This window comes from Micromonospora sp. CPCC 205739 (assembly GCF_036906795.1).
In the GTDB taxonomy this organism is placed as follows: Bacteria; Actinomycetota; Actinomycetes; order Mycobacteriales; family Micromonosporaceae; genus Micromonospora.
Genome location: NZ_JBAKHS010000015.1, coordinates 1 through 113806, shown reverse-complemented (window position 1 = coordinate 113806; position 113806 = coordinate 1). Strand labels below are relative to the sequence as shown.

At 74.2% G+C, this 113806-nt stretch carries 105 protein-coding genes, 1 pseudogene and 1 riboswitch (1 of these 107 cut by a window edge); of the genes and pseudogenes, 17 read left to right on the top strand and 89 right to left on the bottom strand.

Going from position 1 to position 113806, the window contains the following annotated elements:
- Both V6U88_RS21335 and V6U88_RS21330 read right to left on the bottom strand, forming a co-directional pair.
- Positions 1–371, bottom strand: the beginning of a protein-coding gene (locus V6U88_RS21335; protein WP_334455534.1) for a glycosyltransferase family 2 protein. Its footprint begins 418 nt before the window's first position; only the first 371 of its 789 coding nucleotides appear in the window; it begins with the start codon at positions 369–371; the stop codon falls past the left edge of the window.
- Positions 368–1579, bottom strand: a complete 1212-nt coding sequence (locus V6U88_RS21330) for a nucleotide sugar dehydrogenase (protein ID WP_334455533.1) — start codon at positions 1577–1579, stop codon at positions 368–370. The genes V6U88_RS21335 and V6U88_RS21330 overlap by 4 nt, the downstream gene beginning before the upstream one ends.
- Positions 1580–1817: 238 nt before the next feature.
- Here V6U88_RS21330 and V6U88_RS21325 point away from each other — a divergent pair, with 238 nt between their 5' ends.
- Positions 1818–3656 (top strand): AfsR/SARP family transcriptional regulator, encoded by a 1839-nt coding sequence (locus tag V6U88_RS21325; protein ID WP_334455532.1) that lies wholly within the window; start codon positions 1818–1820, stop codon positions 3654–3656.
- Between the two features lie 19 nt (positions 3657–3675).
- On the opposite strand, the gene V6U88_RS21320 is transcribed toward V6U88_RS21325, so the two are convergent.
- Genes V6U88_RS21320 through V6U88_RS21310 form a run of 3 tightly spaced genes read right to left on the bottom strand, consistent with a single transcriptional unit; the run spans position 3676 to position 6632 of the window.
- Positions 3676–5520, bottom strand: a complete 1845-nt coding sequence (locus V6U88_RS21320; RefSeq protein ID WP_334455531.1) for an ABC transporter ATP-binding protein — start codon at positions 5518–5520, stop codon at positions 3676–3678.
- Positions 5517–6056, bottom strand: coding sequence for a TlpA family protein disulfide reductase (locus tag V6U88_RS21315; RefSeq protein ID WP_334455530.1), 540 nt, complete (start codon positions 6054–6056; stop codon positions 5517–5519). The genes V6U88_RS21320 and V6U88_RS21315 overlap by 4 nt, the downstream gene beginning before the upstream one ends.
- Positions 6057–6086: 30 nt before the next feature.
- Positions 6087–6632 carry a MauE/DoxX family redox-associated membrane protein gene (locus V6U88_RS21310; protein ID WP_334455529.1) on the bottom strand — a complete coding sequence of 182 codons (546 nt, stop codon included), beginning with the start codon at positions 6630–6632 and terminating at the stop codon, positions 6087–6089.
- Between the two features lie 160 nt (positions 6633–6792).
- Here V6U88_RS21310 and V6U88_RS21305 point away from each other — a divergent pair, with 160 nt between their 5' ends.
- The gene (locus tag V6U88_RS21305) at positions 6793–7008 is read left to right on the top strand and encodes a hypothetical protein (RefSeq protein ID WP_334455526.1); all 216 of its coding nucleotides are present in this window, start codon (positions 6793–6795) and stop codon (positions 7006–7008) included.
- Between the two features lie 60 nt (positions 7009–7068).
- On the opposite strand, the gene V6U88_RS21300 is transcribed toward V6U88_RS21305, so the two are convergent.
- The 18 genes from V6U88_RS21300 to rpe all read right to left on the bottom strand — a co-directional run bounded on the left by V6U88_RS21300 (position 7069) and on the right by rpe (position 22987).
- Entirely contained in the window at positions 7069–7536 is a 468-nt protein-coding gene (locus tag V6U88_RS21300) for a S26 family signal peptidase (RefSeq protein WP_334455524.1), read from the bottom strand.
- 3 nt (positions 7537–7539) lie between these two features.
- Positions 7540–10086 carry a phenylalanine--tRNA ligase subunit beta gene (gene pheT / locus V6U88_RS21295; protein WP_334455522.1) on the bottom strand — a complete coding sequence of 849 codons (2547 nt, stop codon included), beginning with the start codon at positions 10084–10086 and terminating at the stop codon, positions 7540–7542.
- Between the two features lie 40 nt (positions 10087–10126).
- Positions 10127–11233, bottom strand: a complete 1107-nt coding sequence (gene pheS, locus V6U88_RS21290; RefSeq protein WP_334455520.1) for a phenylalanine--tRNA ligase subunit alpha — start codon at positions 11231–11233, stop codon at positions 10127–10129.
- Between the two features lie 215 nt (positions 11234–11448).
- Positions 11449–12288 carry a TrmH family RNA methyltransferase gene (locus V6U88_RS21285; RefSeq protein WP_334455519.1) on the bottom strand — a complete coding sequence of 280 codons (840 nt, stop codon included), beginning with the start codon at positions 12286–12288 and terminating at the stop codon, positions 11449–11451.
- A 29-nt stretch (positions 12289–12317) separates the two neighbouring features.
- Entirely contained in the window at positions 12318–12710 is a 393-nt protein-coding gene (gene rplT, locus V6U88_RS21280) for a 50S ribosomal protein L20 (RefSeq protein ID WP_030335718.1), read from the bottom strand.
- A 32-nt stretch (positions 12711–12742) separates the two neighbouring features.
- Positions 12743–12937 carry a 50S ribosomal protein L35 gene (gene rpmI, locus V6U88_RS21275; protein ID WP_334455516.1) on the bottom strand — a complete coding sequence of 65 codons (195 nt, stop codon included), beginning with the start codon at positions 12935–12937 and terminating at the stop codon, positions 12743–12745.
- An 18-nt stretch (positions 12938–12955) separates the two neighbouring features.
- Entirely contained in the window at positions 12956–13606 is a 651-nt protein-coding gene (gene infC / locus V6U88_RS21270) for a translation initiation factor IF-3 (protein ID WP_334455514.1), read from the bottom strand.
- 337 nt (positions 13607–13943) lie between these two features.
- Positions 13944–14417, bottom strand: a complete 474-nt coding sequence (locus V6U88_RS21265) for a PH domain-containing protein (protein ID WP_334455512.1) — start codon at positions 14415–14417, stop codon at positions 13944–13946.
- Positions 14418–14489: 72 nt separating this feature from the next.
- Entirely contained in the window at positions 14490–15521 is a 1032-nt protein-coding gene (locus V6U88_RS21260) for a DMT family transporter (RefSeq protein WP_334455510.1), read from the bottom strand.
- Complete coding sequence (gene hisG, locus V6U88_RS21255) at positions 15518–16363, bottom strand: ATP phosphoribosyltransferase (RefSeq protein WP_334455509.1); 846 nt, start codon at positions 16361–16363, stop codon at positions 15518–15520. Before hisG ends, V6U88_RS21260 begins: the two co-directional genes overlap by 4 nt.
- Positions 16364–16408: 45 nt before the next feature.
- Entirely contained in the window at positions 16409–16672 is a 264-nt protein-coding gene (locus V6U88_RS21250; RefSeq protein ID WP_030335709.1) for a phosphoribosyl-ATP diphosphatase, read from the bottom strand.
- A gap of 160 nt (positions 16673–16832) precedes the next feature.
- A complete protein-coding gene (gene ribH / locus V6U88_RS21245; protein WP_334455498.1) occupies positions 16833–17333 on the bottom strand; it encodes a 6,7-dimethyl-8-ribityllumazine synthase in 501 nt (166 codons plus the stop codon).
- 2 nt (positions 17334–17335) lie between these two features.
- On the bottom strand, positions 17336–18601 hold the full coding sequence (locus V6U88_RS21240) for a bifunctional 3,4-dihydroxy-2-butanone-4-phosphate synthase/GTP cyclohydrolase II (RefSeq protein WP_334455496.1): 1266 nt from the start codon (positions 18599–18601) through the stop codon (positions 17336–17338).
- Positions 18598–19290, bottom strand: a complete 693-nt coding sequence (gene pnuC, locus V6U88_RS21235; RefSeq protein ID WP_334455494.1) for a nicotinamide riboside transporter PnuC — start codon at positions 19288–19290, stop codon at positions 18598–18600. Before pnuC ends, V6U88_RS21240 begins: the two co-directional genes overlap by 4 nt.
- Positions 19290–19901: a riboflavin synthase gene (locus tag V6U88_RS21230; protein WP_334455493.1), complete on the bottom strand. Its 612-nt coding sequence runs from the start codon at positions 19899–19901 to the stop codon at positions 19290–19292. The genes pnuC and V6U88_RS21230 overlap by 1 nt, the downstream gene beginning before the upstream one ends.
- A 1-nt stretch (position 19902) precedes the next feature.
- Entirely contained in the window at positions 19903–20964 is a 1062-nt protein-coding gene (gene ribD, locus V6U88_RS21225; RefSeq protein ID WP_334455491.1) for a bifunctional diaminohydroxyphosphoribosylaminopyrimidine deaminase/5-amino-6-(5-phosphoribosylamino)uracil reductase RibD, read from the bottom strand.
- Between the two features lie 146 nt (positions 20965–21110).
- A riboswitch (FMN riboswitch) is annotated at positions 21111–21283 on the bottom strand.
- 62 nt (positions 21284–21345) lie between these two features.
- Positions 21346–22305, bottom strand: a complete 960-nt coding sequence (locus V6U88_RS21220) for a response regulator (protein WP_334455490.1) — start codon at positions 22303–22305, stop codon at positions 21346–21348.
- A gap of 1 nt (position 22306) precedes the next feature.
- Positions 22307–22987: a ribulose-phosphate 3-epimerase gene (gene rpe / locus V6U88_RS21215; protein ID WP_334455488.1), complete on the bottom strand. Its 681-nt coding sequence runs from the start codon at positions 22985–22987 to the stop codon at positions 22307–22309.
- A gap of 259 nt (positions 22988–23246) precedes the next feature.
- Between rpe and V6U88_RS21210 the strand changes: the two genes are divergently transcribed.
- Together V6U88_RS21210 and V6U88_RS21205 are read left to right on the top strand one after the other, a co-directional pair.
- Complete coding sequence (locus V6U88_RS21210) at positions 23247–24134, top strand: septum formation family protein (RefSeq protein ID WP_334455486.1); 888 nt, start codon at positions 23247–23249, stop codon at positions 24132–24134.
- An 80-nt stretch (positions 24135–24214) separates the two neighbouring features.
- A complete protein-coding gene (locus V6U88_RS21205; protein WP_334455485.1) occupies positions 24215–25105 on the top strand; it encodes a septum formation family protein in 891 nt (296 codons plus the stop codon).
- A gap of 79 nt (positions 25106–25184) precedes the next feature.
- On the opposite strand, the gene V6U88_RS21200 is transcribed toward V6U88_RS21205, so the two are convergent.
- The 19 genes from V6U88_RS21200 to pyrR all read right to left on the bottom strand — a co-directional run bounded on the left by V6U88_RS21200 (position 25185) and on the right by pyrR (position 47582).
- Positions 25185–26771: an RsmB/NOP family class I SAM-dependent RNA methyltransferase gene (locus V6U88_RS21200; RefSeq protein ID WP_334455484.1), complete on the bottom strand. Its 1587-nt coding sequence runs from the start codon at positions 26769–26771 to the stop codon at positions 25185–25187.
- Positions 26768–27694, bottom strand: a complete 927-nt coding sequence (fmt, locus tag V6U88_RS21195) for a methionyl-tRNA formyltransferase (protein ID WP_334455482.1) — start codon at positions 27692–27694, stop codon at positions 26768–26770. The genes V6U88_RS21200 and fmt overlap by 4 nt, the downstream gene beginning before the upstream one ends.
- 4 nt (positions 27695–27698) lie before the next feature.
- Positions 27699–28259, bottom strand: a complete 561-nt coding sequence (gene def, locus V6U88_RS21190; protein WP_334455480.1) for a peptide deformylase — start codon at positions 28257–28259, stop codon at positions 27699–27701.
- A 43-nt stretch (positions 28260–28302) separates the two neighbouring features.
- Complete coding sequence (locus tag V6U88_RS21185; RefSeq protein ID WP_334455478.1) at positions 28303–29574, bottom strand: cytochrome P450; 1272 nt, start codon at positions 29572–29574, stop codon at positions 28303–28305.
- 150 nt (positions 29575–29724) lie between these two features.
- A complete protein-coding gene (locus V6U88_RS21180) occupies positions 29725–30708 on the bottom strand; it encodes an AAA family ATPase (protein ID WP_334455477.1) in 984 nt (327 codons plus the stop codon).
- Positions 30709–30914: 206 nt separating this feature from the next.
- Entirely contained in the window at positions 30915–32966 is a 2052-nt protein-coding gene (locus tag V6U88_RS21175; protein ID WP_334455476.1) for a primosomal protein N', read from the bottom strand.
- Positions 32967–33031: 65 nt separating this feature from the next.
- On the bottom strand, positions 33032–34222 hold the full coding sequence (metK, locus tag V6U88_RS21170; protein WP_334455474.1) for a methionine adenosyltransferase: 1191 nt from the start codon (positions 34220–34222) through the stop codon (positions 33032–33034).
- A gap of 99 nt (positions 34223–34321) precedes the next feature.
- On the bottom strand, positions 34322–35530 hold the full coding sequence (gene coaBC / locus V6U88_RS21165; RefSeq protein ID WP_334455472.1) for a bifunctional phosphopantothenoylcysteine decarboxylase/phosphopantothenate--cysteine ligase CoaBC: 1209 nt from the start codon (positions 35528–35530) through the stop codon (positions 34322–34324).
- Between the two features lie 14 nt (positions 35531–35544).
- Positions 35545–35808, bottom strand: coding sequence for a DNA-directed RNA polymerase subunit omega (gene rpoZ / locus V6U88_RS21160; protein ID WP_007075826.1), 264 nt, complete (start codon positions 35806–35808; stop codon positions 35545–35547).
- A gap of 47 nt (positions 35809–35855) precedes the next feature.
- On the bottom strand, positions 35856–36389 hold the full coding sequence (locus V6U88_RS21155; RefSeq protein ID WP_334455470.1) for a guanylate kinase: 534 nt from the start codon (positions 36387–36389) through the stop codon (positions 35856–35858).
- Between the two features lie 25 nt (positions 36390–36414).
- On the bottom strand, positions 36415–36732 hold the full coding sequence (mihF, locus tag V6U88_RS21150) for an integration host factor, actinobacterial type (RefSeq protein WP_088970961.1): 318 nt from the start codon (positions 36730–36732) through the stop codon (positions 36415–36417).
- A gap of 170 nt (positions 36733–36902) precedes the next feature.
- Entirely contained in the window at positions 36903–37736 is an 834-nt protein-coding gene (gene pyrF / locus V6U88_RS21145; RefSeq protein WP_334455465.1) for an orotidine-5'-phosphate decarboxylase, read from the bottom strand.
- Between the two features lie 66 nt (positions 37737–37802).
- On the bottom strand, positions 37803–39077 hold the full coding sequence (locus V6U88_RS21140) for an adenosylmethionine--8-amino-7-oxononanoate transaminase (protein ID WP_334455463.1): 1275 nt from the start codon (positions 39075–39077) through the stop codon (positions 37803–37805).
- Positions 39078–39120: 43 nt separating this feature from the next.
- Positions 39121–40158 carry a quinone-dependent dihydroorotate dehydrogenase gene (locus tag V6U88_RS21135; RefSeq protein WP_334455461.1) on the bottom strand — a complete coding sequence of 346 codons (1038 nt, stop codon included), beginning with the start codon at positions 40156–40158 and terminating at the stop codon, positions 39121–39123.
- Positions 40159–40255: 97 nt separating this feature from the next.
- Positions 40256–43648: a carbamoyl-phosphate synthase large subunit gene (gene carB, locus V6U88_RS21130; RefSeq protein WP_334455459.1), complete on the bottom strand. Its 3393-nt coding sequence runs from the start codon at positions 43646–43648 to the stop codon at positions 40256–40258.
- Positions 43641–44804 (bottom strand): glutamine-hydrolyzing carbamoyl-phosphate synthase small subunit, encoded by a 1164-nt coding sequence (gene carA, locus V6U88_RS21125; RefSeq protein WP_334455456.1) that lies wholly within the window; start codon positions 44802–44804, stop codon positions 43641–43643. Before carA ends, carB begins: the two co-directional genes overlap by 8 nt.
- On the bottom strand, positions 44801–46078 hold the full coding sequence (locus V6U88_RS21120) for a dihydroorotase (protein ID WP_334455454.1): 1278 nt from the start codon (positions 46076–46078) through the stop codon (positions 44801–44803). The genes carA and V6U88_RS21120 overlap by 4 nt, the downstream gene beginning before the upstream one ends.
- Positions 46075–47001 (bottom strand): aspartate carbamoyltransferase catalytic subunit, encoded by a 927-nt coding sequence (locus V6U88_RS21115; RefSeq protein ID WP_334455451.1) that lies wholly within the window; start codon positions 46999–47001, stop codon positions 46075–46077. The genes V6U88_RS21120 and V6U88_RS21115 overlap by 4 nt, the downstream gene beginning before the upstream one ends.
- Positions 46998–47582, bottom strand: coding sequence for a bifunctional pyr operon transcriptional regulator/uracil phosphoribosyltransferase PyrR (gene pyrR / locus V6U88_RS21110; protein WP_334455449.1), 585 nt, complete (start codon positions 47580–47582; stop codon positions 46998–47000). The genes V6U88_RS21115 and pyrR overlap by 4 nt, the downstream gene beginning before the upstream one ends.
- A gap of 287 nt (positions 47583–47869) precedes the next feature.
- Between pyrR and bldD the strand changes: the two genes are divergently transcribed.
- Positions 47870–48358, top strand: coding sequence for a transcriptional regulator BldD (bldD, locus tag V6U88_RS21105; protein ID WP_013285505.1), 489 nt, complete (start codon positions 47870–47872; stop codon positions 48356–48358).
- A gap of 96 nt (positions 48359–48454) precedes the next feature.
- Here the strand turns inward: bldD and nusB are convergent, their stop codons facing one another.
- The 4 genes from nusB to aroB all read right to left on the bottom strand — a co-directional run bounded on the left by nusB (position 48455) and on the right by aroB (position 51413).
- Positions 48455–48865 carry a transcription antitermination factor NusB gene (gene nusB, locus V6U88_RS21100; protein WP_334455584.1) on the bottom strand — a complete coding sequence of 137 codons (411 nt, stop codon included), beginning with the start codon at positions 48863–48865 and terminating at the stop codon, positions 48455–48457.
- 23 nt (positions 48866–48888) lie between these two features.
- Entirely contained in the window at positions 48889–49446 is a 558-nt protein-coding gene (efp, locus tag V6U88_RS21095; RefSeq protein WP_018785069.1) for an elongation factor P, read from the bottom strand.
- A 403-nt stretch (positions 49447–49849) separates the two neighbouring features.
- Complete coding sequence (gene aroQ, locus V6U88_RS21090) at positions 49850–50290, bottom strand: type II 3-dehydroquinate dehydratase (RefSeq protein WP_334455432.1); 441 nt, start codon at positions 50288–50290, stop codon at positions 49850–49852.
- Between the two features lie 46 nt (positions 50291–50336).
- The gene (gene aroB, locus V6U88_RS21085; protein WP_334455430.1) at positions 50337–51413 is read right to left on the bottom strand and encodes a 3-dehydroquinate synthase; all 1077 of its coding nucleotides are present in this window, start codon (positions 51411–51413) and stop codon (positions 50337–50339) included.
- Between the two features lie 148 nt (positions 51414–51561).
- Here aroB and V6U88_RS21080 point away from each other — a divergent pair, with 148 nt between their 5' ends.
- Both V6U88_RS21080 and V6U88_RS21075 read left to right on the top strand, forming a co-directional pair.
- On the top strand, positions 51562–52083 hold the full coding sequence (locus V6U88_RS21080) for a DUF2243 domain-containing protein (RefSeq protein WP_334455429.1): 522 nt from the start codon (positions 51562–51564) through the stop codon (positions 52081–52083).
- On the top strand, positions 52080–52841 hold the full coding sequence (locus V6U88_RS21075; RefSeq protein WP_334455427.1) for a cytochrome c oxidase assembly protein: 762 nt from the start codon (positions 52080–52082) through the stop codon (positions 52839–52841). Before V6U88_RS21080 ends, V6U88_RS21075 begins: the two co-directional genes overlap by 4 nt.
- Positions 52842–52912: 71 nt before the next feature.
- Here V6U88_RS21075 and V6U88_RS21070 read toward each other — a convergent pair whose 3' ends face one another.
- Positions 52913–53893, bottom strand: a complete 981-nt coding sequence (locus tag V6U88_RS21070) for a helix-turn-helix transcriptional regulator (protein ID WP_334455426.1) — start codon at positions 53891–53893, stop codon at positions 52913–52915.
- An 82-nt stretch (positions 53894–53975) separates the two neighbouring features.
- Between V6U88_RS21070 and V6U88_RS21065 the strand changes: the two genes are divergently transcribed.
- Positions 53976–54704 (top strand): alpha/beta fold hydrolase, encoded by a 729-nt coding sequence (locus tag V6U88_RS21065; protein WP_334455425.1) that lies wholly within the window; start codon positions 53976–53978, stop codon positions 54702–54704.
- Positions 54705–54716: 12 nt separating this feature from the next.
- Here the strand turns inward: V6U88_RS21065 and V6U88_RS21060 are convergent, their stop codons facing one another.
- The 22 genes from V6U88_RS21060 to V6U88_RS20955 all read right to left on the bottom strand — a co-directional run bounded on the left by V6U88_RS21060 (position 54717) and on the right by V6U88_RS20955 (position 82503).
- Positions 54717–55223, bottom strand: coding sequence for a shikimate kinase (locus V6U88_RS21060; RefSeq protein WP_334455424.1), 507 nt, complete (start codon positions 55221–55223; stop codon positions 54717–54719).
- A 55-nt stretch (positions 55224–55278) separates the two neighbouring features.
- Positions 55279–56457, bottom strand: coding sequence for a chorismate synthase (gene aroC, locus V6U88_RS21055; protein WP_334455422.1), 1179 nt, complete (start codon positions 56455–56457; stop codon positions 55279–55281).
- Positions 56458–56557: 100 nt separating this feature from the next.
- Positions 56558–57208, bottom strand: coding sequence for a class I SAM-dependent methyltransferase (locus V6U88_RS21050; RefSeq protein WP_334455582.1), 651 nt, complete (start codon positions 57206–57208; stop codon positions 56558–56560).
- 59 nt (positions 57209–57267) lie between these two features.
- Positions 57268–58152: a sulfotransferase domain-containing protein gene (locus tag V6U88_RS21045; protein WP_334455581.1), complete on the bottom strand. Its 885-nt coding sequence runs from the start codon at positions 58150–58152 to the stop codon at positions 57268–57270.
- 19 nt (positions 58153–58171) lie between these two features.
- Positions 58172–59737, bottom strand: a complete 1566-nt coding sequence (locus tag V6U88_RS21040) for a lipopolysaccharide biosynthesis protein (RefSeq protein ID WP_334455420.1) — start codon at positions 59735–59737, stop codon at positions 58172–58174.
- Entirely contained in the window at positions 59734–61251 is a 1518-nt protein-coding gene (locus tag V6U88_RS21035; RefSeq protein ID WP_334455418.1) for an O-antigen ligase family protein, read from the bottom strand. Before V6U88_RS21035 ends, V6U88_RS21040 begins: the two co-directional genes overlap by 4 nt.
- A complete protein-coding gene (locus V6U88_RS21030; protein ID WP_334455416.1) occupies positions 61244–62191 on the bottom strand; it encodes a glycosyltransferase family 2 protein in 948 nt (315 codons plus the stop codon). The genes V6U88_RS21035 and V6U88_RS21030 overlap by 8 nt, the downstream gene beginning before the upstream one ends.
- Entirely contained in the window at positions 62184–63824 is a 1641-nt protein-coding gene (locus tag V6U88_RS21025) for a Wzz/FepE/Etk N-terminal domain-containing protein (protein WP_334455414.1), read from the bottom strand. The genes V6U88_RS21030 and V6U88_RS21025 overlap by 8 nt, the downstream gene beginning before the upstream one ends.
- Before the next feature lie 185 nt (positions 63825–64009).
- On the bottom strand, positions 64010–65941 hold the full coding sequence (locus tag V6U88_RS21020) for a delta-60 repeat domain-containing protein (RefSeq protein ID WP_442934669.1): 1932 nt from the start codon (positions 65939–65941) through the stop codon (positions 64010–64012).
- A 218-nt stretch (positions 65942–66159) separates the two neighbouring features.
- On the bottom strand, positions 66160–67101 hold the full coding sequence (locus tag V6U88_RS21015; protein WP_334455412.1) for a glycosyltransferase: 942 nt from the start codon (positions 67099–67101) through the stop codon (positions 66160–66162).
- Positions 67102–67181: 80 nt separating this feature from the next.
- Positions 67182–68012 carry a phosphatase PAP2 family protein gene (locus V6U88_RS21010; RefSeq protein ID WP_334455410.1) on the bottom strand — a complete coding sequence of 277 codons (831 nt, stop codon included), beginning with the start codon at positions 68010–68012 and terminating at the stop codon, positions 67182–67184.
- Between the two features lie 288 nt (positions 68013–68300).
- A complete protein-coding gene (locus tag V6U88_RS21005; protein ID WP_334455408.1) occupies positions 68301–69545 on the bottom strand; it encodes a hypothetical protein in 1245 nt (414 codons plus the stop codon).
- 123 nt (positions 69546–69668) lie between these two features.
- Positions 69669–71180 carry a family 16 glycosylhydrolase gene (locus tag V6U88_RS21000; protein ID WP_334455407.1) on the bottom strand — a complete coding sequence of 504 codons (1512 nt, stop codon included), beginning with the start codon at positions 71178–71180 and terminating at the stop codon, positions 69669–69671.
- Positions 71181–71283: 103 nt separating this feature from the next.
- Complete coding sequence (locus tag V6U88_RS20995; RefSeq protein WP_334455405.1) at positions 71284–72111, bottom strand: shikimate dehydrogenase; 828 nt, start codon at positions 72109–72111, stop codon at positions 71284–71286.
- Between the two features lie 49 nt (positions 72112–72160).
- Positions 72161–73363 (bottom strand): endolytic transglycosylase MltG, encoded by a 1203-nt coding sequence (gene mltG / locus V6U88_RS20990; protein ID WP_334455403.1) that lies wholly within the window; start codon positions 73361–73363, stop codon positions 72161–72163.
- The gene (gene ruvX, locus V6U88_RS20985) at positions 73360–73821 is read right to left on the bottom strand and encodes a Holliday junction resolvase RuvX (RefSeq protein ID WP_334455401.1); all 462 of its coding nucleotides are present in this window, start codon (positions 73819–73821) and stop codon (positions 73360–73362) included. Before ruvX ends, mltG begins: the two co-directional genes overlap by 4 nt.
- 102 nt (positions 73822–73923) lie before the next feature.
- On the bottom strand, positions 73924–76602 hold the full coding sequence (gene alaS, locus V6U88_RS20980) for an alanine--tRNA ligase (protein ID WP_334455399.1): 2679 nt from the start codon (positions 76600–76602) through the stop codon (positions 73924–73926).
- Positions 76599–76904: a hypothetical protein gene (locus tag V6U88_RS20975; RefSeq protein ID WP_154938113.1), complete on the bottom strand. Its 306-nt coding sequence runs from the start codon at positions 76902–76904 to the stop codon at positions 76599–76601. The genes alaS and V6U88_RS20975 overlap by 4 nt, the downstream gene beginning before the upstream one ends.
- 32 nt (positions 76905–76936) lie before the next feature.
- Complete coding sequence (locus V6U88_RS20970; RefSeq protein WP_280837126.1) at positions 76937–77398, bottom strand: DUF948 domain-containing protein; 462 nt, start codon at positions 77396–77398, stop codon at positions 76937–76939.
- Between the two features lie 147 nt (positions 77399–77545).
- Positions 77546–78169, bottom strand: coding sequence for a hypothetical protein (locus V6U88_RS20965; RefSeq protein WP_334455578.1), 624 nt, complete (start codon positions 78167–78169; stop codon positions 77546–77548).
- A 2543-nt stretch (positions 78170–80712) separates the two neighbouring features.
- Entirely contained in the window at positions 80713–82215 is a 1503-nt protein-coding gene (locus V6U88_RS20960) for a replication-associated recombination protein A (protein WP_334455397.1), read from the bottom strand.
- A 75-nt stretch (positions 82216–82290) separates the two neighbouring features.
- On the bottom strand, positions 82291–82503 hold the full coding sequence (locus V6U88_RS20955) for a hypothetical protein (protein WP_132269886.1): 213 nt from the start codon (positions 82501–82503) through the stop codon (positions 82291–82293).
- Between the two features lie 121 nt (positions 82504–82624).
- Between V6U88_RS20955 and V6U88_RS20950 the strand changes: the two genes are divergently transcribed.
- Positions 82625–83359: a GNAT family N-acetyltransferase gene (locus V6U88_RS20950; protein ID WP_334455577.1), complete on the top strand. Its 735-nt coding sequence runs from the start codon at positions 82625–82627 to the stop codon at positions 83357–83359.
- A gap of 250 nt (positions 83360–83609) precedes the next feature.
- Here the strand turns inward: V6U88_RS20950 and V6U88_RS20945 are convergent, their stop codons facing one another.
- The 4 genes from V6U88_RS20945 to aspS all read right to left on the bottom strand — a co-directional run bounded on the left by V6U88_RS20945 (position 83610) and on the right by aspS (position 88372).
- The gene (locus V6U88_RS20945) at positions 83610–84974 is read right to left on the bottom strand and encodes an MFS transporter (RefSeq protein WP_334455394.1); all 1365 of its coding nucleotides are present in this window, start codon (positions 84972–84974) and stop codon (positions 83610–83612) included.
- Entirely contained in the window at positions 84971–85561 is a 591-nt protein-coding gene (locus tag V6U88_RS20940) for an ArsR/SmtB family transcription factor (RefSeq protein WP_334455392.1), read from the bottom strand. Before V6U88_RS20940 ends, V6U88_RS20945 begins: the two co-directional genes overlap by 4 nt.
- An 85-nt stretch (positions 85562–85646) precedes the next feature.
- Complete coding sequence (locus tag V6U88_RS20935; protein WP_334455391.1) at positions 85647–86459, bottom strand: sugar nucleotide-binding protein; 813 nt, start codon at positions 86457–86459, stop codon at positions 85647–85649.
- A 107-nt stretch (positions 86460–86566) separates the two neighbouring features.
- Positions 86567–88372, bottom strand: coding sequence for an aspartate--tRNA ligase (gene aspS, locus V6U88_RS20930; RefSeq protein WP_334455390.1), 1806 nt, complete (start codon positions 88370–88372; stop codon positions 86567–86569).
- 181 nt (positions 88373–88553) lie between these two features.
- On the opposite strand from aspS, the gene V6U88_RS20925 reads away from it, so the two are divergent.
- Complete coding sequence (locus tag V6U88_RS20925; protein WP_334455388.1) at positions 88554–89156, top strand: DUF998 domain-containing protein; 603 nt, start codon at positions 88554–88556, stop codon at positions 89154–89156.
- Between the two features lie 79 nt (positions 89157–89235).
- Here the strand turns inward: V6U88_RS20925 and V6U88_RS20920 are convergent, their stop codons facing one another.
- The gene (locus tag V6U88_RS20920) at positions 89236–90291 is read right to left on the bottom strand and encodes a S1 family peptidase (RefSeq protein ID WP_334455386.1); all 1056 of its coding nucleotides are present in this window, start codon (positions 90289–90291) and stop codon (positions 89236–89238) included.
- Between the two features lie 248 nt (positions 90292–90539).
- Here V6U88_RS20920 and V6U88_RS20915 point away from each other — a divergent pair, with 248 nt between their 5' ends.
- Complete coding sequence (locus V6U88_RS20915) at positions 90540–91370, top strand: GDSL-type esterase/lipase family protein (protein WP_334455384.1); 831 nt, start codon at positions 90540–90542, stop codon at positions 91368–91370.
- A 111-nt stretch (positions 91371–91481) separates the two neighbouring features.
- Here V6U88_RS20915 and V6U88_RS20910 read toward each other — a convergent pair whose 3' ends face one another.
- Positions 91482–91958, bottom strand: a complete 477-nt coding sequence (locus V6U88_RS20910) for a winged helix-turn-helix transcriptional regulator (RefSeq protein ID WP_334455382.1) — start codon at positions 91956–91958, stop codon at positions 91482–91484.
- Between the two features lie 55 nt (positions 91959–92013).
- Between V6U88_RS20910 and V6U88_RS20905 the strand changes: the two genes are divergently transcribed.
- Positions 92014–92529 (top strand): PaaI family thioesterase, encoded by a 516-nt coding sequence (locus tag V6U88_RS20905; protein ID WP_334455381.1) that lies wholly within the window; start codon positions 92014–92016, stop codon positions 92527–92529.
- Between the two features lie 96 nt (positions 92530–92625).
- On the opposite strand, the gene V6U88_RS20900 is transcribed toward V6U88_RS20905, so the two are convergent.
- From V6U88_RS20900 to V6U88_RS20890, 3 genes are all read right to left on the bottom strand, one after another.
- Complete coding sequence (locus V6U88_RS20900; RefSeq protein ID WP_334455380.1) at positions 92626–93570, bottom strand: acyl-ACP desaturase; 945 nt, start codon at positions 93568–93570, stop codon at positions 92626–92628.
- A 69-nt stretch (positions 93571–93639) separates the two neighbouring features.
- A complete protein-coding gene (gene hisS, locus V6U88_RS20895) occupies positions 93640–94968 on the bottom strand; it encodes a histidine--tRNA ligase (RefSeq protein WP_334455378.1) in 1329 nt (442 codons plus the stop codon).
- A gap of 51 nt (positions 94969–95019) precedes the next feature.
- Positions 95020–95739 carry an MBL fold metallo-hydrolase gene (locus V6U88_RS20890; protein ID WP_280837137.1) on the bottom strand — a complete coding sequence of 240 codons (720 nt, stop codon included), beginning with the start codon at positions 95737–95739 and terminating at the stop codon, positions 95020–95022.
- A 259-nt stretch (positions 95740–95998) separates the two neighbouring features.
- Between V6U88_RS20890 and V6U88_RS20885 the strand changes: the two genes are divergently transcribed.
- Both V6U88_RS20885 and V6U88_RS20880 read left to right on the top strand, forming a co-directional pair.
- Positions 95999–96883 carry a peptidylprolyl isomerase gene (locus V6U88_RS20885; RefSeq protein WP_334455376.1) on the top strand — a complete coding sequence of 295 codons (885 nt, stop codon included), beginning with the start codon at positions 95999–96001 and terminating at the stop codon, positions 96881–96883.
- A 59-nt stretch (positions 96884–96942) separates the two neighbouring features.
- Positions 96943–97785, top strand: a complete 843-nt coding sequence (locus V6U88_RS20880) for a peptidylprolyl isomerase (protein ID WP_334455375.1) — start codon at positions 96943–96945, stop codon at positions 97783–97785.
- 61 nt (positions 97786–97846) lie between these two features.
- Here the strand turns inward: V6U88_RS20880 and V6U88_RS20875 are convergent, their stop codons facing one another.
- From V6U88_RS20875 to V6U88_RS20835, 9 genes are all read right to left on the bottom strand, one after another.
- On the bottom strand, positions 97847–100312 hold the full coding sequence (locus V6U88_RS20875; RefSeq protein WP_442934668.1) for a RelA/SpoT family protein: 2466 nt from the start codon (positions 100310–100312) through the stop codon (positions 97847–97849).
- Between the two features lie 169 nt (positions 100313–100481).
- The gene (locus V6U88_RS20870; protein WP_334455374.1) at positions 100482–101048 is read right to left on the bottom strand and encodes an adenine phosphoribosyltransferase; all 567 of its coding nucleotides are present in this window, start codon (positions 101046–101048) and stop codon (positions 100482–100484) included.
- Between the two features lie 94 nt (positions 101049–101142).
- A complete protein-coding gene (gene secF, locus V6U88_RS20865; protein WP_334455373.1) occupies positions 101143–102336 on the bottom strand; it encodes a protein translocase subunit SecF in 1194 nt (397 codons plus the stop codon).
- Position 102337: 1 nt separating this feature from the next.
- Positions 102338–104272: a protein translocase subunit SecD gene (gene secD, locus V6U88_RS20860; protein ID WP_334455372.1), complete on the bottom strand. Its 1935-nt coding sequence runs from the start codon at positions 104270–104272 to the stop codon at positions 102338–102340.
- Positions 104273–104499: 227 nt separating this feature from the next.
- Positions 104500–104868 (bottom strand): preprotein translocase subunit YajC, encoded by a 369-nt coding sequence (gene yajC, locus V6U88_RS20855; RefSeq protein ID WP_442934667.1) that lies wholly within the window; start codon positions 104866–104868, stop codon positions 104500–104502.
- Between the two features lie 121 nt (positions 104869–104989).
- Entirely contained in the window at positions 104990–106054 is a 1065-nt protein-coding gene (ruvB, locus tag V6U88_RS20850; protein WP_334455369.1) for a Holliday junction branch migration DNA helicase RuvB, read from the bottom strand.
- Positions 106055–106094: 40 nt separating this feature from the next.
- On the bottom strand, positions 106095–106697 hold the full coding sequence (gene ruvA / locus V6U88_RS20845) for a Holliday junction branch migration protein RuvA (protein WP_334455367.1): 603 nt from the start codon (positions 106695–106697) through the stop codon (positions 106095–106097).
- Positions 106694–107221 (bottom strand): crossover junction endodeoxyribonuclease RuvC, encoded by a 528-nt coding sequence (ruvC, locus tag V6U88_RS20840; RefSeq protein ID WP_334455366.1) that lies wholly within the window; start codon positions 107219–107221, stop codon positions 106694–106696. The genes ruvA and ruvC overlap by 4 nt, the downstream gene beginning before the upstream one ends.
- 122 nt (positions 107222–107343) lie before the next feature.
- Positions 107344–107661 (bottom strand): DUF1905 domain-containing protein, encoded by a 318-nt coding sequence (locus tag V6U88_RS20835; protein WP_334455365.1) that lies wholly within the window; start codon positions 107659–107661, stop codon positions 107344–107346.
- Between the two features lie 191 nt (positions 107662–107852).
- Between V6U88_RS20835 and V6U88_RS20830 the strand changes: the two genes are divergently transcribed.
- On the top strand, positions 107853–108635 hold the full coding sequence (locus V6U88_RS20830; protein WP_334455364.1) for a 3-hydroxybutyrate dehydrogenase: 783 nt from the start codon (positions 107853–107855) through the stop codon (positions 108633–108635).
- Positions 108636–108649: 14 nt separating this feature from the next.
- Positions 108650–110569: a helix-turn-helix domain-containing protein gene (locus V6U88_RS20825; protein WP_334455362.1), complete on the top strand. Its 1920-nt coding sequence runs from the start codon at positions 108650–108652 to the stop codon at positions 110567–110569.
- Between the two features lie 22 nt (positions 110570–110591).
- On the opposite strand, the gene V6U88_RS20820 is transcribed toward V6U88_RS20825, so the two are convergent.
- Together V6U88_RS20820 and V6U88_RS20815 are read right to left on the bottom strand one after the other, a co-directional pair.
- A complete protein-coding gene (locus tag V6U88_RS20820) occupies positions 110592–111200 on the bottom strand; it encodes a TetR/AcrR family transcriptional regulator (RefSeq protein WP_334455361.1) in 609 nt (202 codons plus the stop codon).
- Positions 111201–111211: 11 nt separating this feature from the next.
- On the bottom strand, positions 111212–112780 hold the full coding sequence (locus V6U88_RS20815) for an MFS transporter (protein ID WP_334455360.1): 1569 nt from the start codon (positions 112778–112780) through the stop codon (positions 111212–111214).
- Between the two features lie 738 nt (positions 112781–113518).
- Here V6U88_RS20815 and V6U88_RS20810 point away from each other — a divergent pair.
- Positions 113519–113806 (top strand): annotated as a pseudogene (locus tag V6U88_RS20810) (hypothetical protein); the annotation flags it as partial.

Here is a 113806-nt window from a genome sequence, read left to right as displayed (position 1 = left end):
CCGCCCGGCATGTAGCGGGAGGCGGCGGCGACCACCACGCCCCGGTCCACCAGCCGGGCCAGCTCGTCGATCTGGCGGGGGTCGTCGCAGCCGTCGGCCATGGTGACCACCACCACCGGGGCGAGCGCGGCGTCGATGCCGAACCGGATGGCGTTGGCCGGCCCGCGCCCGTACGTGTTGAGCACCGCGCGCACCCGCGGGTCGGTGCGGGCGATCTGCTCCACGTACGGGACGGTGGTGTCCTCCGGCATGTCGTGCACGATCAGCACCTCGGCCGGGAGCAGCATCTCGCGCAGCATCCGTTCGAGGCAGCGCAGGATCGCCTCGCCCTCGTTGTAGACCGGCACGATGACCGACACCCGTGGCCTCACACCCGCACCCCCGTCCCGGTCAGCCCCCACATGTCGATCACCGGCTTGTCGGTGTCCAGCCGGGCGTACTGCTCGTGGGGCGCGGCGATGACCAGCAGGTCCGCCCGGCGCAGCACCTCGTCCAGGTCGACCAGGCGCTCGTCGGCCACGTACGGGTCGGTGCAGATGGTCTCCCGGGTCTTCAACGCCAGGATCTTGCGCAGCTTGTACGCCAGGCTCTCCCGGGGGTCGTCCGAGCCGCCCTTGAAGGCCATCCCGAGGATGCCCACGGTCAGCTCGGACAGGTCGAACCGGTCCTCCAGCCGGGACACCAGGTAGAGCGGCAGCCCCTCGTTGATCAGCATCGCGGAGTGGCCGAGCACGAAGTTGTTCCGGTTGAACGCGGCCAGCTGCATGGTGTCCTTGAACAGGCACGGCCCGGCGGCGAAGCCCGGCATCGGCAGGTCGGCCGCGCGCGGGTAGTCGTGGGCGACCGCGTGCCGGATCCGGGCGAAGTCCAGCCCGAAGTCGTTGGCCATCATCCAGAACTGGTTGGCGGTGGCGAACTTGATGTACCGCCAGGTGTTGGTGAACAGCTTCGCCAGCTCCGCCTCCTCCGGCTCGAGCGGGACGATCTGCTCGGTGAGGTGCCGGAACAGCTTCTCCGCCCGGGCCAGGGCGGCGGGCGTACGGGCGGCGACGATCTGCGGCAGCGTGAACAGCTCGGTCATCGCCCGGCCCTCGGCGATGCGCTCCGGGCAGAACGCCACGTCGGCCTTGACGCCCTTGCCGGCGAGCAGCTTCTCCGTGAGCGCGGTCACGCCCGGGTAGACGGTGCTGCGCAGCACCACCAGCTGCCCGTCGCGCAGGTGCTCGGCGCAGCGCTCCAGCGCGCGGGGCACCGCGCCCAGGTCCGGGTTGAGGTGCTCGTCGACCGGGGTGCCGACGACCACCACCAGGTGCTCGGAGGCGCCCACGGCGACCGGGTCGGTGGTGGCCCGCAGCCGGCCGGCGGCGACCGCCTCGGCGAGCGCCTCGGCCGCGCCCGGCTCGGCGAAGGGCAGGGTGCCCGCGTTCACCGTGGCGACGGCGTCGGCGTTGATGTCGTACAGCACGACGGAGAGGCCGCGGGAGGCGAACGCGATGCCCAGCGGCAGACCGACCCGGCCGCAGCCTCCGACGATGCAGACGTCGACGGAGAGGGGCGCGGGGCCCGGATCCTCGGACATCAGGTCAGCTCCCGGTGGGGGTGGTGGGGGTGTGATCGAGGTGGTGAGTTGGAATCCAAGCAGGTTAACCGCTTCCATGTGACCGGTGGGTAGCCGAACATGCCGTCGGCGGTGGCCTTTCGGCCGATGAGCCACGCTCCGAACAATTCCCATGACAGTCCGCATACATCGACTAGGATGATTGGCTGGCGGAAGTGCGGGCCGAGCGGTCGGCCACGGGGGCACACGCGGAGGGCACATGGGCCTGGCCTTTCAGATCCTCGGTCCGGCGCGGGCACAGCGGGACGGCCGGACCCTGCAACTGCCGGCCGGTCGGCCCACCGCGCTGCTGGTCACCCTCCTGCTGCACGCCGGGACGGCGGTGCCGGTCGAGCGGCTGTGCCAGGAGCTGTGGGGCTCGCAGGCGCCCGCCTCGGCGGTGGCGAACCTGCGCAGCCACGCCAGCCAGCTGCGGCACCTGCTCACCGGGCCGGGCGAGCCGGTGCGGCTGCGCGCGGAGAGCGGCGGATACCTGCTCCGGGTCGAACCGGGCGAGCTGGACGCCACCGAGTTCGAGCGGCTGGCCGACGAGGCACGGGCGGCCCGCGACCGCGGCGCGGCGGAACTCGCCGCCGCCCGCTGCGAGCAGGCCCTGGCGCTGTGGTCGGCCACCGAGCCACCGCCCGCGTACGGCCCGCTGACCGCCGCCGCCTTCGACCGGCTGCGCGAGCGCCGGGCCGAGGTCCGCGAGACGTACGCCCGGGCCCGGCTGGACCTCGGCGATCCGGGTTCCCCCGCGCTGGTCGCCCTGCTGCGCGAGCACATCGCGGAGCACCCGTTGCGGGAGTCCGGGTGGGGCCTGCTGATGCGCGCGCAGCACCGCGCCGGCGACGGGGCGGCCGCCGTGCGGACCTACCGGGCGGCCTGCCGGGCGCTCGCCGGTGAACTCGGCGTACCGCCCGGGCCCGAGCTGACCGCGCTGTACCGCACCGTCCGCCGGGGCGAAAGCCCCCCGGCCCGCACGGCGGTGCGCACCCCCGGCGGGTCGCACCCGGCCCGGGCCGCGCCGGTGCCCCACGAGCTGCCCTGCGCCGCCGCGCCCTTCGTGGGGCGGCACGCGGAGCTGGCCCGGCTCGCCGCCGGGCTGGCGGGGACCGGAACCCGCCCGGTGACCCTGTCGGTGTACGGCATGGCCGGCACCGGCAAGTCCGCCCTCGTCCTGCGGGCCGCGGCGGAGGCCCTCGACGCCTTCCCCGACGGTCAGCTCCACCTGGACCTCGGCGGCTCCGTCGCCGGTGCCCGGCTGCCGCCGCTAGAGGTGGCCAACCGGGTGCTCCGGTCGCTGTCCCCGTCGCCCGGCCCGGCCGCCAGCGTGGCAGAGGCCCGCGCCCGGATCCGGTCCCTGCTCTTCGACCGCCGGGTGCTCCTGGTGCTCGACAACGCCGCCGACCCGGCCCAGGTGGAGGACCTGCTGCCGGTGCGCGGCGGGTGCGCGCTGGTGGTGACCAGCCGGACGCCGGTGCTCGACGCCGCCGGCCGCACCCTGCGGCTCGACCCGCTGCCGCCGGCGGACGGGCTGGCCCTGCTGCGCGCCACCGCCGGGGACCGCCCGGTGGACGACGAGCCGGAGGCGGCGGTCGCGGTGGTCACGCTCTGCGAGGGGCTGCCGCTGGCCCTGCGGACCGCCGCCCGCCGGCTCACCGAGGGCCCGCACTGGTCGCTGGCCCGGCTGGCCCGGCTGCTGCGCGACGAGCGGTTCCGCCTCGCCGAGACCGGGCTGCGGCCCCGGCTGACGGCCAGCTACCGCCGCCTCGGTCCGGCCGCGCCCGTGTTCCGCCGGCTCGGCCGGGCCCGGCCGGGTCCGGTCACCGCCGAGTCGACCGCCGCGCTGACCGGCGCCCCGCCGGAGGAGGCGGCGCGGGCGCTGGACCGGCTGGTCGCGGCGCAGCTCGCCGAGCCCGCCGGGCCGGGCCGGTTCCGCCTCGGCGAGCTGGTCCGCCTCTACGCCGCCGAACTGGCCGCCGGCGAGCCGCCCGGCACCGGAGCCGCCGGGGCCGGGTCACCCGAGCCGGGGCCGGCCGGAGGCGAGCAGGCGTGACACCGACCAGCGCGGGCGGTCACACCGGCGACGGGGTGTCCTCCCGGTAGCCGCGCGCCTGCAGGGCGAAGAGCCGTGCGTACCCGCCGCCGGCGGCGAGCAGCTCGTGGTGGTCGCCGTGCTCGGCCACCCGGCCGTCGGCGAGCACCACGATGGCGTCGGCGTCGCGCACCGCGTTGAGCCGGTGCGAGATGAGCAGGCTGGTGCGACCCCGGCGCAGCTCCCGCAGCCGGGTGTGCAGGTCGTGTTCGGCCGCGGCGTCCAGACCCGAACTCGGCTCGTCGAGCACGAGCAGGTCCCGGTCGGCGCGCAGGAAGCCCCGGGCCAGCGCGACCCGCTGCCACTGGCCGCCGGAGAGGACCACCCCGGCCTGCGGATCGTCGCGGTCCGGGCCGTCGAAGAAGACCCGGGTCAGCAGGGTGTCGTAGCCGCGCGGCAGCGCGGTGAGGGCGTCGTCGATGCCGGCGTGCCGGGCGGCGCGGCGCAGCCGCTCCGACTCACCGAGCGCCGACAGGTCGCCGACCGCGATGTTCTCGCCGGCGGTCAGGTCGTAGGGCATGAAGTCCTGGAACACCGCGCCGAGACGCTCGCGCAGCGCCGCCGGGTCGAACTCGCGCAGGTCCACGCCGTCCCAGAGGATCGCGCCGCGCTCCGGGTCGTAGAAGCGGCACAGCAGCTTCACCAGGGTGCTCTTGCCGGCGCCGTTGAGCCCCACCAGCGCGGTGGTCGACCCGTACGGCAGGTGCAGGTCCACCCCGCGCAGCACCCAGGGATGCTCGGGCGAGTAGCGGAACCACACGTCGCGCAGCTCGATCCCCCGGCGCAGCGGCGGCACCGGCCGGGCGGCGGCCGGCACCGGCAGGTCCGGCTCGGCGCGGACCACCTCGTCGTAGTGGTCGAAGAGCAGCAGCGCCTGGTGGATCGCGCCGACCTGGCCGACCAGGGCGCCCAGCGCGCCCTGCACCCCCGGTACGGCGGCCAGGTAGATCGCGACGTCGCCCAGGCTGAGCCGCCCGGCGGCGGCCCCGGTGACGATCCAGACCACGCCGACCCCGGCCACTGCGGCCCCGAGCAGGCCGAGCAGCGCCTGCGCCCGCATCTCCCGGCGGTCCAGCCGCCGCTCCACCCCGTGCATGCCGTGCAGCTCGTCGAGCATCCGGTCGCCGAAGAACCGGCCGAGGCCGAACAGGCGCACCTCCTTGGCGGCCGGCACCCCGGTCAGCAGCTGGGCGAAGAACAGGTCGCGGCGCTGGAAGTGCTCCAGCCGCAGCACCATCGCCATCCGGGAGCGGTTGAGGCGCAGCTGCATCCAGAGCGTCGGCAGCGCCGCCAGCAGCACCAGCAGTCCGACCAGCGGGCTCAGCGCCAGCAGCACGCCGAGGAAACCGCCGATCGCGATGACGCTCTGCACCGCACCCAGCGTGTTCCCGGTGAGCTGGGTCGGGCCGAGGTGCCCGGTCTGCTGGGCGGCCTGCAACCGGTCCTGGAAGACCGGGTCCTCCAGCCGGACCAGGCCCACCAGGCGCAGCACCGCGTCGTGCAGGCGGCGGCGCACCAGCCGGGAGACCGCGCGGGAGCGCTCGGCCTCGACGTACTTGCGGACGTGCGGCAGGACCGCGCCGGTCGCGGCGGCGACCGCCAGGCCGACGCCGAGCAGCACCAGCGGCACCGCCGGCCCGCCCGCGCCGGTGAGGCGGTCCAGGACGAGCTTGGTCAACCCGGCGACGGCCACCGGGGTCGCGCCGGCGAGCACCGCCAGCAGCAGGTCGGTCAGGGTGCCGGCGGGAGCCGCCCGCCAGGTGAGCCCGAGGGCCGCCCGGGCGTGCCGGGCGGCCCGCCGGGGAGCCAGCCGGGGCCCGGTCACCGGGCCACCGGGAGGTCCAACCGGGCGATGCCGAACGCGGTCGAGGCGACGATGCCGCGCTGGTCGAGCAGGCCGAACGCCGGGAAGCCCTTCACCCCGAAGGCCAGCGGCAGCGCGCCGGTGCCCGGCTCGACGAAGACCGTGGCCACGGCGGCGAAGCGGTCGGCGTACGGCTGGGTCTCGTCGCCCTTGCCGACCACGACCACCCAGACGTGCTCGGCCCCGCCGGGCATGTCGGCGGCCCGGTCGAGCAGCGCGGGGATCTGCTCCTCGCAGTGGTCGCAGCTCGGCGAGAGGAACGCCACCAGCGTCATCGGCGGGATGTCGGCACGGGTGAGCACCCGGCCGTCCACCGTGGTCGAGACGAAGTCGCCGGGGATCGAGCCGACCTCCAGCATCACCTCCGGCGGTGCGGACTGCCGGTCGTTGAGCAGGTCGGTGTGTTCGCGCAGCCGGCGGACCACGCCGAGCAGCAGCACCAGGTTGAGCAGGCCGAGTGCGGCGACGAGGACGACGGCGACGGTCAACAGCGCCATGGGGGGCTCCTTGGAGTTCGCAGGGACGGGTCAGTGCCGGCGGGCGGGGCCGGGGGCCCGGGCCGGGGCGAAGAGGGCGACCAGGTCGTCGAGGCGGACCACCACGGCGGCCAGCGGAACGGCCAGGCCGACCGCGAGCAGGGTGTCCACCGCGCCCGGTGGCGCGCCGCCGGCGGCCCGGCCGAGCAGGCCGAGCAGCGCCACCAGGAGCAGCGCGAGGTTGCGGACCACGTGCCGCGCCCCGATCGGCCCGTCGCCGGACCCGAAGCAGCGGCAGGCGGGCCGCTCGCCGCGACGCAGCGCGCCGACCAGGGCCAGGGTGAGCACACCGAGCAGGCCCGCGGCGAGCAGCAGCCCGGCCGGCGCGGTGGCGGGCACGGCGAGCAGCACGACCACGGCAGCCTCGGCGGTGACCGCGACGCGGGCGACCGGCCGCGTCCACCGGGCCGGTACGCCGAATCGGCCAACCGAGCCGACGAAGGAGCCGAAACCCTCGCGGGTACGCAGCTTGCCGACGACGGCGGCGAGGAACACCAGCGCCAGCAGCAGCCGGGCGGTCAGCTCCAGGGGTCGCATCCGGTACGCCTCCTCGCGGGTACGGGGAGGCCCACGCTAGGGGCGGCGGATACATCCTCGGTACAGCGGCGAGCGGCATCGACGGTGGCCGCTGTACCGGTCGGTGTATCCGCTCGTCGTAGCGTCCCGGCAACGATCGGACCCGGGAGGAGGTGAACGAATGTTCCGTCGACTGGAGAGCCTGGGCGAGCGGATGCTGGGCGTGTTCGTGCCGAAGGTGACCGCGGCGGCCGGTTGTCCGCCGGACCCGTACTGCGCGCTCTGCGGCATGTGCTACTTCAAGCGGTGCAGCACCAACCTGGCGTGCAAGACGTACTGCGGGACGTGCGGCTACTACTGCAGCGCGGGAGCGACCACGATGACCAGCCTCTGCTGAGGCCGGCTCCGGCGTGCCGCCCGGCCCGGGCCGGGCGGCACGCCTACTCGGGTGCCCCGGTCACTCCGCGCGCAGCCGCGGCCGGACCACCACGCCGAGCACGTCCGCGGCGGCGATGTAACCGCACTCCCGGGAGTCGTAGCTGAACGGCGGGTTGTCGCCGAGCACGACCAGCCGGTCGGCCGGCACCACCCGCTCGTCATGCCGGCGCAGCAGCGGCACCCGCTGGACCGGCACCGGATCGCCCGGCACCGCGTGCGCCCGCTTGATCAGCAGCCCGGGTTCCTCGCCGGGGCGGCCTGGACGGCCCGCCGTCATCGCCGCCGGCGCGGCCACCACCACCACGTCGCCGGCCCGGATCCGCTGCAGCGGCACCCGCCGGGCCAGCACCCGGTCACCGGCGCGCAGCGTCGGCTCCATGCTGCGACCGACCACGGAGACCAGCAGCAGGTGCCGGCGCGCCCACCACAGCCCGGCGGTGACCGACGCGAGTACGCCGGCCACCACCAGCCATCCGAGGAGCGGCACCGGTCAGGCGCCGCGCAGCGTGGCGCCGAACCGCTGCGCCGCGAGGGCGACGGCCGCGTCGCGGGCGGCCACCGCCTCCTCCACAGTCAGCGTCCGGTCCGGGGCCCGGAAGGTGAGCTTGTACGCCAGCGAGCGGCGACCCGCGCCGAGCTGCTCCGAGGCGTACACGTCGAAGAGCCGGACGTTCTCCAGCAGCTCGCCGGCGCCCTCGACCAGGGCCTGCTCCACCTCGGCCGCGGGCACCGACTCGTCCAGCACCAGCGCCACGTCGATCAGCGCCGGCGGGAAGCCGGAGACGGTCGGCGCGGGCGCGACCGGCGGGGCCGGCAACGCGTCCAGGTCCAGCTCCATGGCGCTGGTCCGCCGGGGCAGCTCCAGCGCCGCCACGACGGCCGGGTGCAGCTCGCCGGCGTGACCGACGACCGCGCCGTCGACCAGCAGCGCGGCGCAGCGCCCGGGGTGCCAGGGCGCGTACTCGACGGCCCGGACCTCGATCCGGTCCGCCGGGATGTCGGCGGCGGCGAGCACCACCCGGCCGGCCTCGACCGCGTCCGCCCAGCCGGCCGCCCGGCCCGGGCCCCACCAGCCGGCGGGGTCCACGTCGCCGGCGAGCACGACCGCGACGTGGCGCGGCTGGTGCGGCACCACCGCGTCGGCGGCGGCGAACTCGGCCTCGGTGGGACGCCGGTCCACGCCCATCGCCGGCGGGGTGCCGGCGCCGGGACGCGGGTGGAAGACCGTCCCGATCTCGTAGAGCGAGAGGTCGCGCTGGCCCCGGCCCAGGTTGCGCTTGAGGATGCCGAGCAGCGGGCCGAGCAGCGTGGTCCGCAGCACCGGCTCCTCCTCGGACAACGGGTTGGCCAGCCGGACCGCCGCCCGGCGCGGGTCGTCGGCGGGCAGGCCGAGATGGTCGGCCAGCTCCGGCGCGGTGAACGGGTGGGCCAGCACCTCGACGTGGCCGCGCTCGGCCAGCGAGCGGGCCACCGCCCGGCGGCGGCGCTGCTGCCAGGTGAGGCCCCGCCCGGCGGGTGCGGTGGGCAGCACCGACGGCACGCGGTCGTACCCGTCGAGGCGGACCACCTCCTCGACCAGGTCGGCCGGGTCGGTGAGGTCGGGTCGCCAGGTCGGCGGGGTCACGGTGAGCACGTCGCCGGCGCCGGCGGCCACGCCGACCTCGCCCGGGTCCTCGGTCAGCCGGTCGGCGCCCCGGACGACGGTGCAGCCGACCTGCTCCAGCAGGGCGACCACCCGCTCCGGGGAGTACGCCACCCCGACCCGCCGCGACGGCAGGTCCACCGGCAGGACCACCGACCGCATCGGCCGGACGTGGTCGAGGTCCAGGATCTGCTCGCCGACGGTGCCACCGGCGTGCGCGGTGAGCAGCCGGACCGCCCGCTCCAGGGCGACCAGCGGCAGGGCCGGGTCGACGCCCCGCTCCCAGCGCTTCGCCGCCTCGCTGAACAGCTTGTGCCGGCGCGCGGTGCGCCCCACCATCACCGGGTCCCAGTGGGCGGCCTCGAAGAGCACGTCGGTGGTGCCGTCGACGACCTCGCTGGTCTCGCCGCCCATCACCGCGGCGAGCGAGATCGGCCCGGTGTCGTCGCAGATGACCATGTCCTCGACGGTGAGGGTGCGGGCCACCCCGTCCAGGGTGGTCAGCTTCTCCCCCGCCTCGGCGCGGCGGACCACCAGCGGGCCGCTGATCCGGTCGGCGTCGAAGGCGTGCATCGGCTGGCCGAGTTCGAGCATCACGTAGTTGGTGATGTCGACCGGCAGCGAGATGCTGCGGACGCCGGCCACGGTGAGCCGCCGCGACATCCAGCCGGGCGTCGCGGCCGTCGGGTCGATGCCGCGCACCATCCGCGCCGCGAACCGGTCGCAACCGACGGTGTCCCGCACCTCGACCGGGTACGCGGGCTCGGGCGTGCCGCCGGGCGCGGGCGCCAGGCCCGGGTCGCGGAACGGCACGCCGAGCGCGTGCGCCAGCTCGCGGGCGAGGCCGCGCACGCTCAGCGCGTACCCCCGGTCCGGGGTGATCTCCAGCTCGACCACGACGTCGTCGAGCCCCACCACGGGGCGCGCGTCGTCGCCCGGCTTGGCCGGGGTGTCGGAGGGCAGCACGATGATGCCGGAGTGGTCGTCGCCGAGGCCCAGCTCCTTCGCGGAGCAGATCATGCCGGCGGAGTTGCGCCCGTAGGTCTTGCGCGCGCCGATGACGAAGTTCCCGGGCAGCACGCCGCCGGGGAGGATCACCACGACCCGGTCGCCCTCGGCGAAGTTGCGCGCCCCGCAGACGATCTCCTGCGGCTCGCCGGTGCCGTTGGCGGCGCCGACGTCGACCCGGCAGAACCGGATCGGCTTCTTGAAGCCGGTCAGCTCGTCGATCTCCAGGACCTCGCCGACCACCAGCTGACCGGCGACGGTCTCCCGCAGGTCCACCACGGAGTCGACCTCGATGCCGAGGTCGACCAGGGCCTGCTCCAGGTCGCCGGTGGGCAGGTCGGCCGGGAGGTCGACGTACTCCCGCAGCCAACTGACAGAAACTCGCATGACTTCAGACCACCGTTCCCGTGACTCGTACCCGCATCGCCTACGCCCCGACCCCGAACGCGCGGGTGAACCGCACGTCGCCCTCGGCCATGTCCCGCATGTCGCTGACCCCGTGCCGGAACATCACGGTCCGGTCGATGCCCATGCCGAACGCGAATCCGGAGTAGACCTCCGGGTCGATGCCGCAGGCGCGCAGCACCCGCGGGTTGACCATGCCGCAGCCGCCCCACTCCACCCAGCGCGGCCCGTCCCGGTGCTCCGGGAACCAGACGTCGAACTCGGCCGACGGCTCGGTGAACGGGAAGTAGTGCGGACGGAAGCGGGTCTTCGCGCCCTCGCCGAACATCGCCCGGGCGAAGTGGTCCAGCGTGCCGCGCAGGTGCGCCATGGTGATGCCCTTGTCCACCACCAGGCCCTCGACCTGGTGGAAGACCGGCGCGTGGGTGGCGTCCAGCTCGTCGGTGCGGTAGACCCGGCCGGGCACGATCACGTAGATCGGCGGCTTGCGGGTCAGCATGGTGCGCGCCTGCACCGGCGAGGTGTGGGTCCGGAGAACAAGGCCCGAGCTCGCTGAGCCGCCGGCCGCCGCGCCTGCGGCGGAGCCCGCCGACGGTGCGATGTGGAAGGTGTCCATCAGCCCGCGGGCCGGGTGGTCGGCGGGGATGTTCAGCGCGTCGAAGTTGGTCCACTCCAGCTCGACCTCGGGGCCCTCGGCCACCTCGTAGCCCATCCCGACGAACAGGTCGCTGATCTGCTCCATCAGGGTGCTCAGCGGGTGGCGGGCGCCCCGGGGACGCCGGTCGTACGGCAGGGTCACGTCGACCCGCTCCTCGACCAGCACCCGGGCGGCCTGCTCGCGCTCCAGCACCTCCTGGCGGGCGGCGTAGGCGGCCTCGATCGCCCGGCGGGCCTCGTTGACCCGCTTGCCCGCGTCGGACTTCGCGGCCGGCGGCAGCGCGCCGATTTCCCGGCGGGCGAGGGACACCGGGGAGCGGTCACCGAGGTGCGCGGGGCGCAGCGCGGTCAGCGCGTCCGGGTCTGCGGCGGAGGCGAACGCCTGCTCGGCGTCGGCGACGGCCTCGGCCAGGGCGGCCGGGTCCAGCAGGGCGACCTGCTTCGGGTCGTACGGATCGTTGCGGTAGCTCATGGCGTACGGGCACTCCCTCACGGCGGCGCCGGCCCTCACGGGCGGCTAGGCGAGTCTACGGACGCGCGGCTGTGCCGCAGCCCGCCGGTGGGAGTTACGCGGGAGGAAGGGTCGCAGCCCGCCGCCCGCCGACACCGGCGGGCTGGCTAAACGAACGCCGTGACGCGTTCACCATGCGGACGACTCCCCTGTGCTCCGTAGCGCGCGTGACGAGGTCAGCGCAGTGCTCTGGCTGAAGCGTACAGGCAGACGGCGGCGGCCGCAGCCAGGTTCAGGCTCTCGGCGCGGCCGTGCAGCGGCACCCGCACCCGGGCGTCGGCGGCGGCGGTGAGCTCCTCCGGCAGGCCGTGCGCCTCCGAGCCGAACAGCCAGGCGGTGGGGGCGGCGAGCCGCCCGTAGTCGATGAGATCGTCGAGGTCGCTGTCGCCGTACCCGGTCGTGGCGAGCACGGTGAGCCCGGCGGCGCGCAGCGCGCCGACCGCCGCGAGCGGGTCGGTGGCGCGGACCACGTCGACGTGGAAGAGGCTGCCGGCGGAGGCGCGCACGCACTTGCCGTTGTACGGGTCGACGGCGTCGCCGGCGAAGATGACCGCGCCCGCCCCGGCCGCGTCGGCGGTGCGCAGCACGGTGCCGGCGTTGCCCGGGTCGCGGATCTCGGCCAGCACCGCGACCAGCCGCGGGGCCCGGTCGAGGGCGGTCTCCAGCGGCACGTCGAGGTGCCGGCAGACGGCGACCAGCCCCTGCGGGGCGACGGTCTCGGCGAGCGCCGCCAGGGCCTCGTCGGTCACCTCGGAGACGGGCACGTCGGCCCGGGCGGCGGTCGCCGCCAGGTCGGCGTGCCGGTCGAGGGCGGCCGGCGTACCGAAGAGTTCGGTGACCGTGCCGGCGCGGGCGAGGGCCTCACGGACCGCCTGCGGGCCCTCGGCCAGGAACCGGCCGGTGGCCTCGCGGTCCCGGCGGCGCTGGAGCCGGCGGGCGGCGACGACCCTGGGGGTACGCGGGGTGAACGGGCCGGAGACAGCGTCGAGGCGCCTCCCGCGCGATGGTGACTGCATGGGAGACGCCTCGATCTGCTGCTGGTGGATCAGGCGGCCTGGGCCGCGGCGCCACCGGTGCCCTCGGCCGCCACGGCGGCGCGGGCCAGCTCGACGATCGCGGCGAACGCCGCGGCGTCGTTGACGGCCAGGTCGGCCAGGATCTTGCGGTCGACCTCGATGCCGGCCAGGCGCAGGCCCTGGATCAGCCGGTTGTAGGTCATGCCGTTGGCCCGGGCGCCAGCGTTGATGCGCTGGATCCAGAGCTGCCGGAAGTCGCCCTTGCGGTCACGACGGTCCCGGTAGGCGTACTGCATCGAGTGCAGCACCTGCTCCTTGGCCTTGCGGTACAGCCGGGAGCGCTGACCGCGGTAACCACTCGCGGTCTCCAGCAGGGTACGACGCTTCTTCTGGGCGTTCACAGCCCGCTTGACGCGTGCCATCTCAACTCCTTCTTCGGTTCAGGTGGCGCGCGTCAGCGGCCGAGCAGCTTCTTGATGCGCTTGACTTCGGCCTTGGCCAGCACGACCGTGCCGGTCAGCCGCCGGGTCTGGCGCGAGGGCTTCTTCTCCAGGTTGTGGCGAAGGCCGGCCTGCTGGGCAACGATCTTGCCCTTGCCGGTCACCTTGACCCGCTTGCCCATACCCGTGTGGCTCTTCATCTTCGGCATGTGGAACGTCTCTCCCTGTTACTCGCCGGTGTTGTCGGCGACTGCGCCGGTCTCGCCGGCTGCTGCGGTCTCGCCGGTCGCCGCGGTCTCACCGGCTGCCGGAGCGGCGGACTCCTCCGCAGCCCGGTCCCGGGGCCCGCCGCGGGACGCCGTGGCGGCGACCGCGGAGGCCTTGACGGCCCGGTGCGGAGCGAGAACCATGATCATGTTTCGACCGTCCTGCTTCGGAGCGGCCTCCACGTATCCCAGGTCCGTGATCTCGGACTCGAGCCGGCGCAGGAGCCGGTAACCCAGCTCCGGGCGGCTCTGCTCGCGACCGCGGAACATGATCGTCACCTTGACCTTGTCGCCCGCCTTGAGGAACCGCACCACGTGACCCTTCTTGGTCTCGTAGTCGTGCGGGTCGATCTTCGGCCGGAGCTTCATCTCCTTGATGACGGTCTGCTGCTGGTTACGCCGCGCTTCGCGCGCCTTGAGTGCGCTCTCGTACTTGAACTTGCCGAAGTCCATGAGCTTGCACACCGGCGGGCGCGCCATCGGCGCAACCTCGACCAGGTCCAGGTCGACGTCCGCGGCCAGCTGCAGGGCGCGCTCCAGCGGGACGATGCCCACCTGCTCACCCTCAGGGCCGACCAGTCGGACCTCACGTGCCCGGATCTGCTCGTTCACGCGTGGTTCGACGCTGATGGGGCCTCCTCGAGTCGGTTCTCCTGCGTGTGGCGACCCCGCGGGCCCCCGGATGGGGGCCGCCCGGAAAGCAGAAGGCCCCGGCGCATGCCAGGGCCCGCTCGACCGGTCGGCACGATCACATGATCGCGCATCCGGAACCGGAACGTGCCCGGAACCGGTGACCGGACCCGGCCACCATCAGGGGCGACTCGGGTGGGAGCAGGCGCTCCGCTTCAGGACTGCCCGCACGTGGCAACGGGGGCAGTCTGGTCGACTCGGCAACACTACACCCTCGGTGCAGGCATCCCCAAACCGGGCTCGCAGGTCAGCGAGGGACTCAGCGGGCGCCCGGCCCGGCGGCGAGCGCGGCCAGGTGGGCCTGGTGCAGCCGGCGCAGCGCCCGGACACCCTCGACCGCAATCTCCTTGTCGGCGGCCTGGAGGGCGACCATCGGCAGCAGGTCGTCGTCGTGCAGCTCCAGGCTGGCCCAGGGGGCGCCCCGGTCGAAGCGCACCCCGCGCACGACTTCCCAGGGCAGCTCGTACGAGCCGATCACGTTTCGCACCCTTACGCCCCGGGCGTCCGCCTCGACCCGGGGACGGGTGAAGAGCAGGATGGCCAGCGCGCCGAGGACACCCAGGCCGACCATGGCGAGCTGGTCGCCGCGCTGGAAGGTGCCGTAGCCGTCGCCGGTCCGGCCGGTGAGGGAGGTCGCCACCAGGCTGAAGACCACCAGGAGGGCGGCGGCCGAGGCCCAGCAGACCACCCGGATGCGACGGGGCTTGAGACGGATCAACTCGGGCTCGCTCACCCCACCAGTCTGCCACCCGCCCCCGGCCCACGTTCCGCCGCCACACGCGACCCGCTCGACGGCGGGGCGGGGTCAGCCGACCGGCGGACCGGGCCGGTCGGCGTACGCCGAGCCCCGCCGCTGCCGTCCGGCCGGGTTCTCCTCGGCCGACCGGGCCCTCGGCACCGACCGGGCGACGACGGACGTCCCGGCGGTCCGGCGCCCCGGCCGGCCAGCGACCACCGAGGCGACCAGGGTGAGCACCGCGCCGGCCAGGACCGGCCAGCGCAGCCCCGGCCCGCCGGGCAGCAGCAGGTCCAGCAGCAGTCCCCCACCGAGCTGGCCGGCGACCAGTGCCAGACCGGTCCGCAGCACGCCCAGCGCCCGCACGCCGACCAGCAGGCTGGCCACGATGCCGACCCCGAGCAGTCCGCCGGTGTACAGGTACCAGGCGGGTGGCCAGTCGGGCCGGGCCACGGTGAACGCGCCGGCGAGCGCCGCGACGGCCAGCACGGCCGGCGTGCTGACGGCGAAGTTGACCGCGGTGCTGGCCGCGGCCGTGCTCGCCGCCGCCACCCGGCCGTTCAGCGCGGACTGCACGGCGACCGCCAGCCCGCCCACCACGGCGAGCAGGACCAGGCCGACGGCCAGCTCGCCGAGGGGCTGCCCCAGCTGGGCGAGCCCCACCGCCGCCGTGCCGAGCAGGGCGCCGGCCACCCGGGGTGGGGTGAGCGCGAGCCGGCCCACCGGGGCCAGCCCGGCCCGGTCCACCGCCAGGCCGCCGAGACTGCCCCCGGCGACCTGGGCGATGGTGAAGACGGCCACCCCGAGCACCGGCACGACGTACGTGCCGACCACGATGATCGCCGCCCCGCCGAGCCCGCCCAGGTAGCACCACCAGGGCAGCCGGGACCGGCGCAGCGCGGCGAGCCCGGTCCGCATCGACGGCAGGACCAGCAACCCGGCCAGGATCAGCAGCGTGCCGCCGGCGTTGTTGACCACCGCCCCGAGCACCGGGCTGCCCACCCGCTCGCCCAGCTCGGCGTTCGCCGCCCCCTGGGCCGCGGACGCCACCCCGCCGAGCACCACCAGGGCCAGCGCGGCGGTCGGCGGCAGCGGCCTCACAGCCGGCAGGCGTGGATGTTGGTGACCAGGATGGCGCGGGCGCCCAGCTCGTACAGCTCGTCCATGATCCGGTGCACGTCGTCGCGGAGCACCATCGCCTGCACCGCGACCCAGCCCTCCCGGTGCAGCGGGGACACCGTCGGCGACTCGATGCCCGGGGTCAGTGAGCTGGCCCGGTCGAGCAGCCCGGCCGGCACGTCGTAGGCGAGCATGACGTAGCGGCGGGCCACCAGCACCCCGTGCAGGCGGCGCAGCAGCTGCTCGGCCTGCGGGGGCGTCGGGGCACCGGCGCGGCGGACCAGCACCGCCGACGAGCGCAGCAACGGGTCGCCGAAGACGACCAGGCCGGCCTGGCGCAGGGTGGCGCCGGTCTCCACCACGTCGGCGACCACGTCGGCCACGCCGAGGCGGATGGCGTTCTCCACCGCCCCGTCGAGCCGGATCACGTCGGCCTTGACACCCAGGTCGGCGAGGTACCGCTCGACCAGGCCGGGGTAGGCGGTGGCGATCCGGTGCCCGCCCAGCTCCCGTACGTCGTCGACGTCCTCCGGGCGGGCCGCGAAGCGGAAGGTGGCCCGGCCGAAGGCCAGGTCCATCACCTCCTCGGCCGGCGCGCCGGAGTCGATCAGCAGGTCCCGGCCGGTGATCCCGATGTCGAGGTCACCGGAGCCGACGTAGGTGGCGATGTCCTTCGGACGCAGGTAGAAGAACTCGATGTCGTTGGACTCGTCGGGGCAGACGAGGTCCTTGGGGTCGGTGCGCTGGCGGTAGCCCGCCTCGCGCAGCATCTGGGCGGCCTTCTCGGCCAGGGCGCCCTTGTTGGGTACGGCGACACGCAGCATGACGGAGTGCTCCTTCGATCGAATGTGATCAACGACGGGGCGCACTCACAGATGTCGGTAGACGTCCTTGAGCTCGAGACCGCTGGCGAGCATCAGCACCTGGACCTGGTAGAGCAGCTGGGAGATCTCCTCGGCGGTCCGCTCCGGCCCCTCGTGCTCGGCGGCCATCCACGACTCGGCCGCCTCCTCGACGACCTTCTTGCCGATGAAGTGCACGCCCTTGTCGAGGGCGGCGACCGTGCCCGAGCCCGGGGTGCCGGCGGCGGCCTTGGCCTGCAGCTCGGCGAACAACTCCTCGAACGTCTTCACAGGAGGCGATTCTTCCAGTCACCGTCCGGCGACGCGCGCTCCGGGTCCGGCCGCGTCGTCTTTTCCCACCGTCCACCTTTTTCACGGCGGGTGGCCGCGTCCCCGATGAGGGACACCGCCACCCGCCGCACGACGGAGCCGATCGACACCCTCGCCAGGTTCAGCGGCCGAAGCCGACCCGGTGGCCGTTCGCCGCGGCCACGTCCCGGATGGCCAGCGCCGCGTCGAGGGCGGCGACGGTGGCCGCCCAGCCCTTGTCCTCGGCCGAGCCGGGCAGCCCGGCCCGGTCCCGGGCCTGCTCGATGTTCTCCACGGTGAGCACCCCGTGCGCCACCGGCTTCCCCTCGTCCAGTGCGACCCGGGTGAGGCCGTCGGTCACCGAGCGGCAGACGTAGTCGAAGTGCGCGGTGGCGCCCCGCACCACCACGCCGAGCGCGACCACCACGTCGCAGCGGCGGGCCAGGGCCTGGGCCACCACCGGCAGCTCCACCGAGCCGGCCACCCGGGCCACCACCGCGCGGGCGCCGCACGCCTCGGCCGCCGCCACCGCCCGGTCCAGCATGTGGTCGGTGAGGTCGCCGTGCCAGCGGGCCGCGACCACGCCGACGGTCAGCCCCGCCGCGTCCACCGTGGTCACCCCGGGCTCGCCGAATCCCGCCATGTCTACGCTCCGATCTCGTCGCCGGCGACCGAGCGCCCCATCGGAGCCTCGGTCACCTCGTCCAGTTCATCCAACAGGTGCCCCATCCGGTCCCGCTTGGTCCGCAGGTACCGCACGTTCTCCGGGTGCGGCCGGATCGGCAGCCCCTCGCGGCCGGTGATGGTCAGGCCGTACCCCTCCAGCCCGGCCCGCTTGGCCGGGTTGTTGGTCAGCAGCCGCATGGAGCGCACGCCCAGGTCGTAGAGGATCTGCGCGCCGGTGCCGTAGTCCCGGGCGTCGGCGGGCAGCCCCAGGTCGAGGTTCGCGTCCACGGTGTCCCGGCCCAGGTCCTGCAGCTGGTACGCCTGCAGCTTGTGCAGCAGCCCGATGCCGCGCCCCTCGTGCCCGCGCACGTAGAGCACCACGCCCCGCCCCTCCCGGGCGACCCGGGCCAGGGACGCCTGCAACTGCGGGCCGCAGTCGCAGCGCAGCGAGCCGAAGACGTCCCCGGTCAGGCACTCCGAGTGCACCCGCACCAGCACGTCCTGCCCGTCGCCGATCTCCCCGTACACCAGGGCGACGTGCTCGGCCGGGTCGTGCTCGGCGCGGTAGCCCAGCGCCCGGAACACCCCGTACGGGGTGGGCATCCGGGCGTCGGCGACCTGCTCGACCTGCTTCTCGTGCCGCCGCCGGTGCGCCACCAGATCGGCGATGGTGATCAGGGTGAGCCCGTGCTCGGCGCAGAACTTCTCCAGGTCCGGCACCCGCATCATGGTGCCGTCCTCGTTGACCAGCTCGCAGAGCACGCCGGCGGGACGCAACCCGGCCAGCCGGGTCAGGTCGACGGCGGCCTCGGTGTGCCCGGGGCGGCGCAGCACCCCGCCCTCGCGGGCGCGCAGCGGCACCACGTGCCCGGGACGGGACAGGTCGGTCGGGTCGGTGGCCGGGTCGGCCAGCAGCCGGATGGTGTGCGACCGGTCGGCGGCCGAGATGCCGGTGCTGATGCCCTCCCGGGCGTCGACCGTCACCGTGTACGCGGTGCCGCGCCGGTCCTGGTTGGTGTGGTGCATCGGCGGCAGGTCCAGCCGGTCGCACTCCGACTCGGTCAGCGCCACGCAGATGTAGCCGGACGTCCAGCGGACCATGAACGCCACCAGCTCCGGCGTGGCCAGCTCGGCGGCGAAGATCAGGTCGCCCTCGTTCTCCCGGTTCTCGTCGTCGACCACGACGACGGGCCGGCCGGCGGCGATGTCCGCCACCGCCTGCTCGATACTGGCAAAACTGGTCATGCCGCGACCTCCGAGTAGGTGGACGGGATCGGCCGGGCCGCCGACCGGGTGGCCTGCGAGGTCCGCCACCAGGCGGCGAGACCCCAGACGCAGAAGGCGCCGTAGACCAGGTACATGGCCGCCGACGGATAGAAGCCGCCGCGCAGCAGCAGCGGCACACCGACCGCGTCGACGGCGATCCAGATCAGCCAGAACTCGACCCAGCCGCGGGCCATGCCATACGTGGCGAGCAGGCTGCCGGTCAGGATCCAGGCGTCCGGCAGCGGGCCCCACGAGCCGAGCGCGGCGAGCACCGGGTACGCGACGGCGGTGCCGACGGCGGCGGCCAGCAGCAGCCCGAGCCGCTCCCGGCCGGTGGCCCAGCGCGGGCGGACGGCCGGCTGGTCGTCGCCCTGGCGGCGGTTGCGCGACCAGCGCCACCAGCCGTAGACGCTCACCGTGAAGAAGAAGACCTGCCGGCCGGCCTGGCCGTAGAGGTCGTGCGCCTGCGGGGTGGCGAAGACGCCGCCGAGGAAGATGGTGAAGAGCAGCGCGTTGCCGATCATGCCGACCGGCCAGGCCCAGACCACCCGGCGCAGCCCGAGCAGCGCGGAGGCCAGCCCGAAGACGTTGCCGACGATCTCCCGGACCAGCACCGGCGAGCCGGCGATCTCCAGCTGCGCGTGGAGCAGCCAGCCGAGCGGGCCCATCAGCGCCCACCCCCGCCGGCGCGGTCGCCGAGCAGCCGCTCGACGTACTTGGCCAGCACGTCGACCTCCAGGTTGACCGGGGCGCCGACGCCCTTGGCGCCGAGCGTGGTCAGCTTGAGGGTGGTAGGGATCAGCCCGACGGTGAACCAGTCGTCGCCGACCGCGGCGACGGTCAGCGAGACGCCGTCGATGGTGATCGAGCCCTTCTCCACCACGTACCGGGCCAGCTCGGCCGGGAGCCGGAAGCGGACCGTCTCCCACTGCTCGGCGGGTTCCCGGGCGACGATCTCGCCCACCCCGTCGACGTGGCCCTGCACGATGTGCCCGCCGAGCCGGCTGTTCAGGGCGGCGGCCCGCTCCAGGTTGACCGGGTCGCCCACCCGCAGCGCGCCGAGCGCGGAGCGGCGCAGCGTCTCCCCCATCACGTCGGCGGTGAAGACGCCGTCGGCGGCGTCCACCACGGTGAGGCAGACGCCGTTGACCGCGATGGAGTCGCCGTGCCGGGCGTCGGAGGTGACCAGCGGGCCGCGGACGGCGACCAGCGCGGAGTCACCCCCGGTGTCCGTGACGCGGACGACCTCGCCCAACTCCTCGACGATGCCGGTGAACATGTCAGGCCTCCCTCTTCCGGGGCAGCGCGGTGATCCGCAGGTCGGGACCGACCTGCGTAACGTCGGTGATCTTCAGTTCGATGGCGTCGGCGATGGTGGTCACGCCGGCGTCGCGCAGCGCGGTCGTACCGGCGCCCAGCAGCTTCGGCGCGACGTACCCGACGACCTTGTCGACCAGCCCGGCGGCCAGGAACGCGCCGGCCAGCTGAGGGCCGCCCTCCAGCAGCGCGGCCCGCACGCCGCGGTGGTGCAGCTCGGCCAGGAGCGCCGGCAGGTCGACCCGGCCGTCCGGGCCGGCCCCGACCTCCGCCGCGGTGGCGATCCACGTCCGGGCGGCGCCGTCGCGGACCTGGGCTGACGCGGGGGTACGCCCGGAGCTGTCCACCACCACCCGCAGCGGCTGCCGGATGGCCAGGGTGCCGTCGCGCAGGTTCCGGGCGGTCAGCCGGGGATCGTCGGCGAGCACGGTGCCCACCCCGGCGATCACCGCGTCGACCGTGCCGCGCAGCGCGTGCACGTCCATCCGGGCCGCCTCGGAGGTGATCCACATGCTGGTGCCGTCGGCCGCCGCGGACCGGCCGTCGAGCGTCGCGGCGTACTTCCAGATCAGGTACGGCCAGCCGCGGCGCATCGAGGTGAGCCAGGCGACGTTGCCGGCCTCGGCCTCCTCGGCGCGTACCCCGAACTCGACCTGGATCCCGGCGGCCCGCAGGGTGGCCGCGCCGCCGGAGGCGACCGGGTTGGGGTCGGGCACGGCGATGACCACCTGGGCCACGCCGGCGTGGATGAGCGCGAGGCTGCAGGGGCCGGTGCGGCCGGTGTGGTCGCAGGGTTCGAGGGTGACCACGGCGGTGCCGCCCCGGGCCCGCTCACCGGCCTGGGCGAGCGCGACGATCTCGGCGTGCGGTCCGCCCGCGTACGCGTGGAATCCCTCTCCGACGACCGCGCCGTCCGGATCGAGCAGCACGCAGCCGACGACCGGGTTGGGGCTGGTGGTGCCGAGGCCGCGGGCCGCGAGCGTGACGGCGCGACGCATCGCCTCGTCTACGGAGACGCCGGCCATGGCTCTGCCCTCTCACTCGCCGGGCCGCGCGCGGGCGGTACGGGAGGAGCCGCGGGCAGGCGGCGGCGGAGCCGGGAACGGCACGGCCGCCCCCGGGGAGCCCACGCGGAGGTTGGAATGCAGCCCACGCAGGCCCGCCCCGTCCCGCGCGCTGTCTCCCATCCGGACTTTCTGGGGGCGGACCTTCCCGCTCCCAACCGTCGGCCCCGGATTCTCACCAGGTCCACCGGGCGGCCTGAGCCGTCCGGGTCGCGGGCTTACCACGGTCGGACCGTGGATCACCGCCGGTTCGGAATTTCACCGAGCCCCGCCAGCGCGTGGTGGGTACATGGGAAGTCTTACACGTTCCCCCGGCCGGTACGCCACTGCACGCGGGCTACCTCACACCCCGTCGGCCCGCCGCCGGTCCACCGCCACGTACGAACCGGGCTGGCTCTTGGCGACGGTTTTCATCTCCGAGGCGACCGCGATCGCGGCGAGCGGGTCGGTGAAGCGCTTCCGGGCGTCGGAGAGGGAGACCCCGATGGAGAGGGTGACCAGGTGGGCCTTGCGGACGTTGCCCCGGCGGTCCTTCAGCTCGACGTAGCCGCGTTCGGCGTCGGCCGGGTCGTAGAGCTTGTCGGCGGCCCGCTCGAAGTCCTCGACCGCGCGGAAGGTCAGCGGCCGGACCTGCTCCGGGGTGCAGACGACGACGAAGTCGTCCCCGCCGACGTGGCCGAGGAAGGCCGGTGGCAGGCCGATCGAGACCACCGCCCGGTGCAGGCTGCGGGCCAGCGCGGAGATGAACTCGTCGCCCCGGACGAAGCCGTACCGGTCGTTGACGCTCTTGAACCGGTCGATGTCGATGTAGCCGACCGCGTAGTCGACGCCGCTGCGTACCCGGTCGCTGATCTCGCGGCGGATCCGGCTGTTGCCCGGCAGCCCGGTCAGCGGGGAAACCTCCCGGAACTCCTTGTTGCGGCGCAGCGTGGAGCTGACCCGAGCCACCAGTTCGGCGGTGTCGAAGGGCTTGACCAGGTAGTCGTCGGCGCCGGCGCTGAGGCCGTGCACCTTGTCCACGGTCATGCCCTTGGCGGTCAGCATGATCACCGGCAGGGCGGAGGTCATCGGGTCGGCGCGCAGCCGCCGGGTCAGCTCCAGGCCGTCGATCCGGGGCATCATCAGGTCCACCACGGCCAGGTCGGGCCGGTGCCGCTCGATCATCTCGAGCGCCTCCTGGCCGTCGCCGGCGTGGAGCACCTCGAAGCCGTGCAGCCGCAGGTTGAACTCGACGAAGCGGGCGATGTCCTCGTCGTCGTCGACGACCAGGATGACGTCGGGTCGGTCGTCGGCCGGGTCCACGTCAGGCTCCGGGGACCGCGCGCTCCGCGAGCCCCCGCAGGCGGCGGACCGCCTCGGCCGGATCGGCCGCCCCGTAAACCGCGGTGCCGGCGACGAAGGCGTCCGCACCGGCCGCCGCGGCCTGCTCGATGGTGTCGGCGGCGATCCCGCCGTCGACCTCGATGCGCAGCTCCAGGTGGCCGGTGTCGACGTGCCGGCGGGCGGCGCGGACCTTCTCCAGCAGCTGCGGGATGAACCGCTGCCCGCCGAAGCCGGCCTTGATCGTCATGATCAGCAGGGTGTCGAAGCTGGGCAGCAGCTCCAGGTACGGCTCGATCGGGGTGTCCCGGTCGATGGCCAGCCCGGCCTTCGCGCCGGCCGAGCGGAGGTCCTTGGCCAGTGCCACCGGGTCGTCGCACGCCTCGGCGTGAAAGGTGACGTTGTAGGCGCCGGCGTCGGCGTAGCCCGGGGCCCAGCGCCGCGGATCCTCGATCATGAGGTGCACGTCGAACGGGATCTGGGTCACCGCCCGCAGGCTCTGCACCACGGGCAGCCCGATGGTCAGGTTGGGCACGAAGTGGTTGTCCATCACGTCGACGTGCAGCCAGTCCGCGGCGTTCTCCACGGCACGGACCTCGTCGGCGAGGCGGGCGAAATCGGCGGCGAGGATGCTGGGCGCGACGATCGGCGGCGGTACGGTCACCGGGTCAGTGTACGAATGCGGCCACCCGCCGCCGGCATCGCGGCCCCACCGGGAACGCCCTGTGACCCAGGAGTGACCGCTGGTGCAAGATTGGGCCAGACGCAACGCGAAACCGGACGGCCGGCCATCCGCGACTGGCCGACCGACCGAATCGCGGCAACACTCCATCAGAGACGGTCACACGGGCCGCAGGCCCCGCGGAAGCGCGACTGCACGCGGGGCGCGGCGACCGGCCGTCATCTCCCGGAAAGGGCGGACGATGCGACGGTGGCTCGTGGCGCTGGCGCTGGCCGGCGCGGCGACGATGGTGATGAGCGGCTGTGTCCCGCAGCACCGGCCCGACGGCGACCTCGCCGACGACTGGCCGGACCTGCCCGCGCCGCGGACGTTCGTGCCCGCCACGGACGCCTGCCTGCCCCGGATCACGGCGGTGGTGCAGGCCAGCACGTACGACACGGTGGACTGCACACGCAGCCACCTGGCCGAGGCGATCCACGTGGGGACGTTCACCGGCGCCGCGGCGGCCGGGCCCCGCCCCGAGCCGGGCTCCCCGATGCTGCGCCCCGCCCGGGCGGAGTGCGACCAGCGGGCACGGGAGGTGCTCGGAGGCGACTGGCACTCCGCCCGGCTCACCATGAACATCGCGCTGCCGTCGGTGCCGGCCTGGAACGGCGGTGCCCGCTGGTTCCGCTGCGACCTGAGCGAGACCGACAGCATCGACAACACCCGCCCGGTCAACCGGACCGGCAGCCTGCGCGGCGCGATGATCGGCGACAACCCGCTGACCCACCGCTGCTTCGACCCCAAGCTGATCGGCGACAACCTCAACTACATGGCGCCCGTGCTCTGCTCCGAGCCGCACCGGGCCGAGTTCGTCGGGGTCTACGTCGAACGCGACATGACCTGGGCGGAGTTCGGCCGCGCCAACCAGGAGGTGCACCGGCGCTGCATGGCCCTGATCGCCGCCTTCGCCGCCGTGCCGAACAACGCCGACCTGCCGTACCGGGCCGGGTCGATCTTCTACCCGCCGTCGCAGCGGGAGTGGGAGGAGGGCGATCGCGGCGTGCGCTGTTTCCTGTGGAGCGACGACCGGAAGCTGACCCGGTCCATGCGCGGCGCGGGCCCGAAGGGACTCCCCGCCATCTGACCCGGGTGCCGTATGCTGCCGCACCGTGACACCCGCTCGGCGCGGGCGCCACGGTCACGGTCGGCGGAAGGTCTGATGCGATGCGGCGGTGGTGGACGGCGGTCGCCGTGGGCGGCCTGGCGCTCCTGGCGCTGACCGGGTGCGGCGCGCCCGCCGGGCTGGACGTCGACCTCACCGACGACTGGCCGGCCCTCGCCGCGCCGCAGGGCTTCGTCCCCGCCGCCGGGGTCTGCCACGCCGACGTGCAGGACGTCGGCTACCTCAGCGGGTACCGCCCGGTCGACTGCGCGCAGTCGCACCGCGCCGAGACGATGCACGTGGGCACCTTCGCCGGTGCCGAGGCCCGGCGTTCCACTCCCCCGGCCGGCGGCACCCCGGCGATGCTCGCCGCCCGCGCCGAGTGCGACCGGGCGGTCCGGCGGGCGGTGGGCGCCGACTGGCGCTCCGGGCGGCTCGGGCTCGCCGTCGTCTTCCCCTCAGCGGCGGCCTGGACGGGCGGGGCGCGCTGGTTCCGCTGCGACCTGACCGAGGTCGCGAGCATCGACGAGTCCCGGGCCGTGCCCCGGACCGGCAGCCTGAAGGGCGCGCTGACCCGCGACACCGATCTGCGGCTGCGCTGCTTCGAGCCGAAGGTGAAGGGCGACGAGGTCGAGGCGATGGCCCCGGTCTCCTGCACCGCCCGGCACCACGCCGAGTTCGTCGGCGTCTGGGCGGCCACCGACCTCAGCTACGCGCAGCTCAACCGGGGCGACGACCGGGTCCACAAGGGATGCATGGGCGTGCTGGCCAAATACACCGGGGTGCCGAACGACGGCAACCTGCGGTTCCGCGCCGGCTCGATCTTCTACCACCCGCTGGAACGGGAGTGGCGCGACGGCAACCGCGGGGTGCAGTGCTTCCTGTGGGTCGGCGACCGCAACCTGACCCGCTCGCTCAAGGGCGTCGGCACCCGGGGCCTGCCGGTCCGCTGAGCCGGCGCGGGGCGGCTCTGCGCCGCCCCGCCCCGGTTCCACTTCGCTCCGACCCCGCCGGGGCCGACAACGCTACCGGTCAGCCGCGGCGCAGCACCGCGAGGAACATCGCGTCCGTGCCGTGCCGGTGCGGCCAGAGCTGCACCGTCGGGCCGTCGCCCAGCCCGGGCATGCCGGCGGGCAGCAGCGTCCGGGCGTCGACGAAGTCCGCCGGCACCTCGGCACGCCGGGCCGCCTCGGTCACCGTCACGTGCGTCTCCACCACGTGCGGGGAGCAGGTCACGTAGGCGACCAGGCCGCCGGGACGGGCCGCGCGCAGGGCCGCGGTGAGCAGTTCCCGTTGCAGCCGGGTCAGCGGCGGCAGGTCCGACGGCTGGCGCCGCCACCGGGACTCGGGCCGGCGACGCAGCGAGCCCAGGCCGGTGCAGGGCGCGTCCACCAGCACCCGGTCGAAGTGCCCCTCGGGCAGCTTCGGGTCCGCGCCGACCGTGCGGCCGTCGGTGTGCAGCACGTTCACCGGCAGGCCCCGGGTGGCCTGCTCGACCAGCCGGGCCCGGTGCTCGGACACCTCCACGGCGGTCAGCCGGGCACCACGCTGCGCGGCGAGCGCGCCGAGCAGGCCGGACTTGCCGCCGGGCCCGGCGCACAGGTCCAGCCAGCGCCCGTCCGGGCCGTCCAGCGGCGCGACGGCCAGCGCGTTCGCCACCAGCTGCGAGCCCTCGTCCTGCACGTGCGCCCGCCCCTGCGCCAGCGCGGGCAGCTCACCCGGCGCGCCGCCGGAGAGGTAGACCGCGTACGGGGAGAAGGCGCCGGGGGCGCCGCCCACCTCGTCGGCCAGCTCCGCCGGGTCGGCCAGTCCGGGCCGGGCGCACAGGTGCACCGGGGGCCGCTCGTTGTCCTCGATCAGCAGCCGCGTGGTCTCCCCCAGGTCGCCGCCGAGCGCCTCGCTGAAGGCCCGCACGATCCACTGGGGATGGCTGTACGCCAGCGCCAGGTGACCGATCGGGTCGGACTCGAACGGCGGGGCGAGCCGCGCCACCCAGGCGTCGGCGTCCCGGCCGGCGATCTCCCGCAGCACCGCGTTGGCGAAGCCGGTGGCCCCCGGCGCGACCGAGCGGACCAGGTCGACGGTCGAGGAGACCGCCGCGTGCGCCGGCACCCGGGTGTGCAGCAGCTGGTACGCCCCGAGCCGCAGGGCGTCGCGGGCCGGCGGGTCGATCCGCTCGACCTCGCGGCCGGCGGCGTCGGTGATGATCGCGTCCAGGGTGCCGGTGTGCCGCAGCGTGCCGTACGTCAGCTCTGTGGCGAAGGCGGCGTCCCGGCCGACCAGCCCCTCCTCGCGCAGGATCGACGGCAGCACCAGGTTGGCGTACGCGTCGTCCCGGTGCACCGCCGCGACGGCCTGGTAGGCGGCGTACCGGGGCAGGTCGACGGCCGGGCGGGCGGGCCGACCGCCGCGCCGGTCGAAGCCGGGGCGGCCGCCGGACGGGCGGTCGCCACGGTAACCACCACCGGACGGGCGGTCGCCGCGCGGCGCGTCGGAGCGCCGGGGCGTGGACCGGTCGAACCGGTCACCGCGGGAGCCGGCGGACCGGTCGTCGCGGGGGCGGTCGTCGCGAGGGCGGTCGGAACGGGAACTGTCGGGACGGTCCGAGGGGGCGCTCACGCGAGCACCTCGCCGGCGCCGACCCGGACGCCGCGCGCCCAGTCGCTCGCCGACATGGCCTTCTTGCCCGCCGCGCGCACCTCACCGAGCTGCACCGGCACGGTCGCGGTGCCGGCCAGCACCCGGGACTTCTCCACCAGCAGCTCTCCCGGCTTCAACTCGGGGCCGTTGCCGACCGGGGTCACCGGGCCGAGCTTGACCCGGTCGCCGCGGAAGGTCGTCCACGGCCCGGGGGCCGGCGTGCAGGCCCGGATCCGCCGGTCCACGGCGAAGGCGGGATCGGTCCAGCGCACGCGGGCGTCCTCCACGGTCAGCTTCGGGGCCAGGGAGACCCCGTCGGTGGGCTGCGGCTCGGCCCGGGCCGAGCCGGCCTCGATCGCGTCGAGAACGGCCACCAGCAGGCCCGCGCCGGAGTGCGCGAGCCGCTCCAGCAGGTCGCCGGAGGTGTCGGTCGGCCGGATCTCGTCGGTGAGCGTGCCGTACACCGGGCCGGTGTCCAGCCCCTGCTCCAGCTGGAAGACGCTGGCGCCGGTCAGCTCGTCGCCGTGCAGCACGGCGTGCTGCACGGGGGCCGCGCCGCGCCAGGCGGGCAGCAGCGAGAAGTGCAGGTTGATCCAGCCGTGCCGGGGGATCTCCAGGGCCACCGGCGGCACCAGCGCGCCGTACGCGACCACGGGCACGCAGTCCGGCGCCAGCTCGCGCAGCCGGTCGAGGAACTCCGGCTCGCGGGGCTTGGCCGGGGTCAGCACCTCGATCCCGTGCTCGTCGGCCCAGGCGCCGACCGGCGATCGGACCAGGCCGCGACCGCGACCGGCCGGGGCGTCGGGGCGGGTGACCACGGCCAGCAGCTCGTGGCCGGAGGCGGCGACGGCGGCGAGGGCGGGGACGGCGACGGCCGGCGTGCCGGCGAAGATCAGACGCACCCGGTCACCGCCCCAGACCGAAGGGGCTGCCGGAGGCGTGCGGGTTGAGCTTGACCGTGGGCGGGGCGGCCGGGTCGTACCACTCGGCCTGGCGGATGGCCTTCATGGCCTCCTTGCGCCCGGCCGGGTCGAGCCGGTCGACGAAGAGCACCCCGTCGAGGTGGTCGGTCTCGTGCTGCACGCAGCGCGCCATCAGCCCGGTGCCGACGATCTGCATCGGGTCGCCGTACCCGTTGAAGCCCTTGGCGATGACGTTCTGCCGGCGCTTCGTGTCGAAGTAGAGCCCGGGGATGGACAGGCAGCCCTCCGGGCCGTCCTGCTCCTCGGAGTCGGGGAACTCCAGCACCGGGTTGACCAGGTGCCCGAGCACGTCGTCCACGTCGAAGGTGAACACCCGCAGGCCCACGCCGAGCTGGGGCGCGGCCAGGCCGGCGCCGCTCTGCTCCAGCATCGTGTCGGTGAGGTCGGCGATGAGCCTACGCAGCTCGGCGTCGAAGTCGACGACCGGATCGGCCGGCGTGCGCAGCACCGGGTCCCCGAACAGACGGATGGGCTGGACGGTCACGCGGTGTGGCTCCTTCGGCTGTACGGACGGGTGCCGTACCAGTCTACGGAGTGCCGGGGGCCGCCCCGGCCGGCGTACCGCGATGCGGGGCCGCCGCCTCCGTGTCGATGATCACCGGCAGGGTCTCGTAGCCGCGCAGGGTGAGCCGGGTCCGGTGCCGAGGGCGGCCGGCCAGGGCCAGGCCGGGCAGCCGGCGCAGCAGCAGCGGGAAGGCGACCTGCGCCTCCAGCCGGGCCAGCCCGGCGCCCAGGCAGTAGTGCGGGCCGGCCCCGAACGACAGCGGGTGGACCTGCGGGCGCCACGGGTCGAACCGCTGCGGCTCGGGGTAGCGCCGGGGGTCCCGGTTGGCCGCGCCGAGCAGCAGCAGCGCCCAGCTGCCCGCCGGCAGCTCGACGCCGCCGCAGGTCACCGCCGCGCCGCTGACCCGGGTGGTGAGCTGCACCGGCGAGTCGTAGCGCAGCAGCTCCTCGACGTACCCGGGGGCGAAGTCGGGACGCTCGCGCAGCGCGCCGGCGGCCCGGGGATGGTCCAGCAGCACCACGAGGCCGTTGCCGAGCAGGTTGGTGGTGGTCTCGAACCCGGCGACCAGCAGCACCACCAGGTTGGCCAGCAGCTCCTCGCCGGAGAGCCGGTCGCCGTCGGCGTCGTGCACCTGGACCAGGGCGGTGGTCAGGTCGTCGGCGGGCGCGGCGCGGCGGGCCCGGACCAGCGCGGCGAAGTAGTCGCGCAGCTCGGTGGCGCCCCGGTCGGCGACGGCGAGCTCCTGGGTGGTGATCTCCGGCTCCAGCACCCCGGTCAGGTCGGCGGCCCAGCGCCGGAACAGCGGCCGGTCGGCCGCCGGCACGCCGAGCAGCGCGCAGATCACCCCCACCGGCAGCGGGTACGCGAACTCGGCCATGAAGTCGACGGGCTCGCCGTCGAGGGCGCGCTCCAGCATCGCGTCGACCAGCTCGTCGGCCTGCGCCACGACCACGTCGCGCATGGCGGCGATCCGGCGCGGGGTGAACGCGCCGGCCGCGAGCCGCCGCATGCGGCTGTGGTCGGGCGGGTTGGTGCGCAGCATCGACCGGGAGATCGAGGCGACGGCCGGGCTGTCCCGCCAGCCGGGCAGGAACTGGTCGCGCAGCACGTCGTCCATCACCCCGAAGCGGGCGTCGCGCAGGATCTCGTCGGCCTCGGCGTAGCCGGTGACCACGTAGAACACCGGCCCGGCCTGGACCACCGGCCCGTGCCGGCGCAGCCGCTCGTAGGTCGGGTACGGGTCGATCCGCCCCGGTGGCGACATGAGCAGGGCGAGCGCCTCGGCTGCGTCCATGACCGGCCTCCCGCGTCGGTGCGTCGGAGGCTCCATCATGCGCGTCCGGGCGTCGCCCGGCGACCCCGTGCGGCCCGTGGCCGGGGCGGGCCCGGGTCGACCGTGGCCGGGGCGGGCCCGGGTCGACCGGGCCGGCCCCGCAGCCGGGGCTCAGGCGCCGGTGCCGGGCTCCCCCGCCAGCACCGCGGCGCCGCCGAGCAGGGCGTGCTCGGGCAGCGGCAGCTGGATGCCGTGAGCGGCCTCCCAGTCGTAGACGATGCTGGGCCGGACCTGGGCGGCGAAGAAGTCCACCGCACTCATCCCGCCGACCACCGGCTCGTCGACCTCGGCGACCAGCTGGGCCGGGACCAGGTTGAAGCCGTTCTGCAGGGCGGCGCTGAGCCGGCGGTGCCCGTCGACCACGAAGAAGTACTCGCCGGTGTAGCCGATCCGCAGCGGCTCCAGGGCCTCGTCGCCGGAGGCGGCCACCTCCCCGACGAACTCCGAGTCCCAGAGCCCGCGCAGGGTGCTGATGTCCTCGGTCGGGTAGACCCGGGCCGGGTCGAGCAGCAGCAGCGGCGGGGCCTCGCGCAGCACGTCCGCGCCGAGCCGACCCTCGTACGCGTCGACGATGTGCTCGATCACCTCGGACGCGGAGGCCCGGGTGGTGTCGCAGACCAGGTCGTAGTTGCGCAGCCGGGCCTTGTCGACGCCGTAGCGGAGGATGAACCGGTTCCGCTCGCTCTCGCTGCGCTCGCGCAGCTTGGCCTTGGCCTCGTCGAGCGAGGTGTAGCTCTCGGCCGGGCCGGAGGGGCGCAGCAGCACCCGGCGGGCCGCCTCGCCCGGCTCGGTGATCATGTGCACCTTGAGCGCGTCGGTGAAGAAGTGCCAGGCCAGCCGGGAGTCCATCACCAGCGACTCGCCGGAGGCGGCGATGTCGCGCTGGAGCTGGTCGACGTAGCCGTCGACGGCCTGGTCCAGCTCGGCGTGCAGGTTGAGCTGGAGGGCGGTCATCTGCCGCTCCTGCGCCATCTGGCGGTAGAGGTCGCCGACGCTGACCCGGCGCAGCCCCAACCGCTTGGCGATCTCGACGGAGACGGTGCTCTTGCCGCTGCCGAGGTCCCCGTTGAAGACGATCGATTGACGAACGGTCACGACTGGTCCACCCCTGATCACCGGCTGATTGACATCATCGATATGGCGTCGGTACGACGCGTTCCGCCATCGTCGCGCCACCCGAGCGCCCGGGCATGACGGGCGATGCTACCACCTCCCCGCCACGGGATTACCGGACGCGCTGTGCGACCGTACCCGCTCCGGACCGGGTGCCGACCCGCGCCGGTGTCGCGGATCACGGCAGGTCAGAAGAGGCTGAGCGGGTCGACCTGCAGGCGTACCGGGTCGGCGGCCTTGCGGGCGCTGCGCACCCCGGCGGCGGTGTGCAGCGCCTCGGCGAGGGCGGCGGCCCGGGCCCGTGGCACCCGCACCAGCATCCGCTCCCGGTCCTCGTCGGCCGGGACCGGGCCGAGCACCTCCGCGCCGTCGGGCAGCCGGGCCTCGGCGAGCAGGTCGGCCACCGCCGCCGCCGGGCCGGTGACGCTGGCCATCTTCGTCGCCGGGGGAAAGCCCAGCTCCCGCCGCTCGGCCAGCTCCCGGGCGGCGAACCAGGCCGGGTCCCAGCGCAGCAGCGCCTGCACCGGCGCCAGCGCGCCGTCGGCGACCACCACCACCCGCCCGCCCGCCGAGGCCGGCCGGGCCAGCGCGGCGGCGCTCAGCCACCGGCGCAGCGTCTCCTCGCCGGCGCGCAGGTCGGCCCGGGTGAGCAGGGCCCAGGAGTCGAGCAGCAGCACCGCGCCGTAGCCCCCCTCGGCCGGCGGCTCCGCGCCCGGGGTGGCGATCACCAGGCCGGCCCCGCCGGGCACGCTGGTCAGCACCTCCTCCCGGCCCGAGGTGCGGACCGGCACGCCGGGGAAGGCGCGGCCCAGCTCCTCGGCGGTGCGCCGGGCGCCGGTGACCGCGGCCCGCAGCCGCCGCCCGCCGCACTCCGGGCAGGCGTACGCGGCGGCGACCCGGCCGCACCAGCGGCAGGCGGGGGCACCCTCGGCGGAGGGCAGCGCCAGCGGGCCGGCGCAGTGCGGGCAGCGGGCCGGGGTGCGGCAGTCCGCGCAGGAGATCGAGGGCAGGTAGCCCCGGCGGGGCACCTGCACCAGCACCGGGGCGTCCGCGCGCAGGGTGTCCCGGGCGGTGGTCCAGGCCAGGCTGGGCAGCCGGGCGGTGGCCGCGCCGGGGTCGCGGGCCAGCTGCGGGTCGTCGCCGGTCGGTGCGATGGCCGGGGTACGCGCCCGCAGGGTCGCCCGGTCGGCGACCACCTCGCGGGCCCAGCCGGTCTCCACCAGCAGTTGCGCCTCGGCGGTCCGGGTGTACCCGCCGACCAGCGCGGCGGCCCCGGCGAGGTGGGCCCGGGTGAGCAGCACGTCCCGGGCGTGCGGGTACGGGGAGCGGGGCTCGGCGTGCAGGTCGTCGCCGTCGTCCCAGATGGCGACCAGGCCCAGCCGGTCGACCGGGGCGAACATCGCGGCCCGGGTGCCGATCACGACGGGCGCCACGCCGCGCCGGGCGGTGAGGAAGGCCCGGTAGCGGCGGGCCGGCCCGAGCGCGGCGGAGAGGCAGACGTGCCGGTCCGGGCCCAGGACGGCGGTCAGCGCGGCGTCGAGCCGGTCCAGGTCCCGGGCGTCGGCGACCACGACGACCGCCCCCCGGCCGCCGGCGACGGTGGCGGCGACGGCGTCGGCGTACCGGGCGGCCCAGTCCTCCCCGGCCAGCGCCGACCAGACGGCGCGGGGGGCCCGGCCGTCGGCGAGCGCACCCAGGAAGGCGGGGCCGGCCGGGTAGTCGCGCCAACCGCGCGGATCGACGGTGGGCCGGGCGGGGGTGCCGGGCGGCTCGGCTGCGTCCGGTGGGGCGGCGGGCGACGGCGGGGCGACGGCGACCACGTGCGCCGCCGGGGCGACGGTGGGCGCGGCGGCGCCGGCCTCGTCGGGCGTCGTGGCGGCACCGTCGGCGGGGGCGTCGGAGTCGCGGGTCGCCGCCTGCGCGCGGAGGTCCTTCTCGACCCGGGCGTGGCGGGGCGGGACGGCGAGCCGGAGCACGTCGGCGAGGCTGCCGGCGTACCGGTCGGCGACGGCCCGGGCCAGCCGGGCGATCTCCGGCGCCAGCACCGGTTCCGGGGAGACCACCTTCTCCACGTACGCCAGCCGGCCGGTGTGCCCGGAGTCGTCGGCGCGCTCCAGCAGCCAGCCGTCGACCAGCTGACCGGCGAACCGCACCTTCACCCGCACCCCCGGCACGGCGTCGCCGTCCAGCTCGGCCGGGACCAGGTAGTCGAAGGGGCGGTCGAGGTGCGGCAGCGGCACGTCGACGCAGACACGAGCGACCGGCGACCCCTCAGCGGGTCGCCGGTCGCTGCGCCTGGTGCCGGTCAGGCTCCCGCTACCGACTTGAGGTCGGCGGCCCGGTCGGTGCTCTCCCAGGTCAGGTCCGGCAGCTCGCGGCCGAAGTGGCCGTACGCGGCGGTCTGCCGGTAGATCGGGCGGAGCAGGTTGAGGTCCCGGATGATGGCGGCCGGGCGGAGGTCGAAGACCTCGGTGACCGCCTTCTCGATCGAGGCGACCGGCACGGTCTCGGTGCCGAAGGTCTCGATGAACAGGCTCACCGGGTGGGCCTTGCCGATCGCGTAGGCGACCTGCGCCTCGCAGCGCTCGGCCAGGCCGGCGGCCACCACGTTCTTGGCCACCCAGCGCATCGCGTACGCGGCCGAACGGTCCACCTTCGACGGGTCCTTGCCGGAGAACGCGCCGCCGCCGTGGCGGGCGTAGCCGCCGTAGGTGTCGACGATGATCTTGCGGCCGGTGAGGCCGGCATCGCCCATCGGGCCACCGATCTCGAACCGGCCCGTCGGGTTGACCAGCAGCCGGTAGCCCTCGGTGTCCAGGCCGAGGCTCTCCAGCTCCGGGGCGATGACGTGCTCGCGCACGTCCGGGGTGAGCAGCGAGTCCAGCGAGATGTCGGCGGCGTGCTGGCTGGACACGACCACGGTGTTGAGCCGGACCGGGCGCAGACCGTCGTACTCGATGGTGACCTGGGTCTTGCCGTCCGGCCGCAGGTAGGGAACGGTGCCGTCCTTGCGCACGGCGGCCAGACGGCGGGCCAGCCGGTGCGCCAGGGCGATCGGCAGCGGCATCAGCTCGGGGGTCTCCGAGCAGGCGAAGCCGAACATCATGCCCTGGTCGCCGGCGCCCTGCGCGTCCAGCGCGCTCTCCGACGCACCCGTACGCAGCTCGAAGGCGTTGTCCACACCCTGGGCGATGTCGGCGGACTGCCCGCCGATCGAGACGCTGACCCCGCAGGACGCGCCGTCGAAGCCCTTCTTCGACGAGTCGTACCCGATCCCGAGGATGGTCTCCCGGACGATGGTCGGGATGTCGGCGTACGCCTTGGTCGTCACCTCACCCGCGACGTGCACCTGCCCGGTGGTGATCAGCGTCTCCACCGCAACACGGCTGTGCGGGTCCTTGGCCAGCAGGGCGTCCAGGATGCCGTCGCTGATCTGGTCGGCGATCTTGTCCGGGTGGCCCTCCGTGACCGATTCGGACGTGAAAAGACGTGTCACGGCACTCCTAAGCACTTGAGTCTCTCTGGAAAGGTCGCTCCGCGGCAGTTTAGTCACCTGGTACCAGAGTGACGCAGCCAACGGTGAAGTGACCAGGGTTCAGGACAGGGCGGCCAGCCGGTTCACCACGAGGTCCCAGACCCGGTCCGCCAGGTCCTCCTTGGACTGCTCGGGAAGGGTGACCACACTGCCGTCCGCGCCGACCACGGTCGCCGCGTTGGTCTCGGCCCCGAAGACCTTGTCCACGCCCACCTCGTTGATCACGATGAGGTCGGCCCGCTTGCGGGCGAGCTTCGCCCGGCCGTTGGCCTCCGCGTCGCCGGTCTCGGCGGCGAAGACCACCAGCACCTGCTCCGGGCGGCGCCGCCGGCCCAGCTCGGCCGCGATGTCGGGGTTGGTGACCAGCGCGATGGTCGGCGCGCTGCCGTCCTCCGACTTCTTGATCTTGCCGGGCGCGTAGGTCGCCGGCCGGAAGTCGGCCGGCGCGGCGGCCATCACCACCGCGTCGGCGTCGGTGGCGGCGTCCAGGGTGGCCGTGCGCAGCTCCTCGGTGGTGCCCACCCGGACCAGGTCCACCCCGGCCGGGTCGGGCAGGGCGACGTTCGCCGCGATCAGCGTGACCCGGGCGCCCCGGGCGACGGCCGCGCGGGCGAAGGCGTACCCCTGCTTGCCGGACGAGCGGTTGCCGAGGAAACGGACCGGGTCCAGCGGCTCCCGGGTGCCGCCGGCGGTCACCACGACGTGCCGGCCGGCCAGGTCGGCGGGGGCGTCGACGCCCCTGGCCAGCGCCCGCCGGGCGACGGCGAAGATCGCCGCCGGATCGGGCAGCCGGCCCTTGCCGGTGTCCGCGCCGGTGAGCCGGCCGACCGCCGGTTCGATCACCCGCACGCCGCGCGAGCGCAGCGTGGCGACGTTGGCGACGGTGGCCGGGTGCTCCCACATCTCGGTGTGCATGGCCGGGGCGAGCACCACCGGGCAGCGTGCGGTGAGCAGGGTGTTGGTGAGCAGGTCGTCGGCGAGGCCGTGGGCCGCCTTGGCCAGCAGGTCGGCCGTGGCCGGCGCGACGACCACCAGGTCGGCCCGCTGGCCGAGCCGGACGTGCGGGACCTCGTGCACGTCGGACCAGACGTCGTCGGCGATCGGCTGGCCGGAGAGCGCCGCCCAGGTCGGCGCCCCGACGAAGCGGAGCGCCGACGCGGTCGGCACGACCCGGACCCGGTGGCCCGACTCGGTGAAGAGCCGCAGCAGCTCACACGCCTTGTAGGCGGCGATGCCGCCGCCGACCCCGAGGATGATCTCGGCGGGCATCGGCGGAGCGGGGGTTACGGCTGGTCGGTCGGCTCGGCGGTGAGCAGGCCCGCGTTGATCTCGCGCATCGCGATCGAGAGCGGCTTCTCCTGCGGGGTGGTCTCCACGAGCGGGCCGACGTACTCCAGCAGGCCCTCACCGAGCTGGCTGTAGTAGGCGTTGACCTGGCGGGCACGCTTGGCGGCGAAGATCACCAGCGCGTACTTCGAGGTGGTCTTCTCGAGGAGCTCGTCGATCGGCGGGTTGGTGATGCCCTCGGGGTTGGCGATGGATCCCACGAAATACCCTCTGCGTCTGAAGTGTCCGCGCGAGCGCGGCTGGTCGCTCAACCGCGCAGTCGCGGCTGGGCGGGAGCCAGATAGGAAGAACCGAGCAAGCCTACCAGTTCGGCCACGACCCGCTCGGTGAGGTCGTGGACCACGGTGTGTCCGACGGCCGCGACGACCGTCGGGTCCGGACGGTAGCCCGGCGGGGCCAGCAGGACCAGCCGGACGTCCGGCAGGGCCTCCCGGACGGCGAGCGCGCCGGGCAGGTCCAGCGGGAGCAGCACCGGCCGACGGTCGGCCAGCCGGGACCGCAGCGGCTCCCGGGGCGTGCCGCGCCGGTGCCCACCCATCCGGGACCACTCCAGCAGCTCGCCGGCGGCGATCATCCGGTCGAAGCCGACCGGGTCCACGAAGCGCCGGTCGACGCCGTCGACCTCGTCGGGGCGCCGGGGCCGGGTGGTCACCGGCACCGGCATCCACACGGACGGAGAACGCGCCCGGACCAGCTCGACGACACTCTCCCGCGCGGCGCCCGAGGGCCCCGTCAGGACAGTGAGCCGAGCCGCCGGGCGCGCCTCGTCATCCGTGCTCACCGCTTGTTTCTACACGTTGCGGTGTTCAGTTTGCGGCGAACTCTCCAAGCAGAGCCTTGCGCTGCTGCTCGCCCAGCCCGCGCAGACGACGGCTGTCGGCGATCTTGAGCTTCTCCATGATCTGGGTGGCCCGGATCTTGCCGATGCCCGGCATCGCCTGCAGGACGGCCGAAACCTTCAGCTTGCCGACGACATCGTCGGACTCGGCCCTGTCGAGGACGGCGGCGAGGGTGGTCTTGCCCTGCTTGAGCTGCTCCTTCAGCTCAGCACGGGCCTTGCGGATCTCCGCGGCCTTCTCCAGCGCGGCAGCGCGCTGCTCGGGGGTCAGTGACGGGAGCGGCACCAGTTCTCCTCAGGTCCCTATCGCGACGGGCGGGGCGCACCGCCGCTGTCGTGAAACGTGGTGTCGCTGGCAACCAAAGGGGTCCGTGGTTCCCAGCGCGGGGAAAACTAGCGGTCGCGGGCGGTTTCGGCAACGTGGGCGCGCGAAGATCAGCGAAAGTGACGGAGCCGTCAGTCAGCCAGAACGCCCCGGCAGTCGGCCAGCACGCGGTCCACGGCGGCCGCCAGGGCGGCCTCGTCCGGGCCGGCGCCCAGCACCTCGCGCGAGTACGACGGCAGCACCGACGACAGGCTGGAGCCGAAGACCGTCCGCAGGTCGGCGGCCGTCGCGCCCTGGGCGCCGAGCCCCGGTGCGAGCAGCGGCCCGTTGACCTTCGACAGGTCGTGACCGGTGTCGCCGATCGTCGCGCCGACCACCAGCCCGAAGCTGCCCAGCGGCTCGGCACCCTCGTTGAGCTGGGAAATCTCGTCGATGACGGTCTGCGCGACGGTGCGTCCGTCCGCCGTGCGGGCCCGCTGCACGGCGGCGCCCTCGGGGTTGGACGTGAGCGCCAGCACGAAGACCCCGCCGCCGTGCGTGGCCGCCAGTTCGAACATCGGGGCGAGCGAGCCGACCCCCAGGTACGGGCTCGCGGTCACCGCGTCGACATGCAGCGGGCTGGATGGGTCGAGGTAGGCCGAGGCGTACGCGGCGACCGTCGAGCCGATGTCGCCGCGCTTGACGTCCAGGAGAACGAGCGCGCCACATTCTCGTAACTGTCGGATAGTTGACTCAAGAATTCCGACACCTCGGGCACCGAACCGCTCGAAAAAGGCCGACTGGGGCTTGACCACCGCGACCCGGTCACCGATGGCTGCCACGACGGTCCGGGCGAACCGGTCCAACCCGTCGACGTCGTCCGGCAGCCCCCAGCGGGCCAGCAGCCCGGGATGCGGGTCGATGCCCACGCAGAGCGGCCCCCGCTCGGCGACGGCGCGGTGCAGCCGGGTCCCGAAACTCTCCATCGGCGTTCCTCTCCTCACGCTCGCGCTCGGTGACCGGCCGGTGCCGGCCCCGTTCTGCCCGCCGGCTCAGCCGGCCTTCACCGCCGCCGCGACGCCGGCCGCGATCCGAGCCAGGTCCGCGTCGTCGGTCACGTACGGCGGCATGGTGTAGACCAGGTCGCGGAACGGACGCAGCCAGACGCCCTGGGCCACGGCGGCGGCGGTCGCCGCCGCGATGTCCACCTCGTGGTCCAGCTGCACCACGCCGATCGCGCCCAGCACCCGCACGTCGGCCACCCCCGGCGCGCCGCGCAGCGGCTCCAGGCCGGCCCGCAGCCCCGCGCCGACCCGGGCGACCTCGGCGGCCCAGTCGCCGGCCTGCAGCAGCTGCAGGGAGGCGTTGGCGACCGCGCAGGCCAGCGGGTTGCCCATGAAGGTGGGGCCGTGCGCCAGCACCCCGTCGGCGGAGATGCCCCGGGCGACCTGCGGGGTGCAGAGCGCGGCGGCCAGGGTGAGGTACCCGCCGGTGAGCGCCTTGCCGACGCAGAGCACGTCCGGGCTCACCCCGGCGTGCTCGGCGGCGAACATCGTCCCGGTCCGGCCGAAGCCGGTGGCGATCTCGTCGAAGATCAGCAGCACCCCGTGCGCCCGGGTCACCTCGCGCAGCACCCGCAGGTACTCCGGGTGGTGGAAGCGCATCCCGCCCGCGCCCTGCACCACCGGCTCCACGATGACGGCGGCCAGCTCGTCGGCGTGCCGCTGCACCGCGTCGGTCAACGCCGCCACGTACGCCGGGTGGGGCGGGTCGTCGAAGCCGCCGGGCGGCACCGGGGCGAAGACCTGCCGGGGCAGCACGTCGCCCCAGAGGTGGTGCATGCCGCCCTCGGGGTCGCAGACGCTCATCGGGTGGAACGTGTCGCCGTGGTAGCCGCCCCGCCAGGTGCCCAGCCGACGGCGTTCCGGGCGGCCGACGGCCCGCTGGTACTGCAGGCACATCTTGATCGCCACCTCGACGCTGACCGAGCCGGAGTCGGCCAGGAACACGTGCTCCAGCCCCTCCGGGGCCAGCTCGACCAGCGTCCGCGCCAGCCGCACGGCGGGCTCGTGGGTGAGCCCGCCGAACATCACGTGGCTCATCCGGCCGAGCTGGTCGGTGACCGCCGCGTCGAGCACCGGGTGCCGGTAGCCGTGGATCGCCGCCCACCAGGACGACATCCCGTCGACCAGTTCCCGGCCGTCGGCCAGCCGCAGCCGGACGCCCTCGGCGCCGGCCACCACGTACGGCGGGTGGGCCGGGGGCAGCGCCGCGTACGGGTGCCAGACATGGGCCCGGTCAACGGCCAGGATCTCCTCGGGCGTCACGTGCTCTCCTTCGTACCCTCGGGGGTTGCCCGGCCGGGACGGCTCACCCGGCCGGCACCGGCGCGGTGGCGCCCGCCGACGCGCGGGCCGCGGCCCGGACCAGGGCGGGGCCCCGGTAGATGAAACCGGTGTAGAGCTGGATCAGGCTGGCCCCGGCGTCGAACATCCGGGCGGCGTCGTCCGGGTCGAGGATGCCGCCCACGCCGATGACCGGCAGCCGGCCCCCGGTCTCCCGGTGCACGAAGGCGACCACCTCGCGGGCCCGGGCGGCCAGCGGGCGGCCGGAGAGCCCGCCGGTCTCCGCGCCACGCTCCTCATCGGCCGGGGCGAGCCCGTCACGGGCCAGCGTGGTGTTGGTGGCGATCACGCCGGCCGCGCCGCGGGCCAGGCAGACCTCCAGCAGCTCGGCGATCGCCGGCTCGGTCAGGTCCGGGGCGATCTTCACCAGCACCGGCTTCTCCCTTACCAGCGCCGCCAGCAGCGCGTCCAGGTGGGACTTGTCCTGCAGGGAGCGCAGGCCCGGGGTGTTCGGCGAGGAGACGTTGACCGCGAAGTAGTCGCCGTGCTCCCGCAGCGCCCGGTACGAGGCGAGGTAGTCCTCGACCGCGTCGTCCAGCGGGGTCACCTTCGACTTGCCGAGCGAGATGCCCAGCGGCGCCCCGATCGGGCGGGGCAGCGCGGCCAGCCGGGCCGCCAGGGCCTCGGCGCCGGCGTTGTTGAAGCCCATCCGGTTGACCACGGCCTCGCTGTCGCGCAGCCGGAACAGCCGGGGCCGGGGGTTGCCCGGCTGGGCGTGCGCGGTGACCGTGCCGACCTCGACGAAGCCGAAGCCCAGCGCCGGCCAGGCCGGCAGCGCCACGCCGTTCTTGTCCATGCCGGCCGCCAGGCCGACCGGGTTCGGGAACTCCACCCCGAACACCGTGCGCGGTGCCCGCACCAGGTACCGCGTCCGCAACGCCGCGAGCGCCGCCGGCCGCCGCGACAGCGCCGCCAACCGCCGCAACGTCCACTCGTGCGCCGCCTCGGCGTCCCCGCCCCCCACCCGGAACAGCTGGGGCCGCACCACCTTCTCGAAGATCACGCCCCGTCTCCCCCCGGCTCGGTGATCATGAAGTTGTCGCCACCTACCGCGGCGGGTCGGGGCGACAACTTCATGATCGACGCGGGAACCGAGGGGGTCACTCGCCCGCCCGCAGGGCGGCGTGGAGCTCCTGCAGGGGGCGGACCTGCATGTCGCCGCGGATGCGGGCCTCGATGCCCATCACCGCCGCGGCCGCGCCGGGGACGGTGGTGATGCAGGGGATGTCGGCGGTCACCGCCGCGCTGCGGATCTCGTAGCCGTCCGAGCGGGCGCTCGCGCCGGAGCCCTGCGGGGTGTTGACCACCAGCGCCACGTCGCCGCCGAGGATCATCGAGACCGCGTCCTCGCCCTCGCCGGACTCGTAGTGCTTGCGGATCTGCTCGCAGGCGATGCCGTGCCGGCGCAGCACCTCGGCGGTGCCGGTGGTGGCGACGATCTCGAAGCCCAGGTCGGCCAGGCGCTTGATCGGGAAGATCATGCCGCGCTTGTCCCGGTTGGCGACCGAGACGAAGATCCGGCCACCGGTCGGCAGCGACCCGTACGCGGCCGACTGACTCTTGGCGAAGGCGTGACCGAAGTTGGTGTCGATGCCCATCACCTCGCCGGTGGACTTCATCTCCGGGCCGAGCAGCGAGTCGATGCCCTTGCCGGACGGGGTGCGGAACCGCTTGAACGGCAGCACCGCCTCCTTGACCGCGATCGGGGCGTCCGCCGGCATCTCGCCGCCGTCCCCGGTCGGCGGGAGCAGCCCCTCGGCGCGCAGCTCGGCGATGGTGGCGCCGAGCGCGATCCGGGCCGCCGCCTTGGCCAGCGGCACCGCCGTGGCCTTGGAGACGAACGGCACCGTCCGCGACGCCCGGGGGTTGGCCTCCAGCACGTAAAGCATGTCGTCCTTGAGGGCGTACTGGACGTTGAGCAGACCCTTGACGCCCACCCCCCGCGCGATCGCCTCGGTGTAGCGGCGCACCTGGGCCAGGTGCGAGCTGGCCAGCGTGATCGGCGGCAGCGCGCAGGACGAGTCGCCGGAGTGGATGCCGGCCTCCTCGATGTGCTCCATCACCCCGCCGAGGTAGACCTCGCCGTCGGCGTCGCAGAGGGCGTCCACGTCGATCTCGATGGCGTCGTCGAGGAAGCGGTCCACCAGCACCGGGTGGTCCGGGGAGATGTCGGTGGCCCGGCCGATGTAGTCGCGCAGGGTGGCGTCGTCGTAGACGATCTCCATGCCCCGCCCGCCGAGCACGTACGAGGGCCGGACCAGCACCGGGTACCCGATCTCGTCGGCGATCGCCTTCGCCTCGTCGTAAGAGGTGGCCATGCCGTGCGCCGGGGCGCGCAGCCCCGCCCGGGCCAGCACCGCGCCGAACGCGCCGCGCTCCTCGGCCAGGTGGATCGACTCCGGCGAGGTGCCGACCACCGGTACGCCGGCGTTCTTGAGCCGCTGCGCCAGCCCCAGCGGGGTCTGCCCGCCGAGCTGCACGATCACCCCGACCACGCCCGGCCCGCCGGCCGCCTTGCCCGACGAGTCCTCGGCGTGCCAGACCTCCAGCACGTCCTCGAAGGTCAGCGGCTCGAAGTAGAGCCGGTCGGCGGTGTCGTAGTCGGTGGAGACCGTCTCCGGGTTGCAGTTGACCATGACGGTCTCGTAGCCGGCGCCTGCGGCGCCGGAACCGGTCGCAGCGGCTCCGCCGATCGGCGCGCTTCGCAGCGCCTGGACCGCGTGCACGCAGGAGTAGTCGAACTCGATGCCCTGACCGATCCGGTTCGGCCCGGAGCCCAGGATGAGCACCTTGGGCCGGTCGGAGGGCGCGACCTCGGTCTCCGAGTCGTACGTGGAGTAGTGGTACGGGGTGGTCGCCTCGAACTCGGCGGCGCAGGTGTCCACCGTCTTGTAGACCGGCCGCACGTCGAGCCGGTGCCGCAGGGTGCGCACGCCGTCCTCGGCGGCCAGCTCCGGGCGCAGCGCGGCGAGCTGCCGGTCGGACAGGCCGGCCCGCTTCGCCCGGCGCAGCAGCTCGGCGTCGAGCACCGGGGCGTCCACGATCTCCGCGCGCAGCTCGACCAGGCCGGCGATCTGGTCCAGGAACCAGGGGTCGATCCCGCCGGAGGCCGCGGCGACCTCGGCGATGGAGGCGCCCAGCCGCAGCGCCCGCTCCACCGTGTAGAGCCGGCCGTCGTGCGGCATCCGCAGCGCGGCGAGGGTGTTCTCCTTCGTCGCCCCCGCCGGGTCGGGCTGGGTCCAGAACCCGGCGCCCTTGGTTTCCATGGAGCGCATCGCCTTGTTGAGCGCCTCGGTGAAGTTGCGCCCGAGGCTCATCGCCTCGCCGACCGACTTCATGGTGGTGGTCAGCTCCGGGTCGGCGCCGGGGAACTTCTCGAACGCGAACCGGGGGATCTTCACGACCACGTAGTCCAGCGTCGGCTCGAACGCCGCCGGGGTCTTCAGGGTGATGTCGTTGGGGATCTCGTCCAGGGTGTAGCCGATGGCCAGCTTCGCGGCGATCTTCGCGATCGGGAAGCCGGTCGCCTTGGAGGCCAGCGCCGAGGAGCGCGACACCCGGGGGTTCATCTCGATCACGACGATCCGGCCGTCGGCCGGGTTGACCGCGAACTGGATGTTGCAGCCGCCGGTGTCCACCCCGACCTCGCGCAGCACCGCGATGCCCAGGTCGCGCAGGCGCTGGTACTCCCGGTCGGTCAGCGTCATGGCCGGGGCGACGGTGACGCTGTCGCCGGTGTGCACGCCCATCGGGTCGAGGTTCTCGATCGAGCAGACCACCACCACGTTGTCGTGCCGGTCGCGCATCAGTTCGAGCTCGTACTCCTTCCAGCCGAGCACGCTCTCCTCGATGAGCACCTCGTGCACCGGGCTGGCGGCCAGGCCGGCACCGGCGATGCGGTGCAGGTCCTCGTCGTTGTGCGCCATGCCGGAGCCCAGGCCGCCCATGGTGAACGAGGGCCGGATCACCACCGGCAGGCCCAGCTCGGCGACGGTCGCCTCGACCTCGGCCATCGAGTGGCAGACCCGGGAGCGCGGCACCAGGCCGGCCGGGTCCTCGACGCCGATCCGGGCGCCGGCCTTGGCGACGATGTCCTTGAACAGCTGCCGGTCCTCGCCGCGGTTGATCGCGTCGATGTTGGCGCCGATCAGCTCCACGCCGTACTTGTCCAGCACCCCGGCCTCGTGCAGGGCGACCGCGGTGTTCAGCGCGGTCTGCCCGCCCAGGGTGGGCAGCAGGGCGTCCGGGCGCTCCTTGGCGATCACCAGTTCGACGAACTCCGGGGTGATCGGCTCGACGTACGTGGCGTCGGCGAACTCCGGGTCGGTCATGATGGTCGCCGGGTTGGAGTTGACCAGGCTGACCCGGATCCCCTCGCTGCGCAGCACCCGGCACGCCTGGGTGCCGGAGTAGTCGAACTCGCAGGCCTGCCCGATGACGATCGGCCCGGAGCCGATCACGAGGATGTGCTTGAGATCGGTCCGCTTAGGCATTCGCGCGCCCCTTGCTCTGAGTCCGGCCCTCGATCAGCTCGGCGAAGCGGTCGAAGAGGTAGTCCGCGTCGTGCGGGCCGGCCGCCGCCTCCGGGTGGTACTGGACGGTGAAGGCGGGCACGTCCGTGGCCCGCAGCCCCTCGACCACGTTGTCATTGAGGCAGACGTGCGACACCTGGACGCCCCCGAACTCGGTGTCGATCACCTGGTCGGGGACCACCGCGCCCTGCCCGGCGCCCGGCACCTGCACGGCGAAGCCGTGGTTGTGGCTGGTCACCTCGACCTTGCCGGTGGCCCGGTCGAGCACCGGCTGGTTGATGCCGCGGTGGCCGTAGCCGAGCTTGTAGGTGCCGAAGCCGAGCGCCCGGCCGAGGATCTGGCTGCCGAAGCAGATGCCGAACAGCGGCACCTCGCGGCGCAGCACCTCCCGGGCCAGCGCGACCGGCCCGTCGGCGGTCGCCGGGTCGCCCGGGCCGGGCGAGAGGAAGACCGCGTCCGCGCCGGTGGCCAGCAGGTCGTCGATGGTCGAGCCGGCCGGCAGCACGTGGGTGGTGACGCCGCGCGCGGCGAGCCGGCGCGGCACGTTGCGCTTGATGCCCAGGTCGAGCGCGGCCACGGTGAACCGGTGCGGGCCGACGGCCTCGACCACGTACGGCTTGTCGGTGGTCACCTCGGCGGAGAGGTCCGCGCCGACCATCTGCGGCGACTGGCGGACCCGGGCCAGCAGGGCGCGCGGGTCGTCGTCGACGCTGGAGATGCCGACCCGCATCGCGCCGCGCTCGCGCAGGTGCCGGGTCAGCGCCCGGGTGTCCACGCCGGCGATGCCGACCACGCCCTCGGCGGCGAGCCGGTCCTCCAGCCCGCCGGTGGCCCGCCAGTTGGAGCCGATCCGGGCCGGGTCGCGCACCACGTACCCGGCGACCCAGATCCGGCCGGACTCGTCGTCCTCGCCGTTGACGCCGGTGTTGCCGATGTGCGGGGCGGTCTGCACCACCACCTGGCGGTGGTACGAGGGGTCGGTCAGGGTCTCCTGGTAGCCGGTCATGCCGGTGTTGAAGACCGCCTCGCCGAAGGTCTCCCCGACGCTGCCGTACGCCTCGCCGTGGAACGTGCGCCCGTCCTCGAGTACGAGGATCGCGGGTCGTCTACGGGTCACTTGACTGCCTTTCCGTCCAGGACCGTCGGCTCGCCGCGCAGGAAGGTCGCCACGATGCGACCCGGCAGCGTCATGCGGGCGTACGGGGTGTTACGACTGCGGCTGGCCAGCTCCGCGGGCTCGATCACCCGGCGGGCGGCCGGGTCGACCAGGGTGAGGTTGGCCGGCACGCCGGGCGCCGGGTCGAGGCCGTGCCCGTCGAGCCCGGCGATCCGGGCCGGGGTGCGCGACATCCGCTCGGCGATCAGGTCCCACTGTGGCCCGAACACGTCCAGGGCGATGGAGAGCGCGGTCTCCAGGCCGAGCATCCCCGGCCGGGCGTACGCCCACTCGCACTCCTTGTCCTCCACCGCGTGCGGCGCGTGGTCGGTGGCGACGATGTCGATGACGCCCTCGGCCAGCGCGGCGCGCAGCGCGGCGACGTCGCTCTCGGTACGCAGCGGCGGGTTGACCTTGTAGACCGGGTCGTACGTCTCGGCCTTGGCGTCGGTGAGCAGCAGGTGGTGCGGGGTCACCTCGGCGGTCACCTTGACCCCGCGCGCCTTGGCCTGCCGCAGCACCTCGACGCTGCCGGCGGTGGAGACGTGGCAGACGTGCAGCCGGCTGCCGACGTGCTCGGCCAGCAGCACGTCCCGGGCGATGATCGCCTCCTCGGCGACCGCCGGCCAGCCGGTCAGCCCGAGCCGGGTGGAGACCTCGCCCTCGTGCATCTGCGCGCCCTCGGTGAGCCGGGGCTCCTCGGCGTGCTGGGCGATGATCCCGTCGAACGCCTTGACGTACTCCAGGGCGCGGCGCATCAGCTTCGGGTCGGCCACGCAGTGGCCGTCGTCGGAGAAGATCCGCACCTGGGCGGCGGAGTCGGCCATCGCGCCCAGCTCGGCCAGGCGCTCGCCGGCCAGCCCGACGGTGACCGCGCCGATCGGCTGCACGTCGACCAGCCCGGCCTCGCGGCCCAGCCGCCAGACCTGCTCGACCACGCCGGCGGTGTCGGCGACCGGCGAGGTGTTGGCCATCGCGCAGACCGCGGTGTAGCCGCCGAGCGCCGCGGCGCGGGAGCCGGACTCGACGGTCTCGGCGTCCTCCCGGCCGGGCTCGCGCAGGTGGGTGTGCAGGTCGACCAGGCCGGGCAGGGCGACCAGCCCGGTGCCGTCGACGACGGTGGCCTCCGGCGCGGTCAGCCCGGCGCCGGTCTGCGCGACGACGCCGTCGCGGATCAGCAGGTCGGTCGGCGCGGCGCCGACGACGCTCACGTTGCGGATCAGGTACGAGGTCACAGGTTGTTTCCTCCGAGCAGCAGGTAGAGGACGGCCATCCGCACGGAGACCCCGTTGGCGACCTGTTCGACGATGGTGGAGCGGGGCGAGTCGGCGACCTCGGGCGTGATCTCCATGCCCCGGTTCATCGGGCCGGGGTGCATGACGATCGCGTGCTCGGGCAGCCGGCGCATGCGCGGGCCGTCCAGGCCGTAGCGGCGGGCGTACTCGCGGGCGGAGGGGAAGTAGGAGTCGCTCATCCGCTCCCGCTGCACCCGCAGCATCATCACCACGTCCGACTGCGGCAGCACCGCGTCGAGGTCGTAGGAGACGTCGGTGCCGGGCGCGAGCGCCTGGCCGATGTGCACCGGGATCAGCGTCGGCGGGCCGACCAGGGTGACCTTGGCGCCGAGGGTGGAGAGCAGCAGCACGTTGGACCGGGCCACCCGGGAGTGCAGCACGTCCCCGACCACCGCGACGTGCAGGCCGGCGAGCCGGCCCAGCCGGGAGCGCATCGTGTACGCGTCGAGCAGCGCCTGGGTGGGGTGCTCGTGGGTGCCGTCGCCGGCGTTGACCACCGAGCCCTCCACCCAGTTCGCCAGCCGGTGCGGCGCGCCCGAGGCGGGGTGCCGGACGACCACCGCGTCGGCCCCCATCGCCTGGAGGGTGAGCGCGGTGTCCTTCAGGCTCTCCCCCTTGGTGACGCTGGAGCCCTTGGCCGAGAAGTTGATCACGTCGGCGCTGAGCCGCTTGGCGGCCGCCTCGAAGGAGATCCGGGTCCGGGTGGAGTCCTCGTAGAAGAGGTTCACCACGGTCCGGCCGCGCAGCGCGGGGAGCTTCTTGACCTCCCGGCCGGCGACGGTGGCCATCTCGGCGGCGGTGTCGAGGATCTGGGTGGCGGTGGCGGCGTCCAGGTCGGCGCCGGAGAGCAGGTGCCGGATCATGAAGGGGTACCCCCGAAGAGCTTGACCTCGTCGGCGCCGTCGGTCTCGGCGAGGGTGACCTTGACGCTCTCGGCGAGCGAGGTCGGGATGTTCTTGCCGACGTAGTCGGCGCGGATCGGCAGCTCGCGGTGGCCGCGGTCGACCAGGACGGCGAGCTGCACGCTGGCCGGCCGGCCCACGTCGTTGAGCGCGTCGAGCGCGGCCCGGACGGTACGGCCGGAGAAGAGCACGTCGTCGACGAGGATGACCCGCTTGCCGTCGATGCCGCCCGGCGGGAGCTGGGTCGGGCCGACCGCGCGGGTGGCGTGCCGGCGCAGGTCGTCGCGGTAGAGAGTGATGTCGAGCACACCGACCGGGACGTCGACGTCCTCGAAGGTGCTGATCCGGGCGGCGAGGCGCCTTGCGAGCGGGGCGCCCCGGGTGGGGATACCGAGTAGAACGGTGTCGGCGGCGCCCTGGGTCTTCTCGAGGATCTGGTGGGCGATCCGGTCGACGACGCGCTGGACGTCGGCGCTGGCGAGGATCACCTTCACCGAGGGTTGTCGCTCCTGCGACGATCGGGCAGCCGGTGGGCAGGCCACGGCGGACCTCCTTCCCCGCCTCACGGGACGGGTCGTTAAAGGACGTCTGGATCTCCGGTCGGGTCGCGAACGGCCCGGACCGGGGCTTCACGCCACGTTACCAGCGGTCACCGGGCCGGCCGTCGGCACCCACTGATCCCCGGATCAGGGCGGCGAAATGGGGATAAGTCCCCCCGCGCTCCCCAACGGTGGGGTCGCGACCACTTGACCACGTGTCGCAATCCCCGTACCGTCACGCTCCGTAGCGATCGCTGGGAGAACCCCACAGCAGCACTGGGAGTGTCCGAATGCCCTCTGAATACGCCAAGTCGCTGGGCGCCCGCCTGCGCTCCATCCGCCAGCAGCAGGGCCTGTCCCTGCAGGGGGTGGAGGAGAAGTCGAACGGGCGGTGGAAGGCCGTGGTGGTCGGCTCGTACGAGCGCGGCGACCGGGCCGTCACCGTGTCCCGCCTGGCGGAGCTGGCCGACTTCTACCGCGTTCCCGTCTCGGAGCTGCTGCCCGACGGCAGCGGGGTGCGGCACGAGCCCACCAGCAAGATCGTCCTGGACCTGGAGCGGCTCTACGACGAGGCCTCCGAGGACCTCGCCTACGTCGCCCGGTACGCCCGCGCCATCCAGCAGCAGCGTGGCGACTACAACGGCCGGGTGCTCTCCATCCGCGCCGACGACCTGCGCGCCCTCGCCATCGTGTACGACGCCTCGCCGTCGGGCCTGATCGAGCGGCTCACCGAGCACGGTGTGCTGGTCGCCGACCCCCGGGCGTTCTTCGCGTCCTGACGGTTCTCACAGCGAAGGGCCCGTGCCGTCCGGCACGGGCCCTTCCTGCGTCTCAGGGCGGTCGGTGACGGAGCACCGGCACGCCCGGTCGCCGCGTCAGCGGGTGGCGTACTCGGCGATCCGGCCGAGGATGCCGTTGAGGAAGCGCGGCGAGTCGTCGGTCGACATCTGCCGAGCGAGTTCCACCGCCTCGCTGATCGCCACCGCGTCGTCGATCTCGTCGACGTAGAGCAGCTCGTAGACGGCGATCCGAGCGAGGTTGCGGTCGACCACCGGCATCCGGTCCAGCGTCCACCCCTCGGCGTAGCTGGCGATCACCTCGTCGATCCGGGCGAGGTGGGCGGCGACCCCCTCGACCAGGCCGACCGCGTAGCCCAGGTGCTCCGGCCGCGGCTTCTCGATCCGCTCGACGTAGCCGGCGAGCACCTCGACCGGGGGCCGGTCGCGCAGGTCGGCCTCGTAGAGCACGTCCAACGCCCGCTTGCGCGCCTTGCGGCGCGAGGGCATCTGCTGCTTGGGACCCTCAGCCATCAGGCTCGGCCGAGGTAACGGCCGTCGCGGGTGTCGACCTTGATCTTCTCGCCGGTGGTGATGAAGAGCGGCACCTGCACGGTCGCGCCGGTCTCGACGGTGGCCGGCTTGTTGCCGCCGGTCGACCGGTCGCCCTGCAGACCCGGCTCGGTGTAGGTGACCTCCAGCACGACCGAGGTCGGCAGCTCGATGTAGAGCGGGACACTCTCGTGGGTGGCGACGGTCGCCTCGGCCTCGGGGAGGAGGTAGTTGGCCGCCTCGCCGACGGTGCCGCCGGGGACGGTGATCTGGTCGAACGTCTCCAGATCCATGAAGACGTAGTCCTCGCCGTCGGCGTACAGGTACTGCATGGTGCGCTTGTCGACGGTCGCGGTCTCGACCTTGGTGCCCGCGTTGAAGGTCTTGTCGACGACCTTGCCGGACAGCACGTTCTTCAGCGTCGTACGGACGAACGCCCCACCCTTACCGGGCTTGACGTGCTGGAACTCGACGACGGCCCAGAGTTCCCCGTCGAGGTTGAGTACCAGGCCGTTCTTGAGGTCGTTGGTGGATGCCATTTCCTGCCTTGATCATCAATTGGCGGACAGACCTGGCAAGTCTACTAGTTGTGTCCAACCGGCGACTCCGCCTCCGCCCGGCCCGCCCGCGACGTGGCCCGATGCCGCCGCCTTTGTCACGATGCGTAACAGCCAGCACCACCCCCGGCCCCCCGCCGCCTCCTTTGCTCTGCCGCCCCGGAGGCGACAGTCACCGAGCGTGTCCACGCCCGGAGGAAGGGTCGATCGCGCGACGAGCCGTCCGCGCAGCTCACACCCGGTGTCGCCGGGAAGACAGCAGAGCAAAGGCGTCAGGGAGGCGAGTGGCCCGAGAGCCGCACGTCACCGAGCGTGACAGACTCGCCGACCACTCACGGTGATCGTCACAACCGGCGCGCCTCGCGCGCGGCGCGGCGGGGGCCGCTCAGCCGGTGGTGCCGAGGCGGGTGGCCAGGTGGTGCAGGGCGAGGCGGTAGCCGTCGACGCCCAGGCCGCAGATCACCCCGGTCGCCACGGCGGAGACCACCGAGTGGTGCCGGAACTCCTCGCGGGCGTGGATGTTGGAGATGTGCACCTCCACCAGCGGCCCGCGCAGCAACGCGCAGGCGTCCCGGACCGCGATCGAGTAGTGCGACCAGGCGGCCGGGTTGAGCACCACCGCCGCCTGCTCGTCGGCCGCCTCGTGCAGCCATCCCAGCAGCTCGTGCTCGGCGTCGGTCTGCCGGACGATGACGTCCAGCCCCAGCTCGCGACCGGTGTCCACACAGAGCGTCACCAGGTCGGCGTAGCTGGTCAACCCGTACACGTCGACCTGCCGGGTGCCGAGCCGGCCCAGGTTCGGCCCGTTCAGCACGTACACCCTCACGGTGCCACCCTCGTTCGCGGCCGCGGGGATCGCTCGCTCCCCGCGCTCACGCGCTGATCTCCCGGTAGGCGGCGTGCAGCAGCTCGTCGTCCGGCCCCTCCAGGATCGCCGGCCGGGCCAGACCGTCCAGCACCACGAAGCGCAGCCTGCTCCCCCGGGCCTTCTTGTCCACCCGCATCGCGGCCAGCAGTTCGGGCCAGGCGTCGGCCGGGTAGCTGGTGGGGAGGCCGAGCGCGGCCATGGCCGTCCGGTGCCGCTCGGCGGTGGCCGCGTCGAGCCGCCCGGCCAGCCGGGCCAGGGCGCCGGCGTAGACGGTGCCGACCGCGACGGCGTGCCCGTGCCGCCAGCGGTAGCCCTCCACCTTCTCGATCGCGTGGGCCAGGGTGTGGCCGTAGTTGAGCACCTCGCGCACCCCGGACTCGCGCAGGTCACCGGAGACCACGTCGGCCTTGACCCGGATCGCCCGTTCGATCAGCTCCCGGGCCACCGGGCCGGTCGGGTCGACGGCGGCGGCCGGGTCCCGCTCGACCAGGTCGAGGATCACCGGGTCGGCGATGAAGCCGCACTTGACCACCTCGGCCATCCCGGCGGCCAGGTCGGCCGGGGGCAGACTGTCCAGCGTCGACAGGTCGCAGAGCACGCCGGCCGGCGGGTGGAACGCGCCGACCAGGTTCTTGCCGGCGGCGGTGTTCACGCCGGTCTTGCCACCGACCGCGGCGTCCACCATGCCGAGCAGGGAGGTCGCCACCGGCACCCAGCGCACCCCGCGCAGCCAGCAGGCGGCCACGAAGCCGGCCAGGTCGGTCACCGCGCCGCCGCCCACGCCGATCACCGCATCGGTACGGGTGAAGCCCGCCGCGCCGAGCCGCTCCCAGCAGTCGGCGGCCACCTCGATCCGCTTGCCCGCCTCGGCGTCGGGCACCTCGATCAGCAGCGGGGCCACGCCGAGCGCGCGCAGTCGCTCGGCCAGCGTGTCGGTCAGGTCCTTGAGCGGCGGCGCGAACAGCAGCGCGACCCGCTCCGCGCCGGGCAGCAGCCGCGGCGGCGGATCGAGCAGGTCTCGTCCCACCAGCACGTCGTACGGCCGCTCGCCGCCGACCGGGATCCGGGTCACCTCGTCCATCGCAGGGCAGCCTAGTGCAGTCGGCACCGCCGCGACGGCGCTCGTCCACCTGGTGGCAAGCGACAATGCCGACCACCGGGTACGTTCGGCTCGGGAGGGTCGGAGGTAGGGCGAAGCGGACCCGACCCCGGGACGGCGGAGGTTCCCCATGACCACCACGACCATCGACGGCGCGGACATCCGGCTGCCCGCCACCATCCTCGGCGTCGGGCTCGGCGGCTTCGCCGACGGCATCGTCCTGCACCAGGTCCTCCAGTGGCACCACCTGCTCAGCAGCACCGACACCGACAACGTCGGCATCCGGGCGTACCCGGTGGACACCGTCCCGGGCCTGCAGATGAACACTCTCGCCGACGGCCTGTTCCATGTGGTCACCTGGGTGGCGGTGCTCACTGGGCTGGCCCTGCTCTACGCGCGGGTGACCCGCTCCCGCGGGCGGCTCTGGCGCTCCCGCGCCCTGTGGGGCTGGGCGCTGGTGGGCTGGGGCCTGTTCAACCTGGTCGAGGGGCTGATCGACCACCACCTGCTGGGCATCCACCACGTGCACGGCGGCCCTCACCAGACGGCCTGGGACATCGGCTTCCTGCTGTTCGGCGCGGCCCTGATCGCCGTCGGCTGGCTGGTGCAGCGCCGCGCCGGCACGGTGGACACCTGCGCCGACCGGCGATGACCGGGCAGCACGGAGTCGGCCCGCTGCTGCTCGTACCGTTGCTCGGTTTCTGGGTCTACCTGGCCGCGGCGCTGCGCCAGCGCGATCCGGGGCGCGGCGGCTGGAGCCACTGGCGTACCGCGAGCTTCGGCGCGGGCGCCGCGCTGCTCGCGGTGGCCGCGGTGGTCCCCGGCCACGACCTGCTCGGGCACATGTGGCGGCACCTGCTGGTCGGGATGCTGGCGCCGCTCGGGCTGGTGCTCGGTGCGCCCGGCACCCTGGCGCTGCGCACGGTGCGCCGCGACCTGGGACGGGCGGCACTGCGGGTGCTGCGCCACCCGGCGCTGCGGGTCGCCGCCCACCCGGTCACCGGCCTGCTGCTCACCGTCGGCGGGCTCTACCTGCTGCACCTGACCTCGCTGTACCGGGCCACCCTGGCCCACCCGGGGCTGCACACCCTGGTGCTGCTGCACTTCCTGGTCAGCGGATACCTCTTCACCTGGGCGATCGCCGGCCCCGACCCGGGTCCGCACCGCCCGGGGGTGCCGCTGCGGCTGGTGGTGCTGGGGGTGTCGGTGGCCGCGCACGCCACCCTGGCCCAGCTCATGTACGCCGGCCTGGTCGACGCGGCCGCGCCGGTGGCGCAGCTGCGGGCGGCGGCGACGCTGATGTACTACGGCGGCGACCTGGCCGAGATCCTGCTCGCCCTGGCCCTGCTGGTGACCTGGCGGCCGGTGGCCCGGCGCGCCCGGGCCGAGACGGTGCCGTCGCCGGCCTGAGCCCGGACACCGCCCGCCGGCGCCACCACCGGTCCAGGCCGGCGTGCGCCTCGCCGGCTCCCGTCGTCGCCTCAGCCGGGCGGCGGGACGGGGCCGGACCGGTCGGCCCAGCCGGCCAGCCGGGTCGCGTGGGCGCGGACGGCGTCGCGCAGCGCGTCCGGAGCGAGCACGGTGAACGGCCAGCCCAGCCCGGCGAGCAGCTGCGCCATCCCGTCGAGGTGCTCGGCGCGGGCCCGCAGCAGCACCCCGCCGGCGACCTCGGTCAGCTCGGCGACGCTGGGCGGGACGCGGCGGCGGGCGGTGGCCAGGTCGGCCTCCAGCAGCACCTCGACGGAGTGCGCGTACGGCACGCCGGCCAGCGAGCGGGTCACGTGCGACACCGGGTCGAAGCCGTCCGGCACGGCGAAGGTCTCCGGGCCGGTGGTGACCGCGCCGATCCGGTCCAGGCGGAAGGTGCGTACCTCCTCCCGCAGGTGGTCGTGGCCGGTGACGTACCACCGGCCGGCGTGGAAGACCAGCCCGTACGGGTCGACCTGCCGCCGCGACGAGTCACCCCGCCAGGAGCGGTAGTCCAGCGTCACCCGGCGCCGCTGCCGGGTGGCGGCGCCGAGGGTGAGCAGGGTGCCGGCGGCCGGACGGAGCGCCGGGTCGGCGCGGCGCAGGGTGAAGCCGAGGTGGTCCTGGACGGCGGCGAGCCGCTCCGCGAGGGGCGCCGGCAGCACCCGCCGGATCTTCGCCAGGGCGGTGACGGTCGCCGGCTCCTCGGTGCCCAGCCCCAGCCGTTCCGCCGCGACCAGGCCGAGCAGCACCGCGACCGCCTCGTCGTCGGTGAGCATCAGCGGCGGCAGCTTGTAGCCGGGGCGCAGCCGGTAGCCGCCGTACCGGCCGCGTTCGGCGGTGACCGGAATGCCGAGGTCGGCCAGGGTGGCGGCGTAGCGGCGCACGGTGCGCTCGTCGACGCGCAGCCGTTCGGCCAGCTCGACGCCGGTGAGCCGGTGGTGGCTCTGGAGCAGTTCGAGCATCGCCAGCACCCGACCGGCGGGATGTGACACGGGACACCTCGCAATACCGGGCGGGAACTGTCCGGATTCGAGCCTACGGTGTCCGTGGACATCGAGACGAGGGAGATCCGAGATGGCGACGTTCGTGCTGGTGCCGGGGTTCTGGCTGGGCGGCTGGGCGTGGCGGGAGGTGACCGCCGACCTGCGCGGGCGCGGCCACGACGTGTACCCGGTGACGCTGACCGGGGTGGCCGAGCGGGCCCACCTGGCCGGCCCGGAGGTGGGCCTGGAGACGCACACCGCCGACCTCACCGGGCTCATCGAGGCGGAGGAGCTGCGCGACGTGGTGCTGGTCGGGCACTCCGGCGGCGGGATGCCGGTGACCCAGGCGGCCGACCGGATGCCGGACCGGATCGCCCGGGTGGTCTACGTGGAGAGCGGGCCGCTGCCCGACGGGATGTCGCAGTTCGACACCAACCCGCCGGAGGAGCAGGAGCGCCTGCGCGCGCTGATCGGCGACGGGCACCTGCTGCCGCCGCCGGCCTGGGAACCGGCCGAGGACCCGCAGAACCTGGCCGGTCTGGACGACGACGCGCTGGCGCTGCTGCGGCGCCGGTCCACCGGGCACCCGCTGGGCGCGGCGACCGAGCCAGTGCGGCGTACCGGCGGGCGGTCGGTCCCGACCGCGTTGGTGGCGTGCGCCTTCCCGGTCGAGGTGGCCGCCGCGATGATCGCCGAGGGCCACCCGTTCTTCGCTGGTCTCGTCGGCGCCGAGCTGCACGGGCTGCCGACCGGCCACTGGCCGATGCTGAGCGAGCCGAAGGCCCTGGCCGACCTGCTCGACACCATCGCCCGGGGCTGACCGCCGGCCGGGTCAGGGCTTGAGCAGGGCGACGATCTCGGCGGCCAGCTCGGGCGGGGTACGCCCGTCGGTGACCACGGTCGCGGTCGCCACCTCGGCGTAGAGCGGGCGGCGCTGCTCCATCAGGTACTTGAGGGTGGCCCGGGGGTTGATCGCGAGCAACGGCCGACCCGCGCCGAGCCCGACCCGCTTCACCGCGTCGGGCAGCTCCACCGACAGGTGCACCACGGTGTGCCCGACGAGTGCGGCGCGGTTCTCCTCGGCGAGGACCGCGCCGCCGCCGAGGGCGAGCACGCCACCGTGCGAGGCCAGCGCCGCCGCCACCGCCGCCCGTTCGAGGGTACGGAAGTGCGCCTCCCCCTCGTCGATGAAGATCTCCGGGATCGGCTTGCCGGCCAGCCGCTCGATGTCGGCGTCGGTGTCCCGGAACTCGACCCCGAGCAGCGCCGCCAGCTCCTCGCCGACGGTGGTCTTGCCGGAGCCCGGCGCCCCGACCAGCACGCAGACCGGCTTCGTCACCGGATCACCTTGTCGTTCGCGACTGCGGGGCTCCGCTCCGCTGCACTCCTCGCGCTCACCGGATCACCAGGGCGTCGAGGTACCCGGCGAGGTTGCGGCGGATCTCGGTCACCGAGTCGCCGCCGAACTTCTCGGTGGCCGCCTCGGCCAGCACCAGCGCCACCATCGCCTCGGCGACCACGGCGGCGGCCGGGACGGCGCAGACGTCGGAGCGCTGGTTGATGGCGGTGGCCGGCTCACCGGTGGTCACGTCGACCGTGGCGAGGGCCCGGTTCAGCGAGGAGATCGGCTTCATCGCGGCCTTCACCCGCAGCGGCTCACCGGTGGTGATGCCGCCCTCCAGGCCGCCGGCCCGGTCGGTGACCCGGCGCACGCCGGTGGCGGTGGGCATGATCTCGTCGTGCGCCTCGGAGCCCCGGGAGCGGGCCTGCTGCCAGCCGTCACCGATCTCGACGCCCTTGATGGCCTGGATGGACATCAGCGCGGTGGCCAGCCGAGCGTCGAGCTTGCGGTCCCACTGCACGTGGCTGCCCAGGCCCGGCGGCACCCCGTACGCCAGCACCTCGACCACGCCGCCGAGGGTGTCGGCGGCCTTCTTCGCGGCGTCGACCTCGGCGACCATCCGGGCGCTCGCCTCCGGGTCGAGGCAGCGCAGCGGGTCGGCGTCGATCCGCTCGGCGTCCTCCGGCCGGGGCCGCAGGCCCGGCTTGGCCGCGACCGGGCCCAGCTCCACCACGTGCGAGACGATCTCGATGCCGAGGGCCTGCTTCACCAGCGCCTTGGCCACCGTGCCCACGGCCACCCGGGCGGCGGTCTCCCGCGCGCTGGCCCGCTCCAGGATCGGCCGCGCGTCGGTGTGGCCGTACTTCTGCATGCCGGCCAGGTCGGCGTGGCCGGGCCGGGGGCGGGTCAGCGGGGCGTTGCGGGCCTGCCGGGCCAGCTCGTCGGGGTCGACCGGGTCGGCGGCCATCACGGTCTGCCACTTCGGCCACTCGGAGTTGCCGACCCGGATGGCGACCGGGCTGCCCAGCGTGACGCCGTGCCGCAGGCCGCCGATGACCTCGACCTCGTCGCGCTCGAAGGACATCCGGGCGCCCCGGCCGTAGCCGAGCCGACGGCGGGCCAGCTCGTCGGCGATGTCGGTGGTGGTCACCTCGATCCCGGCGGGCACCCCCTCCAGGAGGGCGACGAGGGCGGGACCGTGCGATTCACCTGCAGTCAGCCAGCGCAACACAGCGCTCAGTCTGTCACGCCCGGTCGCCGCCCCGACGCCCCGCCCGGCGCGTCCCGCCCTGCGGACGCGGACGTCCGCCGGGCGGGTCAGCGGCGGGTGGTCAGGCCGTCCGCACGGCGATGATGGACTTGGTCAGGCCGAGCATCCGCTCGGCCCGGATGGTGGAGTCGGGGAAGAGGTAGCGCATCTCGGCCCGGCCGATCAGCTCGGTGGTGAGCACCTGCTTCATGGCCTGGTCCCAGGACTTGCCCGGGGTGTAGGCCAGCGGCCATGCGCGGGCCACCGCCACCCGGGCCGGCACCGGCAGGAACTGCATGCCGGGCGCCACCCAGTGCGGCTCCACCGGGAAGTACCGGTACGGGGTCTGCACCCAGTGCCGAGGAGCGAGCGCGCGGATCGCCTCGGCCATCCGCCGGCGCCGCTCGTGCCCGCCCACGTGCTCCAGCACGCTGTTGCTGAACACCAGGTCGTAGCGGCGGTTCAGGATGGCCGGCGGCAGTTCGCAGGCGTCGGCGTGGTCGGCCTCCACCCAGTCGGGCAGCTCCGCGGGCAGCGGCTCCAGGTTGACCACGTGCACGTGCTTCGGGCGCACGGGCACTCTGCTCCAGCTGCCGACCCGGCCGCCCAGGTCCAGCACGGACATCTCGGCGAGGTCGGGGAAGGTCTCGGACAGCCAGAGCGCGCGCTTCGCCCGGCGCTTCGCCCCGTACGAGTCGGGTGCGTCGACGAGGCGGAAGCGCAGCGCGTTCAGGGAACTCCGGCGGCGTGCCGTCGGGCTCTCGTCGTTCGTTCGGGTCCCGCTCGCCACGGTCAGCTCCCCCACTCGAAGGTCATGCCCAGCCGGCTGGCGAGGGCCTCGTTGTACGGCGCGTAGTAACGGGTCAGCTCGTCGCGGACCGCCGGGTCCATCGCGCTGCTGCGCCGGTCGTTGAAGACCTCGTACCGGTCGAGCTGGTGGGCGGGCAGGCCGAGGAAGTCCAGCACCCGGGCGTAGGTGGCGGCGGGCTCGCGGTACAGCGTCTCGCTGGGCAGGATCAGCAGCTGCGCCGAGTCGAACCGGTCCAGCCACGGCTCCAGGTGTTCCAGGTAGCGGCCTCGCGCCCGGTAGGTGTACCAGTCGTAGGCGGCGCTGACGTACGTCGGGTCGGCGAGCAGCTTCTCCCGCTCTCCCGCCGTCCGCTCCTCCTCCCGGGCCAGCGCCTCGGCGAAGTCCAGCGGCTCCACGCCCTCGCTGCGCCGCTCCTTCCAGTGCGAGTACGCCCGCTCCACCGGGTCGCGCAGCAGCACGATCAGCCTCACGGCGGGGATCAGGTCCGCCACCCGCCCGGGCGCGAGCGGATGGAACATGTACAGCGGCGCGGCCTCCCCCACCCGGGTCGGGCCGCCGTACCGGCGTTCCAGCGCCCGCCGCTGCCGCTGCGTCGGAAAGTGCGAGCGGTACCACGTCTCGCCCCGGGCGAAGGTGTCCTCGAAGTAGTGCGAGGTCTTGGTGTTCCAGGCCGGGAAGAGCCGGGGCACCAGCGGGTGCTCCAACAGGTAGCGCCAGAGCGAGGTGGTGCCGCCGCGCTTGGTGCCGATGATGAGGAAGTCCGGCAGCGGGCGCCGGTCGCTGGTGCGCTCTCCGTAGCGGACCAGCGAGGTGCGCACCCCGGTCCGCACCGGGGCGGGCACCAGCGCCTTGACCCTGTCCCGCATCGTCATCTCGTCCTCCTCGTCAGCTCGGCCCACGGCCCAGCAGGGTCGGCGCCGTCGCCCGCGCCCGTCGGCGTACCCCCGGGTGCAGCAGCAGCGCGACGCCGAGCAGCACCGCCGCCCCGAGGGTGAGGAACAGCCCGGCCACGCCCCGGCCGGCGAGGGCCGCGCCGGCCGAGGCCAGCACGGCGGTGGCGGTGCCGGCGACGGCCGCGGCGCGCAGCACCGACCGGGTGATCAGCGGCTCGCCGACCACCCGGCGGGCGGCCACCGTCGCGATCACGTTCTCCGCCACGATGCCGACCGTCCAGGCCACCGCCGCGCCGAGCGCGCCGTGCGGCGGGATCAGCAGCACGGCCAGCACCACGTTGAGCAGCAGCCCGGTGGCGGCGGCGAGCAGGTGCCGCCCGCTGCTGCCGCTCATCAGCAGCAGGGTCTGCACGATGCCGGTTCCGGAGTTGACCATCATCGCGCCGGCGAGCACCACCATGGCGGCGGCGCCGGCGGTGAACTCCGCGCCGAACAGGCGCAGGAAACCGGGCGCGAACACGGCCAGCAGCAGGTAGCCCGGCCAGGAGAGCGCGATGATCACGGCGGTGATCCGCCGGTACACCAGGGCCGCCTCGCCGGTGCGCCCCTGCCCGAGCAGCCGGGAGAGCTGGGGCGCCACCGCGACCCGCAGCCCCTGCATGATCAGCAGCCCCGCGAGGGCGTAGCGGCCGACCGCGCCGATGATGCCGGCCTCGGCCTGGTCGGCGAGCGCGGCGGTGAGCAGCACCGTCAACCACATGCTGCTGGCGTCGATGGTCGCCGAGGCTGCCCGGGGCAGGGCGAAGCCCCACAGGGTCCGCCAGTCCTCGCGGACCGGGCGGAGCGCGGCGCCGGCCCCCAGGCCCAGCGGACGGGCCAGCAGCGCCGCGCAGACCAGCACGGCCACGGCGACGGGGACCAGCCAGCCCGCGAAGGCCACTGTCACCCCCGCCCCGGCGATCAGCGCCGCCGACACCAGGGCCGGGCGGGCCGCCGGCACGAAGACGTACTGCACGGCCACCAGGGCCGCGACCGGGCGCACCGCCCGTACGGCGGCCAGCAGCACCGTCGTCGCCACCACGAAGGGCAGGCCGGCGAAGGCCAGCCGGAGCAGGTCGGTGCCCTCGCTGGTGCCCGGGTCGAAGAGCACCGGCGCGAGTGCCTCGGCGAGGGCCACGCCGGCCGCCGCGACGACGACCGTGAGCAGCAGCGCGGGGAACAGTGCGACGGGCAGCAGCCGGGCGGCGTCACCGTGGCGGCCCGCGCGCCGCCGGGGCAGCGCCCAGACCAGCGCGGTGTCCGCGCCCGCGCAGCAGAGCACGCCCATGATCGCCACCACGCCGATCGCGGTGAACATCGCGCCGGAGCCGGCCGGCCCCAGGCCACGGACGATCACCACGGTCAGCACGAAGCCCAGCAGGCCGTTGACCGCCGCGCCGGCCAGCCCGACCATTCCGCTGCGCGTGCTGCGCCGCACCTCCCGCTCGCCGGCCGAGCCACCGGCGTCCGCGACGGCCGTGGCGGTCGCGCCGGTCGGCCGCGTACCTGGATCGGTCATGCCGTTCCCCCCTGGCGTGGCGCGTCCGCGACCGGCCGGTCCGGCCCGGGCACCGGCGGCCCGGACGCGTCGGCCTTCGCAGCAGGCCGGGCCGTCGGGGCCGGTGCGGGAGGCGGGGCCGGCAGGCGCAGCGGGACCGCCGCCACCCCCGTCGCCGACGGCGGGGGCACCGGCGGCGCGGGCACCGACGCCCGGCCGACCCCGCGGGTACGCCACGGCGTCAGCGGCACCGGTTGCGCCATGGTGGACGGTCCGGTGGACTCCCGGTTGACCGGTCCGCCGACCGCCGCCAGCCCGGCCCCGACGGCGAAGAAGATGACCGACAGGTTCGGGTCGATGTAGGCGTAGACCGGGATGACCACCAGCGCGATCACCGGGACGGTGCTGAGCCAGTGCCCGGCCGGGGAGACCGCGGCGGCCAGCCGCCGGGCCACCAGCACCAGCCAGCCGAGGAAGACCACCAGCGCGGGGATGCCGTGGCTGTAGAGGATCTGCCAGATCAGGCCCTGGGTGCCCAGCGGCTCCTCGGCGAGGGTGGTGTCCACGCTCTTCGGCGCCCCGTACCCGAGCAGCGGCGAACGCTCCACCGCCTGCCAGGTCCGCACGTAGAGGTCCATCCGGTCGACGTTGGTGTCGGTGGTGCTGACCCGGGCGTCGATCATCTCCTGCACCGGCACGACCAGGCTGACCACCCAGACCAGCACGACCAGCCCGGCGATCGAGACGATCAGCCGGGCGTTGCCCCGGACCAGGGCGCGCAGGCCCAGGTAGAGCAGGCCGGCGCCGAGGCCGAGGAACATGCCGCGGTTGAGCGTCATGAACGCCGGCACCACCGACAGCGGCAGCGACACCCAGAGCGCCACCCGGAACCGCCCGGTACGCACCGAGGTCAGATACGCCAGCACGCAGGGCACCAGCAGCGCGTACGCGGTGCCCCAGTTGTTGGTGTACGGGTACGGCGCGGCGGTGCGGTAGATCGGCGAGCGCGACTGCGGGTTGAACTCGTTGGCCCGCACGTGGGTCAGCGCCTGGATGAACCGCTCCCCCGAGATGCTCTGCGGCAGCGCCATCTCGACCGGCGTGGTCAGGGCGAAGGTGGGCGCGAGCACGGCCAGCCAGCCCAACGCCACCAGTCCCAGCCAGTACCAGCCCAGCGGGCGCAGCACCCGGTCCCACCGGGCGCCCTCGCGGACCAGCGTGTACACGTACACGCAGACCACCAGGGCGGTGGCCAGGAAGCCGAAGCGCAGCCCGAAGGTGACGTAGGCGGTGGCCCGATCCAGCCGGGTGGCACTGAGCAGCACCAGGATGAGGAAGACCAGCCAGGCGGCGCCGCCCGGAGGCAGCGCGACCCGGCCGCGGGTGACCAGCAGGGCGAGCAGCACCACCCCGAAGACCGACCAGCCGAGGTAGAACGCGCCCAGCGCCCACCAGAGCGGCACCAGGGCGAACATGGCCGTCAGCGGCCAGACGGGCAGCGGCGGCGCGGTCGCCCCGGGCCGCCGGTCAGACACCTCGGCCCCGGCGCTGGGCCAGCCGGAGCACCCGCTCCCCGGAGAGCAGGCCGAGCACCACCGGCACGATCACCAGCACCCGCTTCTCGCGCGGGTTGAGCCGGAGCACCCGGCCCAGCTCGCGCAGCGCCTCCCGGCGCCGCCGGCCGGAGGCGAGCGCGAAGGCGATCTGGCCGTGCAGCCGGGCCAGTCCGGTCCGGCTGCCGGCCAGCTCCGGGTGCTTGTCCAGCAGGTAGCGGGTGGCCTCGACGATCATGGCCCAGCGGCCGAAGAAGAACGACCCGCCGTGCCAGTCCACCACCACCAGCACCTCCGGCACGATCACCACCGGGCCGTGCGCGGCCACCCGCAGCAGCCACTCGTAGTCCTCGCCGTAGCCGCCCGGCAGTTCCTCGTCGACCGGGCCGACCGCGTCCCAGGTGGACCGGCGGACCAGGATGGTGCTGGAGTGCACCTCCATGACCCGGTCCTCGACGAAGTCGGGCAGGGCGACCTCCGCCCGGTCCAGCCGCCGCTCCTTGGCGATGCCGGGGCCCTCCAGCCGGATGCCGCAGCTCGCGGCGGCGGCGTCGGGGCGCGACGCCAGCAGCTGCACCTGCCGGCTGAGCTTGGCCGGCAGCCAGAAGTCGTCGTCGTCGCAGAAGGCGATCAAATCGCTGGTCGCCTCGTCCGCGCCGGTGTTGCGGCCGCCGGGCAGCCCACGGCGGTGCGTGTTGGTGGCGTACCGCAAAGTGCGCCCGGCGGGCACGTCGAGGTCGAGCGGGCGGATCTCGGTGTGGTCGTAGACCACCACGCACTCGACCGGCCCCGGGTAGTCCTGGTCGAGCACCGCCCGGACGGCCCGCTCCAGCAGCCCCGGCCGGTCCCGGGTGGCCACCACCACGCTCACCGGCGGGTACGCCGGCTGCGTCCCGGCGTCCGGCTGGTCGCCTTCAGTCACGGCCGTCTCCCGTCAGCACGAATCCGAACGGCTCCACCCCGACGGCGCGCAGCCGGTCCACCAGCTGGGTCAGCTGGCCGGTGCGGGTCCGGTCCTGGGCCGCGACCAGCACCGCCCGCCCGTCGCGGGCGGCCCGGACGCCTCGCTCGTCGTGCAGCGCGGGCGGGGCGTCCAGCACGGTGAGCCCCTCGGCCGAGGAGGCGGCCTCCAGGTCGACGAGGCGGACCCTGCCGGCGCCGATCCGCAGCTCCTGACCGTCCGTCGCGGCGCCCTCGGCGGCAACCGGCCGGGCGGTCGGGATGACCTGCGTCTTGTCCTCGGCGGTGGTGGTGGAGCGGTACACCGCGCCGTTCTTCGCCTCGGCGGGGGCGGGGAACGGCCGGGGCTTGCGGACCGCCGGGATGACGGCGGTGTCGTCAGGGCCGGCGGTGGCGGCCGGCGCGGGCGTGGTGGCGGGCACCGGCCGGGGGCGGGGCACCCGGGTTCGGGCCGGCTCCACCGGCGGGTTGCGCCGCTGCGCGTCCAGCATCAGCGGGCGGATCCGGTCCAGGCTCTCCGGCGTGACGCCGAGGCGTACCTCGTGGCCGGCGGCGGCCAGCACCGCGGCGAGCCCCGCGGTGACCTGCTCGCGCCCCTCGTCGGCGGCCGAGGAGAGCACCACCAGCGGGGTCCGCTGCGGCCCGTCGACCCAGCGGCCGAGGGCCAGCACCAGGTAGCGCAGGTCGGAGTCGTCCGGCTGCCCGCCGCGGCGGCGGCGCACCGTGCCCAGCAGCGGCGCGCCGACGGTCGAGGCCGCCTCGGCGGCGGTGCGGACCCGGCGGTCCAGGGACTCCCGGACGAAGGCCACCAGCCCACCCAGGAGCAGGCCGCCGAGCAGGCCGGCGACCAGGATCAGCGGCGCCGCGTCCCGGCTGGAGGGCACCGGGGTACGGGCGGCGCTGGTCACCGAGCCGGGGCTCAGGTCGGCGGAGGCCACCTTGGACCGTTGCTCGGCGAGCGTGGCGAGCTGGTCGTTGAGCGCCCGCAACTGGTCGAGCAGGGCGCTGGTGCGTGGCGACGGATTGGTGGAGTTCTGGTTGGCCGGCAGCGACCGCTGCGTCGTGGTGCGCTGGGCGGTGACCAGGTCGATGGTGTCGTCGTACGACTTGAGCACGGCGGCCCGCTGGTTCTCGTACATGCCCTTGCGCAGGTCCAGGTACGACTCGGCGGCGCCGTTCGCGCCGTCCACCGCCTCCCGCTCGCTGTGGCCGGCGTAGCTGAAGCGCATCACCTGGCCACCCACCGGCGTCTCCACCTCCAGGGCGTCGGCCACCTCCTCGGTGTCCCGCCCGGTGATGCGGGCGACGTCGTCGATGACGTCGTTGCTGGTGGCGATGCCGCTCTCGGCCGTCATGTTCACCGCGCGGTCGGCGCCCCCGGACGGCACCGAGAACGGGTCGGTCACCACCGGCCGGACCACCACGGCCGTGGTGGCGGTGTAGGTGGCCGGCAGGACGAACAGGTAGCCCAGCACGGCCGTCAGCACCAGCGCCGCGGAGGCGAGCACGATCCGCCACCGCCGCAGCGGGATGCGGGCCAGCTCGACGAGGCCGACCGGGCGTTGCCGGGCGGAAGCGACGTCGGTCACGTCCATCAGGTCAGGTCCTTGCGCGATGAGGAAGGGGTGGCCGGCACCGGCCGGGCGAGGACCGCGCCGGGTGGGTCGTCCCATTGTCGCCGAACGTTCACCCGCGGTCGACAGCCGACCGGCCCCCTGCGGTACGGGCGGTCCGCCGGTGTCGCTCGGACACCGACGGACCGCCCGGTACGCGCAGCTTGTCAGGAGGTGGCGAAGAAAAGCGTCGGGCTCGACCACTTCACGCCGGCCGAGGCGGGCGCGAGCCGAATCGAGGCTCTGCCCTCGACGGCCCTCTGGTTGAACGGGACGGTGCGCAGCACGCCGTCTACGTTGCCGTACACGATCTTGCCGTTGACCCAGGCCAGGCCGCGGGCATTGCCCCAGTAGATGTTGAGGCTGGGCACGGTGAACTCGGTGCAGCCGACGATGTGGCCGTCCGGCTCGAAGTAGCGGTAGAAGAGCTTGTTGATGCCGGCCTTCGTGTAGTACATCCGGCCGTCGAGGTAGAACGCCCCGCTCAGGGCGTTGGCCTTGAACCACGAGTTGTAGCCGCTGCCGACCCAGGGTGCGCCCACCGAGCCGGCCGAGAAGATCGAGACGTCTAGATAGCTGCCGTTCGGTGCGGTCGCGTCGGTCTTGGACCAGTAGAGCTTGTTGCCGACGGAGAACGCCGCGCCCGCCGCGGTGAGGTTCGGCTGGCTGGTCGCCACCGGAGTGCCCAGCGTGGTGCCGTCGAACGGCACCTTGGTCGCCTGGCCGTCGGCGGTGCTGAGGTAGAGGTAGCCGGAGGCGGCCGTCGGCGCGTTGACCGCCGGCACGGTACGGCCACCGGCCAGCGGGAAGAGTCCCATCCGGCCGTGGTACTCGTTGCCGAGCCCGTCGTTGTCGAAGCCGGCGAGCAGGCCGTTGCTGCCACGCCACAGCTCCCACAGGATCGGGCCCCAGTCGGTGGTGCCGGCCGGCGCCCCGGAGCGGGTCGGGTTCCAGACCAGCGGCATGCCGTTGATGGGGTCCAGCGCGCCCAGGCCGTAGCGGTTGATGGCGCCCGCGCCGGCGGAGTCGTCGCCGTTGGCGTTGTTCAACCAGCGGAAGTGACCGCCGACGTAGACCACGTTGTCGGCCGCCTCGATCGAGGTCACCGAGTCGTGGCCGGTGTCGTCCACCCAGGTGCCGTCGATGGCCGCTCCCCGGGTGCCGGTCTCGAACCGGGCGATCGTGTCGCAGTACGCCCCGGCGGCCCGGCCGCCGTCCGCGGCGATCACGAAGTAGCTGCCGTCGTCGGAGAAGTCGACGTCACGGGCGTAGAACGGGAAGCCGGCGCCGCACTGCGCCACGTACCGCTGGGTGCTCCAGTTGGCGACCTTCGGGGTGCCCTTGAGCTGCTCGACGAGCACCACCTGGTTGCGGGACGCGCCGTTCACCTGGGTGAAGTTGCCGACCGCGACGAGAGACTCGCCGTTCGGGGCGACGGCGAGGCCCCAGACCAGCTCGACGCTGCTGCGCGCGACGCTCGCGTCGATCTGGAACGCCGGGTCGATCGCGCCGGTGGTGGCGTCCAGCCGGGCCAGCAGCGAGTGCTGGGTGCCGTTGACCCAGTGGAACGCGCCGGCGATGTAGAGCTTGTTGCCCACCACGATGGTGCGCCGGACCAGCCCGCCGTCGCTGCGGCCGACCCAGGAGCCGACGGTGGCGCCGGTGGCCGGGTCCAGCTCGACGAGGTTCTTGCGGGCCACGCCGTTGACGGTGCCGAACGCGCCGCCGACGATGAGCTTGCCGTCGGGGCTGACGGCCAGCGCGTGCACCGCGCCGTCCAGCGCCGGGGTGAAGCCGGTCTTCAGCGCCCCGCTCGTCCGGTCGTACGCGAACAGGTAGCTGCGGGCCGTCCAGCTCGCGCCGCCGGCCGCCTTGATCGAGGTGAACGACCCACCGACGTAGACGGTGGTGCCGATCTCGGCGAAGGCCTTCACGTCGCCGTTCTGCGCGTGCGGGGTGTTGTCGGCCGGATTCGGCGAGGTGAGGGTCATGGGCACCGGCGGAAGGCCGGCCGCCCGGGCCGGCGTGGGCGCGGCGAGCAGACCGGCGGCCAGCACCGGCGCGGCGAGCGCGGCGAGCCACCGCCGCAGCCCCGCCACCCGGCGCGATCGAGACGACGTTCTGAGCAGCACTGGCGCCCCCAAGGAGAAAGTGAGATCCTGCGTAGCTTGCTGGGTTCCGATTTGTCGCACCATCGACCGACCGGTCCGGTTGGGCGACGGCTCGGTCCGGTCGCCGTCGTCCGGGTCACGGCGAAACGGCCCACGGTGGCCGGCTGTCCCGCCTCGACCGGTGCCGGTGCCGGCCGGGCCGGGTGTCACGCCGTCCACCGGAACGGTGCCGGCGCGCCGATCGCCTCGACCGTCCACGATGCCGCCTCGGTCAGGTCCGCGACGCTGATCTCATCGGCCTCGCGGGCCAGCACCAGCCCCCGGCGGTCCAGTTCCCGGGCCATCGCCACCTGGTGGTCGTCGACGTGCTCGCCGTGCCGGCGGCGGCGCGGCACGTACACGGCGCGGTGCCCGGACCGCAGGGCCGCCAGCGCCGAGCCCACCCCGGCGTGCGTGACGATGACGTCCGCCTCCCGCATGGCCTGCTGCATCTCGGCGTACGGCACCTGGCGGCGGGCGCCGGCGGGCATCCGTGGGACGACGGTCGAGCCGACCTGCCAGAGGATCTCCGCCTCCGGCGGGAGCACGTCGACCAGGCGGCGCAGCAGCCGGGGGAAACCGAACCGCTCGTGGGTGCCGAGGGCCACCACGATCCGCGACACCGGCCGGGGCGTCGCCCGCCGGGTGGCGGTCCAACCGTCGAAGATGGAGCCGCCGTAGCTCCACCGGCCGGCGGCCCAGCCCGGGTACTGGGTGTAGAGCCGGGCGCGGGGCACCCTGGCCACCAGCCGTCCGGTCAGCGAGGGCCCGTCGGTGCGGGTGGCGCTCTCGATGTAGTGGCAGGCCAGGCCGTGGCGGGCGGCGGGCAGGAAGAAGGACATGGCCACGCTGGCGCCGGTGCTGATGACCTGCCGGAACCGTCCGCCGCCGAGCACCCGGCGGGCCGCGAGCAGGTCGCGCAGCGCGCCCACCACGTCCCGGCTGGTGGCCGGCGGGACGTGGATGACCTCCTGGCCGTCGAGCAGGGAGCGGCTCTGCGGTGAGTCGAAGGTGGCCCAGACGCAGTCGTCCTGCACGCCGAGCCGGGGGGCCAGGTCGTGCAGCTCGGCGAGATGTCCACCGGTGGAGGCGACGAGAAGGGTGGTCACGTCGATGCCAGCTTCCAGGTCGAGGGGTGGGAGGCCCGGTCGCCGCGGGGTACGGGGGTGGCGGCGGTCGGGCCGGATGCTCAGGTGCCGGCGGGGATCACCTGCCGGGTTGGCTCGGTCCGTTCCGCCGGCGGCCGGACCCGTCCCTCCGCGACGAGCACCGCCAGCGCCGTCACCGCGAACAGCAGGATGGCGAAGATCCAGCCGCCGAGCACGTCGGTCAGCCAGTGCTTCTCGGCGTAGATCCGCGTGTAGCCCTCAAGGCTGACCAGCGTCACCACCAGGGTCATCAGGGCCACCCGGACGCCGCGCGGCAGGCGCCAGGTCAACATCGCCAGCACGGCGATGGTGCCGAAGGTCATCATGATCCGCGCGCACCCGCCCGAGGGGTAGGTTCCCAGGTCGGTCGGGGGGTGGCCCCGGTCGACCATGGTCGCCAGAATGGCCTGGACGTACTGCTCGACGACGAACTGCAGGGGCAGCACGACCAGCGGAATCCACCACCGGCGGCGCCGCCACAGGATGACGAAGACCAGCGTCGCCACGCCGGTGACCCACTTGAGCGGGTACCGGTCACCGAGCGCGGTGTAGAAGGAGTTCAACTCCGCCCAGGTGTCGACCCGTCGGGCGTGCACGTAGTCGAAGACCGGATGGTCGACGTGCGGTTCGAGGCGGGACAGCGCCTCCCCCAGCGGCCAGCAGATCGCCACCACCGCGGCGCAGCCGGCGAGCAGCACGACCAGCGCGGCCCCGGTCCGGCCGAAGGCGACGGTCAGCCCGGACACCGCCACCCGCAACCGGTGCGCCGCCCGACCGTCGCGGACCGCCGGTGCCCAACGGGTCGCCGCCAGCGGCGTCAGCACCGCGGGCACCAGCACCGCCAGCAGACCCAGCGCGTAGATGAGCGTCATCGTCGGTCGCCGCCGTCCCGGCGGGCCGCGCCGCCCACCACGGTCCGCCCGGCGTCACCTGCCGTTGCCATCCGTCCCCCTGCCCACACCGGCCCACCGCCGGTCGCCCCACGTCCGGAGCCCGGCGGCGCCCCCACGCCGGCCGGGCAGGATCGACCACGCCGTCCCCGACAGTTGGTGATCGAGTGGTCACCCTAGAGGACCGGTTCCGATGAGCGGTAGTGAGCAGATCACTCACGTGGCTTTTCCTCGGGTTTGCCGGTCGCCTCCCCGACAGTCGCGGCCTGCTCAGCAGGTCCCGTCGGCCGGCAGCCGGTCGGCGAGGACGTGCAGCAGCGCGGGGTGCAGCCGGTCGCTCCAGCCGCCGCCCCCGGCGGCCAGCTCCGCCGTCCGCAGCCACAGCTCCACGAGGTACGCGTCGGCGACGAGCCGGCGGCGGGTGGCGTCCAGCCCGACCGCGTCGCCGTGCCGCTGGAGCAGCGCGAGCATGTCGGCGGCGGCCGCCGGTACCGGCCGGCCGCGCAGCGACAGTGCACTCTGGAATCCCTGGTGGGCCAGGTCGAACCCGACCGGCCGCGCCGGACCGCTGTTCTCCCAGTCCCAGGCGACCAGCCGGCCGCCGTGGCGGCCGAGGTTCCAGGGCACCCAGTCGCCGTGCCAGTGGCCGAACTCCAGCGCGGTGTCGCCGTCGCGGGCGAGCAGCGCGGCGACCGCGTCGACGACCGGGCCGCCGGCGACCTCGGCGCGGGCGGCGAGGTCGGCCAGGAACGCCGACCCGCGCAGCGGTCGGGGCTCGGCCGCCGGGCCGCCCCGGCGGGCCACCGCCAGCATCGCGGCCACCTCGGGGCGGTCCGGGTGCGGCAGCCGGCGCACCCGGGGGGGCATCGGCTCCACCAGGGTCACCGCCAGCTCGCCCCAGCGCAGCTCGCGCAGGAGCCGGGGCACGTCCGGGAAGTCGCCGCCGTCGCGGGGCAGCGCGCGCAGCGCGGCGGCCTCCGCCGCCACCATGGCCCGGGTCGCGTCGTTCCAGCCGATCTTCGCGTACCCGTGGGCCGCGCCGCGGTCGTCGAAGAGCTGCAACGTCGGCTTGTGGTGCGGGTCCGGCGGGCGGATGCCGATCGCCGCGTGCAGCCGGCGGCCCGCCAGCCGGCCCAGGTGCGCGGCCAGCAGCAGCTCGGTCTCGTCGACGCCGTCCGGCACGGCGACCGTCAGCACCGGCATCCGGGCGAGCCCGGTGCCGCCGAGCCCGGCCAGCAGGCCGACGGCGAGCCGGTTGGCCCACACCCGGGGCGGCCGCAGCGCGTTGTACGCCAGCGTCGACGCCGCCGCCACCCGCCGGGAGGCCAGCGGCAGCAGGAACTTCGCCCGCGCCACCGACGGCACCACCGCGTAGCGGGCGGCGACCCGGTGACCGGGCGGGGGCGCGGCGCCGGAGACGTCGAGCCACGACCTCGGGTCGCCGAAGATCGCCCGGCTCACCCAGCCGATGCCGTCGGAGCGTTCGCGGGGATCGTCCGCCCGGCGCGCCGTCATGCCGTCTCCCGTCCGCCCGGACCTGCCACCGGTCCCGGGCTGGCGGACACGATAGGGCCCGGGGGCAAGGAACCGCCCGACGGGCTCGGAGCCCGCCGGGCGGTGTGGTGCCGGTGGCCGGGGTCAGCGCTGCCAGACGCGGACGTGGTCGACCCGGAAGTCGGCCGGGAAGCGGGTCGACGCGTCCGGGTCGCCGAGCCAGCCGCCCACCTGGAAGTTCAACCGCAGGTTGTACGGCTTGTGGAAGACCTCGTCGAACCAGGGCGTGGTCGCCCGGTCGCGCTGCCAGACCAGCCGGCCGTCGACGTACCAGCGGATCGCGTCCGGCTCCCACTCCGTGGTGTACGTGTGGAAGCCGTCGCCGGGGTACCCGGCCGGGAAGGTGTACCGCTGGTCCTGCTTGACCGGCGTGTAGTCGTAGAAGATGCCCAGGGTGGCGGCCCGGTAGAGGTCACCGCCGCCGGGCAGCTCGACCACGTCGAGCTCGCCCCGGCCGCCGTCGTCCGGGCGCAGCCAGAACGCCGGCCAGAGGCCCTTGGAGTCGGTCGGCCCGTTGGGCGACTGGGCCCGCACCTCGAACCGGCCGTACCGGAACGACGCCCGGCCGATCGTGTCCAGATAGCTCTGCGTGTACTGGCGGGTCTGCGAGCTGCACACCGCGGTCTCCCGCTGGGCGCGCAGGGTGAGCACGCCGCCGGCGACGAAGGTGTTGTCCGGGTCGTCGACGTTGCAGCCCCGGTCGATGTCCCGGCCCTCGTTGTCGCGCAGGTTCCACCTCGACCGGTCGACCGCCGTCCCGTCGAACTCGTCCGACCAGACCAGCCGCCAGCCCGGGACCTGGTCACCCGGGCGGGTGGTCGGCGACGGCGCGGGCGCGCTGGTGCTCGGCGGCGGGGTCGTGGCGGTCCGGCTCGGGGTGGGCGACGCGGTGCGGCTGGGTGACGGCGCGGGCACGGCCGTGGTCGCGATCGGGCTCGGTGCCGCGCTCGTCCGGATGGGCGCCGGCCGGCCACCGCGCCCGTAGCGCAGCAGCAGGTGCGGCCGGATGGCCGCCTTGACGTTCTCCCGGGAGGCCCAGTAGATCCGGGTGTTCCAGGTCTCCTGGGTCAGCGCGAAGACGAACCGGCCGTTGCCGGTGACCGAGGCGGAGACGTCCCACTCGTTGAAGCCCTGACCGACCTGCTCCACGTTGGACAGCGCCGGGCCGAGCTGCGGCCGCTGCGACCAGGCGCCCGGGCCGGCGGCGGTGCCCAGCGCCCGGTGGGCGTGCACCCGGGAGGAGAACGGCTGCCAGGCGTACACCCGCAGGGTGGCGCGCACGTCGACCGCGTCGGCCGGCAGGTCGCGCACCGCGAACTCGACGAGGGCGTCCCGCTCGCCGTTGCGGTTGCCGTCGCAGAGCCGGGGGCAGCTGGCCAGCGTCGTCTTGACGCCGTTGTCCCCGTCCTGCGGCACCTGGGTGGCGGTGGTGTCGGCCGCCGCGGCCACCACCAGGGGCGGCACCTCCGCCGCCACCAGCGGCATCATCGTGGCCACCACGCCGGCGACGATGCCGGCGCTCAGGACGCTCAGCACGACGGCCTTGCGGTGCGCGCCGAGGTGGGATGCTGCGCGGTGGAGTCCGTGCCTGCTCAAGGGACACTCCCCGTATGGGCGACGATTACCGGCAGCAGCGTATCGACGCGTGACGCTCGTCGTCGGTCGGACATCCGGTTGCCGCCGCGAAATTAACCGGCCGCTAAGAATGCCCGCGTCGCTGCACGACCAGCGCGTGCGCCATCGCCTCCCGAGGGGCGGGCACGCCGGTGAACTGTTCGAACTGGCCGACCGCCTGGGCCAGCAGCAGGTCCAACCCGGAGACCACCCGAACGCCGGCGGCCAGGGCCGACGCGGCCAGCGGGGTCGGCCAGGGGTCGTAGAGCGCGTCGAACAGCACCGTCGACGGCCGCCAGCGGAGCCCGCCGGCCAGGGGGTCGGCGACGCCCTTGGGCACGGTGGAGACGACCACGTCGGCGCCGGTGTGCGCAACGGCGTCGGCCCAGTCGGCGCCGGTCAGGGCCACCCCGACCGCCCGGGCGACCGGCCGCAACTCGTCGACCGCCGCCGCCCTGCGCGCCACCACGGTCACCGAGGCGGCACCGAGCCGGGCCGCGGCGGCCAGCGCCGCGCGGGCGGTGCCGCCGGCTCCGAGCACGGTCACCTTGCCACCCGGCGCCACCCCGGCCGAAATCAGCACCTCGACCATGCCGGTGACGTCGGTGTTGTCGGCGTACCAGGACCCGTCGGGGCGGCGTACCAGCGTGTTGGCGGCGCCGACGGCGGCGGCGACCGGCGACGCCTCGTCGGCCACCGCGAGCGCCGCCTCCTTGCCGGGCATGGTCACCGACAACCCGGCCCACTCGGGGCCGAGGCCGGCGACCAGGTCCGGCAGTTCCGCGGCCGCGCACTCCATCCGGGTGTACGACCACCCGGCGAGCCCGGCGGCGGCGTAACCGGCGTTGTGGATCGCCGGGGAGAGGGAGTGCGCGATCGGCTTGCCGATCACCGCGGCTCGGTGCACCGTCACGTCACTCCCCCGTCGGCCGACCACGCTCGGACCAGCGCAGCGTAGCGACTCAGAGGACGCCGTTCTCCTTCGCCTTCGCGATGTTGCGCTCGTGCTGGGCGTTGGTCTCGGCGAACGCGGAGTGCCCCTTGTGGTCGATGGCGACGAAGAAGAGCCAGCCGCCCTCCGGCGGGTCCATCGCCCCCTGCAACGCCTGCTTGCCCGGATTGTTGATCGGGGTGGGCGTCAGGCCGGGGTGGGCGTGGGTGCTGTACGGGTTGTTCGAGTCGCGGATCTCCGCGGTGGTCATGTCCTTCGACGCCTTGGTCTTCTTGCCGGTGAGCTGCCAGTAGTAGTTCACCGACACGTCGAACTCCAGGCAGCTGCACGGGAACTTGCCCGAGTAGGCACGGTTGTACGCGACCCGGGCGATCTTGCCGAGGTCGTCGGCGTTGCCGGCCTCCGCCTGGGCCATGGAGGCGACGATCAGCGCCTCGTACGGGCTGATCCCGCCCCGCTTCTCCTGCACCTGCTCGGCGAACTTCATCTCACCGGTGACGCTGAGGAAGTTGTCGACCATGTCCTTGAGCACGCCCTCGGCGGTCGCCTTCGGCGCGATCTCGTAGGTGTCCGGGTAGAGGAAGCCCTCGATCGACTTGGTGACCTTCTTGCCGTCCTTGCGGACGAACCACCAGTCCGGCACGCCGAGCGCCTCCGGGTCCTTGGCGGCGACCTCGAACTCCTTGACCGGGATCTTGGTCTTCTCGGAGAGCAGCTTGTAGGTGTCCTTGGCGGTACGCCCCTCCGGGATGGTCACCTGGTTGGTGACCTTGTTCTTCCGGTCGAGCAGCATGGCGAGCGCCTTCTCCGCGCTCATCTGCTTGCGCACCTTGTAGACGCCGGGCTGGATGTTCTTGCTGAGCGCGTTCTCCTCGGCCGCCTCGATGAAGGCCTTGGTGCTCTTCACCACGTCGGCGGCGACGAGGGCGTCGCCGATGTCGGCGATCAGCGCGCCCTGCTTCACCTCGACCATCGCCTCGCCAGTGCCCGCGCCGTCGTAGTCGGGGGTGACGAAGTAGTTCTGCACCCGGTCGAAGCCGTAGAAGGCGCCGCCGCCGATGCCACCCAACAGGACCAGCGCCATCAGCAGGGCGAAGATGGTCTTGCCCCGGCCGCCCGACTTGCCGCTGCGTCGCTCGACGAAGCCGCGTCGGTGCCGGCCCTTCTCACCCCTCTCCGGCTCGTCGAACCCGAGGTCCAGATCGTCGATCATTCCGTCCGCCTCCGCTGCGCTTCCAGCCAGCTCTGCAGGATCTCGACCGCGGCGGCCTGGTCCACCACCGCGCGTTGGCGCTTCCCCCGGACGCCTCGCTCCGCCAGCCTACGAGACGCGACGACGGTCGACATCCTCTCGTCGGTGAGCGTCACCGGAACCGGCGCTATTACATCCGCCAATCGGTCCGCGTACGCCGTCACGTGGCGCGCGGCCGGACCGAGCTTACCGGCAAGATTGACCGGAAGGCCGACGACGACCTCCACGGCCTCGTGCTCGGCGACCAGCTGGGCGAGTTGCGTCATGTCGCTGGGCACCGCGTCGGGCTCCGCCGTCAGGTCCCGCGCGAGCGTCACCAGCGGCGTGGCCAGCACGCCGTGCGGGTCCGACCGGGCCACCCCCACCCGCACCTGCCCCACGTCCACGCCGAGCCGAACCCCCCGCGACCTGTCACCCACGACGCCCCACTCCCCGATCCGACCCGAACGCCGACCCAGGGCCCGTCGTCGCGGCGGGACACCCACCAGCGACGAGGTGCCCTGGATCGGCGGTGACAGCAGTCACGCCTCGGCGATCGCCTTCTCGACGGTGAGCAGCAGGTTCGGCGCTTCCGCCGCCGGCAGGCCGCCGCCCTGGGCGACGTCGGGGCTGCCTCCGCCCCGGCCGGAGAAAGCCGCCTTGACCAGGTCGTTGGCGGCGAGCCCGCGACCCCGGGCCGCCGCGTTCACGGCCACCACCAGGGACGCCTTGCCGCCGGCGCGGGCCGCCACGGCGACCACCGCCGGCCGGGCCGGGTCGATCTTGCCGCGGATCTCCTGGGCGAGGGTCCGCACGTCGTTGCCCACCGCGCCCTCCGGCGCCTCGGTGCCGACGTACGCCACCCCGCGGACGTCCTTCGCCTGCCCGGCGAGCGCCGCCGCCCCGCCCAGCACCAGCTGGGCCCGGAGCTTCTCCAGCTCCTTCTCGGCATCGCGCAGCTGCGTCACGGTCTGCTCGACCCGGTCCGCGACCTGGTCGCCCGGCACCCGGAACAGCTCCGCCAGCCGGGAGACCAGCAGGTGCTCCCGGGCCAGGAAGCCGAACGCGTCCATGCCGACCAGCGCCTCGATCCGGCGCACCCCCGCACCCACCGACGCCTCGGAGAGGATCTTGACGAGGCCGAGCTGGGCCGAGCGGGCCACGTGGGTGCCGCCGCACAGCTCCCGGGCGTAGTCGCCGACCTCGACGACCCGGACCCGCTCGCCGTACTTCTCGCCGAAGAGCGCCATCGCGCCGATGCGGCGCGCCTCCTCCTGGGAGGTGATGAAGGCATGCACCTCCAGGTCCGCCTGGAGCACCTCGTTGACCTGCTGCTCCACGTCGTGCAGCACGCTCGGCGCCACCCCGGTCGGGGTGTTGAAGTCGAACCGCAGCCGGCCCGGCGCGTTCAGCGAACCCGCCTGGGTCGCCGACTCGCCGAGGAAGTTGCGCATCGTCTGGTGCACCAGGTGGGTGGCGGTGTGCGAGCGGGAGATCGCCCGCCGCCGGGTCACGTCGATCTCCGCGTACCCGGTCTCACCGGCGCGCACCTCGCCGCGCAGCACCTTGGCCCGGTGCACGATCAGCCCCGGCACCGGCTGCTGCACGTCGAAGACCTCGACCTGGCCGCCGCCCACGGTGATCAGGCCCTGGTCGGGCTGCTGGCCACCGCCCTCGGCGTAGAACGGGGTGGTGTCCAGCACCAGCTCGATGGTGTCGCCCTCGACCGCCGCGCCCACCTCGGCGCCGCCGGCGAGCACCGCGCGGACCCGGGACTCCCGGTTCAGCTCGGTGTAGCCGGTGAACTCCACGGCCCCGCCCGCGTCCAGCACCGACCGGTACGCCGACACGTCGGTGTGCCCGGTCTTGCGGGCCTGCGCGTCGGCCTTGGCCCGGTTGCGCTGGTCGGCCATCAGCCGGCGGAAGCCCTCGGCGTCCACCTGCAGGCCCTGCTCGGCGGCGATCTCCAGAGTCAGGTCGATCGGGAAGCCGTAGGTGTCGTGCAGCTGGAACGCCTTGTCGCCGGAGAGGGCCGGCCGGCCCGCCGACTTCGTCTCCGCGATCGCGGTGTCCAGGATCGTGGTGCCGGCACGCAGCGTGGACAGGAAGGCGTCCTCCTCGGCGTACGCGTACTGGGAGATCCGGTCGAACTCCTCGGCCAGCTCCGGGTACGACGGGGCCATGCAGTCCCGCGCCACCGGCAGCAGCTCGGGCAGCGCCCGGTCCTGGTAGCCCAGCAGGCGCACCGACCGGATCGCCCGGCGCATGATCCGGCGCAGCACGTAGCCGCGACCCTCGTTGCTCGGGGTCACCCCGTCGCCGATCAGCATCAGCGCGGTCCGCACGTGGTCGGCGACCACCCGCAGCCGCACGTCGTCCGGGTGCGACTCGCTGGCCACGTGCCCGGACTGGGCGCCGTAGCGCTTGCCGGTCAGCTCCGCCGCGCGGGTGAGGATCGGCCGGACCTCGTCGATCTCGTACAGGTTGTCGACGCCTTGGAGGATGGAGGCCATCCGCTCCAGGCCCATGCCGGTGTCGATGTTCTTCGCCGGCAGGTCGCCCAGGATCGGGAAGTTCTCCTTGCCGGTGCCCGGGCCCCGCTCGTACTGCATGAAGACGAGGTTCCAGAACTCCATGTAGCGGTCCTCGTCGACCGCCGGGCCGCCCGGACGGCCGTACTCGGGGCCCCGGTCGTAGAACAGCTCGGAGCAGGGACCGCACGGGCCGGGGATGCCCATCGACCAGAAGTTGTCCGCCTTGCCCCGGCGGACGATCCGCTCGGCCGGCACGCCCACCGAGCGCCAGATGTGGAACGCCTCGTCGTCGTCGAGGTAGACCGTCGGCCAGATCCGCTCCGGGTCCAGCCCGTAGCCGCCCTCGGCGACCGGCTTGGTGACCAGCTCCCAGGCGAGCGGGATCGCCCCGTCCTTGAAGTAGTCACCGAAGGAGAAGTTGCCGTTCATCTGGAAGAACGTGCCGTGCCGGCTGGTCTTGCCGACCTCGTCGATGTCCGGCGTGCGGATGCACTTCTGCACGCTGGCCGCCCGCCGGTACGACGGGGTCTGCTGCCCGAGGAAGTAGGGGACGAACTGCACCATGCCGGCGTTGACGAACAGCAGGTTCGGGTCGCTGATGGCGGGCAGCGGAGCGGACGGCACCACGGCGTGGCCGTTCGCCTCGAAATGGGCGAGGTACCGCCGCTTGATCTCCGCCGTCTTCATCGCTGGTGTTCCTCCGGAAAAATCTCTCGGTCACCGATGCGCGGGTCCTCCCGCAGCTCGGCGAACTGGTCGTCGAACGCCTCACCCCGGGCGAACGCCTCGTGGATCTCCTGCTCGCGCTCGGCCATCCCGACCCGTACGTCCTCCACGAAGCTACGCAGCGACTCGACCAGGCTGCCAGCGGATTCGGAGAGCCCGCTCGCGATTCCGGCCGGGGTGTACGCCTGCGCGGTGCGGGTCGCCTTGCGGACCACCACCACGCCCACGGCCAGGCCGATGCCCAGCCAGAACAGTCGCCTCATGCTCTCATCCCTACCGCTCGTCGCCGACCGGGTCAGCGGTTGTCGCGCCGCGCGGCACGGCGCTGCTGCTTGATGGTGTCGCGCACCTCGCGCTCGGTCTCGGCGTGCCGGCGGGCCGAGGCGGCCCGGCGGACGCCGTACCCGAAGGCGGCCACCTTGACCAGCGGGTTGGCCGCGGCGGCGGAGACGACGGTGGCCAGGTTCGCCACGTTGGCGGTGACGTTCTGCGCGTGGGAGGTCATGGTGTCGACCTTGGCGAGCTGCAGGTTCACCCCGTCCAGCGAGGTCTGCACCTGCTCCAGGGCGGTGTTGACGTTCTTCACCGTGGTGTTCACGTCGCCCAGCAGCGGGGTCGTCTGCTCGTTGATGTCGTTGATCATCCGGGTCGTGGCGTCCACGGTGTGCCGCAGGCGCAGGATCGGCACCGCCAGCACGAGCACCAGCATCAGGAACGCGCCGGCCGCGATCAGCGCAGCGATCTGTCCACCATCCACGCATGTCCTCCTCAAGCAGAGTTCCGGAACGGATGTCCGGAACGCGCGACCGTCTCGGGCCCGCCGTCGCTCCGCGCCCCACGGGGGGCCGGCGGGAGCGGGCGGGTACGCCAGCCCCAGACCCTACCGTCCGTGATGAAAACCGGCTCAGGACGGTGAGCGTGTCAGTTCCCCGAGCGGGTCCTCCGTGAACGTCGGGAAGGGATCCTCACCGGTCAGCGACGGATCGGTGCTCGGCTGCGGCCGGGTCCGCTCGTCGTCGATCGCGTTGCGGACCTTCACCGACACCAACGATCCGGCGCACGTCCCCGCTGCGGGCGACGCCTCGGTGGACGGCGGGACCGTCGGCGCCCCGGCGACCGGCGGCGCCGCGCAGGTCGGTTCGCGTACCCACAGGTCGAGGGTGAGCTCGTCACGGCGCCAGCAGGTGTAGCGGCCCTTCTCCTTCTGCTCCGGGCAGCGGCTGACCTGCCAGGGCTGCCAGCCGTCGCGGCGCAGCGCCGCCTCGTACACCCCGGCGGTCTCCTCGGGCGCGCGTTCCGACTCCACGGTGCGTTCCCGCAGCCGGCAGTCCTGCAGGCACCAGCGGCTGCCGCTGACGTTGTCGACCGTCTGCGCCGCCGCCCAGCCGGGCACGTCCAGCTCGTCGAGGGTGTCGAAGACCGGGTCGCGGCTGAGCGTACGGAGGCCGAAGAAGAGCGGGATCGCGCCGAGCAGCACGATGCTGACCAGCACCAGGATGCCCAGCCGGAGCCGGCGCCGCTCGCGCATCTGGCGGCGCAGCTCGGAGCGGGCACCCTTCAGCGCACCGGCCCCCGCAGGCTCCTCCTCGTCGGGCCGGTGCGGACCGCCGGCCGGTTCGGTCGCCGGTCGCGGCCCGGCCGGCGGTACGACCACCGCCGCCCGGGCGACGCCCACCGGCTCGTCCGGGCGCGACGGGCCGGCGCCGCCGGGCTCCGGTCGACCCGGCTGCCGCTGCGTTCCCGTGGTGCGGTCGGGGTGTTCGTCGGGGCGGACCGCCGGGGCGGCGGCGCGGGCCACCGCCGGCGGGACCGGCCCGCCGGGACGCGGCCCGGGGTCGGCCTGCTGGCCGCCCCGACGCGGGCCGTCGCCCGCCGGTCGGGCGGTGTCCGGGGCGGGGCCGTCGGGGCGCACCGCCGCGCGGGCCGCTCCACCGGCGCGGACGCCGGGTTCACCGGGACGCCCGCCCGGCTGCGGACCGCCGGGACGGGGTTGCTGTTCGGGAACGGCGGGACGGGGGCCGGTCACCGCGCCGGCGCCACCCGAGGGCATGCCGGGGCGTCCGCCCGGCGGGGAGGCGGCACCGGTCGCCCGGGGACCGGCTTCCGGACCGGCGGGACGCGCCCCCCGACCCGGGGGCGGACCGTCGCCACGGGGTACCCGGACCGGCGCGGCACCCTCGGCCCGCGCCCCTCCGGTCGGCTGCGGGCCGTCGGCCCGGGGACCGGCCGGGTGCGGACCGTCGGTGCGCGGCCCGCGGACGGCGGCGGCACCGGTGCTCGGATGCGGACCGTCGGGACGCGGACCCGCCGGCGGGTGCGGGCCGCCGGCGCGCGGCCCCCGGACGGGGGCGGTGCCGGGAGGCGGGCCGTCGGGCTGCGGGCCCCGGGCCGGGGTGGAGCCGTCGGGGCGGCCACCGGAGGTCGGCCGCGGGCCGTCCGGCCGGGCGGTGCCGGGCGGCGGCGCGACCGCGCCGGGGCGGGCCGCTCCCCGGGCCGGACCGGGCTGACCGGGTACGCCCTCGCGGGGCGCAGCGGGTGGCTCGGCGCCCGGGCGGGCGCGACCCGCCGCTGCGGGGCCACCACGACGGCCGGGGGCCGGCGGCACGGCGCCGGTGCGGCCGGACGCGGCGGAGCGGTCGACGGTCGGCAGCGCCGGGTCGGTGTGCGAGGTCCGGCCCGCCTGGCGCAGCCAGTCCGCCGGCCGTTCCGGCCGGTCGCCGCGGGGTGCGCCGCCCGGTGGGGTCGCCCGACGCCCGGTCCCGGGTTCGTCGGCGTCGGCCCCGGCGCGCGACCGGCGTCGGCCGTCGGCGGGCACCGGGCCGGACGGGGTGGCGCCGGCACCCGATACGGGGGCGGCCGGTGGCATGGGCGGAGCGTTGCCGGTCAGCGGCACCACGGGCTGGTCCGGTTCGGCGGCGCGACGTCGACCGGTGGGCCGGTCCGGAGCGGCGCCACGGCCGCCCCGGCGCGCGGTGGCACCGGTGTCCTCGCCGCCGGTCGGGTCCGCCGCCGCCCGGCGACCCCGCGCGGCGCCCGCCTCGGGGGCACCCGGGTCCGGTCGGGCTCCGGCGCTCACCGGTGCCTGGTCGGGGCGCGGACCGCCGCTGACCGGGTTCGGTGACGCCGGGTCCGGCGGGAAGGCCGGCCCGCGCCGCGCCGGGTCGGTGGCGTCCGCCGGGCGGCGCGCGCCGTCCCGGGGCACGGTCCGGCGTCCGGAGGCGCCGGCGGCCCGGGGGGCGGGCGGTGCCGGGTCCCCGCCGGGAGCCGGCCAGCCGGCGGGCGGTTGCCCGGCGCCGGCGGGTCGGGGCGCCTGGGCCCGGGCCGCGGTGCCGTCCCCGGCGCCGGGCGTACCCGGAGCGTCCGGGCGGGGTCGGTCCCCCTGCGGGCGGTCGGGGCCGCGCTGGCCCGGGCGGGCGGTGGCCGCCGGGCCGGGCCAGGCGCCCTCGCCCGGGCGGGGACGTTGTTCGGGGGCGGCGGGCCAGCCGCCGCGTACCGGTGGGGTGGCCTGCGGACCGCCGGCGCGCCCCGGCGGGGGGCCGTCCCCGCGGGTCGGACGCGGGCCCTGCGGGCCCGGACCGACGACCGGGCCGGGACGCGACGGTCCGGCCTCGGGGCGCGGACCGCCCGATCCGGGGCCGCCGGGCGCGGGGGGAGGTTGGGCGCGCGGACCGGCCGCCCGGCCGGGTGGCGGCACGTCGGCCCGGGGCGCGTCGGGGCGTGGTCCGGCGGCAGGCGGCCGGGCGGCGGGCGGCGGGCCGTCCGGCCGGGGTGCGGCGGGCGGCGGGCCGTCCGGCCGGGGAGCGGCGGGCGCCGGACGGGGACCGGCGGGCGGCGCGGCAGGACCACGGCCGCCGGGGGGAGCGGACGGCGTCGGGCGGGGCGGCTCACCGTCCGGGCCGAGTTCGGCCCGCTGCTGCTTGGCGCTACGCAGATCGTCGATCCAGCCGAACTCCTCGCCGACCGGCTCCGGCGCCGGCTCCTCGGCCCGCCCCCGGCCCCAGCGACGTCCCTTGGCGCGGGAGTCGCGCCGCTCGTCGGGACCGTCCTCCGGTCGCTCCCCACCACGCGATGTCACTGCTGACCCTCCCCGACGACGGTCGCGCCGTCTTCATCCGCCCCACCGGCGTGCCCCGTGCCCGACGGGTGGCGGCCGTTCACCGCCACCGGCGTCGGTTCCTCGGGGCGCGACGCCGGGGCGGACAGCCCCCGGACGATCCGGCGCAGCAGCGGCAGCCGGGCGGCCACCGACCGCTCCGCACCGTGCCCGCTGGGCCGGTAGTAGTCGGTCCCGACGAGATCGTCGGGAGCGTACTGCTGGGTGACCACCCCGCGCTGGTCGTCGTGCGGGTAGCGGTATCCCGTGCCGTGCCCGAGGCCGCGCGCGCCGGCGTAGTGGGCGTCGCGCAGCCCGCGCGGCACCGCGCCGCCCCGGCCGGCCCGCACGTCGGCGATGGCCGCGCCGATCGCGGTGGTGGCCGAGTTCGACTTCGGGGCGGTGGCCAGGTGGATGACCGCCTGGGCCAGGTTGAGCTGGGCCTCGGGCAGGCCGACGTACTCGACGGCGTGGGCGGCGGCGGTGGCCACCCCCAGTGCGGTCGGGTCGGCCATCCCGACGTCCTCGCTGGCGAAGATGACCAACCGGCGGGCGATGAACCGGGCGTCCTCGCCGGCGACCAGCATCCGGGCCAGCCAGTGCAGCGCCGCGTCCACGTCCGAGCCTCGCATGCTCTTGATGAAGGCGCTGGTCACGTCGTAGTGGGCGTCGCCGTCGCGGTCGTAGCGCACGGCCGCCACGTCGACCGCCTGCTCGGTGGTGGCGAGATCGATCCGGGCGGCGCCGGTGGCCACCGCCGAGGCGGCGGCGGCCTCCAGCGCGGTCAGCGCCTTGCGGACGTCGCCGCCGGCGAGGCGGACCAGGTGGTCCTCGGCCTCGGGGTCGAGGGTGAGCGCGCCACCCAGGCCGCGCTGGTCGGTGACCGCGCGGCGCAACAGGCCGCGCACGGCCGCGTCGTCCAGCGGTTGGAGGGTGAGCAGCACGCAGCGCGACAGCAGCGGGGAGATGACCGAGAAGTACGGGTTCTCCGTGGTCGCCGCCAGCAGCGTGACCGTGCGGTCCTCGACCGCGGCGAGCAGCGAGTCCTGCTGGGTCTTGCTGAACCGGTGCACCTCGTCGATGAAGAGCACGGTCTGCGGCCCGCCCGCGCGGCGCTGGCGGCGGGCGGTGTCGATGACCGCCCGGACGTCCTTGACCCCGGCGGAGAGCGCCGACATGGCGACGAACCGGCGGTCGGTGGCCCGGGCGACCAGATGGGCGATGGTGGTCTTGCCGCTGCCCGGCGGGCCCCACAGGATGACCGACATCGGGGCCCCGCCGCCGACCAGCTGGCGCAGCGGCGCACCGGGCGCGAGCAGGTGGTCCTGCCCGACCAGCTCGTCGATGCTCGCGGGACGCATCCGGACGGGCAGGGGCGAATCCTCCCCGACCGCCGTGAAGCCGTCGACACCGCTCGGACCCGCGGGGGCGCTGGGCGCCGCGGCGGGTTCACCGAGGGAGAAGAGGGCGTCGGAGTCCATCAGGAAGACAGTACCGGGCGCGGTCCGCGACGCCGGAATCGCGCCGGGGACCGCGCCCGTCCTGATCCGTTGCGGTCAGCCGCGACCCGGCCGCCGGCCCCGGTACCAGCGACCGCCGCCACCGCTGCGCGGGCCGCTGCCGACCCCGGCGAGGTAGAGGGCGAGCAGCAGCAGGCCGATGAGCACGAGGGTGTGCCAATTGAACAGGTCGGGCGCGCCGAAGTTGGTGTTGAGCAGATCGATCAGCAGCGCGAAGCCGAATACGATCGCGGCGAGAATGGCGAGCATCGTCGTCCTCCGGTGGGGGTGCCCAGTAGGTCGGCGCGGGATGTACCCAATCGGTCGACTCGTCAATCTCCACCGTGGAGTGGGCCGGGTGCGCTGCGCGTTCTACCCTGATCAGGTGATCATGGCCGACCAGGAGTTGACCGACCGGGCGGCCCTGCTCGCCGCCACCGACCAGCACCCGTACGTGCGGCACACGCTCCGCCCCGGTGAACAGCCGCGCGGCTGGCGGCGCGACGGGACGGTGGCCTGGCTGCTGCCGCCCGGGGCGCGCCCGGCGGGTGGCGCGATCGGGGCGGCGGGGCCGGCGCTGGACGTCTTCGCCGACCTCGCCGCCGCCGGGGTGGTCGGCCCCGGGCAGTGGCTGAACCTGCCCCGGGCCAGCCCGGAGACGCTCGCCGGCCGGCTGCCCGTGGCCCGTCACGACCAGTGGGACTTCCTCTGGACCAGCACCGTCCCGCCCCGGCAGCCCGAAGAGGACCGGGTGGTACGCCTCGACGAGACCGACCACCCGGCCATGGGCGCGTTGATCGACGCGTCCTACCCCACCACCACCTCGCGCCCCGGCGACCCGGGAATCGTCGCCTGGTACGGCGTCCGCGACGGCGACCGGCTCGTCGCCTGCGGCGCGGACCGCAGTCGCGGGGACGTGGGCTTCATGGCCGGGCTGACCGTGGCGCCCGACCGGCGCGGCCGGGGTCTCGGCGCCGCCCTGACCGTCGGGATGACCCGGGCGCTGGCCGCCCGCTACGACCACGTGGCGCTCGGCGTCTACACCCACAACGAGGGGGCGGTCCGGCTCTACCGGCGGCTCGGCTTCACCGGCACCCTCGCCCGCAGCTCGGTGCACCTGGCCTGATCCGCCGACCGGTCCGCCGGCCCCGGCCCGCAGCTGTCGCGTCGCCGGCCCGGCCCGTGGCGGCCCTACCGGCGGCGCGCTCCGCGAGGGATCCGAAGCCTGCCCACGTCGGCGTGATACCTCAGCGGCATCAAGATGCCTCTGAGGTATCACGCTCGTGCCGGAGTCCGCCCTGACCGGGGGCGGCAGCCGTGCCGCTTCGTCAGCCGACCGCAGCCGCCGCGGCGACCCGCGCCGCAGCCGCGCCCTATCAACGCACTGCAGAGGCCTCGGCGACGCCCGGACCGGCCCCGGGACCGGCGGCCGGCACGGCCGTGTCGGGGGCGGCCACCACATCGGAATCGCCGGGCGGTCCGGCGCCCGCCGCCGTGCCCCGCCCGGCCGCGCGCCCGGCCCGCCAGGCCGGCAGGTAGAGCGGGGCGGCCATGGCCAGCACCCCCGCGCCCACCAGCATCGCCGTGGTGACGCTGCTGGTGTCGGCGATCGCGGTGAGCAGCACCGCGCCGAGCGCGAAGCCGGGCTGCCCCATCATCGAGTTCAGCGAGAGCACGCTGGTCCGGTACGGCCCCTCGACCTGGCGGTGCAGCAGGCCGGCGTGCAGCGGGTTGGCCGCGCCGTGCACGGTGTAGCAGGTCAGATAGGCGACCAGCACCCCGACCGGGCCGGCGAGCAGCCCCATCCCGACCACGGTCCCGGCCTGGACGAGGAGCATCAGCGCGGCGCTCGGCGCGGCGCCCAGCCAGCGCAGCAGCAGCGGGGTCAGCGCCGCGCCCGCCGCCGAGGCGAGCCAGGCCGCCGAGTTGGCCGGCCCGAGCAAGGTCGCCGCCCGCTCGGCGCCGCCGACCACCTCGCCGAGGCGGACCGGGAGCAGCGACTCGAAGGTGACCATGCCGAAGCCCCAGAACAGCTCGACGGCGACCAGGGCGAGCAGCACCCGGGAGCGGCGCAGCAGGCCCAGGGCCTGCCCCACCATCCGGGGCGCCTCGACGACCGAGGCGCGCAGCGCGCCCGCGCCCCGGGCCGGGCGGGTCTCGACCAGCAGCGTCAGCAGGGCGACCAGGCCCGCCGCCTGCAGGGCGATGGCGACCAGCACGGGCAGGGTGAGCGCGCTGACCGGGCCGAGCGGTCCGAGAGCGACCAGAGCGCTGCTGAGCAGCGCGCCGACGGCGATGGCGACGCCGGCGACGGTGCCGGCGTAGCCGAGGCCGGGCTCGTACTCGGCCTTCGGGTCGGCGGCGAGGCTGGCGTCGACGTACCAGGACTCCAGGGGGCCGCTGTCGAGCGCCCGGTAGACGCCCTGCAGAGCCCAGACCAGGAAGAACAGCGCGACGGAATCGGCCACCGCGAAGAGCCCGAGGGAGAGCAGGCTCACCGTCCAGGCGATGGCGAGGACCGGCTTGCGGCCGAGGGCGTCGGCCAGGCCCCCGGTGGGCAGCTCCAGCGCGAGCACCACCAGCGCCTGCGCGGTGGAGACCAGACCGATCTGGGACAGCGACAGGCCGCGCTCCTGCATCAGCAGGATCATCACGGGGATCATCAGACCGGTGGGCAGCCACCGCAGGCCGTAGAGGGCGAGGTAGCGGAACCGGATCTGGCGGACGGACAGGGCGCTCACCGCGGGCCCTCCAGCATCGGATAGCCGGCGAGGAAGACGTGCACCGGCTCGGCGCCCGGCTCGGCCGGGTCCGCCTCGTCGTGGTACCGCTCCAGGACCTGCCACACCTCGTTCTTGAGCGCCTCCATCCGGTGCGCCGGGATGGTCATGAAGATGTCGCCCATGCCGAAGGCGTCCCGCCAGGCCGGCGACCACTCGTGCTCGACGGCCAGCCAGCGCTCGGCCCGCTCGACCAGCAGGCGCACCTGGTCACCGTGGATCCACTGGATGGCCGCCCGGGCGTCCGGGTCGTCGTCGAAGTCGGTCGGTTCCCAACTGGTCACGTCGTGCGCGGCCTGCCACCAGCGCTGCCGGCCGCTGCCCCGGTCGGGATCCTCGGCGACCAGGCCGACCTCGGCGAGCTGGCGCAGGTGGTAGCTGGTCGCGCCGGTGTTGGTGTCGAGCAGCTCGGCCAGCGCGGTGGCGGTGGCCGGCCCGTTCGTGCGCAGCGCGCCGAGCAGGCGCATCCGCAGCGGGTGCGCCAGCACCCGGACCTGCCGGTGGTCGAGCCGGACCTCACGCGGCGTGGCTTTCTCGTCGTTCCCCATGACTGCACAATATCTGTGCACACTTTCTCTGCACAATAGTTGTGCAGAGAAAGTGTGCATGAGCGGTGGCGGGAGTGGGCGGGAGTCAGACCGCGAGGAGTTCGGTGACGCCGCGCAGCCGGGCCCGGAGCAGCCCGGCGGCGCGCGAGGAGTCCAGCCGGACGTCGGTCGGGCGGACCAGCCCGGCCGCCGCGCCCGTTGTGGTCTTCAGGCCGGCCGGGTCCAGCCCGAACCGGCGGGCCACCAGCAGCCCGAGACCGGCCCGGCTGACCGCCTCCGGGCCGGCGACGTTGAGCGGGCCGGCGTGGTCGCCGTCGACCAGTTCCAGGACGGCGTCGGCCAGGTCGGTGACGTCGACCGGGCAGCGGAGCTCGTCGGTGAAGAGGGTGGCCCGGCCGGCGAGCGCGTCCCGGCAGAGCTGGATCTGCTTGCTCCCCTCCCCCACGATCAGCGAGGTCCGCACCAGCACGGCGCTCGGGTCGACCGCCCGCACCGCGGTCTCCGCCGCCGCCTTCGCCGCCCCGTACGGGTGGATCGGCGTGGGCGGGTCGTCGTCCAGGTAGGGCGTCGGACGCCCGGCGTGCAGCGCGTCGCTGGACAGGTGCACCAGCCGCGCCCCCGCCTCGGCCGCCGCGTACGCGATGTGCGCCGCGCCGTCGGCGGTGACCGCCCAGTCGTCGTTGCGGTAGGGGGTGCCGACCACGGCGGCCGGCCGGACCGCCGCAACCAGCCGGCGCACCGCCTCCCGGTCGGTCACGTCGAGCTGCCGCGTCACCAGGCCGGGCAACGTGACGGGGGTGGCGTGCCAGGTCCCGACCACCGGCCGGCCCGCCGCAATCGCGCGCCGGCAGATCTCCCCGCCCAGGAAGCCACCGGCTCCCACCACGAGCAGCGTCATCGCGTCCCCCGTCCGTCCGGGCCGGCCGGCCGTCGCCCGCGCCGGCGACGAAACGACCGAGAGGTCCACGCCATCATGGCGCAGACCTCTCGGTGCCGGGGTACGCCTCAGACCGGGTCGGCCACCGGGGCGGCCGGGCCGGCGGTGCCGGCGTGCACGCCCGTCGGCGCCTTCGGCTTGGCGTCGATGCCGGCCTCGGTGCGCTGCTGCGCGGTGATCGGCGTCGGCGCGCCGGTCAGCGGGTCGAAGCCGCCCCGGGTCTTCGGGAAGGCGATGACCTCGCGGATCGAGTCCGCGCCGGCGAGCAGCATGCAGACCCGGTCCCAGCCGAAGGCGATGCCGCCGTGCGGCGGGGCGCCGTACTTGAACGCCTCCAGCAGGAAGCCGAACTTGTCCTGCGCCTCCTCCGCGGTGATGCCGAGCAGGTCGAAGACCCGCTTCTGCACGTCACCCCGGTGGATACGGATCGAGCCGCCGCCGATCTCGTTGCCGTTGCAGACGATGTCGTACGCGTAGGCCAGCGCCCGGTCCGGCGCCTCCTCGAAGCGGTCCACCCACTCGGCGTTCGGCGAGGTGAACGGGTGGTGCACGGCCGTCCAGCCGCCCTCGTCGGTGCGCTCGAACATCGGCGCGTCGACCACCCAGCAGAACGCCCAGGCGCTCTCGTCGATCAGACCGGCCCGCTTGGCGATCTCGATCCGGGCCGCGCCGAGCAGCTCCTGCGCCTCCCGGGTGTTGGTGCTGGCGGCGAAGAAGACCGCGTCACCGGGCTTGGCACCGACCGCGTCGGCGAGCCCACCCAGGTGCTCGGCGGAGAGGTTCTTCGCCACCGGGCCGCGCGCCTCGCCGGTCTCGGCGTCGAGCACCACGTACGCCAGGCCCCGTGCGCCGCGCGCCTTGGCCCAGTCCTGCCAGCCGTCCAGCTCCTTGCGGCTCTGGGCCGCGCCGCCGGGCATGACCACCGCGCCGACGTACCCGCCGGCGTCGATCGCGCCGGCGAAGACCCGGAACTGGGTGCCGCGCAGGTAGTCGGTCAGCTCGGTCAGCTCGACGCCGTAGCGCAGGTCCGGCTTGTCGGAGCCGTACCGGGCCATCGCGTCGTGCCAGGTGATCCGCGGGATCGGGCGGGAGATCTCGTGCCCGGCCAGCTCCTTCCACAGCGCGGAGACGATCGCCTCGCCGAGGTCGATCACGTCGTCCTCGGTGACGAAGGACATCTCGATGTCGAGCTGGGTGAACTCCGGCTGCCGGTCGGCGCGGAAGTCCTCGTCGCGGTAACAGCGGGCGATCTGGTAGTACCGCTCCATGCCGCCGACCATCAGCAGCTGCTTGAACAGCTGCGGCGACTGCGGCAGCGCGTACCAGCTGCCCGGCTGGAGCCGGACCGGGACCAGGAAGTCGCGGGCGCCCTCCGGGGTGGACCGGGTCAGCGTCGGGGTCTCGATCTCCAGGAAGTCGCGCTGGTGCAGCACGCCCCGGGCGAGCTGGTTGGCGCGCGAGCGCAGCCGCATCGCGTTGGCCGGGCCGCTGCGGCGCAGGTCCAGGTAGCGGTACTTGAGGCGGATGTCGTCGCCGGCCTCGACCTGGTCGTCCACCGGCAGCGGCAGCGGGGCCGCCTCGGAGAGCACCTCCAGCTCGGCGGCGGTCACCTCGATCTCGCCGGTGGGCAGCTCCGGGTTCTCGTTGCCCGCCGGGCGGCGGGTCACCTCGCCGGTGACCTTCACGCAGAACTCGTTGCGCAGCGCGTGCGCGTCCTCCTCGCGGAAGACCACCTGGACCACACCGGAGCCGTCGCGCAGGTCGACGAAGATGACACCGCCGTGGTCGCGCCGGCGGGCCACCCACCCGGCGAGCGTCACCGTGGTGCCGGCGTCCGTCGCGCGCAGGCTGCCGGCGTCATGGGTACGGATCACGACTTGCGTCTCCTCATCTGCGGTACATCTCTGCCCTCCGCATTCTGTCAGCACCGCCGCGCCCCGGCCGCCACCGGGCGCGGTTCACCGGAAGGAAGGGCCTCTGTCGACGCCTCCGGTGGAGCCGGGCCCCGGTCGACACCGGGGCACGCGCCGGCCCCACTCCCGTACGGTGTGCCGGATGCGCGCCGTACCCCGCTGGGCCCTCGTCTCCTCCGCCGCCGCCCCGGTGCTGCTGATCGGCGGCTGGACGCTCGCCGCGGCCCGACAGCCGGGCGGCTTCGACCAGGTCGCCGGCACGATCAGCGCGCTCGCGGCGCGCGACGCCGACGACCGCTGGATCATGACGTTGGCCCTGGTCGGCCTGGGTGTCTGTCACTGCGTGACCGCAGCCGGGCTGCGCCCGCTGGATGCCGCCGGCCGGCTGACGCTGGCGCTGGGTGGGCTCGCCACGGTCGCCGTCGCGGTGTTCCCGCTGCCGGCCGAGCGGGGCTCGTCGGGCCCGCACGGGCTGGCCGCCGCCATCGCCTTCGGCGCGCTGGCGCTCTGGCCGGCGCTCGCCGTCGGCCGCCGCCGCGCGCCCGACCGCGCCGCCGGGCTCCCGCCTCTCTGGGGTACGACCGCCGCAGCGGTCCTGCTCGTCCTGGTCGGCTGGTTCGTGGTCGAGCTGGTCGTCGGCGGGCCGAGGATCGGGCTGGCCGAGCGGGTGGCCGCCGGCGCGGAGGCGCTCTGCCCGCTGCTCGTGGTGCTGACGCTGCGCCGATCCCGGCCCGACACGCGGTGACCCGGGCCCCTGCGGGCCTTTCCACCCGCACAGCGGGGCGGGCCGCCGGTGACCCGGCGGCCCGCTCGCGGAAGGTCGGTCAGTAGACGCTGACGCCGTAGCGGCTCAGCACCTCGGGGACCGGCTGGAAGAACGTGGTGCCACCGGAGGAGCAGTTGCCGCTGCCGCCGGAGGTGAGGCCCAGGGCGGTGGAGCCGCTGAACAGCGAGCCGCCGCTGTCGCCGGGCTCGGCGCAGACGTTGGTGCGGATCAGGCCGTAGACCGAGCCCTCGGCGTAGTTGACCGTGGCGTTGAGGGCGGTCACCGAGCCGCTGCGCAGGCCGGTGGTGCTGCCGCTGCGCCGGACGCTCTGGCCGACGTACGCGTTGCCGGCGGCGGTGATGTCCTGGTAGCTGCCGTTGTAGAGGTAGACGTTGCCCGGGCGCGAGACGCTGCTGTCGTACCGGACGATGCCGTAGTCGTTACCCGGGAAGCTGGTGCCGGTGCGCGGGCCGAGGTAGGCGGTCTGCGCGGAGTTGCTGTACCAGCTGGCCGAGATGTTCGTGCAGTGACCGGCGGTGATGAAGAACTGGGTGCCGGCGCTGTTGCGCACGTTGAAGCCGAGCGAGCAGCGACCGCCGCCACCGGCGTAGATCGCGTTGCCGCCGGAGATGCGGGTGCTCAGCACGCCGGCCTCGGCCTCGATCCGGACCGCGCCACCGGTGCGGGCGGCGGCGGCCTTGACCTTGTCCAGCTTGGCGCCGGTGACGGTGCTGTCCACCGAGACCACGACCTGGTTGGTGGCGGGGTCGGTCCACCAGGCGGTGCCCGGGATCTTCGCGGACCGCTCCAGTTCGGCGGTGGCGGCCTGCAGGGTGGCGGCGCCCCGGGTGACGAGCTTGGGGGTGGCACCGGCCGCGCGGACCTGACGGGCGGCGGCGGCGTCGGTGACGGCGACGACCATCTTGCCGCTGGCGTCGGCGTACGTGCCGGCGGCGCGGTCGCCGAGGCGGTCGGCCAGACCGGCCGCGGCGTCGGGAGAGGCGGGCGAGGCGGGTGCCGCCTGGGCGGGGGCGCCGAGCAGCGCGCCGGTGACCAGGGTACCGGCCATGGCGACGGCGGCGACGCGGCAGAGCGATGACCTCGTGGGTCGCATGTAACAACCTCCGGAAGAGGGTGACGGGTCGCGTCACGTCGACGCGCCCGGGGACAACCCGGCCGACCTGGGGAAACCGGCCGAGTGACTGAAGTATTCACATATTTAAGATCGTAAGCAAGACATGAGTTTGCCCGAATTCACCCGGCCACCCCAGGTAACCGTGGCGCAACATTGTGGACACAGAAAGTGGTCTATACGATCTGGCCACCCAGCACCTCGGCACCCGCCGCGATCCGGAGGCCACCATGACCCCCACCCGACGCGCGCTGGCCACCCTCGCCACCGCCACCGCCCTCGCCCTGCTCGCCGCCACCCCCGCCGTCGCCGACCCCGGCCCGCCACCCACCTCGATGGCCAGCCTCGGCGACTCCATCACCCGCGGCTTCAACGCCTGCGGCTGGTACGTCGACTGCACCTCACGGTCGTTCAGCACCGGCGACAACTCCACCGTGAACAGCCACTACCTGCGCATCCGCGCGGTCGACCCGCGCATCCAGGGCCGCAACCACAACGATGCCCGCAGCGGCGCCAAGTCCGCCGACATGCCCGGCCAGGCCGGCACCGCGGTCAGCCAGGGCGTCGGGTACGTGACGATGCTGATCGGCGCCAACGACGCCTGCACCAACTCCGAGTCGACGATGACCCCGGTGGCCACCTACCGGGCCAACATCGACGCCGCGCTCGCCCGGCTCAAGACCGGCCTGCCCAACGCTAAGGTCCTGCTGGTCAGCATCCCGGACATCCACCGGCTCTGGTCCGTCGGCAAGGACAGCGGCAGCGCCCGGAGCGCCTGGTCGACCTTCGGCATCTGCCAGTCGATGCTGGCCAACCCGACCTCCACCGCCCAGGCCGACGTCGACCGCCGGGCCCGGGTCCGGCAACGGGTGGTCGACTTCAACACCCAGCTCGCGCAGGCCTGCGCCGCGTACGGCCCGAACTGCGACTTCGACGACAACGCGGTCTTCAACTACCCGTTCGCCCTGAGCCAGGTCTCCACCTGGGACTACTTCCACCCCAACACCAGCGGCCAGGCGGTGCTCGCCAGCGTCTCGTACGCGGCCGGCTTCGGCTGGTAGCGCCCGGTCCCGGCGCGCGGTCGGCTCCCGAGTTGTCCGCGCGCCGGCGCACGCCCGCGCACCGGCGCGGGCCTACCGGCCGGCGCGCCGCCCCGACGGGCGGTGGGGTGGTCAGTCGACGCGGCGACGGGCGCCCGGGCCCGGCCGGGGCAGCACGTCGCGCGGGTCGGCCACCTGGTGCCCCTCGGCGCAGCGCAGCTCGGCCCGCACCTCCGCCCCGCAGTCGCGGTGCCCGACGCTGAGCGGGGAGCCGTCCGGGTCGGCCAGGTAGCGGTCCCCCCAGCCGAGCACCGCCACCAGCACCGGCCACAGGTCGAGGCCCTTCTCCGTCAGCCGGTACTCGTGCCGCACCCGGCTGCCCGGCTCCCGGTACGGCTCGCGGCGCAGCACACCCTGCTCGACCAGGGTGGCCAGCCGGTTGGTCAGCACCTGCCGGGGGATGCCGGTGCGGATTCGCATGTCGTCGAAGCGGCGGATGCCGTTGAAGACCTCGCGGAGCACCACCAGGGTCCAGCGTTCGCCGAGGATCGCCATCGCCCGGGCGATGGTGCAGTTCTCCACCGACCAGTCCAGTGCCGCGGGTCTCATGCCGACCAGGCTAGGTCTGATTGACAGACTCAGCAACGCGCTGCAGGCTGAGTCCATGACGCAGACGCAGGAACCGGCGCGCAGCCGTACCTTCTCCTGGTCCGACCCGGTGGCCGGTGCCGCCCACGTCGGCCGCCGCGGCGGTCTGGAGCTGCTCCGCGCGATGATCGCCGGCGAGCTCGCCGCGCCGCCGATCATGCACCTGATCGACATGGCCCGGATGGAGGCCGACGAGGGCCGGGTGGCGGTCGAGCTGGTCCCTCAGGAGTTCCACTACAACCCGCTCGGCACCGTGCACGGTGGAGTGATCTCCACCCTGCTGGACACCGCCGCCGGGTGCGCCGTGCACACCACACTGCCCGCCGGGATCGGCTACACCTCGCTGGACCTCAACGTGAAGTTCCTGCGCCCGGTGACCGTCGCCAGCGGCATGCTGCGGTGCGAGGGCACGGTCCTGCAACGCGGCCGACGCACCGCCCTCGCCGAGGCCCGCCTGACCGACGCGCAGGGCCGCCTCATCGCCCACGCCACGTCGAGCTGCCTCCTCTTCCCCCTCGACACCCCCGCCTGACCCACCCTCACCCCAGCGGAGCGCGCTCGTTCAGAGAAAGCGTGGCTGTTCCGGGCGCGATGGCCACGCTCTCTCTGAAAGTGCGGGCGGGGTGGGTCAGGAGGCGCGGGCGGCGAGGCGGGCGTCGCGGGCGGCGCGCTTCTCCTCGAAGCGGGACGCCGCCCGCTCCAGGTCGTCGAGGTGCCCGGCGATCTGCTCGCGGGCGGCCTCGCCGTCGGCGTCCAGGCCGGCGACCTCGAAGACGTCCCACTGGCGCAGCACCGGCAGCACCACGTCGTCGCGGTGCTGGCGCAGGTCGTAGATGCCGGCCAGGGCGATCGCCACCGACTTGCGGGCGAAGCCCTCGATGCCCACACCGGGCATCTGGAAGTCGGCCACCACGTCGGCGACCGCGCGCATCGCCTGGCTCGGGGCCAGCTCGAAGGCCGCGCCGAGCAGGTTGCGGTAGAAGACCATGTGCAGGTTCTCGTCGGCGGCCACCCGCGCCAGCAGCGCCTCGCAGGCCGGGTCGCCGGTGACCCGGCCGGTGTTGCGGTGCGAGATCCGGGTGGCCAACTCCTGGAACGACACGTACGCCAGCGAGTGCAGCACCTCGTCGCTGTGCACGTTCTCGTAGCCGGCCGACATGTGGGTCATCCGGGCCCGCTCCAGGGCCACCGGGTCCACCGCCCGGGTCACCGTCAGGTAGTCCCGGATGGCGGTGCCGTGCCGCCCCTCCTCGGCCGTCCACCGGTGCACCCAGGTGCCCCAGGCGCCGTCCCGGCCGAAGAGCGTGGCGATCTCGTGGTGGTACGAGGGCAGGTTGTCCTCGGTCAGCAGGTTGACGATCAGCGCGGTCCGCGCCACCTCGGGGATGGTGGAGTCCGACTCCGACCACGCGTCGCCGCCGAGCGGCCCGTCGAAGGTGCGTCCCTCGCTCCACGGGACGTACTCGTGCGGGAACCACTCCTTGGCGATCGAGAGGTGGCGGTCGAGGTTCTTCTCCACCACGGCTTCGAGTTCGACGAGCAGGGCGGTCTGGCTCAGCGGGGCGGTGCTCATGCGGGTCTCCCTACGATGGCGTAACTTACGCCACCGTAGGGCCCCGCGAGCGTACGCGCGAGTAGTAGGTCAGCTGACCAGCGGCTTGAGGTCCTCCCGGGGCGGGGTCCACTCCCCCGCCGCAGCGCTCACCTGCTCGCCGGAGCGGATGTCCTTCACCTCGTCCGCCCCGCCCTCGGCACCCGGGAACCAGACGTACGGGATGCCCCGCCGCTCGGCGTACCGGATCTGCTTGCCGAACTTCGCCGCGCTCGGCGACACCTCCGTCGGCACCCCCCGCGACCGCAGCGCCTCGGCGACCCGGTTGCTGGCCGGACGCGCGTCCTCGCTGGTCACCGCGACCAGCACGCAGGTCGGCACGGTACGGGAGACCGACAGCGCGTCGGCGCCGAAGAGCAGCCCGAGCAGCCGGGTCACCCCGATCGAGATGCCCACCCCCGGGAACCGGACGGTGCCGGAGCTGGCCAGGTTGTCGTAGCGGCCGCCGGAGCAGACCGAGCCGAACCGCTCGTAGCCCACCAGCTGCGTCTCGTAGACGGTGCCGGTGTAGTAGTCCAGGCCACGGGCGATGCGCAGGTCGGCCACGCAGAGCCCCGGCGAGTGCGCGGCGGCGGTCTCCACCACGGCGACCAGCTCCTCGATCCCCTCGTCGAGCAGCGGGTCGCTCACCCCGAGGGCGCGCACCGCGTCGGCGAAGGAGGCGTCCGGCGCGGAGATCTCGGCCAGCGCCAGGCACGCCTTGGCCTGCGCCTCGCTCGCGCCGGCCGTCTCGGCCAGCAGCTCGGCCACCCGGGCCGGACCGATCTTGTCGAGCTTGTCGACCGCGCGCAGCGCCGCCTCTGGGTCGGTCAGCCCGATCCCCCGGTAGAAGCCCTCGCAGATCTTGCGGTTGTTGACCTGGATGCGCACCGGCGGGATCGGCAGCGAACGCAGCGCGTCGCCGATCACCAGGGGCATCTCCGCCTCGTAGTGCGCGGGCAGGGTGTCCCGGTCGACGATGTCGATGTCGGCCTGGAGGAACTCGCGGTAGCGCCCCTCCTGCGGCCGCTCGCCCCGCCACACCTTCTGGATCTGGTAGCGGCGGAACGGGAACTGCAGCTTGCCGGCGTTCTCCAGCACGTACCGGGCGAACGGCACGGTCAGGTCGAAGTGCAGACCGAGCGCGTCGTCACCGGCCGGGCCGTCGGTGTCGGCCTGCAACCGGCGCAGCACGTAGACCTCCTTCGAGGTCTCCCCCTTGCGCAGCAGCTGGTCCAGCGGCTCGACCGAGCGGGTCTCCAGCGGCGCGAAGCCGTACAGCTCGAAGGTGGCGCGGATCCGGTCCAGGACGAACTGCTCGATCATCCGCTGGCCGGGCGTCCACTCCGGGAAGCCGGAGATGGGCGTGGGCTTGCTCATGGCGTACTCCTTGCGTCCCGCGCGGAGGGCGCGGGGATGTCGTGGGCGCGGCTACAGGCCGCGGGCGGGCGCGGCCGGGCGCGCGGCACCGTCCCCCGCCACCTCGGCGAGGTACGGGTTGGTCGCGCGCTCGCGGCCGATGGTGGTCGCGGGGCCGTGGCCGGGCAGGACGACCGTGTCGTCCGCCAGCGGGAGAACCTTCTCCCGCAGGCTGGTCAGCATCCGGGGCATGCTGCCGCCCGGCAGGTCGGTGCGGCCGATCGAGCCGGCGAAGAGCACGTCACCGGAGAGGCAGATCTGCTCCGCCTCCCAGGGCGAGCCGGCGCCGGGCAGCCGGAACAGCACCGACCCGCCGGTATGGCCGGGGGCGTGGTCGACGGTGATCTCCAACCCGGCCAGCGCCAGCGTCGCGCCGTCGGTCAGCTCCGCCACGTCGTCCGGCTCCGTGTAGGGCAGCCGACCGCCGAAGAGCTGGGCGAGGTCCGCGGAGAGCCCCTTGGCCGGGTCGGCGAGCAGCTCCCGGTCGTCCGGGTGGACGTACGCCGGGATGCCGCGCGCACCGCAGACCGGCGCCACCGAGAAGGTGTGGTCGAGGTGGCCGTGGGTGAGCAGCACGGCGGCCGGGTGCAGACGGTGTTCGGCGAGCACGGCGTCGAGCCGGTCGAGCACCCCGATGCCGGGGTCGACCACCACGCACTGCTCCCCCGGCGCGGTCGCCACCACATAGCAGTTGGTGCCGAAGGCGTCCGCGGGAAAGCCGGCCACGAGCACGTCCGCTCCCCTTCCGTCGGTTCGTCGTCCCCACCGCAGCCTAGCCGCAGCGGCGATCCGATATCCGTGACCCACCCGTCCCGCCGACCCCGTACGGCACAGTGACGCACTCCGATAAACCCAGCCCGGACCTCGTACACCACTTTCCAAGCGGCTACCCGTACACTCTGGCGGGCGTGTGGCGTGGCGCACTGCGCGGCGCGCGGACGCGAGCGGCCCGAGCGCCGGTGACGACCAGGGCAGAGGAAGGGGAGCACGAGTGGCTTCCAGCAGGGACCGGCAGCGCAAGCTGGCACGGGAGAAGCTCGACCGGCAGCTGGCCCGGCGGGCCGCCGCCACCCGGCGGCGCCGGCAGATCCAGGCCGGCGTGGGCGCCGCGCTCGTGCTGGCGCTGATCGTGGTCGGGTCGGCCTGGGCGCTGGGCGCGTTCGACCGTGACCCGAAGCAGCAGGCCGCCCAGGACGTCTGCCTCTGGACGCCGCAGGACGCGAGCGCGAACACCAACCTCAAGGACGTCGGCACGCCGGCCACCACCGGCCTGCCCACCGCCGGCACCCGGCCGATGACGATCAACACCAACCAGGGCGGCCCGGTCACCGCCGAGCTCGACCTGGCCGGCGCCCCGTGCGCCGCGGCGAGCATCGCCCACCTGGCGACCCGCTCGTTCTACGACAACACCACGTGCCACGAGATCACCACCGAGGGGGCGCTGCGCTGCGGCGACCCCAGCGGCACCGGCCTCGGCGGCCCCACGTACTCCTTCTACGACGAGAACGTCCCCGCCGTGCCCGAGGCCAGCCCGTCGGCCAGCCCGGCCCCGGGCCAGCCGCCGGCGTACCCGAAGGGCACGATCGCCATGGTCGGTAACCCGCCGGGCAACAACGGCAGCCAGTTCCTCGTCTTCTTCAAGGACTTCAACCCGGCGAAGCCGACGTACCCGGTCGTCGGCCGGGTCACCGGCGGGCTCGACGTGATCGAGAAGATCGGTGCCCTGCCGACCGTGGACAATGGGACCGGGGCCAAGGTCAAGCCGAAGACCGACGTGCTGCTCCAGAAGCTCACCGTCGGCGAGCCGGCCACGGCCGGCACGGCCCCGACGAGCCCGGCTTCCGGCGCTCCGTCGGCCAGCCCCAGCGCCGGCTGAGCCGGACAGACCACCCGTACGCGGCGGCGACCGCGCCAGAAAGTCCAGGAGGAGTGACCGTGACGTCCACGAGAGAGCGGCAGCGCGCGGCGGCGCGGGCCCGACTCGAGCGGGAGATGGCCGAGCGCGCGGCCAAGGCCCGCAAGCGCCGGCAGACGCAGGCGATCGTCGGGGCCGCTGCGGTCCTGCTGCTCGTGGTTGCCGGCAGCGTCTGGCTGGCGAGGACCCTCGGCGGGGACGACGACCCGAAGCAGGACACCGCGGGCGGCACCCCGGGCTACGCCCAGTGCGCGTACACCGAGGCGCCGAAGGAGGGCCGGACCCCGCAGATCAAGGACGTCGGGCTGCCCCCCGCCCAGCAGAAGAACACCGGCACCCAGACGATGACGATCGACACCAACCTGGGCCCGATCACCGCCAAGATCGACCGCGCGGCGGTGCCCTGCACCGCGGGCAGCTTCACCCACCTGGCCAGCAAGGGCTTCTTCGACAACAGCAAGTGCCACCGCCTGGTGACCGAGGGCATCAAGGTGCTGCAGTGCGGTGACCCGAGCGCGACCGGCAAGGGCTGGCGGCAGACCGACGGCACCGGCGGCCCCGCCTACAACCTGGCCGAGGAGAACCTGCCGACCGACAAGCGCCCCCCGTACCCGGACGGCGTCATCGCGATGGCCAACTCGGGCCAGCCGGGCAGCACCGGCAGCCAGTTCTTCATCGTCTACGGCGACTCGCAGCTCGACCCGAACTACACGGTGCTGGGCACCGTCACCGGCGGCATGGACCTGGTCAAGCAGGTCGCGGCGGCCGGCGACGACAAGGCCTTCGCCCAGCAGGCCGGGGGCGGCCACCCGAAGAAGGAGGTCGTCATCACCAAGCTGGCGATGAGCGACATCCAGGGCTGATCCCACCCGTACGACGAAGCGCCCGCCGGCAGCAGCCGGCGGGCGCTTCTCGTACGCTGCCTCAGGCCCCCGAGGTGACCCGGTACGCGTCGAAGACGCCGTCGACCTTGCGGACCGCGGCCAGCAGGTGGCCCAGGTGCTTCGGGTCGGCCATCTCGAAGCTGAACCGGCTCACCGCCACCCGGTCCCGGGTGGTGGTGACGGTGGCGGAGAGGATGTTGACCCGCTCGTCGGAGAGCACCCGGGTGACGTCCGCGAGCAGCTTGTGCCGGTCCAGCGCCTCGACCTGTATCGCGACCAGGAACGTCGAGGCGGAGGTGAGCTTCCAGCTGACCTCGACCACCCGCTCGCTCTGGGCCCGCAGGTCCTCGGCGTTGGCGCAGTCGTCGCGGTGCACGCTCACCCCGCCGGAGCGGGTGACGAAGCCGAAGACCGCGTCCGGCGGCACCGGGGTGCAGCAGCGGGCCAGCTTGATCCAGACGTCGCTGACGCCCCGGACGACGACGCCCGGGTCCGCGCTGCTCTGCCGGCTGCGCGGCGGCCGGGTGGCGACGGCGGTCTCGGCGATGTCCTCCGCCGCGCCCTCCTCGCCGCCGTAGGTGGCCATCAGCTTCTGGACCACCGACTGGGCGGAGACCTGGCTGTCACCGACCGCCGCGTAGAGCGAGGCGACGTCGGCCAGGTGCAGGTCCCGGGCGATCGCCATCAGCGCGTCCGAGGTGAGCATCCGCTGCAACGGCATGCCCTGCTTGCGCATCGCCTTGACGATCGCGTCCTTGCCGGCCTCGATCGCCTCCTCGCGCCGCTCCTTGTTGAAGTACTGGCGGATCTTGGTGCGGGCGCGCGGGCTCTTGACGAAGCCCAGCCAGTCCTGTGTCGGGCCGGCCGTGTCGGACTTCGACGTGAAGATCTCGATCACGTCGCCGTTGGAGAGCGTCGACTCCAGCGGCACCAGCTTGCCGTTGACCCGCGCCCCGATGCACTTGTGGCCCACCTCGGTGTGCACCGCGTACGCGAAGTCCACCGGCGTCGACCCGGTCGGCAGCGGGATGACGTCACCCTTCGGGGTGAAGACGTACACCTCCTGGCTGGACAGGTCGAAGCGCAGCGCGTCGAGGAACTCGCTCGGGTCGGCCGCCTCCCGCTGCCAGTCCAGCAGCTGGCGCAGCCAGGTCATCTCGTCGATGTGCGCCGGCGGGCCGACGATCTGGGTGCCCTTGTGCTCCTTGTACTTCCAGTGCGCGGCGATGCCGAACTCCGCGGTGCGGTGCATCGCGTACGTGCGGATCTGCATCTCCACCGGCTTGCCGGTAGGCCCGATGACCGTCGTGTGCAACGACTGGTACATGTTGAACTTGGGCATGGCGATGTAGTCCTTGAACCGGCCCGGCACCGGCTGCCAGTTGGCGTGGATGACCCCCAGCGCCGCGTAGCAGTCCCGCACCGTGTCGACCAGGATCCGCACACCCACCAGGTCGTAGATGTCGTTGAAGTCGCGGCCCCGCACGATCATCTTCTGGTAGATCGAGTAGAGGTGCTTCGGCCGGCCGGTGGTCTCCGCCTTGATCTTGGCGGCCTTCAGATCGGTCTGCACCTTCTGCGTCACCTGCCGCAGCAGCGCCTCGCGCTGCGGCTGGTGCTCCCCGATCAGCCGGTTGATCTCCTCGTACCGCTTCGGGAACAGCGTGCCGAAGGCGAGATCCTCCAGCTCCCACTTGATCGTGTTCATACCGAGGCGGTGCGCCAGCGGGGCGAGGATCTCCAGCGTCTCCTTGGCCTTCTGCTCCTGCTTGGGGCGGGGCAGGAAGGTCAGGGTGCGCATGTTGTGCAGCCGGTCGGCCAGCTTGATCACCAGGACCCGGGGGTCCTTCGCCATCGCCACGACCATCTTGCGGATGGTCTCCGCCTTGGCCGCGTCGCCGAGCTTGACCTTGTCGAGCTTGGTCACCCCGTCGACCAGGAGGGCGACCTCCGGGCCGAAGTCCGCGCGCATCTGGTCGAGGGTGTACTCGGTGTCCTCGATCGTGTCGTGCAGCAGCGCCGCGACCAGGGTGGTGGTGTCCATGCCCAGGTTGGCCAGGATGGTGGCCACGGCCAGCGGGTGGGTGATGTACGGGTCGCCGGACTTGCGGTACTGACCCGAGTGCCAGCGGGCGGCGGTGTCGAACGCGCGCTGCAGCAGCCGCGCGTCGGCCTTGGGGTGGGCGTCCCGGTGGGTGGCGATCAGCGGTTCCAGAACCTCGCTGACCTGCGAACTCTGCCAGGGCGCGTTGAACCGGGCGAGCCGGGCCCGCACCCGACGGCCGGTCGGCGCGTTGGAGAGGGCGAAACCCGCGCTCGGCGCGGGGTCGCCGTCGGTCGGCAGCGGCACCACGGTCGCGCCGGCGTCGACAGCCTCGACGACGACGCCGTCGACGGCGCCTGCCGTCCGGGCCGGCGGGTTGCTCTTCCGGTCGGCCACCGAGCCGTCAGCGTCGCCTGTCGGGTGCACCGTGCCCTCCACCGGAGGGACGACATCGTGGGACACCGGCCTCCTCACCGCTCGCCGGAAAACACCGACCGTAGCTCCGGCCGGTCTGGTCCTTCGCCGCCGGACGGGGACCCGCCCGGTCAGCAAAGGGCAATGCTACCCGCACGGTGGGTGCGGTGCCGCTCCGCCGGACGGTCCGCACCGGGTCCGTCCGGCGGGGCCGGCATCAAACGGTCAGCAGGGCATGGACCGGACGTCCGGCGAGCTTCTTGCGGCCCTCCAGGAAGCCCAGCTCCAGCAGGACGGTGAACCCGGCCACCGTGCCACCGGCCCGCTCGACCAGGTCGAGGGTGGCCTCGGCGGTGCCGCCGGTGGCCAGCACGTCGTCGACCACCAGCACCCGGTGCCCGGCGGTGAAGGCGTCCCGGTGCACCTCCAGGGTCGCCTCGCCGTACTCCAGCGCGTACGAGGCGGAGTAGGCGGCGCGGGGCAGCTTGCCGGCCTTGCGCACCGGCACCACGCCGACCCCGGTGGCGTACGCGATGGCGGCGGCGATCACGAAGCCGCGGGCCTCGATGCCGACCACGGTGTCGAACGAGTCACGCCCGTGGTACTCGACGATCCCGTCGATCACCTCGCGGAACACGTCACCGTCGGCGAAGAGTGGCATCAGGTCCTTGAACATGACGCCGGGCTTGGGGAAGTCGGGCACGTCCAGCACCCGGCTGGCCACCAGCCGGGCGACCTGCGGGCCGCTGTCTCCCCGGGCCCCGGTGCTGTGGGTCTGCGTCACGGTGCTCCCTCCAACGACGACGGCGTCCTCCATGCCGCTCGCACAGCATGAAGGACGCCGTCGGGTCGATTCCTACCGGGTGGCTCCCGACCGGTCAGCGCCGCTTGGCGCCGCCGCCCGGCCGGTTGCCGCCGCCGCCGCTGGGACGGCCGCCCCGGGCGCCGGTCGGACGCTTGCCGGCGGGCCGGGCACCCACCTTCGGCGCGGAGCCGGCCAGGGCGGCCGCCTCGGCGTCGATCGGCTCGTCGCCGCCCTCGGCCGCGCGGGGCGCGCCCTTCGGGGCGAGCTCGCCCCGAGCCATCGCACCCCGCCGGGCCAGCACCCGCTTGTTGTGCGCCTGGATCCGCGGGTCGTAGTTCTTCATCAGCACCAGCAGCGGGGTGGCCAGCAGGATCGAGGTCAGGAAGGCCACCGCCATACCGACGAAGAGCACCAGACCGAGGTCCTTCAGGGTGCCCGCGCCGAGCAGCCCGGCACCGATGAAGAGCAGGCCGCCGACGGGGAGCAGGGCGACCACCGAGGTGTTCAGCGACCGCATCAGGCTCTGGTTGAGCGCCAGGTTGGACGCCTCGCCGTACGTCTGGTTGTTGTTCGCCGTGATGCCGCGGGTGTTCTCCTGCACCTTGTCGAAGACCACCACCACGTCGTAGAGCGCGAAGCCCAGGATCGTCAGGAAGCCGATGATCGTCGACGGGGTGACCTCGAAGCCGACCAGCGAGTAGATGCCGGCGGTGAGGATCAGGTTCATGAACAGCGAGACGATCGCGGCGACCGCCATCCGCCACTCGAAGCGCAGGATCAGGTAGACGGCCACCACCGCGACGAAGATGATCAGACCGAGCAGGGCGCGCGAGGTGACCTGCTGACCCCACGCCTCGCTGACCTGGTTGCCGCTGATCTGGTCGGCGTTGATCCCGAACTCCCGGGCCATCTCGGCCTTGACCTCGGTGGCCTGCGCCGGGCTGAGCTGCGAGGTGCGCAGCTCGTAGTACTCGCCGCTGGTGCTGCCGACCTTCTGCGCGGTCACCACCTCGGCGTCGCCGCCCTTGGCCGCGAGCGCCGCGTCGACCTTCTCCTCGGCCTGGTCGAGGGTGCCGACGCTGGCCGGCACCTGGAACGAGTTGCCGCCGGCGAACTCGATGCCGAGTTTGAAGCCCTGCACCGCGAAGCTGAGCAGTGCGATCAGCACCAGCACGCCCGCGACGGCGAACCACAGCTTGCGCCGGCCGACGATGTTGAGACCGGCCTCGCCCCGGTAGAGCCGGGACGCCAGACCACTCTTAGCCATCTCAGGCCTCCTTCACGCGCGGGGTGCGGGGCGAGTCCTGCTCGGCCGACCGGGCCGGCAGGGCCCGGCCGAGACCGCTGACCCGCGGGGACAGGAACGCCCGGGTACGGGCGAACATCGTCATGATCGGGTGCCGGAAGAGGAAGACCACGACCAGGTCCAGCACGGTCGCCAGGCCGAGGGCGAAGGCGAAGCCCTTCACCGTGCCGACCGAGACGACGTAGAGGACCACGGCGGACATCAGCGTGATCGCGTTCGCCGAGATGATCGTCCGGCGGGCCCGGATCCAGGCACGCGGCACCGCGCTGCGCGGACTGCGCCCCTCCCGGATCTCGTCCTTGAGCCGCTCGAAGTAGATGACGAAGGAGTCCGCCGCCACACCGAGCGAGACGATCATGCCGGCGATGCCGGCGAGGGTGAGGGTGAAGCCGATCTGCCGGCCGAGCACCACCAGCGCGCCGAAGACCAGCGCCGCCGAGAGCACCAGGCTCAGGAAGATCACCGAGCCCAGCAGGCGGTAGTAGAAGAACGAGTAGATGATGACCAGCAGCATGCCGATACCGGCGGCCAGCAGGCCGGCCCGCAGGTGGCTGTCGCCCAGGGTGGCGGTGACGTTCTGCTGCTCCTGCGGCTCGAAGGTCACCGGCAGCGCGCCGTAGCGCAGCTGGCTGGCCAGCTTGTTGGCGTCGGTGCTGTTGAAGTTGCCGGTGATCTGCGAGTCGCCGGTCAGCACGCCCTGGATCTCGGGGGAGGAGACGATCTCGTTGTCCAGCACGACCGCCACCCGGCACTTGCCGTCCTGGCCGAGCGCGGTCTGGTCGCAGGCGCCGCCGGTGTTGTTGAACGCCTCGCGGGTCAGGTTGGTCCACTTCTCCTGGCCGTCGCCGGTGAAGTTGAGGCTGACCACCCAGGCGCTGGTCTGGTCGAGCACCGCGTTGGCGTCGTCGACGTCGGTGCCGACCACCTTCGCCGTGTCGAGCAGGTACTTGGCGGCGCCGTCCTCACAGGCGACCGCCTGCTGCTTCTCGTCCTTGATCGACGCGGCCGGCCGATCGTCCAGCTGGGCGCAGGTGATCGTCGGGACGTTGAACTGCATCTGCGGCGTCAGCACCGCGATCTCCTGCGGGGAGAGCGCGCCGAACGGCTTGAGCTTCTCCGCCAGGGACGGGTCGGCGGTGAGGTCGGCCGGGGCCTGCAGCGCGCTCGCGGCGGCCCAGGCGGCCGGTCCCACCTTCTTCTCGACGGCCTGGCGCTGCTCCTGGATGCTCTGCGGCACCGGGGCGGCGGGGGCGCTCGGCGACGCGGCGGGGGCGCTCGGCGAGGCCGGGGCGGAGGGAGTGGCGCTGGCGCTCGGCGCGGGGGCGCCGCCGCCCTGACCGCCGGCGCTCGGCGACGAGGTCGCCTTGGGCGCGCCGCTGCCCGACGGCTTCGGCGACGCGCTGCCCGACGGCTTCGGCGACGCGCTGCCCGACGGCGCCGGGGAGGCGCTGCCGGAGGGGGCGGGGGTCGCCGCCGGGGCGGCGGCCGCGCCGCTGCCGTCCGCCGCCTTGAGGACCTTGCGGAAGCGCAGCTCGGCGGCGCTGCCGACGTCGGTCAGCTCACGGTTCTGACCGGGCAGGGAGATGACGATGTTCCGGTTGCCCTCGGTGACCACCTCGGCCTCGGCCACGCCGTAGGCGTTGACCCGGCTCTCGATGATCTGGCGCGCCTCTTCGAGGTTCTCCGAGGTCGGGGGCTTGCCGTCGAGGCTGTTGGTGGCCTCCAGCGTGAGCCGGGTGCCGCCGATCAGGTCCAGGCCGAGCCGGGGCTCCAGCCGGTCCTTCCAGCCGCCGCTGGCGCCGCCCGAGAAGAACACCAAAAGATAGAGGACGACGAAGATGAGCCCGAGTACGGCGAGCTGCCGTCCGGGGCGCATCTGTCCCTGAGGTGGTGCCACGGCTGTCCTGTCTCCCTGTAACGGTCGCGCCGCCGGTGGGGGCGGCGAACGTCGGGCCCGGGGTCCGGGCCGACGAGCTCTCCGGGGCCGGCGCCCGCCGGTCGGCACGGCGTACCGCCACCGACGCGGGGGCGTCGGTCGGGGCGCGTGCCGGCGTCGGGCGTCGACCCACCTGTTCAGTTGTCACGCTCCGCCCGCCGATCCCCAGGGGAGGGCGGGCGAGGCGTTCACTCCTTGACGGCGTCCGCCGCGTCCTCGGTGACCGGCTCGGTCGACTCGGTGCGCTCGGCCTGGTTGACCACCCGGGCGATGGCCGGCCGGGCGTAGCGGGTCTGGACGCCGGGGGCGACCTCGAGCAGCACGGTGTCGTCGGCAACACCGGTGACCGTGCCGTAGAGCCCGCCGATGGTGACGACCTCGTCACCCGGGGCCAGCGCGGACTGCATGGCCTCGGCTTCGCGCCGCCGCTTCTGCTGCGGGCGGATCATCATGAAGTACATGACGCCGAAGAGCAGGGCGATCATGAGGATCGGCGTGAGACCGCCGGCTCCCCCGCCGCCCGCTGCTGCGTAAACCACGGTGTGTGACCTTCCCATTGGCCCCCGGTTCGGCACGAGGGGTGCCGGAGCGGAGGCGGATTCTCACGTCCTGTACAGACCGCGGCGAGTCTAATCCCTGCACCTGGGAACGCCGAATGCGGTACAGATCACGTTCACATCACGGCTGATCCGGTGCGGCGGAGAACAGATCGGGCACGGAAGGGGCCTCGGCACCAAATGTACCATTTGGCGGCGTACGGCCCAGATGGTGCCAGGCCGCCTCGGTGGCGACCCGCCCGCGCGGCGTCCGGGCGAGCAGTCCGGCCCGGACCAGGAACGGCTCGCAGACCTCCTCGACGGTGTCCGGCTGCTCCCCCACCGCCACGGCCAGGGTGGAGAGCCCGACCGGCCCACCCCGGAACGAGTCGACCAGGGCGGTCAGCACCGCCCGGTCCAGCCGGTCCAGGCCGAGCGCATCGACGTCGTACACGGTCAGGGCCGCCCGTGCGGTCTCCAGGGTGACCACGCCCTCGGCCCGCACCTCGGCGAAGTCCCGGACCCGGCGCAGCAGCCGGTTGGCGATCCGGGGGGTGCCCCGGGAGCGGCCGGCGATCTCGGTCGCCCCGTCGTCGGTGATCGGCACGCCGAGGATCCGCGCCGAACGGTGCAGCAGCGCCTCCAGGTCGGCCGGGGCGTAGAAGTCCAGGTGTGCGACGAAGCCGAACCGGTCGCGCATCGGGCCGGTCAGCAGCCCGGACCGGGTGGTCGCGCCGACCAGGGTGAACGGCTCCACGTCCAGCGGGATCGCGGTGGCACCGGGTCCCTTGCCGACCACCACGTCGACCCGGAAGTCCTCCATCGCGCTGTAGAGCAGCTCCTCGGCCGGCTTGGCGATCCGGTGGATCTCGTCGATGAAGAGCACGTCGCCCTCGGCGAGGCTGGTCAGGATCGCCGCCAGGTCACCGGAGCGCTCGATCGCCGGACCGCTGGTCACCCGGATGCCGGCGCCCAGCTCGGCGGCGACGATGTTGGCGAGCGTGGTTTTCCCGAGGCCAGGCGGCCCGGACAGGAGGATGTGGTCCGGCGGGGAGCCGCGCCGCATCGCACCCTGCAGCAGCAGGTCGAGCTGGTCGCGGACCCGGTGCTGGGCGATGAACTCCGCCAGCCGCTTCGGCCGGACGCTGGCCTCCGCGTCCAGCTCGGCGTCGTTGACGTACGCCGAGACGAGACCGTCGCCGGTCATCGGGCCACCTCCGTCCGCTGAGCCTGTGCGGTGGGCGCGCTCATCGGGTGCGGCCCAGCAGTCGGATCGCCTGCTTCAGCAGGACCGGCACCGGCGGGGTCGGCCCGTCGACGGTCTCCGCGACCGCCGCCACCGCCTGGTCGGCCTGCCCGGCCGTCCAGCCCAGCCCGACCAGCGCCTGGCGGACCTGCTCGGGCCAGGCGCCGGCGGTGACCCCGGCCGCGCCGTCGGCGCCGACCGGCACCGGGCCGATCCGGTCGCGCAGCTCCAGGACCAGGCGTTCCGCGCCCTTCTTGCCGATGCCCGGTACCCGGGTCAGCGCGGCGGTGTCGGCGTTGGCGATGGCCTTGCGGACGGCGTCCGGGGTGTGCACGGCGAGCACCGCCTGGGCCAGCCGGGGCCCCACCCCGCTGGCCGTCTGGAGCAGCTCGAAGAGCTGCTTGGCGTCGTCGTCGGCGAAGCCGTAGAGGGTGAGCGAGTCCTCCCGGACGACCAGGCTGGTGGCGAGCCGGGCCGGCTGACCGACCCGCAGGTCGGCGAGCGTGCCCGGGGCGCACTGCACCGCCAGGCCGATCCCGCCCACCTCCACCACCGCGTGGTCCGGACCGGTCGCGGTCACCGTGCCGCGCACGCTGGCGATCATCGTGCTCCTCCTCGTCGGACCCGATCGGCGGCGGCGGCCAGCTTCGACCGCGTGCCGCCCCGCCACACGTGACAGATGGCCAGGGCCAGGGCGTCGGCGGCGTCGGCCGGCTTCGGCGGCTCGGGCAGCCGCAGCAGCCGGGTCACCATGGCCGTCATCTGCCGCTTGTCGGCCTGACCGGAACCGGTCACGGCCGCCTTCACCTCGCTGGGGGTGTACGTCTGCACCGGCAGCCCGGCGCGGGCCCCGGCGAGCACGGCGATCCCGCTGGCCTGGGCGGTGCCCATCACCGTGCGGACGTTGTGCTGGCTGAAGACCCGCTCGACGGCGACGGCGTCCGGCCGGTGCTCGGTGACCAGGTCGGTGAGCGACCGGTCCAGGTGCAGCAGGCGCAGCGGCAGCTCGTCGGCCGGATCGGTGTAGACGACGTAGTAGGCGATCAGGGTGCAGGGCCGCCCCGGCACGCCCTCGACCACGCCGACTCCGCACCGGGTCAGCCCCGGGTCGACGCCGAGCACGCGCACGCCGCCTCCTCCCCCAGCCGCCAGCAGTACGTGTGTTCGACACCCTACTGGTCGGCCCGGCACGGCACCCGGGGGGACACGCCGCCGTACCGGCGCGGCGACGCGTGTTCCCCACCACGCCGCTACAGCCGGGCGTGGTCGACCTCCACGACGACGGTGACGACGTCGCCGTCGTCCTTGCCGGCGCGGATCCGGGCCGGCACCGCCAGCAGCCAGCCCGCCGACCGGTCCCGCCAGACGCTGGTGGACCAGGTGCGACCGTCCACGGTGGCGGTCACCGGGACCCGGCCGAACGGACCGGCGGCGCCGGGCGCGTGCTCCTCGGGCACCGGGGCGAAGACCCACCCGCCGGCGCCCGGCCAGCGGACCAGCATCGCCGAGAAGCCGGCCCGGCCGGCCGGGACCTGGTCGGGGCCGCCCGGCGGCACGCGTGTCGTCACTGCCACCTCCCGCCGTCCGGGGCGGCCAGGGTTGGCCGGCCGGACGTTGTCACCGTGCCACGGACCAGCGACAGTTCCGCCCGCCCCACACCGGCGTAAGGCCGATGCCGGTACGCCCACACAGAACGGCGGTCGAGTATGTGTCGCTGCCCCATGTGCCGCCGGCCACACAGCTCGTAACTTCTTGCGCCATGACGGCAGAACCCGTGGCGGTCCCCCACGTCGTACACGTCGACCTCTCCGGTCGTAGCGCCCTGGTGACCGGTGGTGGCAGTGGCATCGGCCGGGCGTGCGCCCTGCGGCTGGCGGAGGCCGGGGCGAAGGTGCTGGTGGTGGACCGCAACCTCGACGCGGCCAAGGCGGTCGCCGTCGAGGCCGGCGCCCGCGCCGAGGGGGTCGACCTGTCGGACCTGGCGGCGGTCGACCGGCTCGACACCGACGTCGACATCGTGGTCAACAACGCCGGGCTCCAGCACGTCGCGCCGGTCCAGGACTTCCCCACCGAGCGCTTCTCCCACCTGCACCGGGTGATGGTGGAGGCGCCGTTCCAGATCATCCGGCGGGCGCTGCCCCACATGTACGCCCGGGGCTGGGGCCGGATCGTCAACATCTCCTCGGTGCACGGGCTGCGCGCCTCGCCGTACAAGGCGGCGTACGTCTCGGCCAAGCACGCCCTGGAGGGGCTGTCCAAGGTCGTCGCCCTGGAGGGCGCGGCGCACGGGGTCACCGCCAACTGCATCAACCCGGCGTACGTGCGGACCCCGCTGGTGGAGAGCCAGATCGCCGACCAGGCGGCCACCCACGGCATCGGCGAGGACGAGGTGATCGAGAAGATCATGCTGGCCCGGGCGGCGATCAAGCGGCTGATCGAGCCGGATGAGGTGGCCGAACTGCTGGCGTACCTCTGCTCGCCGCCGGCGGCCTTCATCACCGGCGCCTCGATCGCCCTCGACGGGGGCTGGACGGCCAACTAGTGGCTGCCCGCACAATGAGCGTCATGTCGTCGCCGGTCGAGTTTCTGGAGCTGCTCGCCCGGGAGGCGGCGGCGGTCGAGTTCGAGGGCCCGCTGGTCGCCGCCCGGGCCGCCGGACTGCCCGCCGATCGGCTGGCCGAGCTCGAACAGGCCAAGACGGTGGCGCTACGCGTCCGCGCGCTGCTGGAACGCCGCCGCCGCCGGGAGACCGAGCTCTCCGGGCTGTACGACACGGTCAGCGACCTGGCCGGGCTGCGCGACCTGGACGACGTGCTGCGGGCCATCGTGCACCGGGCCCGGCACCTGCTCGGCGCCGACGTCGCCTACATGACCCTCAACGACGACGAGCGCGGCGACACCTACATGCGGGTCACCGACGGCTCGGTCTCGGCCCGGTTCCAGCGGCTGCGGCTCCCGATGGGCGCCGGTCTCGGCGGTCTGGTGGCCCAGTCCGGCGCCCCCTACGTCACGGCCAACTATCCGGAGGACGACCGCTTCCACCACACCGGCGAGATCGACGCCGGGGTGGGCGAGGAGGGGCTGGTGGCCATCCTCGGGGTGCCGCTGCGGCTCGGTTCGACCTCGATCGGCGTCCTCTACGCCGCGAACCGCTCGGCGCGCCCGTTCGTCCGCGAGGAGGTGGCCCTGCTGGTGTCGCTGGCCGCGCACGCCGCGGTGGCGATCGACACCGCGCGGCTGCTCGCCGAGACCCGCTCGGCGCTGGAGGAGCTCTCCGCGGCCAACACCACCATCCGGGCGCACAGCAGCTCGGTGGAGCGGGCCGCCGCCGCGCACGACCGGATGACCGCGCTGGTGCTGCGCGGCGGCGGGGTGGAGGACGTGGCGGCGGCGGTCACCGAGGTGCTCGGCGGGGCGCTGCTGGCGCTGGACTCCGAGGGACGGCTGCTGGCCCGGGTCGGTGAGATCGAGGAGCCGGACCGGGCGGACATGGTGGAGGCGGTGGCCGCGTCGCGGACCGAGGGGCGCAGCGTGCGCCGGGGCCCGCTCTGGTACGCCGCGGTGGTCGCCGGCGCGGAGAATCTGGGCGCGCTGGTGCTGCGCCCGGACGACGACCTGGTCGACGCCGACCAGCGCATCCTGGAGCGGGCCGCGCTGGTGACGGCGCTGCTGCTGCTGTTCCGCCGCACGGTCGCCGAGGCCGAGGGACGGGTCCGCGGCGAGCTGCTCGACGACCTGATCGCCCGGCCGCTGCGGGACACCGACGCGCTGCGCAACCGGGCCCGCCGGCTCGGGGTCGACCTCGACGCGCCGCACGTGCTGGTGGCGGTCGGCGACGACGCGATCGCGGCGACCGGGTCGGCCCGGCTGCGGGTGCTCTCCTGGGCCACCACGTACGCCTCGACCCGGGGTGGCCTGGCCGCGGCGCGCGACGGGCGGGTGGTGCTGATGCTGCCCGGCCGGGACGCCGGCGGCAGTGCCCGCGCGGTGGCCCGGGACCTGTCCCGGGTGACCGGCCGCCCGGTGACCGCCGGGGCGAGCGGCCCGGCGTCCGGGCCGTCGGGGCTGGCCGCCACGTTCACCGAGGCGGACCGCTGCCTCACCGCGCTCGGCGCGCTGGGCCGGGCCGGCGAGGGGGCGAGCACCGCCGAGCTGGGTTTCGTCGGGCTGCTCCTCGGCACGGTGGGCGACCAGGGCGAGCGGGACGTCGCCCGGTTCCTGACCGCGACGGTCGGGCCGGTGCTCGACTACGACGCGCGGCGCGGCACCGCGCTGGTGCGGACGCTGGAGGCATACTTCGGGGTGGGCGGCAGCCTGGCCCGGGCCGCCGAGCAACTGCACGTGCACGTCAACACGGTGACCCAGCGGCTGGAGCGGGTCGGGCAGCTGCTCGGCGCGGACTGGCAGAAGCCGGAGCGGGCGCTGGAGGTGCAGCTGGCGCTGCGCCTGCACCGGCTGCGCGCCCCCGCGAGCTGAGCACCGAGCGGGTAGGCACCCTTCAGCGGGCCCGGATGCCCTCCAGCACCCCGTCGACGATCCGCTCGGGAAGGATCCGGTCGTCCAGTTCCGGGTGCCAGCGCAGCATCCGCTGCACGAGCATCGGCCCGGTGAGCAGCGCCATCGTCACCTCGACGTCGAGGTCCGCGCGGAGCTCGCCGGTGCGGATTCCGCGCCGCAGCACGTCGCGCATCAGCTGCCGGCGTGGCTCGATGATGTTCTGGTAGAGCTGGAAGTGGTCCGGGCTGCGGTTCACCTCGGGCACCAGGCACGGCATGATCTTCACGGCGCGCGGGTCGATGTTGTGCCCGACCGCGCCGACCAGCAGCACCAGGTCGTCGCGGACGGAGTGCCCGGCCGGCTGCGGCAGGATCCCCTTGAGCCGGCGCAGCGCGTCGAGCAACAGCGCGTCCTTGCCCGGCCAGCGCCGGTAGATGGTGGCCTTGCCGACCCCGGCGCGGCTGGCGATCGCCTCGATCGACAGCGCCTCGATGGTGCTGCCCTCGGCGAGCAGATCGAGGGTGGCCTCGATGATGGCCTCGTCCGCGCGGACGCTCCGCGGTCGCCCGGGCGACCGCGGAGCATCTGCGGTGGAAGTCATGTCGGACATTATCGCCGAACCTATGCCGTTCCGGCCAACTCCGGTTCGCCCACCACCGGCGCAGCGGCGGGCGCTCCCACGGCCCGGCCCGGCATCCACCGCAGCACGATGAGGATGCCGAGGGCGGCCACCACCGCGGAGAGCGCCGCCGCCCAGTGCATGGCCGAGACGAACGAGTCGTTGGCCGCCGCGATCAGCTTCGGCGCCGCCGGCCCGAGCTGGCCCGCCGCCGCGTACGCGCCGGAGATGGACTCGTTGGCGGCGTCGCGGGCCGGGGCGGGGAGGCTGTCGACGGCCGAGGCGATGTCCCCGCGGTAGACCGCGGAGAGCACCGAGCCGAGTACGGCCACGCCGAGCGCGCCGGCGACCTGCCGCACGGTGTTGCTGACGGCCGAGCCCACGCCGGCCTTCTCCCGGGGCAGCGCCGACATGATCGACTCGGTGGCCGGCGGCATGATGTTGGCCATCCCGGCGCCCTGGAGGAAGAAAAACACCAGCACCACCCAGATCGGCGTGCTCGCGTCGACGAAGGCGAACGCGCCCAGGGCCACCACGGTCAGCGTCAGCCCGACCACCGCGACCGCCTTGCCGCCGTAGCGGCCGACCATGGCGGCGCTGCGCGGGGCGAAGACCAGCTGGGCGGCGGCGAAGGGCAGGAAGAGCAGGCCGGTCTCCAGCGGGCTGTAGCCGCGGACCAGCTGGAGGTAGAACGAGCTGAAGAACATGACGCCCATCGCGGCGAAGAAGACCAGACCGACGATGGCCACCGGCGCGGCGAAGCGCGGCACCCGGAACAGCCGGACGTCCAGCGACGGGTGGTCGCTGCGCCGCTCGTGGGCGACGAACCAGGCCAGCACCGCCAGGCCGCCGGCGACGGACGCCCACACCACCGGCCGGTCGAAGCCGTGCTCGCCGCCGTCGATGATGCCGTAGGTCAGCGCGACCAGACCCACCACCGACAGCAGGACGCCGAGCAGGTCCACCCGGCCCGGCTGCGGGTCCCGGGACTCCGGCACCAGCAGGGCCACCAGGACCACGCAGGCCACCACCACCGGCACGTTGATCAGGAAGACCGAGCCCCACCAGTAGTGCTCCAGCAGGGCGCCGCCCAGGATGGGGCCGATCGCCACGGCGAGGCCGACCGCGCCGGCCCAGACGCCGATCGCCCGGCCCCGTTCCCGGGGGTCGAAGACGTTGGAGATGATCGACAGGGTCACCGGCATGATCGCCGCGCCGCCGACACCCATCAGCGCGCGGGCCGCGATCAACTGGCCGGGATCCTGCGCGTACGCCGACAGCAGCGACGCCAGGCCGAAGAGCGCGAGCCCGATCACCAGGAAGCGGCGGCGGCCGAAGCGGTCACCGAGCACGCCGAAGGTGAAGAGCAGCCCGGCGAAGACCAGCGTGTAGGAGTTGATCGACCACTCCAGCTCGCCCTGGCTGGCGCCGAGGCCGTGCACCGGGTCGGCGAGGGTACGCAGCGCGACGTTGAGGATGGTGTTGTCGAGGACGACGACGAGCAGGCTGACCACCAGCACCGCGAGGATCGCCCACCGCCTCGGGTGTCCCGTGTTCTCGTGCGGTTCCATGTATCTGGTTCTCCCCCGGGCTCCCGTGCCGCACAAATACGATACGGATCAGACTCGTAATGCGCCGAGCGTAAGGCGTCGAGTTTCGATACGGAACCGGATCGTATCGTATGTGTCGGGAGTCACGCTTGCCGTTCCCTGGCGCGGCCGTTGCCTCGCGCGTCGTGGCCATCCGGCTCTCGCCCGGTCGGTGCTGCTCCTGGGCCCCGTCAGGCTCGGGTTCCGCCCGACTGGGGCCGCTGTCCGGTTTGGCGCCGTCGGCTCCACCGGGATGCCGTCGCGCGGTATGTGCGGCGGGTGCCCGGCCCGGGGCTTCCGAATGTCGGACTGCGGGGGCTGCTGTGCCGGATCGTCCCGTGACCGGCGGCACCCCAGGGGCGGAATGGTGGCGGGGCCGGGGTCGTTACATCCACTGGACGACCGCAGCAGCAACCCTGCCGGCCCGGGGTGCGAGCCCCCGGAATGATGGTGGGCGGCGGGTCGTTACATCACCTGGACGATCGCAGCAGCAACCCGCGTGGCCTGATGACGTGGCCGGGCCGGGATGCGGGCCCCGGAATGACGATGGGCCGCCGGTCGTTACACCTGAACCCGGCGCCGCGAGCCCCCCGCTCGCGAAGCCTGCCGGACCCGAAGACTTTTCCCTTTGAACGTTGAGCGCCCTTGTTGTGGTGCTTGCCCACGTGCTCGACCCCCCAGTCGAGGCGTGGTGCCGACCCCCGCATTGGAGCTTCTCTGATGAACACGATCATGCGTAAGAGCGTTCTCGGTATCGCTGGTCTGGCCGTCGCCGGTGGTCTCGCCGCCGGCCCGCTCAACCACGGCACCACCGACACCGTCGACACCCGGCCCTTCGCCGTCGCGGTGCAGGCCGACAAGCCGGCCGTCGACAAGGCCAAGCTGATCCCGCACGGCGTGCAGGGCAACCAGTCGCACATCGACCTCAGCGACGAGCAGGTCGGCAACGTGAAGGCGATCATCGCGGCGACGAAGAAGTCCGACATGGACGAGCGCGCCGCCGTGGTC

What these genes read in the sequence shown, in the direction of transcription:
- V6U88_RS21330 (WP_334455533.1), bottom strand. Translation starts at nt 1,579, where the DNA reads ATGTCCGAGGATCCGGGCCCCGCGCCCCTCTCCGTCGACGTCTGCATC.
- V6U88_RS21325 (WP_334455532.1), top strand. Translation starts at nt 1,818, where the DNA reads ATGGGCCTGGCCTTTCAGATCCTCGGTCCGGCGCGGGCACAGCGGGAC.
- V6U88_RS21315 (WP_334455530.1), bottom strand. Translation starts at nt 6,056, where the DNA reads ATGGCGCTGTTGACCGTCGCCGTCGTCCTCGTCGCCGCACTCGGCCTG.
- V6U88_RS21310 (WP_334455529.1), bottom strand. Translation starts at nt 6,632, where the DNA reads ATGCGACCCCTGGAGCTGACCGCCCGGCTGCTGCTGGCGCTGGTGTTC.
- V6U88_RS21305 (WP_334455526.1), top strand. Translation starts at nt 6,793, where the DNA reads ATGTTCCGTCGACTGGAGAGCCTGGGCGAGCGGATGCTGGGCGTGTTC.
- pheT (WP_334455522.1), bottom strand. Translation starts at nt 10,086, where the DNA reads ATGCGAGTTTCTGTCAGTTGGCTGCGGGAGTACGTCGACCTCCCGGCC.
- pheS (WP_334455520.1), bottom strand. Translation starts at nt 11,233, where the DNA reads ATGAGCTACCGCAACGATCCGTACGACCCGAAGCAGGTCGCCCTGCTG.
- V6U88_RS21285 (WP_334455519.1), bottom strand. Translation starts at nt 12,288, where the DNA reads ATGCAGTCACCATCGCGCGGGAGGCGCCTCGACGCTGTCTCCGGCCCG.
- rplT (WP_030335718.1), bottom strand. Translation starts at nt 12,710, where the DNA reads ATGGCACGCGTCAAGCGGGCTGTGAACGCCCAGAAGAAGCGTCGTACC.
- rpmI (WP_334455516.1), bottom strand. Translation starts at nt 12,937, where the DNA reads ATGCCGAAGATGAAGAGCCACACGGGTATGGGCAAGCGGGTCAAGGTG.
- hisG (WP_334455509.1), bottom strand. Translation starts at nt 16,363, where the DNA reads ATGCTGCGTGTCGCCGTACCCAACAAGGGCGCCCTGGCCGAGAAGGCC.
- ribH (WP_334455498.1), bottom strand. Translation starts at nt 17,333, where the DNA reads ATGGCGGGATTCGGCGAGCCCGGGGTGACCACGGTGGACGCGGCGGGG.
- V6U88_RS21240 (WP_334455496.1), bottom strand. Translation starts at nt 18,601, where the DNA reads ATGACCAGTTTTGCCAGTATCGAGCAGGCGGTGGCGGACATCGCCGCC.
- pnuC (WP_334455494.1), bottom strand. Translation starts at nt 19,290, where the DNA reads ATGGGCCCGCTCGGCTGGCTGCTCCACGCGCAGCTGGAGATCGCCGGC.
- V6U88_RS21230 (WP_334455493.1), bottom strand. Translation starts at nt 19,901, where the DNA reads ATGTTCACCGGCATCGTCGAGGAGTTGGGCGAGGTCGTCCGCGTCACG.
- ribD (WP_334455491.1), bottom strand. Translation starts at nt 20,964, where the DNA reads ATGGCCGGCGTCTCCGTAGACGAGGCGATGCGTCGCGCCGTCACGCTC.
- V6U88_RS21210 (WP_334455486.1), top strand. Translation starts at nt 23,247, where the DNA reads ATGCGACGGTGGCTCGTGGCGCTGGCGCTGGCCGGCGCGGCGACGATG.
- V6U88_RS21205 (WP_334455485.1), top strand. Translation starts at nt 24,215, where the DNA reads ATGCGGCGGTGGTGGACGGCGGTCGCCGTGGGCGGCCTGGCGCTCCTG.
- V6U88_RS21185 (WP_334455478.1), bottom strand. Translation starts at nt 29,574, where the DNA reads ATGGACGCAGCCGAGGCGCTCGCCCTGCTCATGTCGCCACCGGGGCGG.
- coaBC (WP_334455472.1), bottom strand. Translation starts at nt 35,530, where the DNA reads ATGCCCGCCGAGATCATCCTCGGGGTCGGCGGCGGCATCGCCGCCTAC.
- pyrF (WP_334455465.1), bottom strand. Translation starts at nt 37,736, where the DNA reads ATGGAGAGTTTCGGGACCCGGCTGCACCGCGCCGTCGCCGAGCGGGGG.
- carB (WP_334455459.1), bottom strand. Translation starts at nt 43,648, where the DNA reads ATGCCTAAGCGGACCGATCTCAAGCACATCCTCGTGATCGGCTCCGGG.
- V6U88_RS21115 (WP_334455451.1), bottom strand. Translation starts at nt 47,001, where the DNA reads ATGATCCGGCACCTGCTCTCCGGCGCCGACCTGGACGCCGCCACCGCC.
- bldD (WP_013285505.1), top strand. Translation starts at nt 47,870, where the DNA reads ATGCCCTCTGAATACGCCAAGTCGCTGGGCGCCCGCCTGCGCTCCATC.
- nusB (WP_334455584.1), bottom strand. Translation starts at nt 48,865, where the DNA reads ATGCCCTCGCGCCGCAAGGCGCGCAAGCGGGCGTTGGACGTGCTCTAC.
- efp (WP_018785069.1), bottom strand. Translation starts at nt 49,446, where the DNA reads ATGGCATCCACCAACGACCTCAAGAACGGCCTGGTACTCAACCTCGAC.
- aroB (WP_334455430.1), bottom strand. Translation starts at nt 51,413, where the DNA reads ATGGACGAGGTGACCCGGATCCCGGTCGGCGGCGAGCGGCCGTACGAC.
- V6U88_RS21080 (WP_334455429.1), top strand. Translation starts at nt 51,562, where the DNA reads ATGACCACCACGACCATCGACGGCGCGGACATCCGGCTGCCCGCCACC.
- V6U88_RS21075 (WP_334455427.1), top strand. Translation starts at nt 52,080, where the DNA reads ATGACCGGGCAGCACGGAGTCGGCCCGCTGCTGCTCGTACCGTTGCTC.
- V6U88_RS21065 (WP_334455425.1), top strand. Translation starts at nt 53,976, where the DNA reads ATGGCGACGTTCGTGCTGGTGCCGGGGTTCTGGCTGGGCGGCTGGGCG.
- V6U88_RS21045 (WP_334455581.1), bottom strand. Translation starts at nt 58,152, where the DNA reads ATGCGGGACAGGGTCAAGGCGCTGGTGCCCGCCCCGGTGCGGACCGGG.
- V6U88_RS21040 (WP_334455420.1), bottom strand. Translation starts at nt 59,737, where the DNA reads ATGACCGATCCAGGTACGCGGCCGACCGGCGCGACCGCCACGGCCGTC.
- V6U88_RS21025 (WP_334455414.1), bottom strand. Translation starts at nt 63,824, where the DNA reads ATGGACGTGACCGACGTCGCTTCCGCCCGGCAACGCCCGGTCGGCCTC.
- V6U88_RS21010 (WP_334455410.1), bottom strand. Translation starts at nt 68,012, where the DNA reads ATGACGCTCATCTACGCGCTGGGTCTGCTGGCGGTGCTGGTGCCCGCG.
- V6U88_RS21005 (WP_334455408.1), bottom strand. Translation starts at nt 69,545, where the DNA reads ATGACGGCGCGCCGGGCGGACGATCCCCGCGAACGCTCCGACGGCATC.
- mltG (WP_334455403.1), bottom strand. Translation starts at nt 73,363, where the DNA reads ATGATCGACGATCTGGACCTCGGGTTCGACGAGCCGGAGAGGGGTGAG.
- alaS (WP_334455399.1), bottom strand. Translation starts at nt 76,602, where the DNA reads ATGAAGACGGCGGAGATCAAGCGGCGGTACCTCGCCCATTTCGAGGCG.
- V6U88_RS20975 (WP_154938113.1), bottom strand. Translation starts at nt 76,904, where the DNA reads ATGAGGCGACTGTTCTGGCTGGGCATCGGCCTGGCCGTGGGCGTGGTG.
- V6U88_RS20965 (WP_334455578.1), bottom strand. Translation starts at nt 78,169, where the DNA reads ATGCGCGAGCGGCGCCGGCTCCGGCTGGGCATCCTGGTGCTGGTCAGC.
- V6U88_RS20960 (WP_334455397.1), bottom strand. Translation starts at nt 82,215, where the DNA reads ATGGACTCCGACGCCCTCTTCTCCCTCGGTGAACCCGCCGCGGCGCCC.
- V6U88_RS20955 (WP_132269886.1), bottom strand. Translation starts at nt 82,503, where the DNA reads ATGCTCGCCATTCTCGCCGCGATCGTATTCGGCTTCGCGCTGCTGATC.
- V6U88_RS20950 (WP_334455577.1), top strand. Translation starts at nt 82,625, where the DNA reads ATGGCCGACCAGGAGTTGACCGACCGGGCGGCCCTGCTCGCCGCCACC.
- V6U88_RS20940 (WP_334455392.1), bottom strand. Translation starts at nt 85,561, where the DNA reads ATGGGGAACGACGAGAAAGCCACGCCGCGTGAGGTCCGGCTCGACCAC.
- V6U88_RS20935 (WP_334455391.1), bottom strand. Translation starts at nt 86,459, where the DNA reads ATGACGCTGCTCGTGGTGGGAGCCGGTGGCTTCCTGGGCGGGGAGATC.
- V6U88_RS20925 (WP_334455388.1), top strand. Translation starts at nt 88,554, where the DNA reads ATGCGCGCCGTACCCCGCTGGGCCCTCGTCTCCTCCGCCGCCGCCCCG.
- V6U88_RS20920 (WP_334455386.1), bottom strand. Translation starts at nt 90,291, where the DNA reads ATGCGACCCACGAGGTCATCGCTCTGCCGCGTCGCCGCCGTCGCCATG.
- V6U88_RS20915 (WP_334455384.1), top strand. Translation starts at nt 90,540, where the DNA reads ATGACCCCCACCCGACGCGCGCTGGCCACCCTCGCCACCGCCACCGCC.
- V6U88_RS20910 (WP_334455382.1), bottom strand. Translation starts at nt 91,958, where the DNA reads ATGAGACCCGCGGCACTGGACTGGTCGGTGGAGAACTGCACCATCGCC.
- V6U88_RS20905 (WP_334455381.1), top strand. Translation starts at nt 92,014, where the DNA reads ATGACGCAGACGCAGGAACCGGCGCGCAGCCGTACCTTCTCCTGGTCC.
- V6U88_RS20900 (WP_334455380.1), bottom strand. Translation starts at nt 93,570, where the DNA reads ATGAGCACCGCCCCGCTGAGCCAGACCGCCCTGCTCGTCGAACTCGAA.
- hisS (WP_334455378.1), bottom strand. Translation starts at nt 94,968, where the DNA reads ATGAGCAAGCCCACGCCCATCTCCGGCTTCCCGGAGTGGACGCCCGGC.
- secF (WP_334455373.1), bottom strand. Translation starts at nt 102,336, where the DNA reads ATGGCTAAGAGTGGTCTGGCGTCCCGGCTCTACCGGGGCGAGGCCGGT.
- yajC (WP_442934667.1), bottom strand. Translation starts at nt 104,868, where the DNA reads ATGGGAAGGTCACACACCGTGGTTTACGCAGCAGCGGGCGGCGGGGGA.
- ruvB (WP_334455369.1), bottom strand. Translation starts at nt 106,054, where the DNA reads ATGACCGGCGACGGTCTCGTCTCGGCGTACGTCAACGACGCCGAGCTG.
- ruvA (WP_334455367.1), bottom strand. Translation starts at nt 106,697, where the DNA reads ATGATCGCCAGCGTGCGCGGCACGGTGACCGCGACCGGTCCGGACCAC.
- V6U88_RS20830 (WP_334455364.1), top strand. Translation starts at nt 107,853, where the DNA reads ATGACGGCAGAACCCGTGGCGGTCCCCCACGTCGTACACGTCGACCTC.
- V6U88_RS20825 (WP_334455362.1), top strand. Translation starts at nt 108,650, where the DNA reads ATGAGCGTCATGTCGTCGCCGGTCGAGTTTCTGGAGCTGCTCGCCCGG.
- V6U88_RS20820 (WP_334455361.1), bottom strand. Translation starts at nt 111,200, where the DNA reads ATGTCCGACATGACTTCCACCGCAGATGCTCCGCGGTCGCCCGGGCGA.
- V6U88_RS20815 (WP_334455360.1), bottom strand. Translation starts at nt 112,780, where the DNA reads ATGGAACCGCACGAGAACACGGGACACCCGAGGCGGTGGGCGATCCTC.